102 protein-coding genes and 2 tRNA genes (1 of these 104 only partly in view) are annotated in these 114,714 nt (G+C 70.2%); 36 read left to right on the top strand and 68 right to left on the bottom strand.

Going from position 1 to position 114,714, the window contains the following annotated elements:
- The 4 genes from Q9R27_RS12840 to Q9R27_RS12825 form a co-directional block, all read right to left on the bottom strand.
- A protein-coding gene (locus Q9R27_RS12840; protein WP_311252782.1) for an LD-carboxypeptidase crosses the window boundary here: on the bottom strand, positions 1-119 show its 5' end (the start). It extends 922 nt beyond the left edge of the window; only the first 119 of its 1,041 coding nucleotides appear in the window; its start codon is at positions 117-119; its stop codon lies beyond the left edge, outside the window.
- Positions 116-532: a VOC family protein gene (locus Q9R27_RS12835; RefSeq protein WP_311252781.1), complete on the bottom strand. Its 417-nt coding sequence runs from the start codon at positions 530-532 to the stop codon at positions 116-118. The genes Q9R27_RS12840 and Q9R27_RS12835 overlap by 4 nt, the downstream gene beginning before the upstream one ends.
- 42 nt (positions 533-574) lie before the next feature.
- Positions 575-2,257, bottom strand: coding sequence for a dihydroxy-acid dehydratase (ilvD, locus tag Q9R27_RS12830; RefSeq protein ID WP_311252780.1), 1,683 nt, complete (start codon positions 2,255-2,257; stop codon positions 575-577).
- 75 nt (positions 2,258-2,332) lie between these two features.
- On the bottom strand, positions 2,333-3,409 hold the full coding sequence (locus tag Q9R27_RS12825; RefSeq protein WP_311252779.1) for a hypothetical protein: 1,077 nt from the start codon (positions 3,407-3,409) through the stop codon (positions 2,333-2,335).
- Positions 3,410-3,452: 43 nt separating this feature from the next.
- Here Q9R27_RS12825 and Q9R27_RS12820 point away from each other — a divergent pair, with 43 nt between their 5' ends.
- The 3 genes from Q9R27_RS12820 (at position 3,453) to Q9R27_RS12810 (ending at position 6,517) form a co-directional block, all read left to right on the top strand.
- Positions 3,453-4,298: an EamA family transporter gene (locus Q9R27_RS12820; RefSeq protein ID WP_311252778.1), complete on the top strand. Its 846-nt coding sequence runs from the start codon at positions 3,453-3,455 to the stop codon at positions 4,296-4,298.
- A gap of 68 nt (positions 4,299-4,366) precedes the next feature.
- On the top strand, positions 4,367-5,302 hold the full coding sequence (locus tag Q9R27_RS12815; RefSeq protein ID WP_311252777.1) for an alpha/beta hydrolase: 936 nt from the start codon (positions 4,367-4,369) through the stop codon (positions 5,300-5,302).
- A gap of 51 nt (positions 5,303-5,353) precedes the next feature.
- Positions 5,354-6,517, top strand: coding sequence for a PQQ-dependent sugar dehydrogenase (locus Q9R27_RS12810; protein WP_311252776.1), 1,164 nt, complete (start codon positions 5,354-5,356; stop codon positions 6,515-6,517).
- 159 nt (positions 6,518-6,676) lie between these two features.
- Here Q9R27_RS12810 and gatB read toward each other — a convergent pair whose 3' ends face one another.
- The 3 genes from gatB to gatC are packed head-to-tail and all read right to left on the bottom strand — an operon-like array spanning position 6,677 to position 10,010.
- Complete coding sequence (gatB, locus tag Q9R27_RS12805) at positions 6,677-8,173, bottom strand: Asp-tRNA(Asn)/Glu-tRNA(Gln) amidotransferase subunit GatB (RefSeq protein WP_311252775.1); 1,497 nt, start codon at positions 8,171-8,173, stop codon at positions 6,677-6,679.
- Entirely contained in the window at positions 8,173-9,711 is a 1,539-nt protein-coding gene (gene gatA / locus Q9R27_RS12800) for an Asp-tRNA(Asn)/Glu-tRNA(Gln) amidotransferase subunit GatA (protein ID WP_311252774.1), read from the bottom strand. The genes gatB and gatA overlap by 1 nt, the downstream gene beginning before the upstream one ends.
- Complete coding sequence (gatC, locus tag Q9R27_RS12795) at positions 9,711-10,010, bottom strand: Asp-tRNA(Asn)/Glu-tRNA(Gln) amidotransferase subunit GatC (RefSeq protein WP_311252773.1); 300 nt, start codon at positions 10,008-10,010, stop codon at positions 9,711-9,713. Before gatC ends, gatA begins: the two co-directional genes overlap by 1 nt.
- Positions 10,011-10,033: 23 nt before the next feature.
- On the opposite strand from gatC, the gene Q9R27_RS12790 reads away from it, so the two are divergent.
- Positions 10,034-11,413 carry a mycothione reductase gene (locus tag Q9R27_RS12790; protein ID WP_311252772.1) on the top strand — a complete coding sequence of 460 codons (1,380 nt, stop codon included), beginning with the start codon at positions 10,034-10,036 and terminating at the stop codon, positions 11,411-11,413.
- A gap of 22 nt (positions 11,414-11,435) precedes the next feature.
- Positions 11,436-12,359 carry an SGNH/GDSL hydrolase family protein gene (locus Q9R27_RS12785; protein WP_311252771.1) on the top strand — a complete coding sequence of 308 codons (924 nt, stop codon included), beginning with the start codon at positions 11,436-11,438 and terminating at the stop codon, positions 12,357-12,359.
- Here Q9R27_RS12785 and ligA read toward each other — a convergent pair.
- Positions 12,343-14,478, bottom strand: coding sequence for an NAD-dependent DNA ligase LigA (gene ligA / locus Q9R27_RS12780; RefSeq protein WP_311252770.1), 2,136 nt, complete (start codon positions 14,476-14,478; stop codon positions 12,343-12,345). The two genes, Q9R27_RS12785 and ligA, sit on opposite strands and share 17 nt — an antisense overlap.
- The gene (locus tag Q9R27_RS12775) at positions 14,475-14,600 is read right to left on the bottom strand and encodes a hypothetical protein (RefSeq protein WP_311252769.1); all 126 of its coding nucleotides are present in this window, start codon (positions 14,598-14,600) and stop codon (positions 14,475-14,477) included. The genes ligA and Q9R27_RS12775 overlap by 4 nt, the downstream gene beginning before the upstream one ends.
- 54 nt (positions 14,601-14,654) lie before the next feature.
- Here Q9R27_RS12775 and Q9R27_RS12770 point away from each other — a divergent pair, with 54 nt between their 5' ends.
- Positions 14,655-15,272 (top strand): alpha/beta fold hydrolase, encoded by a 618-nt coding sequence (locus tag Q9R27_RS12770; RefSeq protein ID WP_311252768.1) that lies wholly within the window; start codon positions 14,655-14,657, stop codon positions 15,270-15,272.
- An 18-nt stretch (positions 15,273-15,290) separates the two neighbouring features.
- On the opposite strand, the gene Q9R27_RS12765 is transcribed toward Q9R27_RS12770, so the two are convergent.
- From Q9R27_RS12765 to Q9R27_RS12715, 11 genes are all read right to left on the bottom strand, one after another.
- A complete protein-coding gene (locus tag Q9R27_RS12765) occupies positions 15,291-16,292 on the bottom strand; it encodes a methionine synthase (RefSeq protein WP_311252767.1) in 1,002 nt (333 codons plus the stop codon).
- A complete protein-coding gene (mnmA, locus tag Q9R27_RS12760; RefSeq protein WP_311252766.1) occupies positions 16,292-17,422 on the bottom strand; it encodes a tRNA 2-thiouridine(34) synthase MnmA in 1,131 nt (376 codons plus the stop codon). The genes Q9R27_RS12765 and mnmA overlap by 1 nt, the downstream gene beginning before the upstream one ends.
- On the bottom strand, positions 17,419-18,585 hold the full coding sequence (locus tag Q9R27_RS12755; protein WP_311252765.1) for a cysteine desulfurase family protein: 1,167 nt from the start codon (positions 18,583-18,585) through the stop codon (positions 17,419-17,421). The genes mnmA and Q9R27_RS12755 overlap by 4 nt, the downstream gene beginning before the upstream one ends.
- A gap of 47 nt (positions 18,586-18,632) precedes the next feature.
- Positions 18,633-19,550, bottom strand: coding sequence for a hypothetical protein (locus Q9R27_RS12750; RefSeq protein ID WP_311252764.1), 918 nt, complete (start codon positions 19,548-19,550; stop codon positions 18,633-18,635).
- Positions 19,551-19,621: 71 nt separating this feature from the next.
- Positions 19,622-20,737, bottom strand: coding sequence for a glutamate 5-kinase (proB, locus tag Q9R27_RS12745; protein ID WP_311252763.1), 1,116 nt, complete (start codon positions 20,735-20,737; stop codon positions 19,622-19,624).
- On the bottom strand, positions 20,734-22,302 hold the full coding sequence (gene obgE, locus Q9R27_RS12740; RefSeq protein WP_311252762.1) for a GTPase ObgE: 1,569 nt from the start codon (positions 22,300-22,302) through the stop codon (positions 20,734-20,736). Before obgE ends, proB begins: the two co-directional genes overlap by 4 nt.
- A 102-nt stretch (positions 22,303-22,404) precedes the next feature.
- On the bottom strand, positions 22,405-22,659 hold the full coding sequence (gene rpmA / locus Q9R27_RS12735) for a 50S ribosomal protein L27 (RefSeq protein WP_311252761.1): 255 nt from the start codon (positions 22,657-22,659) through the stop codon (positions 22,405-22,407).
- Between the two features lie 44 nt (positions 22,660-22,703).
- Positions 22,704-23,012, bottom strand: a complete 309-nt coding sequence (gene rplU / locus Q9R27_RS12730) for a 50S ribosomal protein L21 (RefSeq protein ID WP_311252866.1) — start codon at positions 23,010-23,012, stop codon at positions 22,704-22,706.
- 161 nt (positions 23,013-23,173) lie between these two features.
- Positions 23,174-26,467 carry an Rne/Rng family ribonuclease gene (locus tag Q9R27_RS12725; protein ID WP_311252760.1) on the bottom strand — a complete coding sequence of 1,098 codons (3,294 nt, stop codon included), beginning with the start codon at positions 26,465-26,467 and terminating at the stop codon, positions 23,174-23,176.
- Between the two features lie 350 nt (positions 26,468-26,817).
- Positions 26,818-27,525: a TIGR03936 family radical SAM-associated protein gene (locus Q9R27_RS12720; protein ID WP_311252759.1), complete on the bottom strand. Its 708-nt coding sequence runs from the start codon at positions 27,523-27,525 to the stop codon at positions 26,818-26,820.
- Between the two features lie 28 nt (positions 27,526-27,553).
- The gene (locus tag Q9R27_RS12715) at positions 27,554-28,732 is read right to left on the bottom strand and encodes a winged helix DNA-binding domain-containing protein (RefSeq protein WP_311252758.1); all 1,179 of its coding nucleotides are present in this window, start codon (positions 28,730-28,732) and stop codon (positions 27,554-27,556) included.
- Between the two features lie 151 nt (positions 28,733-28,883).
- On the opposite strand from Q9R27_RS12715, the gene Q9R27_RS12710 reads away from it, so the two are divergent.
- The gene (locus tag Q9R27_RS12710) at positions 28,884-29,795 is read left to right on the top strand and encodes a hypothetical protein (RefSeq protein ID WP_311252757.1); all 912 of its coding nucleotides are present in this window, start codon (positions 28,884-28,886) and stop codon (positions 29,793-29,795) included.
- A gap of 7 nt (positions 29,796-29,802) precedes the next feature.
- Entirely contained in the window at positions 29,803-30,558 is a 756-nt protein-coding gene (locus Q9R27_RS12705; RefSeq protein WP_311252756.1) for a DUF4190 domain-containing protein, read from the top strand.
- A gap of 203 nt (positions 30,559-30,761) precedes the next feature.
- Here Q9R27_RS12705 and Q9R27_RS12700 read toward each other — a convergent pair whose 3' ends face one another.
- From Q9R27_RS12700 to Q9R27_RS12635, 14 genes are all read right to left on the bottom strand, one after another.
- Positions 30,762-32,729, bottom strand: coding sequence for a TIGR03960 family B12-binding radical SAM protein (locus Q9R27_RS12700; protein ID WP_311252755.1), 1,968 nt, complete (start codon positions 32,727-32,729; stop codon positions 30,762-30,764).
- Between the two features lie 150 nt (positions 32,730-32,879).
- The gene (gene rodA, locus Q9R27_RS12695; RefSeq protein WP_311252754.1) at positions 32,880-34,043 is read right to left on the bottom strand and encodes a rod shape-determining protein RodA; all 1,164 of its coding nucleotides are present in this window, start codon (positions 34,041-34,043) and stop codon (positions 32,880-32,882) included.
- Positions 34,043-36,151 (bottom strand): penicillin-binding protein 2, encoded by a 2,109-nt coding sequence (mrdA, locus tag Q9R27_RS12690; protein WP_311252753.1) that lies wholly within the window; start codon positions 36,149-36,151, stop codon positions 34,043-34,045. Before mrdA ends, rodA begins: the two co-directional genes overlap by 1 nt.
- The gene (gene mreD / locus Q9R27_RS12685) at positions 36,151-36,669 is read right to left on the bottom strand and encodes a rod shape-determining protein MreD (protein WP_311252752.1); all 519 of its coding nucleotides are present in this window, start codon (positions 36,667-36,669) and stop codon (positions 36,151-36,153) included. The genes mrdA and mreD overlap by 1 nt, the downstream gene beginning before the upstream one ends.
- Entirely contained in the window at positions 36,666-37,577 is a 912-nt protein-coding gene (gene mreC, locus Q9R27_RS12680; RefSeq protein ID WP_311252751.1) for a rod shape-determining protein MreC, read from the bottom strand. The genes mreD and mreC overlap by 4 nt, the downstream gene beginning before the upstream one ends.
- Positions 37,577-38,605, bottom strand: a complete 1,029-nt coding sequence (locus Q9R27_RS12675) for a rod shape-determining protein (protein ID WP_311252750.1) — start codon at positions 38,603-38,605, stop codon at positions 37,577-37,579. The genes mreC and Q9R27_RS12675 overlap by 1 nt, the downstream gene beginning before the upstream one ends.
- 207 nt (positions 38,606-38,812) lie before the next feature.
- Positions 38,813-39,280 carry a hypothetical protein gene (locus Q9R27_RS12670; protein ID WP_311252749.1) on the bottom strand — a complete coding sequence of 156 codons (468 nt, stop codon included), beginning with the start codon at positions 39,278-39,280 and terminating at the stop codon, positions 38,813-38,815.
- Positions 39,277-41,046 carry an alpha/beta hydrolase gene (locus Q9R27_RS12665; protein WP_311252748.1) on the bottom strand — a complete coding sequence of 590 codons (1,770 nt, stop codon included), beginning with the start codon at positions 41,044-41,046 and terminating at the stop codon, positions 39,277-39,279. Before Q9R27_RS12665 ends, Q9R27_RS12670 begins: the two co-directional genes overlap by 4 nt.
- Positions 41,043-41,342 carry a hypothetical protein gene (locus Q9R27_RS12660; RefSeq protein ID WP_311252747.1) on the bottom strand — a complete coding sequence of 100 codons (300 nt, stop codon included), beginning with the start codon at positions 41,340-41,342 and terminating at the stop codon, positions 41,043-41,045. Before Q9R27_RS12660 ends, Q9R27_RS12665 begins: the two co-directional genes overlap by 4 nt.
- Complete coding sequence (locus tag Q9R27_RS12655; protein ID WP_311252746.1) at positions 41,339-41,911, bottom strand: hypothetical protein; 573 nt, start codon at positions 41,909-41,911, stop codon at positions 41,339-41,341. Before Q9R27_RS12655 ends, Q9R27_RS12660 begins: the two co-directional genes overlap by 4 nt.
- 69 nt (positions 41,912-41,980) lie before the next feature.
- Positions 41,981-42,409: a nucleoside-diphosphate kinase gene (ndk, locus tag Q9R27_RS12650; protein WP_311252745.1), complete on the bottom strand. Its 429-nt coding sequence runs from the start codon at positions 42,407-42,409 to the stop codon at positions 41,981-41,983.
- Positions 42,410-42,419: 10 nt separating this feature from the next.
- On the bottom strand, positions 42,420-42,911 hold the full coding sequence (locus tag Q9R27_RS12645) for a VTT domain-containing protein (protein WP_311252744.1): 492 nt from the start codon (positions 42,909-42,911) through the stop codon (positions 42,420-42,422).
- Positions 42,912-42,937: 26 nt separating this feature from the next.
- Positions 42,938-43,381, bottom strand: coding sequence for a DUF4233 domain-containing protein (locus Q9R27_RS12640; RefSeq protein ID WP_311252743.1), 444 nt, complete (start codon positions 43,379-43,381; stop codon positions 42,938-42,940).
- Complete coding sequence (locus Q9R27_RS12635; protein ID WP_311252742.1) at positions 43,378-44,793, bottom strand: folylpolyglutamate synthase/dihydrofolate synthase family protein; 1,416 nt, start codon at positions 44,791-44,793, stop codon at positions 43,378-43,380. Before Q9R27_RS12635 ends, Q9R27_RS12640 begins: the two co-directional genes overlap by 4 nt.
- 90 nt (positions 44,794-44,883) lie before the next feature.
- On the opposite strand from Q9R27_RS12635, the gene Q9R27_RS12630 reads away from it, so the two are divergent.
- From Q9R27_RS12630 to valS, 3 genes are read left to right on the top strand one after another with little or no spacing between them, the layout of a single operon-like run.
- Positions 44,884-45,351: a DUF4334 domain-containing protein gene (locus Q9R27_RS12630; RefSeq protein WP_311252741.1), complete on the top strand. Its 468-nt coding sequence runs from the start codon at positions 44,884-44,886 to the stop codon at positions 45,349-45,351.
- The gene (locus Q9R27_RS12625; protein ID WP_311252740.1) at positions 45,348-46,445 is read left to right on the top strand and encodes an NAD(P)-dependent alcohol dehydrogenase; all 1,098 of its coding nucleotides are present in this window, start codon (positions 45,348-45,350) and stop codon (positions 46,443-46,445) included. The genes Q9R27_RS12630 and Q9R27_RS12625 overlap by 4 nt, the downstream gene beginning before the upstream one ends.
- A gap of 51 nt (positions 46,446-46,496) precedes the next feature.
- Positions 46,497-49,124: a valine--tRNA ligase gene (gene valS, locus Q9R27_RS12620; RefSeq protein WP_311252739.1), complete on the top strand. Its 2,628-nt coding sequence runs from the start codon at positions 46,497-46,499 to the stop codon at positions 49,122-49,124.
- Between the two features lie 34 nt (positions 49,125-49,158).
- On the opposite strand, the gene Q9R27_RS12615 is transcribed toward valS, so the two are convergent.
- The 7 genes from Q9R27_RS12615 to Q9R27_RS12585 form a co-directional block, all read right to left on the bottom strand.
- Positions 49,159-49,767 carry a hypothetical protein gene (locus Q9R27_RS12615; protein ID WP_311252738.1) on the bottom strand — a complete coding sequence of 203 codons (609 nt, stop codon included), beginning with the start codon at positions 49,765-49,767 and terminating at the stop codon, positions 49,159-49,161.
- A gap of 123 nt (positions 49,768-49,890) precedes the next feature.
- Complete coding sequence (gene clpX / locus Q9R27_RS12610) at positions 49,891-51,165, bottom strand: ATP-dependent Clp protease ATP-binding subunit ClpX (protein WP_311252737.1); 1,275 nt, start codon at positions 51,163-51,165, stop codon at positions 49,891-49,893.
- Positions 51,166-51,250: 85 nt separating this feature from the next.
- Positions 51,251-51,859, bottom strand: coding sequence for an ATP-dependent Clp protease proteolytic subunit (locus Q9R27_RS12605; RefSeq protein ID WP_311252736.1), 609 nt, complete (start codon positions 51,857-51,859; stop codon positions 51,251-51,253).
- A 1-nt stretch (position 51,860) separates the two neighbouring features.
- Positions 51,861-52,466: an ATP-dependent Clp protease proteolytic subunit gene (locus Q9R27_RS12600; protein WP_311252865.1), complete on the bottom strand. Its 606-nt coding sequence runs from the start codon at positions 52,464-52,466 to the stop codon at positions 51,861-51,863.
- A 115-nt stretch (positions 52,467-52,581) separates the two neighbouring features.
- Positions 52,582-53,064 (bottom strand): PIN domain-containing protein, encoded by a 483-nt coding sequence (locus tag Q9R27_RS12595; RefSeq protein ID WP_311252735.1) that lies wholly within the window; start codon positions 53,062-53,064, stop codon positions 52,582-52,584.
- Positions 53,061-53,306 (bottom strand): ribbon-helix-helix domain-containing protein, encoded by a 246-nt coding sequence (locus Q9R27_RS12590; RefSeq protein ID WP_311252734.1) that lies wholly within the window; start codon positions 53,304-53,306, stop codon positions 53,061-53,063. The genes Q9R27_RS12595 and Q9R27_RS12590 overlap by 4 nt, the downstream gene beginning before the upstream one ends.
- Positions 53,307-53,403: 97 nt before the next feature.
- On the bottom strand, positions 53,404-53,874 hold the full coding sequence (locus Q9R27_RS12585) for an SRPBCC family protein (RefSeq protein WP_311252733.1): 471 nt from the start codon (positions 53,872-53,874) through the stop codon (positions 53,404-53,406).
- A 160-nt stretch (positions 53,875-54,034) separates the two neighbouring features.
- Here Q9R27_RS12585 and Q9R27_RS12580 point away from each other — a divergent pair, with 160 nt between their 5' ends.
- Positions 54,035-55,627, top strand: a complete 1,593-nt coding sequence (locus Q9R27_RS12580) for an ABC transporter substrate-binding protein (protein WP_311252732.1) — start codon at positions 54,035-54,037, stop codon at positions 55,625-55,627.
- Here the strand turns inward: Q9R27_RS12580 and Q9R27_RS12575 are convergent.
- Together Q9R27_RS12575 and Q9R27_RS12570 are read right to left on the bottom strand one after the other, a co-directional pair.
- Positions 55,596-56,837, bottom strand: coding sequence for an alpha/beta fold hydrolase (locus Q9R27_RS12575; RefSeq protein ID WP_311252731.1), 1,242 nt, complete (start codon positions 56,835-56,837; stop codon positions 55,596-55,598). The two genes, Q9R27_RS12580 and Q9R27_RS12575, sit on opposite strands and share 32 nt — an antisense overlap.
- A gap of 100 nt (positions 56,838-56,937) precedes the next feature.
- Positions 56,938-57,819: a hypothetical protein gene (locus Q9R27_RS12570; RefSeq protein ID WP_311252730.1), complete on the bottom strand. Its 882-nt coding sequence runs from the start codon at positions 57,817-57,819 to the stop codon at positions 56,938-56,940.
- A 96-nt stretch (positions 57,820-57,915) separates the two neighbouring features.
- Between Q9R27_RS12570 and Q9R27_RS12565 the strand changes: the two genes are divergently transcribed.
- From Q9R27_RS12565 to Q9R27_RS12525, 9 genes are all read left to right on the top strand, one after another.
- A complete protein-coding gene (locus Q9R27_RS12565) occupies positions 57,916-58,758 on the top strand; it encodes a hypothetical protein (RefSeq protein ID WP_311252729.1) in 843 nt (280 codons plus the stop codon).
- 77 nt (positions 58,759-58,835) lie between these two features.
- Positions 58,836-59,105 (top strand): hypothetical protein, encoded by a 270-nt coding sequence (locus Q9R27_RS12560; RefSeq protein WP_311252728.1) that lies wholly within the window; start codon positions 58,836-58,838, stop codon positions 59,103-59,105.
- A 160-nt stretch (positions 59,106-59,265) separates the two neighbouring features.
- A complete protein-coding gene (locus Q9R27_RS12555; protein ID WP_311252727.1) occupies positions 59,266-60,831 on the top strand; it encodes a peptidoglycan-binding protein in 1,566 nt (521 codons plus the stop codon).
- A 51-nt stretch (positions 60,832-60,882) separates the two neighbouring features.
- Complete coding sequence (locus tag Q9R27_RS12550; RefSeq protein ID WP_311252726.1) at positions 60,883-61,146, top strand: hypothetical protein; 264 nt, start codon at positions 60,883-60,885, stop codon at positions 61,144-61,146.
- Between the two features lie 73 nt (positions 61,147-61,219).
- Entirely contained in the window at positions 61,220-65,539 is a 4,320-nt protein-coding gene (locus Q9R27_RS12545) for an FtsK/SpoIIIE domain-containing protein (RefSeq protein WP_311252725.1), read from the top strand.
- Positions 65,536-68,337 (top strand): hypothetical protein, encoded by a 2,802-nt coding sequence (locus tag Q9R27_RS12540; protein WP_311252724.1) that lies wholly within the window; start codon positions 65,536-65,538, stop codon positions 68,335-68,337. The genes Q9R27_RS12545 and Q9R27_RS12540 overlap by 4 nt, the downstream gene beginning before the upstream one ends.
- Positions 68,338-68,380: 43 nt before the next feature.
- Positions 68,381-69,403: a MoxR family ATPase gene (locus Q9R27_RS12535; RefSeq protein WP_311252723.1), complete on the top strand. Its 1,023-nt coding sequence runs from the start codon at positions 68,381-68,383 to the stop codon at positions 69,401-69,403.
- A gap of 3 nt (positions 69,404-69,406) precedes the next feature.
- Entirely contained in the window at positions 69,407-70,564 is a 1,158-nt protein-coding gene (locus Q9R27_RS12530) for a DUF58 domain-containing protein (protein WP_311252722.1), read from the top strand.
- Positions 70,561-72,636, top strand: coding sequence for a transglutaminaseTgpA domain-containing protein (locus Q9R27_RS12525; RefSeq protein ID WP_311252721.1), 2,076 nt, complete (start codon positions 70,561-70,563; stop codon positions 72,634-72,636). Before Q9R27_RS12530 ends, Q9R27_RS12525 begins: the two co-directional genes overlap by 4 nt.
- A 19-nt stretch (positions 72,637-72,655) precedes the next feature.
- On the opposite strand, the gene Q9R27_RS12520 is transcribed toward Q9R27_RS12525, so the two are convergent.
- From Q9R27_RS12520 to Q9R27_RS12480, 9 genes are all read right to left on the bottom strand, one after another.
- A complete protein-coding gene (locus Q9R27_RS12520; protein ID WP_311252720.1) occupies positions 72,656-74,275 on the bottom strand; it encodes a serine/threonine-protein kinase in 1,620 nt (539 codons plus the stop codon).
- A 158-nt stretch (positions 74,276-74,433) separates the two neighbouring features.
- Positions 74,434-75,828: a trigger factor gene (gene tig / locus Q9R27_RS12515; RefSeq protein WP_311252719.1), complete on the bottom strand. Its 1,395-nt coding sequence runs from the start codon at positions 75,826-75,828 to the stop codon at positions 74,434-74,436.
- A gap of 45 nt (positions 75,829-75,873) precedes the next feature.
- Positions 75,874-75,946: transfer RNA gene (locus Q9R27_RS12510), tRNA-Pro, on the bottom strand.
- Between the two features lie 49 nt (positions 75,947-75,995).
- Positions 75,996-76,066, bottom strand: a tRNA-Gly gene (locus Q9R27_RS12505).
- 77 nt (positions 76,067-76,143) lie between these two features.
- Complete coding sequence (locus Q9R27_RS12500) at positions 76,144-77,235, bottom strand: PP2C family protein-serine/threonine phosphatase (RefSeq protein ID WP_311252718.1); 1,092 nt, start codon at positions 77,233-77,235, stop codon at positions 76,144-76,146.
- A gap of 38 nt (positions 77,236-77,273) precedes the next feature.
- Positions 77,274-78,134: a zinc finger domain-containing protein gene (locus Q9R27_RS12495; protein ID WP_311252717.1), complete on the bottom strand. Its 861-nt coding sequence runs from the start codon at positions 78,132-78,134 to the stop codon at positions 77,274-77,276.
- A complete protein-coding gene (locus tag Q9R27_RS12490) occupies positions 78,127-78,651 on the bottom strand; it encodes a ribose-5-phosphate isomerase (RefSeq protein WP_311252716.1) in 525 nt (174 codons plus the stop codon). Before Q9R27_RS12490 ends, Q9R27_RS12495 begins: the two co-directional genes overlap by 8 nt.
- A gap of 36 nt (positions 78,652-78,687) precedes the next feature.
- The gene (locus Q9R27_RS12485; protein ID WP_311252715.1) at positions 78,688-79,566 is read right to left on the bottom strand and encodes an alpha/beta hydrolase; all 879 of its coding nucleotides are present in this window, start codon (positions 79,564-79,566) and stop codon (positions 78,688-78,690) included.
- A gap of 8 nt (positions 79,567-79,574) precedes the next feature.
- A complete protein-coding gene (locus tag Q9R27_RS12480; protein WP_311252714.1) occupies positions 79,575-80,144 on the bottom strand; it encodes a hypothetical protein in 570 nt (189 codons plus the stop codon).
- Between the two features lie 92 nt (positions 80,145-80,236).
- On the opposite strand from Q9R27_RS12480, the gene Q9R27_RS12475 reads away from it, so the two are divergent.
- Entirely contained in the window at positions 80,237-81,475 is a 1,239-nt protein-coding gene (locus Q9R27_RS12475; RefSeq protein WP_311252713.1) for an MFS transporter, read from the top strand.
- An 89-nt stretch (positions 81,476-81,564) separates the two neighbouring features.
- Entirely contained in the window at positions 81,565-82,308 is a 744-nt protein-coding gene (locus Q9R27_RS12470) for an SDR family oxidoreductase (protein WP_311252712.1), read from the top strand.
- 15 nt (positions 82,309-82,323) lie between these two features.
- Here the strand turns inward: Q9R27_RS12470 and Q9R27_RS12465 are convergent, their stop codons facing one another.
- Both Q9R27_RS12465 and metG read right to left on the bottom strand, forming a co-directional pair.
- Positions 82,324-82,617, bottom strand: coding sequence for a hypothetical protein (locus tag Q9R27_RS12465; RefSeq protein WP_311252711.1), 294 nt, complete (start codon positions 82,615-82,617; stop codon positions 82,324-82,326).
- Positions 82,618-82,736: 119 nt separating this feature from the next.
- Positions 82,737-84,533 (bottom strand): methionine--tRNA ligase, encoded by a 1,797-nt coding sequence (gene metG, locus Q9R27_RS12460; protein WP_311252710.1) that lies wholly within the window; start codon positions 84,531-84,533, stop codon positions 82,737-82,739.
- Between the two features lie 18 nt (positions 84,534-84,551).
- Here metG and Q9R27_RS12455 point away from each other — a divergent pair, with 18 nt between their 5' ends.
- The gene (locus Q9R27_RS12455; RefSeq protein WP_311252709.1) at positions 84,552-85,229 is read left to right on the top strand and encodes a GPP34 family phosphoprotein; all 678 of its coding nucleotides are present in this window, start codon (positions 84,552-84,554) and stop codon (positions 85,227-85,229) included.
- Between the two features lie 30 nt (positions 85,230-85,259).
- On the opposite strand, the gene Q9R27_RS12450 is transcribed toward Q9R27_RS12455, so the two are convergent.
- Together Q9R27_RS12450 and chrA are read right to left on the bottom strand one after the other, a co-directional pair.
- The gene (locus Q9R27_RS12450; protein WP_311252708.1) at positions 85,260-85,865 is read right to left on the bottom strand and encodes a DsbA family protein; all 606 of its coding nucleotides are present in this window, start codon (positions 85,863-85,865) and stop codon (positions 85,260-85,262) included.
- A gap of 44 nt (positions 85,866-85,909) precedes the next feature.
- A complete protein-coding gene (gene chrA / locus Q9R27_RS12445; RefSeq protein WP_311252707.1) occupies positions 85,910-87,025 on the bottom strand; it encodes a chromate efflux transporter in 1,116 nt (371 codons plus the stop codon).
- Between the two features lie 74 nt (positions 87,026-87,099).
- On the opposite strand from chrA, the gene pepN reads away from it, so the two are divergent.
- Positions 87,100-89,643, top strand: coding sequence for an aminopeptidase N (gene pepN / locus Q9R27_RS12440; protein ID WP_311252706.1), 2,544 nt, complete (start codon positions 87,100-87,102; stop codon positions 89,641-89,643).
- 119 nt (positions 89,644-89,762) lie between these two features.
- On the opposite strand, the gene Q9R27_RS12435 is transcribed toward pepN, so the two are convergent.
- Positions 89,763-90,140, bottom strand: a complete 378-nt coding sequence (locus tag Q9R27_RS12435; protein ID WP_311252705.1) for a DUF5130 family protein — start codon at positions 90,138-90,140, stop codon at positions 89,763-89,765.
- Positions 90,118-90,486 (bottom strand): hypothetical protein, encoded by a 369-nt coding sequence (locus Q9R27_RS12430; RefSeq protein ID WP_311252704.1) that lies wholly within the window; start codon positions 90,484-90,486, stop codon positions 90,118-90,120. The genes Q9R27_RS12435 and Q9R27_RS12430 overlap by 23 nt, the downstream gene beginning before the upstream one ends.
- A gap of 61 nt (positions 90,487-90,547) precedes the next feature.
- Between Q9R27_RS12430 and Q9R27_RS12425 the strand changes: the two genes are divergently transcribed.
- A complete protein-coding gene (locus Q9R27_RS12425; RefSeq protein WP_311252703.1) occupies positions 90,548-91,597 on the top strand; it encodes a mechanosensitive ion channel family protein in 1,050 nt (349 codons plus the stop codon).
- 37 nt (positions 91,598-91,634) lie between these two features.
- Positions 91,635-92,021, top strand: a complete 387-nt coding sequence (locus Q9R27_RS12420) for a globin (protein ID WP_311252702.1) — start codon at positions 91,635-91,637, stop codon at positions 92,019-92,021.
- A 16-nt stretch (positions 92,022-92,037) separates the two neighbouring features.
- On the opposite strand, the gene Q9R27_RS12415 is transcribed toward Q9R27_RS12420, so the two are convergent.
- Positions 92,038-92,898 carry an acyl-CoA thioesterase gene (locus Q9R27_RS12415; RefSeq protein WP_311252701.1) on the bottom strand — a complete coding sequence of 287 codons (861 nt, stop codon included), beginning with the start codon at positions 92,896-92,898 and terminating at the stop codon, positions 92,038-92,040.
- Positions 92,899-92,979: 81 nt separating this feature from the next.
- Here Q9R27_RS12415 and Q9R27_RS12410 point away from each other — a divergent pair, with 81 nt between their 5' ends.
- The 6 genes from Q9R27_RS12410 to Q9R27_RS12385 all read left to right on the top strand — a co-directional run bounded on the left by Q9R27_RS12410 (position 92,980) and on the right by Q9R27_RS12385 (position 99,620).
- The gene (locus Q9R27_RS12410; RefSeq protein WP_311252700.1) at positions 92,980-94,206 is read left to right on the top strand and encodes an acetyl-CoA C-acetyltransferase; all 1,227 of its coding nucleotides are present in this window, start codon (positions 92,980-92,982) and stop codon (positions 94,204-94,206) included.
- 271 nt (positions 94,207-94,477) lie between these two features.
- Positions 94,478-94,984, top strand: coding sequence for an RNA polymerase sigma factor (locus Q9R27_RS12405; RefSeq protein WP_311252699.1), 507 nt, complete (start codon positions 94,478-94,480; stop codon positions 94,982-94,984).
- Positions 94,977-95,981: an Ig-like domain-containing protein gene (locus Q9R27_RS12400; RefSeq protein WP_311252698.1), complete on the top strand. Its 1,005-nt coding sequence runs from the start codon at positions 94,977-94,979 to the stop codon at positions 95,979-95,981. Before Q9R27_RS12405 ends, Q9R27_RS12400 begins: the two co-directional genes overlap by 8 nt.
- 22 nt (positions 95,982-96,003) lie before the next feature.
- The gene (locus Q9R27_RS12395) at positions 96,004-98,346 is read left to right on the top strand and encodes a hypothetical protein (protein WP_311252697.1); all 2,343 of its coding nucleotides are present in this window, start codon (positions 96,004-96,006) and stop codon (positions 98,344-98,346) included.
- Between the two features lie 53 nt (positions 98,347-98,399).
- Positions 98,400-98,918 (top strand): MarR family transcriptional regulator, encoded by a 519-nt coding sequence (locus Q9R27_RS12390; RefSeq protein WP_311252696.1) that lies wholly within the window; start codon positions 98,400-98,402, stop codon positions 98,916-98,918.
- An 84-nt stretch (positions 98,919-99,002) separates the two neighbouring features.
- Positions 99,003-99,620 (top strand): hypothetical protein, encoded by a 618-nt coding sequence (locus Q9R27_RS12385; RefSeq protein WP_311252695.1) that lies wholly within the window; start codon positions 99,003-99,005, stop codon positions 99,618-99,620.
- A gap of 22 nt (positions 99,621-99,642) precedes the next feature.
- Here the strand turns inward: Q9R27_RS12385 and Q9R27_RS12380 are convergent, their stop codons facing one another.
- On the bottom strand, positions 99,643-100,299 hold the full coding sequence (locus Q9R27_RS12380) for a hypothetical protein (RefSeq protein ID WP_311252694.1): 657 nt from the start codon (positions 100,297-100,299) through the stop codon (positions 99,643-99,645).
- Between the two features lie 106 nt (positions 100,300-100,405).
- On the opposite strand from Q9R27_RS12380, the gene Q9R27_RS12375 reads away from it, so the two are divergent.
- Complete coding sequence (locus Q9R27_RS12375; RefSeq protein WP_311252693.1) at positions 100,406-103,117, top strand: AAA family ATPase; 2,712 nt, start codon at positions 100,406-100,408, stop codon at positions 103,115-103,117.
- Between the two features lie 117 nt (positions 103,118-103,234).
- Here the strand turns inward: Q9R27_RS12375 and ettA are convergent, their stop codons facing one another.
- From ettA to Q9R27_RS12350, 5 genes are all read right to left on the bottom strand, one after another.
- Positions 103,235-104,917: an energy-dependent translational throttle protein EttA gene (ettA, locus tag Q9R27_RS12370; RefSeq protein ID WP_311252692.1), complete on the bottom strand. Its 1,683-nt coding sequence runs from the start codon at positions 104,915-104,917 to the stop codon at positions 103,235-103,237.
- Between the two features lie 91 nt (positions 104,918-105,008).
- Complete coding sequence (locus tag Q9R27_RS12365; RefSeq protein ID WP_311252691.1) at positions 105,009-105,539, bottom strand: single-stranded DNA-binding protein; 531 nt, start codon at positions 105,537-105,539, stop codon at positions 105,009-105,011.
- A 160-nt stretch (positions 105,540-105,699) separates the two neighbouring features.
- Positions 105,700-107,355 carry a GTPase gene (locus tag Q9R27_RS12360; RefSeq protein WP_311252690.1) on the bottom strand — a complete coding sequence of 552 codons (1,656 nt, stop codon included), beginning with the start codon at positions 107,353-107,355 and terminating at the stop codon, positions 105,700-105,702.
- Positions 107,356-107,396: 41 nt separating this feature from the next.
- A complete protein-coding gene (locus Q9R27_RS12355; protein ID WP_311252689.1) occupies positions 107,397-109,145 on the bottom strand; it encodes an ABC transporter in 1,749 nt (582 codons plus the stop codon).
- Positions 109,142-110,278 carry a PrsW family intramembrane metalloprotease gene (locus Q9R27_RS12350; RefSeq protein WP_311252688.1) on the bottom strand — a complete coding sequence of 379 codons (1,137 nt, stop codon included), beginning with the start codon at positions 110,276-110,278 and terminating at the stop codon, positions 109,142-109,144. Before Q9R27_RS12350 ends, Q9R27_RS12355 begins: the two co-directional genes overlap by 4 nt.
- Positions 110,279-110,325: 47 nt before the next feature.
- On the opposite strand from Q9R27_RS12350, the gene Q9R27_RS12345 reads away from it, so the two are divergent.
- A complete protein-coding gene (locus tag Q9R27_RS12345; protein WP_311252687.1) occupies positions 110,326-111,747 on the top strand; it encodes a Xaa-Pro aminopeptidase in 1,422 nt (473 codons plus the stop codon).
- 199 nt (positions 111,748-111,946) lie between these two features.
- Positions 111,947-112,297: a DUF4190 domain-containing protein gene (locus tag Q9R27_RS12340; RefSeq protein ID WP_311252686.1), complete on the top strand. Its 351-nt coding sequence runs from the start codon at positions 111,947-111,949 to the stop codon at positions 112,295-112,297.
- 295 nt (positions 112,298-112,592) lie between these two features.
- Here the strand turns inward: Q9R27_RS12340 and Q9R27_RS12335 are convergent, their stop codons facing one another.
- The 3 genes from Q9R27_RS12335 to Q9R27_RS12325 form a co-directional block, all read right to left on the bottom strand.
- On the bottom strand, positions 112,593-113,675 hold the full coding sequence (locus Q9R27_RS12335) for a hypothetical protein (RefSeq protein WP_311252685.1): 1,083 nt from the start codon (positions 113,673-113,675) through the stop codon (positions 112,593-112,595).
- A gap of 329 nt (positions 113,676-114,004) precedes the next feature.
- Entirely contained in the window at positions 114,005-114,331 is a 327-nt protein-coding gene (locus Q9R27_RS12330) for a hypothetical protein (protein WP_311252684.1), read from the bottom strand.
- Between the two features lie 163 nt (positions 114,332-114,494).
- A partial coding sequence (locus tag Q9R27_RS12325; protein WP_311252683.1) for a hypothetical protein occupies positions 114,495-114,714 on the bottom strand: 220 nt, incomplete at its 5' end.

The following is a 114,714-nucleotide window of genomic DNA, read 5'->3' as shown; positions in this document are numbered from 1 at the left end:
AGGTCGCGCACGGCCACCTCGAGCCGAGGTCGCATGCTGCGCTGGACGCCGCTGGAGGGTGCCGTGACGGCGATGGTGTCGCCCGGACGCAGCGGGCGTGGGAAACGCAGGCCGCTCATGGCAGCACCAGCTGACCGATCTCGCCCAGGTTCGTCGCGATCTCCCACCGGAAGCCGTCGGGGTCGGCGAAGTAGCCGGTGTAACCGCCCCAGTCACGCAGTTCGCCGGGGTGCACCGGGTCCGCCCCGGCACGGCGGGCCAGGTCGAGGACCGCATCGACCTCGGCCTCGGTGGCCACGTTGTGGGCCAGGGTGAGCGGCACGATCCCCTCACCGCGGCGGATCGGGCCGACCTCGGCCTCGAACCCGGACTCCGACCACAGGGAGAGCACCAGGTGCTCCCCCGCCTTGATCATCAGGACCTCACCGGGCACGAACAACTCGGCCTGCCAGCCCAGCCCGTCGAGATAGAAGGCACGGGTGGCCTCGAGATCGCTGACAGCAAGGGTGATGAAACTGATCCGCTGGTCCATCAGCCCAGCATGTCAGCGGCCGGCAACAGACCGCCAACCCATTCAGCTGGTGACGGCCCCGTGGGCGGCGGACTGGACGGTCTTGCCGTACTTGCCGAGCACACCGCGGGTGTACTTCGGTGGGTGCGGCGCCCAGCCTTCCTGGCGAGCCTCGAGTTCTTCGGGCGAGACCGCGATCTCGAGCAGCCGGTTGGCCACGTCGAGGGTGATCTGGTCGCCGTCGCGGATGAACGCGATCGGGCCGGCGTCGACGGCCTCGGGGGCGATGTGGCCCACGCAGAGGCCGGTGGTGCCGCCGGAGAAGCGTCCGTCGGTGATCAGCAGCACGTCCTTGCCCAGCCCGGCGCCCTTGATCGCGCCGGTGATGGCGAGCATCTCGCGCATCCCGGGACCGCCCTTGGGGCCCTCGTAGCGGATCACCACGACGTCGTTGGCCACGATCTTGCCCTCAGCGAGCGCGTCCAGTGCCGCCCGCTCGCCGTCGAAGACGCGGGCGGTGCCGGTGAAGACGTCGTTGTCGAAGCCGGCGCTCTTGACCACGGCGCCCTCGGGGGCGAGCGAGCCCTTGAGAATGGTCAGCCCGCCGGACTTGTGGATCGCGTTGTCCATCGTGTGGATCACGTCGCCGTCAAGGGGCGGGGGCGCGATGTCGGCCAGGTTCTCCGCCATCGTCTTGCCGGTCACGGTCATCACGTCGCCGTGCATCAGGCCCGCCTCGAGCAGCGCCTTCATCACCATCGGGATGCCACCGACCCGGTCGACGTCGGTCATCACGTAGCGGCCGAACGGCTTCAGGTCGGCCAGGTGCGGCACCTTGTCACCGATCCGGTTGAAGTCGTCGATGGTCAGGGGCACCTCTGCCTCACGGGCGATGGCGAGCAGGTGCAGCACCGCATTGGTGGAGCCGCCGAGGGCCATCACCACGGCGATCGCGTTCTCGAACGCCTCCATGGTCATGATCTGGCGCGCGGTGAGGCCCTTGCGGAGCATCTCCACCACGGCCTCGCCGGACTTGACCGCGAACTCGTCACGCCGGCGGTCCGGGGCCGGCGGCGCGGCGGACCCGGGCAGCGACATGCCGAGCGCCTCGCCGACCGAGGCCATCGTGTTGGCCGTGTACATGCCGCCACAGGCACCCTCGCCGGGGCAGATCGCCTTCTCCACCCGGGTCACCTCGTCGCGGGTGATCTTGCCCGCCAGGCAGGCGCCGACGGCCTCGAAGGCATCGATGATGGTGACGTCCTCACCGTCGAGCTGGCCCGGCATGGTGGAACCGGCATAGAGGAAGACCGAAGCCAGGTCGAGGCGGGCCGCCGCCATCAGCATGCCGGGCAGGGACTTGTCACAGCCGGCCAGCAGCACCGAGCCGTCGAGGCGCTCGGCCATCATCACGGTCTCCACCGAGTCGGCGATCACCTCACGGGAGACCAGGGAGAAGTGCATCCCCTCGTGCCCCATCGAGATGCCGTCGGAGACGGAGATGGTGCCGAACTCGAGCGGGAAGCCCCCCGCGGCGTGGACACCCTCCTTGGCAGCCTTGGCGAGGCGGTCCAGGGAGAGGTTGCACGGCGTGATCTCGTTCCACGACGACGCCACGCCGATCTGCGGCTTGACCCAGTCGTCGTCGCCCATGCCTACGGCCCGGAGCATGCCGCGGGCGGCTGCCTTCTCGAGTCCGTCGGTCACGTCGCGGCTGCGGGGCTTCATGTCGGGGGTCTGGCTCATGGACCCAGATTAGTCCCGCGCCGGGTCCGGCGAGGCAGGAGTCCCGCACTGTGTACATCGGCCCGGGCTCGAGGCTCACCCGGCGAACGCAGGAGCCATCGCCAGCGGGTGTGGGCCCCAGCGTCGGGTGAGCGCCTCCCCCAACTCGCCGGCGTACGCCGCCAGTTCGGCGTACGTCGTGATCCGGGAGGCGAGTGCCAGCCGGTACAGCACCATCGTGCGGCGACCCGGGCGCCGCGCGTTGCCTCCGTCGCCCTGCTCGGTGAGCGCGTCGCCGAGGAACATCGCCGAACTGACCAGGCACCACAGCAAGGTGGCTGCCTCGACGTCGGCCGCGAAGCCGTCTGCGGTGATCCAGTCGATGCCGGTGGCACTGCGATAGACCACCAGTGCGTCATCGGCCACCTCGGTGGGCAGTTGCCAGGCGCACCAGCAGGTCGGCCACGGCACCCGCAGGTACGCCGCATCCCAGGCCGGGTGGCGCGCCTCGGCGAACTCGAAGTCGAGCAGCCAGGCGCCGCTGTCGGTGAACAGGTTGTTGTCCGGGCAGGTGTCGCCCGGGGTGATCACCCAGTGCGCAGGATCGGCCAGCCGTCCGGCCGGACCGGACAGGAGCCGGCCCAGGCTGGGAAGCGTGGGCAGGTCGTGGTTGCTGACGAGGGCCTCCAGCAGCGCCGGCAGGCGGTCCACCTCGTCGGCGACCACCGCCGGGGCGACGTCATCGCCCAGGTGGGCGGTGAAGACCTCGGCCCGCCCCAGTGTGTGGGCGTGCAGTTCCCCCAGTGCACGGGCCCACGCCCGGGTCGCTGCGACCGCGGCGGGACGGTCACGGCCCAGCACCTGGTCGGCGAGGGTGGGTCCGATGCCCAGGTCGCCCATCACCACCAGTGCCGGGTCCGCGACCTGAGCCAGGAGTTCCGGGCCCCGGGCGCCCCGTGCCGTGGCCAGACCGGCTGCCTCGCGGCGCCAGGTGTTGCTGTCAGGGTCGCGGTAGGCCTTCACCACCAGTGCCCGGCCGTCCTCGTCACGGACCCGCCACAGGTCGGTCCGGGCGCCGCCGAAGCGCTTGCCGACCGGGTGCAGGCGGGACTGGCCCAGCGCCCGCGCGGCAGCAGCCAGGGCTACCCTTCGGGAGACCCGGGAAGCCGACATGTTCGGATCGTGCCACGGGGCAGGCAGAAGAGGAAGGAACCCGATGAGGCGCGCGGTGTGGTTCGTGCTGGGCGGGATCGCCTCGGTCCAGTTCGGTGCCGCCATCGCCAAGGGACTCTTCGACCGAATCGAACCGACCGGCATGGTGCTGCTCCGCCTGCTCGCCAGTGCCGTCGTACTGCTGGTCGTGGCCCGCCCCTCGGTGCGCGGCCGGAGCCGGACCGACTGGCTGGTGGTGGCCGGCTTCGGGCTCAGCCTGGGGTTGATGAACTGGGCGATCTACCAGTCATTCGCGCGGATTCCGATCGGGCTGGCGGTGACCATCGAGTTCATCGGCCCGCTGACGATCGCGATCGTGGGTTCGCGGCGGTTGCGTGACCTGGTCTGGGTGGCGCTGGCTGGGACCGGCGTACTCCTGCTCGGCCTCGACCCGACGGGAGTCACCGTGGTCGGCGTCGGCTTCGCGCTGCTCGCCGGCGCTGCCTGGGCGGCGTACATCCTGCTCAGCGCGAGCACCGGGCGACGCTGGCCGGGGATGGACGGCCTGGCGATGGCCAGCGCCTTCGCCGCCCTGCTCTTTCTCCCGCACGCCGTCACCGCAGGCGGGCGGGCACTGCTCCACGTCGACATCCTGCTGCTCGGTGCGGCGGTCGGGATGCTCTCCTCGGTGATCCCCTACAGCCTGGAACTGGCCGCGCTGCGTGAACTGCGACCGGCCGTCTTCGGCATCCTGATGAGCCTGGAGCCGGCCGCTGCCGCGCTGGCCGCCGCGCTGGTCCTGGGCGAACTGGTCACACCGGTGCAGGCCGTGGCGACGGGGTGCGTGATCGCGGCGTCGATCGGGGCCACCCGCAGCACGCGCCTGCACCACGAACCCGTCCCGGACTGACCGCCCCGGGTTGAGGACTGCATCACGTTTCCCGCTCCGGCCCCGGCCGATGCCTCACAATGCTGGGCATGGCCGCCATCGCCCGACCCGACTCCGCCACCAGCACCGCGATCCCCGAGGTCTTCTTCTTCGACGTCGTCTCCGCCGACGGCACCGTGCTCAAGGCATGGACCAACGACCCGGACTGCCTGCTCGACGGCCCGACCGTCGTGCTCTGCAACGGGCTCGGCACCAACCCGTGGACGACACCGTCGCTGCTGCGCCCGGAGAGCAACATCCGGGTCATCTCGTGGAACCACCGCGGCACCGGTGGGTCCGCACGGCCGGCCGACCGGCGCCAGGTCGGGATCGACTCCTTCGTCGAGGACGCCGTGGCGGTGATGGACCACACCGGGGTGGACCAGGCCGTCCTGATGGGCTGGTCGATGGGCGTCAACACCATGTTCGAGTTCGCGGTGCGCCACCCCGACCGGGTGCTGGGCCTCTTCGCCTATGCCGGTGTCCCCGGGGACACCTTCGCCACCATGCTGGCCCCGCTGCACCTGCCGCGGTTCGTCGCCCGGGCATTGACCGTGAACCTGTCGCGCACCCTGGCCCTCACCGGATCGGCGCTCACCCCGATCGCCCGGCGGTTGCCAATCAGCGAGACCGCGGTGCGGTTGCTGGGTCACACCGGCTTCATGTTCTCCGTCGAGGACGAGACCCTTGCCGCGCACGCGATCCGGGAGTTCCTCACCACCCCGATCGACTGGTACTTCCACCTCGCCCTGACCACCTCGCGCCACGGCCGGGTCTCGTTGAGCAAGGTGAAGGTCCCGGTCGCCTTCGTCGGCGCCTCCTGGGACATCCTGGCCGGGGCCCGCGACATGGCCACGGCCGCCGAGCGCATCGAGGGGGCGTCGTACACCGAGTTGAGCGGCAGCCACTTCATCGCGATGGAGCAGCCGGGCCGCTTCCAGGAACTGCTCGAGGACTTCCTGGAGCGGGTCGCCTCCGGGTCCTGAGCCGCATCCGGAGCGCGCCTGCGTTCCCATCGGTTGGCTAGCCTCGTGCACATGCGGCACGATCGATCTTCGACCCTGCACGTACGCCTCGCGGCCCTGGCGCTGGGCGCCACGCTCCTGGCCGGCTGCGGCGCCGATGACGCCGAGGCACCCGGGGGCGGGGCCGGCGTACCGTCGTCGAACGCCCCGTCCGGTACGCCGTCGGCGAGCCCGGATGCCCCACCCTCCCAGGCCGACACCCCGACCGCTCCCCCGGAGCCGGCGGTGGCGAACACCGTGGTCTCCGGGCTGGCGGCTCCGTGGGGCCTGGACTTCCTGCCCGACGGCACCGCAGTGGTCACCGAGCGCGACTCGCGGCGGGTGCTGGTGATCGAGGACGGCCAGGCGCGCGAGATCGGCGTCCTCTCCGAGGCGGTCGCCCAGGGCGAGGCAGGCCTGCTGGGCATCGCCGTCTCCCCCGACTTCGACGAGGACCAGACCCTCTTCCTCTACCTCTCCACCGGCTCGGACAACCGGATCGTGAAGGCCACCTTCGACGGTGAACGCCTGGGCACGCCCGAGCCGATCCTGACCGGGATCCCGCACGGATTCACCCACGACGGCGGCCGACTCGCCTTCGGCCCGGACGGCTATCTCTACGCCTCCACCGGTGACTCCGGCGACCGTGGCCTCTCCCAGGACGAGGAGTCGCTCGGCGGCAAGATCCTGCGGATGACCCCTGAGGGCGACCCGGCACCCGGCAACCCGGATGGTGGCCTGGTCTGGTCACTGGGCCACCGCAACGTGCAGGGGCTCGCCTTCGACGAGACCGGGCAGTTGTGGGCCAGCGAGTTCGGCGACAAGTCGTTCGATGAGGTGAACCGGATCGAGGCCGGGGGCAACTACGGCTGGCCGCAGGTCGAGGGCACCGGCGGCGGCCAGGGCCTGATCGATCCCCACGTGACCTGGCCGACCGACGATGCCTCCCCCTCAGGCCTGGCGTACGCCGGCGGGCACCTGTGGATGGCGTCGTTGCGGGGCGAACGCCTGTGGCGGGTCACCGTCACCGACGGGCAGGCCAGCGACCCCACGGCGTACTTCGTGGGCGACTACGGCCGCCTGCGGACGGTTGCCGTCGCCCCCAACGGCAACCTGTGGCTGACCACGTCCAACCGTGACGGCCGCGGCGACCCCGCCCAGGGCGACGACCGCATCCTCGAACTCACCCTCGAGTGACACGAACGCTCAACCGTTGATGTCCGAAAGCTCAATCATTGATGCCAGCCCGCTCACGTCACCAGGCACGACAACAACGATTGAGCTCTCGAGGCGCAACGACTGAGCGTTCGCGACGCAACGAGTGAGCGTTCGCGACACAACGAGTGAGCGTTCGTGTCAGGTGAGCTTCTCCAGGATCAGTTCGCGGACCCGGCCGGCGTCGGCCTGGCCGCGCATCTCCTTCATCACCGAGCCGATCAGCGCGCCGGCGGCGGCCACCTTGCCGTCGCGGATCTTGTCGGCGACGTCGGGGTTCTCGGCGATCGCCTTGTCCACGGCCGCGCCGAGCGCGCCGTCGTCGGAGACGATCTCCAGTCCGCGGGCGGCCACGATCTCCGCAGGCGTGCCCTCACCGGCGAGCAGGCCGTCGAAGACCTGGCGGGCCAGCTTGTCGTTGAGCTTGCCCTCCTCGACCAGCGCCTGGACCGCGGCCACGTCGGCCGGGCTGACGCCCAGGTCGGCGATCTCGACACCGGTGTCGTTGGCCCGGCGGGCCAGGTCCGAGAGCCACCATTTGCGGGCCGCCTGCGGGGCGGCACCGGCGGCGATCGTCTCCTCGACCAGGCCCAGTGCCCCGGCACCGACCGTGTCGCGCATCTCCAGGTCGGAGAAGCCCCATTCGGCCTGCAACCGGGCCCGCTTCTCGCGCGGGTTTTCGGGCAGGGTGCCCCGTAACTCGGCGACCCACTCGCGGCTCGGCGCCACCGGCACCAGGTCGGGCTCGGGGAAGTAGCGGTAGTCGTCGGCGTCCGACTTCGGTCGGCCGCTGGTGGTGATCTGGGTGTCCTCGTGCCAGTGCCGGGTCTCCTGCAGGATCGACCCGCCATCGGAGAGCACCGCCGCGTGCCGCTGCATCTCGTAGCGGACCGCCCGCTCCACCGAGCGGAGCGAGTTGACGTTCTTGGTCTCGGTCCGCGTGCCCAGTTCACCGGTGCCGACCGGCGCCAGGGAGAGGTTCACGTCCGCGCGGATCGACCCCTGGTCCATGCGTGCATCGGAGACACCCAGCGCGACGATCAGTTCGCGCAACTGGGCGACGTACGCCTTGGCCACCTCGGGTGCCTTCTCCCGGGTGCCCAGGATCGGCTTGGTGACGATCTCGATCAGCGGGATCCCGGCCCGGTTGTAGTCGACCAGCGAGTGGGAGGCGCCGTGGATCCGCCCGGTGGCACCGCCCACGTGCAGCGACTTGCCGGTGTCCTCCTCCATGTGCGCGCGCTCGATCTCCACCCGGACGATCTCGCCGTCGGCGAGCTCGACGTCGAGGTAGCCCTCGAAGGCGATCGGCTCGTCGTACTGCGAGGTCTGGAAGTTCTTCGGCATGTCCGGATAGAAGTAGTTCTTCCGGGCGAAGCGGCACCACTCGGCGATCTCGCAGTTGAGCGCGAGCCCGATCCGGATCGCCGACTCGACGGCCTTGGCGTTGACCACCGGCATCGCGCCGGGCAGGCCCAGGCAGGTCGGGCAGACCTGGCTGTTCGGCTCGCCGCCGAAGACGGCCGGGCAGCCGCAGAACATCTTGGTGTTGGTGTTCAACTCGACGTGGACCTCCAGGCCCATCGCCGGGTCGAACTTCTCCAGGGACTCCTCGAAGGAGAGCAGGGTGTCGCTCATCAGGCCTGGCCTCCGCTCAGCTCGGGGGCGCGGTCAAGGATCGGACCACCCCACTTCTTCTCCAGCAGTGCTTCCAGTGCGGCACCGACCCGGTAGAGCCGGTCATCAGCCATCGCCGGGGCGAGGATCTGGAACCCGGCAGGGAGGCCGTCCTCGTCAGCCAGGCCGCTGGGCAGGGAGATGCCCGGTACGCCGGCCAGGTTCGCCGGGATGGTGGCGAGGTCGTTGAGGTACATCGCGATCGGGTCATCCAGTTTCTCCCCCAGCTTGAACGCCGTGGTCGGTGCGGTCGGCGAGACCAGCACCTCCGCCGAGGCGAACGCCTGCTCGAAGTCGCGGCTGATCAGGGTCCGCACCTTCTGCGCCTGGCCGTAGTAGGCGTCGTAGTAGCCACTGGAGAGCGCATACGTGCCCAGGATGATCCGGCGCTTGACCTCGTCACCGAAGCCGGCGTCGCGCGAAGCACGCATCACGTCCTCGGCGCTCGGGTCACCATCGGGCACCACGCGCAGGCCATAACGCATCGCGTCGAACTTGGCGAGGTTGGAGGAGGCCTCCGACGGCATGATCAGGTAGTACGCCGCCAGCGCATGCACGAAGTTCGGGCAGGAGACCTCGACCACCTCGGCGCCGGCGGAGACGAGCAGGTCCAGCGACTCGGAGAAGCGCGCCATCACGCCCGGCTGCCAGCCCGCCTCGGCGGAGGCGTCGCTGCCGAGTTCCTTGATCACGCCGACCCGCAGCCCGCGCAGGTCTGCAGCGGCGCCGGCACGGGCGGCGTCGACCAGCGACGGCAGCGGCTCGGCGATGCTGGTGGAGTCGCGCGGGTCGTGCCCGCCGATCAGTTCGTGGAGGAGTGCCGCGTCGAGCACGGTGCGGGTGACCGGGCCGACCTGGTCGAGCGAGTTGGCCATCGCGACCAGTCCGTGGCGCGAGATGGCGCCGTAGGTCGGCTTGACGCCCACGGTGCCGGTGACGGCGCCGGGCTGGCGGATCGAGCCGCCGGTGTCGGTGCCGATCGCCAGCGGCGCCTCGAAGGCGGCCACCGCGGCGGCCGAGCCACCACCGGAACCGCCGGGGATCCGGTCCAGGTCCCACGGGTTGTGCGTGGGCCCGTAGGCGGAGTGCTCGGTGGAGGAGCCCATCGCGAACTCGTCCATGTTGGTCTTGCCCAGGATCGGCAGGCCGGCCTCGCGGAGCCGGGTGACCACGGTGGCGTCGTACGGCGGGATCCAGCCCTCGAGCATCTTCGAGCCGCAGGTGGTGGGCAGGCCCTCGGTGGTCAGCACGTCCTTGACCGCCACCGGTACGCCGTCCAGCGGCGAGGCCGGGTTGCCGGCGGCACGGCGCTCGTCGGCCGCCCGGGCCTGGGCCAGGGCACCCTCGGCGTCGACGTGGAGGAAGGCGTGCACGGCGCCGTCGACGGCGGCGATCCGGTCCAGGAAGAGCTGGGTCAGTTCGACGCTGGTGACCTCACCGGCGGCAAGCGCCTCGGCCAGGTCGGCAGCAGAGGCGCGCAGGAAGCGGGAGTCGGTCATCACGCCTCCTCGTCCAGGATCCGCGGGACGGAGAAGCGCTGCTGCTCCGACTCCGGTGCACCGGCCAAGGCCTGTTCGGCGGTGAGCCCGGGCACGACCACGTCCTCGCGGAAGACGTTGGTCAGCGGCAGCGGGTGCGAGGTCGGCGGGATGTCCGCGGCAGCGACGTCGCTGATCGAGGCTACCGACTCGAGGATCACCGAGAGCTGGGGTGCCATCTGTTCCAGCTCGGCTTCGGACAGGTCGATGCGGGCGAGGTCGGCCAGGTGGGCGACCTCGTCACGGGAAATCTCTGGCATGGACCCGATCCTATGCTGGCCCCATGACCCACTTCGACATCGCCGTCATCGGGGCCGGCTCCGGGAACTTCCTGATGAACCGGGCGCTGGCCGACAAGCAGTTCGCCGTGATCGAGGAGGGCCTCTTCGGCGGCACCTGCCTCAACGTGGGGTGCATCCCGACCAAGATGTTCGTCCATGCTGCCGAGGTGGCCGACCAGGTCCGCGACGCGGCCCGGCTCGGGATCGACGCGAACCTGGCCGGGGTGCGCTGGGGTGACATCCGCGACCGGGTCTTCGACCGGATCGACCCCTATTCCGCCTCGGCCCGCCAGGCCCGCCGCGACGGCCCCAACACCACGGTGTACGCCGGCCACGCCCGGTTCACCGGCGACCACACGCTGCTGGTCGCCACCGATGCCGGCGAGGAGGAGGTCAGTGCGGACACGATCGTGATCGCCGCCGGCGCCCGCGCCACGGTGCCGCCGGAACTGGCCGACGTGCCGTTCCACACCAGCGACACTGTGATGCGGATCGACGCACTCCCCCGCACCGCCACCATCATCGGCGGCGGCTTCATCGCTGCCGAGTTCGCGCACATCCTCTCCGGGCTCGGGGTCGAGGTCACCATCGTCAACCGGGGCCCCGCCCTGCTGCGCCGCCTCGACGACGACCTGCGCGACGCCTACACCGCACTCGCCCAGGAGCAGTGGACCGTGCACCTGGGCCGCACCGTCGCCAGCGCCACCTCCCTCGATGACCCGGACCGCTCCGGCGCCGTGGCGCTGGACCTCGACGACGGCACCCGGGTCGAGACCGACCTGCTCCTGGTCGCCACCGGACGGGTGCCGAACAGCGACCGGCTCGGGCTGGAGGCCACCGGCATCGAGGTGCACCCGGACGGGCGGATCAAGGTCGACGAACGTGGCCGCACCAGCGTCGACGGCGTGCTGGCGCTGGGCGACATCTCCTCGCCGTACCAGCTCAAGCACGTCGCCAACCACGAGGCGCGCACCATCGCGCACAACCTGGCCAACCCCGACGACCAGCGCTCCTTCGACCACCGCTTCGTCCCCTCGGCCGTCTTCACCCGGCCGCAGATCGCCACTGTCGGGCTCACCGAGGCGGCGGCACGCGAGGCCGGCCACGACGTGGTCACCTCGACCCGTGCGTACGGCGACACGGCGTACGGCTGGGCGCTGGAGGACACCACGGGCCTGTGCAAGGTCATCGCCGACCGCGGCACCGGCCTGCTGCTCGGTGCGCACGTGATGGGGCCGGACGCATCGACGCTGATCCAGCCCGCCATCCAGGCCCTCTCCTTCGGCCTGCCAGCGCCCGAGATGGCACGCGGGCAGTACTGGATCCACCCGGCGATGGCCGAGGTGCTGGAGAACGCGGTGCTGGGACTGCGCCTGCGGTGAACGGCACTGGCATGCTGGTGCCATGCCCATGACCCGTCCCGTACGCCGTACCCTCGCTGCCACCGCGGCGGTGGCCGCCGCCCTGGTGCTCGCCGGTTGTCCTGCCCAGGAGGCCAAGGAGGAGCCAGTCGTCACGCCGGCGAACTGGCGCGAATCCGGCGACGGCGGCGACGGGATCGCCTATGTCGCGCTCGGCGACTCCTACGTGACGGCGCCGGGCGTGCCACAAACAGATGCGAACAACCCGTGCTTCCCCTCGTCGAACAACTACCCCGCACTGGTCGCCGCGGAACTCGAGGTGGCGACCCTGGTCGACGCCAGTTGCGGCGGCGCCAGCACGGTGCACATGAGCGAGTCCCAGGGCCCCGGGCGACCTCCCCAATTCGACGCCCTGGACGAGGAGACCGACCTGGTCACGATCACCATCGGCGGCAACGACGAGGGCGTCTTCGCCAGCCTGCTGACCGACTGCGTGGTGATCGCCCAGGAGTTCGGCGAGGGATCACCGTGCCGCGAGATCAAGGAGGGTGACGACGACAAGAGCCTGCTGGCCAAGGTGGAGGCCTCCACCCGTCGCGTCGACGCCGTCCTGGCCGGCATCGTCGAGCGTGCCCCCAACGCCCTGGTCGTGGTGGTCGGCTATCCGCAACTGGCTCCGGCCAGCGGCGCCTGCCCGGACCGGTTCCCGATCACCGAGGGCGACATGGCCTATGCCCGGGAGTTGAACGTCGCCTTCAACACGGCCCTCGCCGAGGCGGCCGCGAACCACGGCGCGGAGTTCGTGGACATGTTCGCCCTCAGTGAGGGCCATGACATCTGTGCCGATGACCCGTGGGTCAACGGTGCGGTGGACTTGCCCGACCGGGCGGCGGCGTACCACCCGTTCGCCGCCGAGCAGGAGGCTGCGGCCGCGGCCGTGGTCGAGGTGGTCAGGCAGGCGGGCTGACCGGTTCGTCGTCCGGGTCACCGAAGGCGGCGGGCCCCTCGGCCAGGAGCTTCTCGAAGCCGGCCTCGTCGAGGATCGTTACGCCGAGTTGTTCGGCCTTGTCCGCCTTGGAGCCGGCCGATTCGCCAACCACCACGAAGTCGGTCTTCTTCGAGACCGATCCGGACGCCTTGCCGCCGCGGGCGATGATCGCTTCCTTGACCGAGTCGCGGGTGAAGTTCTGCAGTGACCCGGTGGCGACAATGGTGAGCCCCTCCAGGGTGCGCGGGATCGAGTCGTCGCGCTCGTCGGCCATCCGGACGCCGTCGACGGTCCACTTGTCGACGATCTCGGTGTGCCACTCCGCTTCGGCGCCGTCGAACCATTCGCGCACCGAGGCGGCAATGGTCGGGCCGACGCCCTCGATGTCGCCGAGCACGGCCTCGTCGGCCTCGCGGATCGCGGTCATCGAGCCGAGCCGGGTGGCCAGCGCGCGGGCCGCGGTCGGGCCGACGTGGCGGATGGAGAGCGCCACCAGCACCCGCCACAGCGGTGCTTCCTTGGCCTGGTCGAGGTTGTCCAGCAGCTTCTGCCCGTTGGCCGAGAGCACCGGCGCCTCGCCCTCGTCCTTCTTCGGGGCACGGGTGAAGAGCGGCGCGCGGCGCAACTGGTCGGCGGTGAGCCGGAAGACGTCGCCCTCGTTCTGGATCACGCCGGCGTCGAGCAGCGCGACTGCTGCCTCATAGCCGAGTCCCTCGATGTCGAAGGCGCCGCGGCCGGCGACGTGGAAGACCCGCTCAACCACCTGGGCGCGGCAGTCGCGGTGGTTGGGGCAGCGCAGGTCCTTGTCGCCCTCCTTCTGCTCGACCAGCGTGCTGCCACAGGCGGGGCACTCGCTCGGCATCACCCAGGCTGCGAGTCCTTCGGGGCGCAGCGGCAGGACCGGGCCGAGGATCTCGGGGATCACGTCGCCCGCCTTGCGCAGGATCACGGTGTCGCCGGGGCGGACGTCCTTGCGCTTCACCTCGTGGGCGTTGTGCAGGGTGGCATTCTCCACCGTCGATCCGGCGACCCGGACCGGCTCCATCACGCCGTACGGCGTCACCCGGCCAGTGCGGCCGACGTTGACCCGGATGTCCAGCAGTTTGGCGTGGACCTCCTCGGGTGGGTACTTGTAGGCGATCGCCCAGCGCGGGGCGCGGCTGGTGGATCCGAGCCGGCGTTGCAGGGCGTAGTCGTCGACCTTGACCACCACCCCGTCGATCTCGTGCTCGACGTCGTGGCGGTGCTCGCCGCAGTGGTCGATGAATTCCTTGACCTCGGCCAGGGTGGCGACCACCCGGACCCGCTCGGAGGTCGGCAGCCCCCAGGCCGCCAGTGCGGCGTACGCCTCGGACTGGGCGCCGGGCTCGAACCCCTCGCGCGCGCCGATGCCGTGGCAGACCATGCCCAGGGCGCGGGTGGCGGTCACCTTCGGGTTCTTCTGCCGCAGCGAGCCGGCGGCGGCGTTGCGGGGGTTGGCGAAGGGCGGCTTGCCGGCGTCGAGCATCGACTCGTTGAGCTTCTCGAACGCCTCCACCGGCAAGAAGACCTCGCCGCGCACCTCGACCAGGTCCGGTACGCCGAACGCGTCGGTGCCGGTGAGCCGGTGCGGGATCGAGGAGATGGTCTTGACATTGGGGGTGACGTCCTCACCGGTGCGTCCGTCGCCGCGGGTCAGCGCCCGGACCAGCTTGCCGCCCTCGTAGAGCAGGTTGATCGCCAGGCCGTCCACCTTCAGCTCGCAGAGCAGTGCGGGGTCTGCGACGCCGTCGCGGGCCAGGCGGGCGTGCCAGGCGTCCATCTCCTCGAAGGAGAACGCGTTGTCCAGGCTCTCCATCCGCTGCAGGTGGTCGATCGCCGTGAACTGGGTGGAGACCGCTCCGCCGACCTTCTGGGTGGGCGAGTCGGGGGTGCGCAGCTCGGGGAACTGGACCTCCAGCTCCTCCAGTTCCCGCATCCGGGTGTCGAAGTCGGCGTCGGAGAGGGTGGGGTCGTCGAGCACGTAGTAGCGCCAGCGGGCGTCCTCCACCTGTTCGGAGAGTTCCCGGTGCCGCTCGCGCGCTTCCGGGGTGGCGGTGGAGACCTCGTCGCTGCTCATGGGCACCATCTTGCCGGGTGCCACCGACATCGCGAGGGCTGGCCCACCCCGAGCAGGGCCAGCCCGCTGAGCAGGATCCCGGCGAGCAATCCGACCAGCCCGGCGGGGACGAATGCCTTCATGTGATCGAGTATGACGGGGCCGCGGAGGTGGCCGGGCATGACAGGATCCGACCCGTGACCACTCCGGCGTTGACGCGGCACGACGCACCCGATCCGCATGCGGTGCTGCTGATGCTGCACGGCGGCAAGGAGCACTCGACCTCGCCGGTGGACTGGCGGAGCATGTCGTGGCGCCGATCCCATGCGATGCAACGGGCGATCACCCCGATCGCGCACCGGAGCCAGGTGAGCACCTGGCTGCTGCGCTATCGGCACCGCGGCTGGAACGACGTGCACTCGCCGTCGCCGGTGCCTGATGCCCGGTGGGCGCTGGACCAGGTGGTCGCCGCGCTCGGCGACGTGCCCGTGGTGCTCCTCGGCCACTCGATGGGCGCCCGGACCGCGGTCCACGTAGCCGATCACCAGTCGGTGAGCGGCGTGGTCGCGCTGGCGCCCTGGCTGCCGGTCGACGACCCGATCGGCGCGTTGCGCGGCCGCCACCTGGCCGCCGCGCACGGGCGACGGGACAGGATCACCAGCTCCGGGGCGACCAAGCGGTACGTCGACCGCGCGGCCGCTGTGGCCAGCACGACGGAGATGCACGACATGGGGCAGGTGGGGCACTACATGCTGCGGGACATCGCGGCGTGGAACGAGTTCGCGATCAGCCGCGCCTTGGCGATGCTCGGCTGAACACCTCCGCGCCGGGGCTCAGGAGAGGTTCGCCGCGACCTTGCGCGCCACCGTGATCGCGGCGCGGGCCCGTTCCATGCTCCCGCCGGCCAGCCCGCAGGCAGGCGTGATCACCAGGGATGCTGTCGGCTCCAGGCCGATCAGGTCGAACAACCGCAGCACCTGCTCGGTCACCCGGGCATCGCCAGGCACGTCGCCCGTCGTCGGGACCACCCCGAGCAGCACCCGCTCCCCCGCTTCCAGGGTGGCGGCCAGGTCGTCGTACCCGCCGGCGTCGAGCATGGCCAGGTCGACGGCGACGCCGCGGGCGCCCGCGCCACGGACCAGGCTGATCGGCAAGCCGGGCGCACAGCAGTGCACGATCGGGGTCGCGCCTGCCCCTTCCATGGTGGCGAAGAGTCGTTCCAGCATCGCGGAGGCATCCGGCACGGCAACGGCGCGGTGCTTGCCCCAGCCGGAGAGGGTCGGCACCTGGGCGGCCAGCACCGCCGGCAGCGCGGGCTCGTCGACCTGGATGATGATCTCGCCTGCCCCCGGGACGCGGCGTCGCAGGTCCGCCACGTGCGCGGCAAGGGCTTCCCCGAGCGCCTCGGCCAGGTCACGACGGGCGCCGTGGTCGGAGAGCACCTTGTCACCGCGGGGCTTGTCGACCGTGGCGGCCAGGGTCCACGGCCCGGCCACCTGCTGCTTGATGATGCCGGTGAACCCCTGGGTGAGTTCCTCGATGCGGTCCAGGTCCTGGGCCAGCAACGAACGCGCCCGGCGCTGGTCCATCCCGGTGGCACCGGCCAGCCGCCACCCGAAGGGCTGCAGGTCGGCAGGGATCTCGGTGACCAGGCCCAGGGTGCGCCCGGTCATCGAGGCGATCGCGCCCCGTCCGGGCAGTTCCGGGATCGCCAGCAGGTCGGTCAGTTCGCCGACCACGACCCGGGCGGCCTCGTCGAAGGCGCGCGCGTTGTCGGCTTCGGAGGCCTGCGCTGAACCGCCGGGCATCGAGCCGATGCCACTCGCCAGCACCATCAGAGCAGGGCCTCGCTGCGGGCCGTGGCCGAGATGGTGGCCGAGCCGACCACGCGGGTGCCGTCATAGATCACCGCGGCCTGGCCGGGGGCGATCCCCTCGGCGGGGTCGAGCAGTTCGATCTCCACCAGGTCGGCCTCGCCCTGGCCTGCGTCGGCACTGTGCGACGTACGCACGCGTGCCCGGTGCTCGGCGCCGTGCGCCCGCAACTGCACGGTGCCTTCGAGGAGGTCGGGGACGGTGCCGCACCAGCGCGCGCGGATGCCGGAGATCCGGTCGATCCGCAGCGCCTCGCGCGGGCCGACGGTGACGGTGCCGGAGACCGGCTCGATGTCGAGCACGAAGCGGGGCTTGCCGTCGGGTGCCGGGCGGCCGATCCGCAGGCCGCGCCGCTGCCCGATCGTGTAGGCCGTGGTGCCCTGGTGCTGGCCGAGCACCTCACCGGTGGCCTGGTCGACGATGTCCCCGCCCTGGTTGGGGGCGCGGTCGCCGAGCTTCTCGCGCAGCCAGCCGGCGTTGTCGCCGTCGGCGATGAAGCAGATGTCGTGCGAGTCCGGCTTGTGCGCGACCATCAGGCCGCGCCGCTCGGCCTCGAGCCGCACGTCGTCCTTGACCGAATCGCCGAGCGGGAAGAGCGAGTGGGCCAGTTGCTCCTGGGTGAGCACGCCGAGCACGTAGGACTGGTCCTTGCCGTGGTCGATGGCCCGGTGCATCTCGATCAGCCCGTCGTCGCCGGTGCGCAGCTGTGCGTAGTGGCCGGTGGCGACCGCGTCGAACCCGAGTGCCAGCCCGCGCTCGAGGACGGCGGCGAACTTGATCTTCTCGTTGCACCGCAGGCACGGGTTGGGCGTGCGGCCGGCGGCGTACTCGTCCATGAAGTCCTCGACGACCGCCTCGTGGAACTCGTCCGACATGTCCCAGACATAGAACGGGATGCCGATCACGTCGGCGGCGCGGCGGGCGTCGTTGCTGTCCTCGATGGTGCAGCAGCCACGGGCCCCGGAGCGATACGACTTGGGGTTGCGCGAGAGTGCCAGGTGGATGCCGGTGACGTCGTGGCCGGCCTCGGCAGCGCGGGCGGCGGCGACCGCGGAGTCGACGCCCCCGGACATGGCAGCAAGGACCCTCATGCCAGGCCCCGCTTCACACCGGCCGCGCGGGCCCGCTCGACCACGGGGGCGATGGCGTCGATGACGGCGTCCACGTCGGCGGTGGTGCTGGTGTGGCCCAGGGAGAACCGCAGCGAGCTGCGCGCCTCGGCGTCGGTGCACCCCATCGCCAGCAGCACGTGCGAGGCCTGCGGCACGCCGGCGTTGCAGGCCGAGCCGGTGGAGCACTCGATGCCGCGGGCGTCGAGCAGCATCAGCAGCGAATCCCCCTCGCAGCCGGGGAAGCGCAGGTGGGCGTGGCCGGGCAGGGAACGCTCGGGGTCGCCGGAGACGAGCACATCGGGGACTGCACGGCGTACGCCGTCGACCAGGCGCTCGCGCAGCGCCCGCAGCCGGGCGTGGTGCTCGGCCTGGTGCTTCACCGTCTCCTCGACTGCGGCGGCGAACCCGGCGATCGCCGGGGTGTCGATCGTGCCGGAGCGGATGTCGCGCTCCTGGCCGCCGCCGTGCAGCAGCGGCGCCACCTCGAGTTCACGGCGTACCACGAGCGCACCGACGCCGAAGGGGCCGCCGACCTTGTGGCCAGTCAGGGTGAGCGCATCGACCCCGGAGGCAGCGAAGTCGACCGGCACCGCACCGATCGCCTGGACTGCGTCGGTGTGCACCGGGATGCCGTGGGCGGCGGCGAGTGCGACCACCTCGGAGATCGTCTGCAGCGTGCCGACCTCGTTGTTGGCCCACATCACCGAGATCAGGCTGATGTCGTCGCCGCCCTGCGCGATGGCCGCCTCGAGGGCGGGCAGGTCGAGCCGGCACTGCGCGTCGACCCCCAGCAGCGTGACGTCGGCGCCGCCGGACTCGGCCAGCCAGTGCAGGGGGTCCAGGACGGCGTGGTGCTCGACGGCGGTGGACAGGATCCGCGCGCGCCCGCGCGCCCAGTGGATGCCCTTGACCGCCAGGTTGTCGGCCTCGGTGCCACCGGAGGTGAAGACCACCTCACCGGGGCGGCAGTTGAGCGCCTGGGCGATCCGCTCGCGCGACTCCTCCACCACCCGGCGCGCGTGGCGCCCCGAGGCGTGCAGCGACGACGGGTTGCCGGTGCGCGCGAACTGCTCGGCCATCGCGTCGACGGCGCACGGCAGCATCGGCGTGGTCGCGGCGTGGTCGAGGTAAACGGTGGTCATTGCATCCTCAAGGGTACGGCGTGCCCGAACCAGAACCATTTCGTGGACTACGCAGTGGGCCTCCCGGCCACCCGGGCGAACCAGCGACCCACTTGCCAACGCCGCACCACCCAGACCGGGACCAGGACGATCAGGATCCCGAGGCAGGCCAGGAGCACCATCCGTGCCGCAGGGGAAGCCACCTCGTGCTCCAGGTCGACCTCGACGACGAGCACCGCGAATGCTGCCAGGGCGACCAGCCCGACGCGTGCAGCGATCCTCCGCGCCAGGCTGCCGACGGCCCCCACTCCGATCCTCCGGGCGATGGACGATGCCGGCTCGTCATCCGGATAGCGGAAGGCGTTCAGACCCACCTGCCGAAGGCGGTGCCTGAGCCGGAGGTCCAGGTGGGCCTGCTCCCAGCGCGTCAGGTCAGCCACGACCTCGGGCGCCACCACTCGTGGGTCCCCCTGCTCCCTGATCTGTGCATACGCCGCCGCTGTGCGGTTCTGCTTCGAACCCGGTGACTGTTCCGGATCGAGGAGCGGCACCTCTCGCTCCAGGTGGAAGGGGAACGGGCGCAACTCGTCGCCGTGGCGTGCGATGAAGAAGCGGTTCAGGTAGAAGCAGCGAACGAAGATCCAGGCCATCGGCAGGGCGGCCGGCAGCACCACGAGATCGCTGTCGACAACGGACTGCGGAAGGTCCACCATCCCGGTCGCATCGGCCGCGAGGACAACGATGAGCACGACACCCCAGCCCAGCGTCAGCAGGACTGCGGAGATCGCGACGCCGGCCATCGCGGCATCGCGGCCCCTGGAGGCGCGCGAGGGAGGCCACGGCATCGGCACGATCGCCCGTGGGTATCGACCGGACTCATCCGGCCACCGGCGATAGCACCACTGCGCGGCACGGCGCTCCCAGCGGTTCAGTCGCCCGATCAACTCCGGGTCGAAGTCCACAAGGGCTTCCTCGGTGCCCGTCATGCCACCTGCCTGAGGTCGAGTACCGGGCTGCTGCCGCGGCGCCTCTTTCCTATCAGGCCCGGACCCTCATGTCAGAGGATCACCATGTCGTCGCGGTGGATGATCTCGCGCTCGTACGCCGCACCCAGCTCGCGCTTGAGCGCGTGGGACGACTTGCCGGCCAGGGCCGGGATCTCTTCGGAGTCGAAGTTCACCAGTCCCCGCGCGACCACCGCGCCGTCCGGTCCGACCACATCGATCGGGTCACCGGCGGCAAAGGCGCCGCTGGCACCGAGCACCCCCGCGGCCAGCAGTGACGCGCGCCGTTCGACCACGGCACGCACCGCACCAGCGTCGACGAGCACCTGTCCCTTGGCCTCGGTGGCATGCGCCAGCCACAGCAGACGGGTCGGACGGCGCTTGCCGCGGCCGTGGAAGAGCGTGCCGACTGGTTCCCCGGCCAGGGCGGCAGCAGCGTTGGGCGCGGAGGTGAGCACGACGGGGATCCCCGCACCGGTAGCGATCCGGGCCGCCTCGACCTTGGTGGTCATCCCCCCGGTGCCGACCCCGGCAGCACCGACCGTGCCGATCTCCACGCCGACCAGGTCGGCCTCGCCGCGCACGTCAGGAATCAGTGAGGTGCCCTCGCGCGCCGGGTTGCCGTCGTACAGGCCGTCCACGTCGGAGAGGAGCACCAGCAGGTCGGCATGGACCAGGTGCGCCACCAGTGCAGCCAGCCGGTCGTTGTCGCCGAAGCGGATCTCCGACGTGGCCACGGTGTCGTTCTCGTTGACGATCGGCAGCACGCCGAGTTCGAGCAACTTGGCGAAGGTCTGGTGCGCGTTGCGGTAGTGCGCACGCCGGGTCACGTCGTCGACGGTGAGCAGCACCTGCCCGGTGACGATGCCGTGGCGGGCCAGGTCCTCGGTGTAGTGGCGCACCAGCAGGCCCTGCCCCACCGAGGCGGCCGCCTGCTGCGCGGCCAGCCCGCGCGGGCGGCGCTTGAGGCCCAGTGGTGCCAGCCCCGCCGCGATCGCACCGGAGGAGACCAGGACGACCTCGGCGCCGCGTGCGCGCACGGCGGCCAGCGTGTCGACGAGGCCGCGGAGCCGGTCAGGGTCGATGCCGCCGGCAGCGGTGGTCAGCGACGAGGAGCCCACCTTGACCACGACCCGGCGTGCCGCGGTCACCTCGGGACGCAGGTTCACTCCTCGTCGTCCTCTCCCTGTACGCCGTCGGGGTCGTACTCGTTCCAGTCCGGGTCCTCGGTCGAGCCGATCTCATACGCCATCGGCCGCCCCGGCCCGGCGTCGTCCCCGCGGTCGAGGCGGCGGGCGACGTCGGCGCGGGTCTCGGTCTCGCTGCGCTGCTCCATCGCCTCGTCGATGTCGCGGCGTCGCTGGGCTGCCGGGCGGTCCTCGAGGAACCGCTGGTCCTCACCGCGGCGTCCGAGCATCTCGGCCCCCGCCTCGATGCCGGGCTTGAAGTCGAAGACGACGGCGTTGTCCGGGTGGCCGATCAGCACGGTGTCGCCCTCGACGGCACCGAGTTGCACCAGGCGGTCCTCGACCCCGAGCCGGTTGAGGCGGTCGGCCAGGAAGCCCACGGCCTCGTCGTTGCTGAAGTCGGTCTGGCGCACCCACCGCTCCGGCTTCTCGCCGCGCACGCGCCACCCCTCGCCGGTCTGCTTGACGGTGAAGGTGTCGCTGCCATCAGCCGCCCCGGGACGCAACACGATCCGTTGTGCCTCGACCACCGGCCGCTCTGCGCGGGCCCGGGCCACGATCTCGGCCATCGCGAAGGTGAGTTCGCGCATCCCCTCGCCGGAGGCGGCGCTGACCTCGAAGACCCGCAGTCCCTTCTCGCGCAACTCGTCGACGACGAAGGAGGCGATGTCGCGTCCGTCCGGCACGTCGACCTTGTTCAGCGCGACCAGGCGCGGCCGGTCCTCGAGACCGCCATAGCGGGCCAGTTCGTTCTCCATCACCGCGAGGTCGTCGACCGGGTTGCGCCCGGGCTCGATGCTGGCGGTGTCGACCACGTGGACCAGGGCCGCGCACCGCTCGATGTGGCGCAGGAACTCGTGCCCCAGTCCGCGTCCCTCGGCGGCGCCCTCGATCAGGCCCGGCACGTCGGCGACGGTGAAGGTGGTGTCACCGGCGCGGACCACGCCCAGATTGGGCACCAGCGTGGTGAAGGGGTAGTCCGCGATCTTGGGCCGGGCCCGGGAGATCGCAGCGATCAGCGACGACTTGCCGGCGCTGGGGAAGCCGACCAGGCCGATGTCGGCGACGACCTTCAACTCCAGGCGGATCTCCAGTTCGTCACCGGGCTCGCCGAGCAGGGCGAAGCCGGGGGCCTTCCGCTTGGACGAGGCCAGGGCCGCGTTGCCCAGTCCCCCGCGTCCGCCCTGGGCGATCACCATCTCGGTGCCTGCGCCGACCATGTCGGCCAGCACGTTGCCGCGGGCATCCGAGACCACGGTGCCGTCGGGCACCGGGAGCACCAGGTCGGCACCGTGGGCACCGTTGCGGTGGGCGCCGGCGCCCTGGGCGCCGTTCTCGGCCTTGCGGCGCGGGCTGTGGTGGTAGTCGATCAGCGTGGTGACGTCGGGGTCCACGCGCAGGATCACCGACCCGCCGGGTCCGCCGTTGCCGCCGTCGGGGCCGCCCAGCGGCTTGAACTTCTCCCGGTGCACCGACGCAACGCCGTTGCCGCCACGACCCGCCGCCACGTGGAGGCGTACCTCGTCGACGAATGTCGGAACTGCCATGGAGATCTCCTGGGGTAAATGCCAAAGGCGCCCCCCGAGTCTAGGGACGCCTTTGAGGATGTGGCCGGAACTGCTCCGGCCACGAAGTCAGGTGAGCGTCAGTCACTCACCCGGGACGATGTTCACCACACGGCGACCGCGACGGGTGCCGAACTCGACCGCACCGGCGGCGAGGGCGAACAGGGTGTCGTCGCCACCGCGACCGACGTTGGTGCCCGGGTGGAACTGGGTGCCGCGCTGGCGGACGATGATCTCGCCCGCGTTGACGCTCTGACCGCCGAAGCGCTTCACGCCCAGGCGCTTGGAGTTGGAGTCGCGCCCGTTCTTGGTGGAGGAGGCGCCCTTCTTGCTTGCCATTTTTCAGTCCTTAGGAGTTCAGTGGAAGATCGTCAGTCCGAGGCTCACGCGTTGATCGCGGTGACCTTCACCTGGGTGTACTTCTGGCGGTGGCCCTGGCGCTTCTTGTAGCCGGTCTTGTTCTTGTACTTCTGGATGATGATCTTCGGGCCCTTGGTGGCACCGAGCACCTCGGCGGTCACCGAGGCCTTGTCGAGGGCCGAGGCGTCGGTCGTGACAGCCTCGCCGTCGACCACGAGCAGCACCGGAAGGGTGACCGACTCACCGACAGCCGTCTCCAGCTTGTCGATCTCGATGACGTCGCCCACGGCAACCTTCTGCTGAGTGGCGCCTGCGCGCACGATCGCGTACACCGCGGTCTCCTTCGTCGGTTCCAACTGCTCAAAATTTCTGGGCCTGGGGCCCTCGCCGGGGCCGCACAGGATGGGCGTGCGGATGCACACCGAGGATCAATACTACGGTCACCTGGCGGCTTGGTGCAAAACGAGCCACTCTGCTTCCCGCAGTACGCCGCTCAGTGCTTGCGCGAGCCCTTCTTCTTGATCGGCACGTGTACGTCGACCGGTGCGGAGTCCGCCTCGGCCTCGGTCGCCGGTGCGTCAGCGCTGCCGGCCGCCCGACTCGCCCCACCACGGGTGCGGGTCCGGGTGACCACCTTCGGCGCCGGGGCCTCCTCGTCCGGTGCCGCAGCGGGTGCCGGCGTACTGGCCGTGAAGGTGACCGGCTCGACCGGAGGCGTGGAGACCCCGGTCGGGCGGCTGGCCCGGCGACGGGTCCGGGTCACGACCTTGGGTTGCGTCGCCTGAGCCCCATCCTGGCCAGCATCCGGCGTCCCAGCGTCTCCTTTTGCCGGCTCGCCCGCCTGCTCCCCGGACTGGTCCGCGGTCGGGGCGGCGGGCTGGTCGGCGGTCGTGACGGCAGGATCGGCCGCGGGCGTTGTGCCCTGGTCCGCGTCGTTGTCGGTGTCCTTGCCAATGGCCTGGTCAGCGTCCTTGCCCGTGGAACGGCCACCACGGCCGCGGCCGCTCGCGGCGCCGGAGCGGTCACGCTCGTCCGTCTGCTCCGCAGGCTTCTCTGCGCCGGACTTTTCTGCGGGGGCCTTGTCGGCGTCCTTCGTGTCGGTCCGCTTCTCGCCGGCGTCGCCCTTGGCGTCCTCGGCAGGAGCCTCGTCCAGGGGTGCCTTGTCCGCGTTCTCGGCGCGGGCCACGGCGGCGACGTCCTTGGGCGAGGGCTTCTTGTTCTCCTGGTTGTCCTGGTCACCACGGCCCTTGCCGCGCGAGCGGCGGTTGTTCGAGCGACCGCCACGGTCGTCGTTCGACTTCGGCTCGATCGGCATCTCGTGGACGAGCAAGCCGCGTCCCTGGCAGTGCGGGCAGTCCTCACTGAACGCCTCGAGCAGACCGGTCCCGATCCGCTTGCGGGTCATCTGGACCAGGCCCAGCGAGGTCACCTCGGCGACCTGGTGGCGGGTGCGGTCGCGGCCCAGGCACTCGACCAGGCGACGGAGCACCAGGTCACGGTTGGATTCCAGGACCATGTCGATGAAGTCGACGACGATGATGCCGCCGATGTCGCGCAGTCGGAGCTGGCGCACGATCTCCTCGGCCGCCTCGAGGTTGTTCTTGGTGACGGTCTCCTCCAGGTTGCCCCCGGAGCCGGTGAACTTGCCGGTGTTGACGTCGACCACGGTCATCGCCTCGGTGCGGTCGATGATCAGCGAACCACCGGAGGGCAGCCAGACCTTGCGGTCGAGTCCCTTGGCGATCTGCTCGTCGATCCGGTAGGTCGCGAACGCGTCGCGGCCGTCCTCCGGTTCGTGGCGCTCCAGTCGCTCCTCGAGGTCGGGGGCGACGTGGGAGACATATCCCTGGACGGTCTCCCAGGCGGTGTCGCCCTCGATGACGAGCTTGGTGAAGTCCTCGGTGAAGAGGTCGCGCACCACCTTGAGGGTGAGGTCGGGCTCGCCGTAGAGGAGCTGCGGCGCCTTGCCGGACTTCGACTTGGTCTCGATGTCCTCCCAGCGCGCCTTGAGCCGCTCCACGTCCTGGGTGAGCTCGGCCTCGGAGGCGCCCTCGGCCGCGGTGCGCACGATGACGCCGGCGGTGTCGGGGACGATCTCCTTGAGCAGGCTCTTCAGGCGGGCGCGCTCGGTGTCGGGCAGCTTGCGGGAGATGCCGCTGGTGGTGCCGTCGGGCACGTAGACCAGGAACCGGCCGGGCAGCGACACCTGGCCGGTCAGGCGGGCGCCCTTGTGGCCGATCGGGTCCTTGGTGACCTGGACCAGGATCGACTGGCCGCTGGACAGGACCGACTCGATCTTGCGGGGCTGGCCGTCCTTGTGGCCCAGCGCCGCCCAGTTGACCTCACCGGCATAGATGACGGCGTTGCGTCCCTTGCCGATGTCGACGAAGGCGGCCTCCATCGAGGGCAGCACGTTCTGCACCCGGCCGACGTACACGTTGCCGATCAGGGAGGTCTGCGACTCGCGGGCCACGTAGTGCTCGACGAGGACCTTGTCCTCGAGCACCGCGATCTGGGTGACGTCCTCGCGCTGGCGGATGACCATGACCCGCTCCACCGACTCGCGGCGGGCCAGGAACTCGGCCTCGCTCACGATGGGTGCGCGGCGACGGCCGGCCTCGCGGCCCTCGCGGCGGCGCTGCTTCTTCGCCTCCAGCCGGGTGGAGCCAGAGACCGCGGTGATCTGGTCCTCGGCCGAGCGGCCCTGGCGGACCCGGGTGACGGTGTTCTCCGGGTCGTCGTCACTGCCCCCACCGTTGTCGCCGGCACGGCGGCGACGACGACGGCGACGGCTGCTGCCGCCACTGCTCTCGTTGTTGCCGTCGGTGGCGTCGGAGTCGTCGTCCCCATCGCCGTCGGAGTCATCGGAGTCGTCCGAGGACGCACCGTCGTTGTTGGAGTCACCGGACTTGCGGCGACGGCGGCCACCGCGGCGACGGCGACGGCGCGGTCCGCCGCTCCCCTCGCCCTCGTCGGCGTTGTTCTCGTCGGACCCGTTCTCGTCGTTGCCGTTCTCGTCGGTCGCGGCCTCGTCGTCGGAGGCGGACTCGCTTCCCTTGTCAGCCTTCTCGGACTTGTCGGACTTCTCCGCCGTGGCGCCATCGGCGTCGGTCGGCGTGTCGCCGTCCTTCTTCTTGCCGGAAGCGGCCTTCTTGGCGGCCTTCTTCTTCGGCTTCTCCTCGGCGGCCGTGTCCTCGCCCTCGGCAGGCTCGTCCTCGGCGGGCTCGTCCGCAGCAGGCTCGGGGGCGGCGACCTTCTTCGTCGTACGGCGTCGGGTGGTGGTCTTCACCGGAGCCTGGAAGACGACAGCCGTGGCGGAGTTCTCCTCGGCCTTGGCTTCCTCGTTCGCGGCGTCGCTCGGGGCATCGTCGAGCGGGAGTTCTGCCTGCTCGGTGCCGGCCTGGTCAGTGCTGGCCTGCTTGGCCGCGGCCTTCTTGGCCGGTGCCTTGCGGGTGCGCTTGGCGGCGGCCTTCTTCGCCGGAGCAGCCGCGGCCTCAGCGGACGCGTCGTCGGTCGGCGTCGCGGCGGCATCGGTGGGCTGCTCACCCTCGGGCGCCTCGGTCGCGGCAGTCTTCTTCGCCGCCGTCTTGCGCGTGGTGGTCTTCTTGGCGGCGGCCTTCTTCACCGGAGCCTTCTTGGCAGCGGTCTTCCTGGCCGCAGCCTTCTTGGCCGGGGCGGGGGCCGCTTCGGCCTCCGCAGCAGCGGGCTCTGCCGCTGCCGGCTGGTCCTGCGCGGTCTCGATCGCGTCGTTCGTCGCGCTGGCGTTGGTGTTCTCTTCGTCGAGCATGTGTGCTCCTCGGCGCCGTCCGATTCCCATCGGCGCGGTGCCAGTCGGACGCCGGCCCTCCGCGGAGGAGCCGGCGCAAAGCCTTCAGGTGGCGACGAAGCATCTCCGCTCGTGCGTCACTGGGCGAACTCCCGTCACCTGCCGCGGTCGCCGGGCTGGCGCATCCCTGTCACGAATGCGGTGCCGCGTCGCGGTCTGGCGACGATTTCCACTCACTGTGCCGGGGCCTGGTGGCTCCGGCGAGAAACGTCGTCGGGTCTGTGTGCGAACCATCCGCATCACGGTGACCTGTTGTCGAGTATCGCACACCGATCGACGAACGCATGTGTTCTCGGTGACACACCGGCCGGTCAGGCGAACGGGTCGCCGATCGTCCCGTCCTCGAGGAGCGGTCCCTGGCTGGCCCGGGTGAGCAGCACCCCGTCCACGTCCAGGTCGTCCGCGGCCACCTGGCGCAGCGCGGTGAGCACGTCGTCGGGGCGGACACTGGGCGTGCCGTGGACCAGGAGTACGTCGATCCGGGCGCCCCTCTCCCCCGGGCCTGCGGACATCTGCCGCACCGCGGCCCGGCTGTCGAAGGTGCGCATCCCCTTCTTGGTCATCCGCTCGACCAGGACTTCGTCCGCGGCCAGGAACGCAGCCACAGCGGCCTCCACCCGGGCCGGCTCCGCCGGTACGTCGATCAACCAGCGGCTGGCCTGGAGCAGGTCCGCCAACGACGTACTGGTGGCCTCGGCGACCGCCAGCACGTCCAGCCCGTCGGGCAGTGACTCGGAGAGCAGTGCCTGGACGGCTGCCGGGTCGACGACCTCGGCCAGGGCGATCTCGACATACTCCGCCTCGCTCGCCGAACCCGTCGGCGCCGCACCGGCGTACGAGATCCGCGGGTGGGGGTTGAAGCCGGACGAGTAAGCCATCGGCACCCGGGCCCGGAAGACGGCGCGCTCGAAGGCGCGGCTGAAGTCGCGGTGGCTGGTGAAGCGCAGGCGACCGCGCTTGGCGTAGCGGATGCGGAGCCGCTGGACCGGCGGGGCTTGCTGTTCGGGCTGTTCACGCACGGAAGAACCCTATCCGGCCCCGGGCGGCTCAGGGCAGGCGCTCGGCCTTCATCTGCCGCGAGGCGTAGACCGAGTTGATCACCGTCCCGTCCAGCCAGGCACCCAGCCGCTCTGCCTCCACCGCGAGCGCCCGTCCTGCCTCCGGCGGCAACTGATGCCGGGCAACCACCTCGACCCGACCCGCCTCGTCCTGCACCCAGCAACCGACGATCCGGCCGTCCCACCAGGCGGTGGTGCCGCCGTTGCCATTGCTGTCGAACAGGTAGGGCACGTCGTCCGGGTCCAGGTAGAAGTCGCGCTCCTTCCACCCCATCGTGGTCGGGTCCAGCACCGGGAGCAGTGCCGCCCACGGCGCCACCGCGGGCGCCTCGTCGACGTCGTCGGGCAGCACCCAGCCGGTGGCGCCGCCATCGAGGGAGACCTCGACCGCACCCACGTCGGCCAGGCCACGGCGTACGGCGGAGACGGTGGCACCCAGCCACCACTGGATGTCGCGGGTGGTGCCCGGGCCGAACGTCGCCAGCCAGCGGCGGATCAACTCGGCGTACCCCTGGTCCTCGTCGAGGGCGGGCGGCACCGGGTCGAGCCAGTCACCTACCCGCGTCCAGGCGTGGCGTGAGAGGCGCCAATGGCCCGCGTTCTCGCCGCGGACCACCACCCCACGGGCACCCAGCCAGGTCAGCACCCGGGAGGCGATCGGCGACGACGAACTCCACTTGCCGCTGCCGGAGGTGACCCGGGAGTCGATCCGCGGCACCGCCTGCCGCAACTCGGCCGTGCTTGCCGGGGCGCCCTCGAGCGCGGCCAGGACCTCCGCCTCGCACGCCGCGAGCCAGGCGTGACCGTCGTCGGCCAGGCCGGCGCGGACCACGTCGCGGGCGATCTTGCCTGCCTCCTGGGTGGCCACCCGGGCCGAGGCGCTCCCCCAGGCCGCGGGGAGCAGATCGCGCGGGAAGACGAAGAGCGTGCGCCGCATGGCGAGTTGGCGGACCAGGCTGCGCTCCCCGTAGAGCGCCCGGTCCACGTCGGCGGTGGTGAGGCCGTCGATGCGTGCCGCGAGTGAAAGGTGCACGGTGGGCGGTTCGGTGGCGTGCAGCACCGTCATCGCCCGGGTCGCCGCGACCGGATCGGCGAGCCGATGGTCCGCTGCGATCCCGTGGCGGGCAGCCAACCGGGCCCGGCGTTCGTTGTCATCGATGTGGCGCACGACCGCCAGCATGCCGTCGATCGGGGCAATCCTTGCGGCGACACCCTGCCGCTCCCAACGAGGTGGGACGTTTGGCAAGGCCCACGTTCGGATAGTCTGCTGCGGAATCCAGAAGTGTCTCGGTGAAGCCAGCCGCCCCGGAAGGTCACACATGTCTTCGAACCAGCCCCCCGCCGGTCCGCCGGAGGAGCCCACCCGCCACGTGGGCCAGCCCCAGGGCCAGAACCCCTACGGGCAGCCCCAGCAAGGCAATCCCTATGGTGCCCCGCAGCAGGGCCAGAACCCGTATGGCGCCCCGCAGCAGGGTGGCCAGCAGTACGGCGCGCCCCAGCAAGGCGGTCAGCAGTACGGCCAGCCCCAGCAGGGCGGCCAGTACGGTGCGCCCCAGCAGGGTGGCCAGCAGTACGGCGCCCCGCAGCAGGGGGGCCAGCAGTACGGCGCACCCCAGCAAGGTGGCCAGCAGTACGGCCAGCCCCAACAGAGCCAGTACGGACAGCAGTACGGCCAGCAGGGCCAGTACGGCGGGCCCCAGCAGTACGGGCAGCAAGGCCCCTACGGCCAGCAGGGCCCGGGCGGCCCCGGCGGCAAGTCGGGTGGTTCCAAGATCTGGCTGATCGTGGTCCTGGTGATCGTCCTGATCGCAGCCATCGTCGGCCTCGTCTTCGGCATCCTCGCCCTCACCGGCGACGACGACAACAAGTCCAGTGGCGTGGCGGTCAACGACCTCAAGGCTGGCGAGTGCGTGAACAGCGCCGACATCGCCGGCGGCAAGGGGTCGATCAACTCGATCGAGAAGGTCAACTGCGACTCCGAGCACGACGCCGAGATCTATGCCACCTACGAGATCTCTGCCGACGAGGCCAAGGACTTCGACATCGACGCAGCCGGCGAGAAGTGCGTTGCCGAGCTGACCGACAAGGGCACCTCGCTCAGCGACCTCGCCGACGAGGGCCAGGAGGTCCGACCGTTGGTCGCCAGCTCCTCGCCGTCCGAGGGTGACCTCGTGGTCTGCTTCACCCGCCACAGCGAGGGTGACAAGCTCACCGGCAAGACGGTCGGGTGATCTGGCGATGACTACTCCTCCCCAGTACCCGGGCGCCGGTGACAACCAGGAGCCGGGCAACAACGAACCGTTCACCCACCAGCCCTACGGCCAGCAGCCGGCGTACGGCCAGCAGCCCGGCGGTTATCCGGCGGGCCAGCCCTACGGCCAGTGGCAGGGTGGCAACGACGCCGGCAAGAGCACCGACGGCCTCTCCATCGCCGCCTTCGTGCTCAGCCTGACCTGCTGCCTCTCCATCGTCGGCATGATCCTGGGCTTCGTCGGCCTGGGGCGCACCAAGGGAGGCCAGCGCAAGGGGCGCTGGGCCGCGGTCTCCGCGATCGCCATCGGTGCGGTGCTGACCCTGGCCAGTGTCGGCATCGGCGTCGGCATCTGGGTCTTCGCCAAGTCGATGGTGACCGAGGACAACGTGGCCGCCGGGATGTGCATGAACGTCAGCGAGAGTTCAGGCGACAGTGTCGGCCTGCGCAAGAAGGAATGCTCGGAGTCCCACGACGCCCAGGTCGTCTATGTCGGCACGTTCGGCGAGATCAAGGACAAGAACCTCAATCCGACGAACATGGACGACCTGACCGACGCGGGTGTCTCCTACGCGGTCTGCCAGTCCCTGCTGGGCTCGGACGTCTCGGCGCTCGAGTCGAGCGTCGACGGCGACCTCAAGTACAACATCGTCCGCTGGGCCGACGACCCGGACGACGACGACACCTTCGCCTGCTACGTGCAGCGCGCGGACAAGAAGAAGCTCACCGAGAAGATCGGCTGATCGATCCCACTACTCCGGGCCGGCATCCACTGGATGCCGGCCCGGAGTCATTTCGAGTGGTCACTCGGAGAGGTCTGGGAGCCCGTTTGGGCGCTCCCAGTGACCACTCGATGTGATCAGCCGCTCGTACCTCGCTCTCGCGGCTCAGACGACAGTCCCTACGGTCGCTTCACCGCGACCCGCTCGTACCTCGCTCCCGCGGCTCAGACGACGGAGAGCGGCAGGAGCTTGCGGCCCGTCGGGCCGATCTGGATCTCGGTGTTCATCTCCGGGCAGACGCCGCAGTCATAGCAGGGCGTCCAGCGGCAGTCCTCGACATCGATCGAGTCGGGGTCGAGCGCGTCCTCCCAGTCCGCCCAGAGCCAGTCCTTGTCCAGGCCGGAGTCGAGGTGGTCCCAGGGCAGGATCTCGTCGTACCCGCGCTCGCGCGTGGTGAACCAGTCCAGGTCGACCCCGGTGCCCTCGAGTGCGCGCTCGGCAGCATCGGTCCACCGCTCGAAGGAGAAGTGCTCGCTCCAGCCGTCGAAGCGACCGCCGTCGCGCCACACCTCCTCGATGATCCGGCCCACCCGACGGTCCCCACGCGAGAGCAGTCCCTCGATGATGCCGGGCTTGCCGTCGTGGTAGCGGAACCCGATCGCCCGGGCGAACTTCTTGTCCGCACGGACCAGGTCGCGCAGCTTCTGCAGCCGGACGTCCGTGGTCTCGTGGTCGAGCTGCGCAGCCCACTGGAACGGCGTGTGCGCCTTGGGCACGAACCCGCCGATGGAGACGGTGCACCGGATGTCGTTGCGCCCCGACACCTCACGCCCCTTCGCGATCACCTTCCGGGCCAGGTCGGCGATCTCCAGGACGTCCTCGTCGGTCTCGGTCGGCAGGCCACACATGAAGTAGAGCTTCACCTGGCGCCAGCCGTGGGAGTACGCCGCAGCAACGGTGCGGATCAGGTCCTCCTCGGTGACCATCTTGTTGATCACCTTCCGCATCCGCTCCGATCCCCCCTCGGGCGCGAAGGTCAGCCCCGAGCGACGACCGTTGCGGGAGAACTCGTTGGCCAGCGAGATGTTGAAGGCGTCCACCCGGGTGCTCGGCAGGGACAGCGAGACGTTGGATCCCTCGTAGCGATCCGCCAGGCCCTTGGCCACGTCACCGATCTCGGTGTGGTCGGCGCTGGAGAGCGAGAGCAGGCCGACCTCCTCGAAGCCGGACTTGCGGATCCCGTTCTCGACCATGTTGCCGATGGTCTCGATGGAACGCTCCCGCACCGGCCGGGTGATCATCCCTGCCTGGCAGAAGCGGCAGCCACGGGTGCAGCCCCGGAAGATCTCCACGCTGAACCGCTCGTGCACGGTCTCGGCGAGCGGCACCAGCGGCTTGGCCGGGTAGGGCCAGGCGTCCAGGTCCATCAGGGTGTGCTTGGAGACCCGGGCCGGTACGCCGGGACGGTTCGGCGTGACCGAGGCAATCTCGCCGGAAGTCTCGTCGTACGTGACGTCATAGAACTTCGGGACATAGACCCCGCCGGAGGCCGCCAGCCGGAAGAGCAGTTCGTCGCGCCCGCCGGGCGATCCCTGCTCCTTGTGCTCGCGGATCACCTCGGAGATCTTCAGCACCACTTCCTCGCCGTCACCGAGCGCCACCGCGTCGACGAAGTCGGCGATCGGCTCCGGGTTGAAGGAGGCGTGTCCGCCGGAGAGGACGATCGGGTCCTCGTCGGTGCGCTCGGTCGCGTGCAGCGGGATCTGCGCCAGGGAGAGCGCGTTGAGCATGTTGGTGTAGCCGAGTTCGGTGGAGAAGCTGATCCCGAAGACGTCGAAGGCACGCACCGGCCGGTGGGAGTCGACGGTGAACTGCGGGATCGGGCCGTCGGCGTCACCGGCGCGCATCACCTTCTCCATGTCCGGCCACACCGAATAGGTGCGCTCCGCGAGGATCCAGTCACGCTCGTTGAGCACCTCGTAGAGGATCGCGACGCCCTGGTTGGGCAGGCCGACCTCATAGGCATCGGGATACATCAGGGCCCACCGCACGGTCGGGCCACCCGTCTCGGACTGCTCGGCGCAGTCCCACTCCTTGACGGTCGAGTTCAGTTCCCCGCCGACGTACTGGATCGGCTTCTGCACCGACGGCAGACGGGGCTCCAGGCGGGCGAAGACGGACTGCGGTGACACGAGAGGACCTCAATGGGGTTGGGGAACGACAGGCAGCACTCAAGGATACGCGGCGGGGCTCACTTGTGCGGTGCTGTGGACGGAAACGGGTCGCACAGCACTACTCCAGCGACCGTTCCCCGCGTTACACCTGGAAAAAGGGGGCGGGCGTCACAGGCGCAGCAGCGGACGCGCGTTGAGCGCGAGGCCGGTCGGCAGCAGGGAGCTGGAGCGCAGGTGGATGTTCTGCACCAGGCCCAGCGCCAGCATCCCGGCGAACATCGACGAGCCGCCGTAGGAGACGAACGGCAGCGGCACGCCGGTCACCGGCATGATGCCCAGGCACATCCCGATGTTCTGGAACGCCTGGAACCCGATCCAGCAGGCGATCCCGGAGGCGGCGATCCGGCCGAACATGTCATCGGCATGCACCGCGATCGCCAGGCAACGCCACACCACGATGGCGAGCAGCGCGATCATTGCGCCGGCCCCGAGGAGGCCGAGTTCCTCCCCCGCGACGGTGAAGATGAAGTCGGTGTGCTGCTCGGGGACGAACCCGGAGCGGGTCTGGGACCCGTCGAAGAGGCCCTGCCCGAAGACGCCGCCGTTGCCGATCGCGATCCGCGCCTGCTCCACGTTGTAGCCGGCACCCCGCGGGTCCAGGTCCGGGTTGGTGAAGGCCATGAACCGGTCGAGCTGATAGGGCTTGAGGAAGCCGAGCACCACGGCCGCCACCGCCGCCGCTCCCCCGGCCAGGACCAGCCCGACCAGCCAGCGCCGCGAGGCCCCCGCCACGGCGAGCACCCCGAAGACGGTGGCCGACAGCACCAGCATCGTGCCCAGGTCGGGCTGCAGCAGGATCAGGGCCGCCGGGATCCCGGCAATGACCAGCATCCCGATCACGTCGACGCTGTTGACCCGGCGCCGCCACGCCCCCTGCGTCCGCTCCGCGACCAGGAGCCCCATGCCGACCACCACCGCCAGCTTGGCGAACTCCGAGGGCTGGATGGACATGCCGCCCAGCATCAGCCACGAGCGCGAACCGTTGACGGTGGTCCCCATCGCCAGGACCATCACCAGGCCGGCGATCGAGGCCAGGTAGACCAGCGGCGCCACGATCCGCAGCCAGCGGTGGTCGATCGCCAACACCACCACGAAGAGCACCGCACCGATCGCCACGTTGACCAGGTGCTTCTCCAGGTACGCCGTCGAATCACCGCCGGTCAGCGCGGGCCGGGCCGAGGTCGCCGACCAGACCAGCAGGGAGCCCAGCACGACCAGGCCCATCACCGCGCCGGTGAGGATCCAGTCCAGTCCCGGAGTACGCCGTGCCATCAGCGCTCCCTGGCCGGCGGGAGGATCGAGCCGTCCTCGGCGAAGACCGGCAGTTCGTCGCTCTGCACGACGCCGGGCACCGCTGCCCGGGCAGGGTCGACGTCGCCCTCGTCGACGCCGTACAGCGCCTCCCAGATCTGACGGATTGCCGGGCCCGAGGTGCCCGAGCCGGTGCCGCCCTGGGAGACCATCATCACCACGACGTAGTCATCGGAATAGGACGCCACCCACGAGGTCGACTGCTTGCCGTGCACCTCGGCCGACCCGGTCTTGGAGCGGATCTCCACCTCGTCCAGGGGGAACCCGTTCATCCGCCAGGCCATCGTCCCCCGGCGGGTGACGCCCTTGAGCGCGTCGTCGACATAGCCGAGCACCTCCGGGGGCACGTCGACGGTGGCCTGCACGGTCGGCTCGAACTCCTTGACCACGGCACCGTCCGGGTCCACGATCGCCTTCGCCACCCGCGGCTCGTACAGCGTGCCGCCGTTGGCGAAGGCGGCGTACGCCCGGGCCAGTTGCAGCGGGGTGACGATCGTGTCGCCCTGGCCGATGGAGAAGTTGACCGCGTCGCCGGCCCGGTAGGCATAGCCCTCGAGGCAGAACTCGTGGGCGAACTTCTTCAGGAACGCGCTGGCGTCGGCCGGCGGGTCCTGGTCAATGCCGCAGTAGTAGTCCTTCTGCGACTCGAAGTACTGCCGCTTCCACTTCCGGTCCGCGATCCGCCCCGGCGCCTCACCCGGCACGTCGATCCCGGTGGTCGCGCCGAACCCGAACTCCTTGGCCTCCTCGACCAGCGGGTCCTTGGCGTTCACATCCGAGACGTCGCGCCCGAAGCGGTTCCAGTAGTCATAGCCGATCCGGTAGAAGAAGGTGTTGCAGGAGACCTCCAGCGCCCGGTCGAACCCGATCGAGCCATAGGCACCGGACTCGTAGTTCTTGAAGGCCCGGTTGCCGACCTGGAACGACGAGGAGCAGTTCAGCCGGGTGTCCATCCCGTAGCCGTTGGTCAGGGCGCCCACCGTCATCATCGGCTTCCACGTCGACCCGGGCGCGAACTGGCCCTGGGTGGCGCGGGAGAGCAGCGGGGTGCCGGCCTCCTCCGAATAGAGGCGGTCCAGTTCCGCCTGGCTGATCCCGTTGACCCACACGCCCGGGTCGTACGTCGGCTGGCTGGCCATCGCGACCACCCGGCCGGTCTGCGCCTCCAGCACCACCACGGCGCCCGAGTCGGCGACGTACTTCTTGCCCGAGACCGGGTCGTGGGTGGCGCGCGCGGTTGTGATGGTCTCGGCGAGTTGCTGCTCGACCACGGACTGGACCTTCGCGTCCAGCGTGGTGACCAGGGTGGATCCCGGCGTGCCGGCGTCCAGGCTGTGCTCGTTCATCACCATGCCCATCGAGTTCACCTCGACGCGCTGGTAGCCGGGCATCCCGCGCAGGTAGGCGTCGTACTGCTTCTCGACGCCGGCCCGGCCGACCCGCGACGCCCCGTTGACCGAGGTGTCGCCGGCCTCCTCGGCCTCGTCCAGTTCGCCGGAGGTGATCGGGCTCAGGTAGCCGAGCAGGTGGGCGGCGTTGATCCCGTAGGGCTGCGGGTAGGCGCGCACGGATTCGCGCTGGGCGATCACCCCCGGATAGTCCTCGGCCTGCTCCTTGATCTTCAACGCCACGTCGGGGTCGACGTCGTTGGCCACCGGCACCGGCTGGTACGGCGATCCGTTCCAGCAGGTGCCCCGCACCGCATCGGCGTCACCACAGTTGAGCAACCGGGCCTGGATCGCCTCCGGCTCGATGCCGACCACGGTGGCCACCCGCTCGACCAGCAGCGCGCGCTCCTCGACGGGCAACTTGCCGAGCGTGGTCCGGTCGATCGCGACCACCCAGGAACTGCGGTTGGTGACCAGCGGCCGCCCCTGGGCATCGACGATCAGGCCGCGGTCGGGCTGGAGCACGATCTCGCGGACAGACTGGGAGGCAGCGCGGGCCTGGTAGACCTCGCCGCCGGCCACCTGGACATACCAGAGGCGGGCGAAGAGGGTCGCGAAGAGACTGATCACCAGCGCTTGGACGACGAGCAGGCGCAACCGGCTGCGGGTCCGGGTGTCCATCAGTAGGCCACCTGGGCGGGCGCAGGTCGCATCCGCCGGAAGAGGGCCATCACCACGGGCAGCACGAACGGGGTGAGCAGCACGTCCCAGACCACGGCGATCAGGATCACCTGGATCATCTCCGCGACCGGGACCAGCGGGTCGCGCAGGATGAGCCCGCTGAGCGCGAAGATGGAGGTGCCGATGAACGAGGCGGCAGCGACGGTGAGCACCACCGCACTGGCGGTGGGTCGGGCATCCTGGCGGACCCTGCCCGCGACGTAGCCGACCAGCACCAGGGCCAGCGCCCAGCGGCCCGCCACGTGGTCGGCTGGCGGTGCCAGGTCGACCAGGACGCCGGCGACGAAGCCGAGCACGGCCGCGAACTCGGGCCCGCGGACCAGGGCCGCGCCGACCACCACCAGCAGCGCCAGGTTGGGCACCACGCCCTGCCAGGCGAAGTGCGGGAAGAGGCTCACCTGCAGGACCAGGGCAACGGCGACGACCAGCAGGGCGACCACGGCGCGGACGACACTCATGGGCGCTCCCTCGCCTCGATCACCGTCCGGTCCGAGGTGGTGCCCCGCGGCACCACGACACCGACCAGGTCCAGTGCGGTGAAGTTCACGAAGGGTTCGATGACGGCGCGCCGGGAGGTGTCGCGCGGGCTGTTGTAGACCGAGGCCACCCGGCCGATCGGCACGCCGGCGACGTACGGCGCACCGTTCTCACTGCCCCAACTGGAGACGACGTCCCCGGTCGCGGCGATGATCGAGTCGTCCATCAGGTCCAGGTCCAGGCGCGCCTCGCCACCGATCTCGCCGCGCCCCGACAGGAAGCCCATCTCCAGGCTCGAGGCGAGCCGGGCGCCGACCACCGAGTCGGCGTCGACGATCAACAGCACCGTCGCGGTCGTGCTGGTCACCCGGATCACCCGGCCGACCAGGCCGTCGTTGTTCAGCACGGTCATGTCCGCGTGCAGGCCCGCGTCGCTGCCGGCGTCGATGGTCACGGTGTGCTTGAACGACTGGCGCGAGCCGATCGCGATCACCCGGGCCGGGACCAGGTCGTGGCCGGTCTCCGAGGCGGCCCTGGTCAGGCCGTCGTACTCGGCGAGGCGGTTGCGGTCCAGGTCGGAAGCGTTCACGGTGCGGCGCAGTTCGGCGTTCTCCGCCTCGAGGCGGCGTACGTCCTGGCGCAGGTGGTTGCGGGTGCGGAAGTAGTCCGGGATCGCCGCGAACGGGCGGACCACGCCGGCAGTGACCGACTCGACCGGTCCGAACGCCTCCCCGGCCACCCGGCGGACCGGTTCCAGGGGCGAGTCGGTGCCCGTGCGGGCGTCGAGGGTGATCAACGTGGCGCAGGCCAGCACCAGGGCCAGGAGGATCGAGGACGAGGAACGGCCGCGACGCTCCCGCGAGCCGGAGCCCTTCCAGCGCTTCTCCATCACAGCCGCCGGGCGTCCGTGACCAGGACCTGCTGCAGGGCGTCGAACTCCTCGACGCACTTGCCGGCGCCGAGCGCCACCGAGCTGAGCGGTTCGTCGGCCACGTGGACCGGCATCCCGGTCTCGTGGCGGATCCGCTCGTCCAGGCCACGCAGCAGCGCACCGCCGCCGGTGAGCACGATGCCCCGGTCCATGATGTCGCCGGCCAGTTCGGGGGGCGTCTGGTCCAGGGTGGTCCGCACCGCGTCGACGATGTTGTGCAGCGGCTCCTCGAGGGCCTGGCGCACCTCGGCGCTGGAGACCACGACCGTGCGCGGCAGGCCGGAGACCATGTCGCGCCCGCGGACCTCGGCCTCGGGCTCCTTGGGCAGCGGGAACGCCGATCCGAGGCTCATCTTGATCTCCTCGGCGGTCCGCTCCCCCAGCATCAGGGAGTACTCCTTCTTCATCCACGCGATGATCGACTGGTCCAGGTCGTCGCCCGCGGTGCGGATGGAGAGGGAAGTGACGATGCCGCCGAGCGAGATGACGGCGACCTCGGTGGTGCCGCCGCCGACGTCGACGACCATGTTGCCGGTCGCCTCGTGGACCGGCAGGCCGGCGCCGATCGCGGCCGCCATCGGCTCCTCGACGATGTAGACCCGGCGGGCCCCGGCCTGGTAGCCGGCCTCCTTGACGGCGCGCTGCTCGACGGCGGTGATCCCGCTCGGCACGCAGATCACCAGGCGCGGCTTGGCGAAGTAGCGGCGGCGGTGCACCTGCTGGATGAAGAAGCGGAGCATCTGCTCGGTGGCGTCGAAGTCGGCGATCACGCCGTCCTTGAGCGGACGGATCGCGGCGATGTTGTCGGGGGTGCGCCCGATCATCCGCTTGGCCTCGTGGCCGACGGCAAGGACCTCGTGGGTGGTGGCGTTGAGCGCGACCACTGACGGCTCGTCCAGCAGCACGCCCTTGCCGCGGACGTAGACCAGCGTGTTGGCCGTGCCGAGGTCGACGGCCATGTCGCGCCCGATCAGGCTGTTCGCCATCGGAAAACCCTTGCTCGTTGTGGTGTTCGGGGAAGGTGGGCACACCACCACAGGTGCGTCCACGACGAGCGTAAGAGGGTGTCCACCCGACTTCCGGCAGGACACGCGGACGCTTGCTCAGCCAGTCAGCGGCCCCCACCGGCTGAGCCTGCGGGGCTCACCTCCAGCACACCTCGTCCCTCGGCGTACCTCCGGCTCACTCCTCGCTCAGCCGAGCGGGTCCGGATCCGCTCCGGCGTAGGCCCTGGCCCGTTCCCGGCCCAGTTCGAAGCAGGTGTCGTCGCTGCCGGTGAAGACCAGCGCCGCCGCCCCGGAGAGGCATTCGACCATGACCCGGACCGGGCCCCGGGTGGCGACGACCCGTTGCGCCATGGTCTGGTCAGCGTCGATGGTGAAGCCGTGCCCGGCTAGCAGCTCCGCGGCGCGCGCCACCGCCGCCTCGGGGTCCACCCCTGCCCCGTCGGCGAGGTCGACCCTCCCGCGCACGCTCCACGAGTACGCCGTGGGGCCACCCAGGTCGTTGGCGCAGGGGTTGTACCGCCCCTGGCTGAACCGCAGCGTGCCCGACACCTGCTGGACCAGGTCCGCCACGACCGGTCCGGTTGCCTCGATCACCCCGGCCCGGGCGCGGGCCAGCTCCTGCTCGGCGTCGGCCTGCCTGGAGGCGCGGCTCACCGCACCTCCTGGTCCGTGCGTGGCTGCTCGATGGTGGCGTCCTCCTCCGGGTCGACGCTCCCGCGATACCACGGGTCGGTGACCGGATCGGCCAGCATCAGGTCGTCGTGGTGGCCGGTGACGATCTGCCCCATGTTCCACAACGACTCCGTGTTGGGGTCGTAGTAGTTGGTGTGCATCTCGATCAGTCCGCTGCCGGGGTCCTCGGCCTGGAAGCGGATCGCACCGAAGTCGTCCTCGGCCGGGTCGCGGCCCAGCCCGATCCCGCCGACGCTTCCCTTGCCCACCCAACCCTTGTCGCCCAGGTCGGCGACGAAGTCCTCGCTGTTGCGACCGACGTAGAAGCGCCCCTCGGGCACGTCCAGGTCGGCGACGGTGTCCGCCGGGCCCATCCCGGGCGCACCGATCACGACGGCCGCATCCACGTCCACGTCGTGGCTGGACAGGGTGTGGGCCAGGGTGGCCGCACCATAGGAGTGCCCGATCGCGGTCAGGTTGGCCGGGTCGTCGGGGCGGGAGGCGCGGAGCCCGTCGAGGGTGTCGGCCAGCCGGGCCCCGCCCTCACGGGCCAGGTCCTCGCGGACCACGCCGGCGGAGTCGCTGGTGAACGGGTTGCCGCTCGGTGCGTCGTAGTCGATCCAGGCCAGCACCGCGGTCGAGGAGTCCGGATGCATGCTGCGCGAGGCGTCGTACAGGTTGGCGGCGGCTCCGCTGTGTTCACCGATCGACTGCATGGTGGAGGTGAGCCCGGGCACCGCGACGGCCACGTTGTCGGCGGTGTCCAGGTCGCCGATGCTGATCGCCACGCCGCCGTCGCCGCCGAAGGCTCCGGGGTCATAGGTGTAGAGGTGTGCCACCACCGGGTCACCGGTGACCGGGTCGGCGCGCTCGCCGAGGTTCTCCAGCGCATCACGGGCGGCCAGCGCGTTGTCGAGGCGCTGCTCGATGTCGGCCCGGGTGTCCGGGTCGCTGACGCCGCGGTCGAGGAGGTTCTGCCACCTCTCGATGTCGCCGTTCATCCGGGCCCGGTTGGCTTCCCCGCGCGCTGCGGCCGGGAGCCCGTCCAGGTTGCCGATCACCTCCGGTGCACTGGTGATCACGGCGCGCTGCTGGGCCGGCGAGAGGGCCGCCCACCAGAGGTGGTTGTCCTCGGCGTCCCCGTCGGGGTCGAGCCCGGCCAGCGCCTCGCTGGCCAGGTCGGGCTGGCCGGCGACGTGGCGGCGCACCTGCTCCATGGTGCGCAGCGAGGCGAAGACCTGGGCCATCGCGGACTCCTCGGCAGCAAGGTCCTCGCGCCACCGGGTCGCATCCTGGTCGAGGACCTGGGCCCGTCCGGCCAGCGACTGTGACCACCGCTCCAGCCAGGCACGGTCGCCCTCGTCGGAGGAATCCAGGGCGAGGCGCAACTCGTCGATCTCCCGCCCCAGCACGGTGTGGCGATGCTTCAGTTCGTCGCGGCGCCACTGCAGGCCGTCGAGCGCCTCGGCATGGGCGTCCACCTCCAGCGAGACCCCGCGCAGCGCCTCGGCCGAGGGTTCGGTCCGCCCGGCCAGGGCGGTGATCTCCGCCTGGTAGCGGTCGGCGTCCTCGCCGACCCACTCGGGCGTGGTCCGTCCGGCGTCCAGGTCGCCGACGTCGACCAGCCGGGCGGCCACATCGACCAGGCCGTCGGCGAAGTCACGGACCTGGCCGGTGTCCCATTCCCCGACCAGGCGCAGTTCGGGCAGGGCGGGCACCTGGATGGTGAACGCCGCGGTCCCGCTCATCGTCCGTCCCCGTTGAGGTCCAGGGTGCAGAACCGGTCCTCGACGACCTGCTCGGTCTCCACATAGGTGGTCACCACGGAGCCGAGCCGTTCCCCGATGCTGGCTGACTCGGCGGCGAAGCCGTCCACGTTGCTGGTCCAGTCCTCGGTGAAGGCGCGTGCGGCGGGGGTGACCCGCTCGCTGAAGCCGGCCATCGGCAGCGAGGCCAGCAGCGCGCATCCCTCGCCCAGTTGCTCCTGCTGCTGGACCCAGGCCCGGCCCATCGCGCCGACGGCGATCGGATCGATCTGGATCATCGCGCTCCCCCGTCCAACTCGGCCAGGGTGGTGCGCAGGGCGGCCTCCCACGACAGGTGGCACTCGAGTTGGCACACTCCCGTCGCGACGGCGTACGTCGCGTGGACCGGGCCTCCGTCGCTGTCCGCGTCGAGGCGGAGCACGGGGCCTTCGCTGCGGCGTGCCTCCGCCTCGCCGAGCGCGTCGGCCAGGCGGTCGAGGAACGCCTGGCCGGCCTCATCGCTGCTGGGGGCAGCCGCCGGGACGTGGACGATCCGCGCCCAGGCCCGGACGCGGACCTGGTGGCGGTCAGCGCCGGGGGCGCGGTGGAAGCCGTGCTGCACCTGCACGTCGTACGCCGCGTCCGTGTCGTCGCCCCAGAGGCTCAGTGCCGCCGCTCGCGCCCGGGCCAGGCGCTCCTCGAGTTCGTCGAGGTCGAGAAGGCCTGCCGGAGCGGGTTCGGACGGCGCGGCAGCGGGATCGGCCGGCTGTGCCGGGGGCAGGACCACCAGGTTGACGTCGGGGTGCCTGGCCCGCACCGTGTCCCAGAACGGGTCACCGATGAGGGCGGCAGCGGGCATGAGATCCATGCCACATGCATACCCCGAAACCGCCTCGGCCGAAACCGGGGCGGGCGAACCTGTGGAAAACCGGTGGCGTCAGGCGCCGGGGAACCAGATCGCGATCTCGCGGGCGGCCGACTCGGGCGAGTCGGATCCGTGGACGATGTTCTGCTGGACCTTCAGGCCCCAGTCGCGGCCCAGGTCGCCCCGGATCGTGCCGGGCAGGGCGGCCGTGGGGTCGGTGGCGCCGGCCAGGGCTCGGAACCCCTCGATGCAGCGCTGGCCCTCGATCACGATCGCGGTGATCGGACCCGACGACATGAACTCCAGCAGCGGCTCGTAGAAGGGCTTGCCCTCGTGCTCGGCGTAGTGCGCCTCGAGTTGTTCCCGGGTGGGCGTCACCACAGCAAGCGAGACCGGGACATAGCCCTTGGCCTCGATCCGGCGCAGCACCTCTCCGCTGAGCCCGCGGCGATAACCGTCGGGCTTGACCAGGACCAGGGACCTCTCGATGGATTCAGTCACGCCCCACAGCCTAGTGGGGCCGGATCCGGCGGCGCCGCCAGCCCACCACGGCAGCCACGGCCAGCACCGCGGCGAGGGCCGCAGCGATCCCCCATCCGGTGGTCAGGCCGGCTGCGATCGCGGCATAGAAGGCCGACATCCCGATCGTGGTCCACACCAGCGCCCAGGCCATGCATCCGGGGATCATCACCAGGGTGTATTGCCAGGCCGGCATCCGGATCACGCCGGCAGCGGCATTGACCACGGTCTGCGCGCCCACGGTCAGGAAGGAGAGCGGGACCGCGATCAGTCCCCACCGCTGGACCAGGTCACGACCGCGCCGGGCCGAGGTGCCCTCGAGCCATCGGTGCACGCTGGCACGCCAGCCGTGCTCGGGCGCGGTGTGACTGAGTGCCTGGCTGGTCACCACCCGGGCGATCCAGTACGTCGCCTGGGTGCGGAGGAAGACGATGCCGAGGAAGAGCAGCCAGACCGCGAGCAGCGGTCCTTCGGGCTTCTCCACGCGGCGAGCCTACGTCGCGGCCCGGATCACCGTGCCGGGGCACGCCCCCCGGGCTCCGCAGCGTCGTCGTCGGCCGGGTCATCGCCAGCGGCGGTTGCCTGCTCCGCGTCGTACGCCGCGAACGCGGCGGCACGCTCGTCCTCGATCTTGCGCCCCAGGAAGTAGGCGCTGCCCCACAGCAGCGCGAAGAGCGCACCGATGAAGAACATGATCGGCACCAGGAAGCCCATCGCCACGGCCCCGGCCTGCACGCCCCAGCCCAGCGTGTAGCCCCACTCCTTGCGGAGCATGCCCGCCACGACCAGCGCGGCCAGGGCCAGCCCGAGCCCGATCGCGACCGCTGCCGGCCAGGCGACCTCGGCGACCGTGATCATCACCGGCGTGGCCAGGCCCAGGGCGACCGCCTCCAGGGTCAGGATCGCCGCGCACATCGCCCGCCGCGGCGACTTCTCGCGCTCCGGGGTGCTCACTGCTGACCCCCGTTCGTCGCGCGTCCGGGTTCCTGGCGGCGTTGCAACAGGGTGCGGGCCTCCCCCACGGTGACCACCGAACCGGTGACCAGGACGGCACCGGAGCCGATGGAGACGCTGATCGCCTCACCGGCCTCGGCCAGCGTGGCCGCGACGTCGATCGCCTCGGCCAGGCGTGGCGCCACCGCGACCCGGTCCTCGCCGAAGACCTCGATCGCGGTGGTGGCCAGGGCCTCGGCGGGCAGGGCCCGCTCGGTGGAGTTCTGGGTGCAGACCACGTGGGCCAGGTGCGGCTCGAGTTCGACCAGGAAGGCCTCGTAGTCCTTGTCGGCCATCACCCCGATGACGCCGACCAGCGGGTCGAAGGCGAACGAGTCGGCCAGCGCCTCACCCAGGGCCGTGGCACCGTGCGGGTTGTGCGCCGCATCGAGGAGAACGGTGGGGCTGCGGCGTACGATCTCGAGCCGCCCGGGCGAGGTGACCCCGGCGAATGCCTCGCGGACCAGGTCGTCGGAGAGCGGTTCGTCGGCGAGCAGCGCCTCCACCGCCGCCAGGGCGACGGCGGCATTCTGCGCCTGGTGGGCGCCGTACAGGGGCAGGAAGACCTCGTCATAACGGGCCCGCAGCCCCTGCAGGGTGACCACCTGGCCTCCCACCGCGGCCGCGCGCGAGACGACGCCGAACTCCATGCCCTCGCGGGCGATGGTGACCTCGCCCACCTCGGCGGCGTGCTGCAGCAGGACGGTGGCCACCTCCGCGCTCTGCTCGGCCAGGACGACCGTCGAGCCGGGGTTGATGATGCCGGCCTTCTCATGCGCGATGGCGATCGCATTGTCGCCGAGGTACGCCGCATGGTCGACGCCGATCGGCCCGATCACGGCGACCTTGTTCTGCACCACGTTGGTGGCGTCCCAGCGGCCTCCCATGCCGACCTCGACGATGGCGACGTCGACAGGCGCCTCGGCAAAGCGGGCGTAGGCCATCCCGACCACGGTCTCGAAGAAGGAGAGCGGGTGGGGCTGGTCTGCGTCCACCAGGTGCGTGTAGGGCGCGACGTCGTTGAACGCCTCGATGAACTCCTCGTCGCTGAGCGGTTCGCCGTCGATGCAGATCCGCTCGCTCATCTTCTCCACGTGCGGGCTGGTGAACCGCCCGGTGCGCAACTCGAGCGTGCGCAGCAGGGAGTCGATCATCCGGCTGGTGGAGGTCTTGCCGTTGGTGCCGGTCAACTGGATCACCTGGACGGCGTCCTGTGGGTCGCCGAGCAGTTCGAGGAAGGCCTGGATCCGGTCCAGGGACGGTTCGAGCCGGGTCTCGGGCCACCGCGAGAGCAGCGCGTCCTCGGCCTCGGCGAAGGTGCGGGCGGGGCGGGGCGCGTGGCCGTCTGGGTCAGTCGTCGCAGAGTCAGTCATCTCGGGGGCAAGTCTATGCGGAGCGACCATGCGTCCACCCCGTGGTCACTGACGATGACAGCATCACTGTCATCGTCATAGGTTGGCGCCATGTCGACCCTCGAACGGTTCCGCACGCTGCGTGACGCCGCCTCCCCCTCGACCGATGACCTGGACGCCCTGTGGGCCGACCTCGCCCCGGTGCGGGCAGCGGACCTGCTCGGCCACTGGCGCGGCGGCGACTTCGCCACCGGGCACGTCATCTCCACCGTCCTGGAGAAGTCACGCTGGCACGGCAAGTGGTTCGACGGGCTGCTGGAGGTCACCCCCATCGTGTGCCGCGACGAGGACGACAAGTTCGTCGCGAACACGAAGGCGGCCGGCGGAGGCGGTGCCAGCCTGTGGGACCTCGAGTTCCGCGGGGAGGTCACCGCGACCATGGTCTATGACAGGCTGCCGGTCTTCGACCACTTCAAGGCCGTCGACGACGGCCTGCTGATGGGGATCATGAACGGCAAGTTGCAGGCCACCTACGGCATCACCGACCTCTACTACTTCTGGCTGGAGCGCGACGCATGAAGACCACCGCAGCAGTGAGCGAGGCCCCCGGGGCCGACTTCGTCCTGGCCGAGGTGGAACTCGACGAACCCCGCGCCGACGAGGTGCGCGTGCGGATCGTCGCCACCGGGTTGTGCCACACCGACCTGTCGGTGCGCGACACGCTGCCGGCGGAGATGTTCCCCCGTGTCTTCGGGCACGAGGGTGCCGGCGTGGTCGAGGCGGTCGGTGCCGACGTCACCGGCATCGAGGTCGGCGACCACGTGGTGGCCAGCTTCCGGGCCTGCCGCGCGTGCGCCAACTGCACCACGCTGGGCGTGGGCTATTGCACCGACACCGTGGCACTGAACTACATGGGCTTCCGGATGGACGGGTCCACGACGTACACCCGCGACGGCGCGCCGCTGTATGGCTCGTTCTTCGGGCAGTCCAGCTTCGCGCAGCACGCGATCGCCCACGCCGACAACCTGGTCGTGGTCGACAAGTCCCTGGACCTGACCCGGCTGGGGCCCTACGGCTGCGCCTTCCAGACCGGCGCCGGCACGGTGCTGAACGTGCTGCAACCCGGCGCGGACGACTCCCTGGTCGTGTACGGCGTCGGCGCCGTCGGCGTGGCTGCCCTGGCCGCCGCCCGCTCCCTGGGCGTCGGGACCGTGGTCGCCGTCGACCTGCAGCCGGCACGCCTCGAGGTCGCGGCCGCGCACGGGGCCGTCTGCGTCAACCCGGGCGACCTCGGCGAGACCAGCGTGGTGGACCGGGTCAAGGAACTGACCGGCGGCGGCGCCTCGCACGCGGTGGACACCACCGGGGTCGCCGCCGTCATCAAGGACGCGGTGGCTGCGCTGCGCCCGCGCGGCGAGCTCGTGGTGCTCGGCCTCGGCGCACCGACCTTCGAACTCGACGCGGTCGACATCATGATGAACGGCAAGGTGGTCCGCGGCTCGGTCGAGGGTGACTCCGACCCGCAGGTGACCATCCCGCAATTGCTCGACCTGGCCGCCTCGGGCGCCTTCGACGTGGACTCGCTGATCACCACCTATCCGTTCACCGAGATCAACGCCGCGGCCGCCGACGTACTCGCCGGGAAGGTGGTCAAGCCCGTCCTGGTCTGGTGAGGCGCCGAACTGGTTTTCACTGCCGCAACACGCGCAACTAAGATCACGCGCATGAACCAGAACCCGCAGAGCACCGACCTGTCCGAGACGACGCCCGCCCAGCCGCGTGCCGTCGTCGTACCGGACAAGCCGGCGCTCGAGGGACTGGAGGAGAAGTGGTCGCAGCAGTGGAAGGCCGATGACACCTACGCCTTCGACCGCACCCAGCCGCGGGAGAACGTCTACTCCATCGACACACCCCCGCCCACCGTCTCCGGCTCGCTGCACGTCGGGCACGTCTTCTCCTACACCCACACCGACCTGATCGCCCGCTACCAGCGGATGCAGGGCAAGACGGTCTTCTACCCGATGGGCTGGGACGACAACGGCCTGCCCACCGAGAGACGGGTCCAGAACTACTTCGGTGTCCGCTGCGACCCCTCGCTCCCCTACGACCCGGACTTCACGCCCCCGGCCAAGCCCGACCCGAAGAAGCAGGTCCCGATCTCGCGGCCGAACTTCGTCGAGCTCTGCGAGCAGCTCGTGGTCGAGGACGAGAAGGCGTTCGAGGACCTGTGGCGCCGCGTCGGCGTCTCGGTGGACTGGTCGCAGGACTACACCACCATCGGCCCGAAGGCGCAGAAGGTCAGCCAGACCGCCTTCCTGCGCAACCTCGCCCGCGGCGAGGCCTACCTGCAGGAAGCACCCACGCTGTGGGACGTCACCTTCCAGACCGCGGTCGCCCAGGCCGAACTGGAGGCCCGTGAGTACGCCGGCGCCTACCACCGCGTCGCCTTCCACCGTGCCGACGGCTCGCCGATCCACATCGAGACCACGCGCCCCGAGCTGATCCCGTCGGTGGTCGCGCTGATCGCCCACCCCGACGACGAGCGGTACGCCGACCTGTTCGGGTCGACGGTCACCTCGCCGGTCTTCGGCGTGGAGATCCCGGTGCTCGCCCACCCCGCCGCCGAGCCCGACAAGGGCGCCGGCATCGCGATGTGCTGCACCTTCGGTGACCTCACCGACGTGCAGTGGTGGCGCGAGCTGCAACTGCCGGTGCGCACCGTGATCGGCCGCGACGGTCGCTTCCTGCGCGAGACCCCCGCCTGGCTCTCCGCGGACGCCGCGTCCACGGCGTACGCCGACCTGGCCGGCAAGACCGTCTTCAGCGCCCGCGAGGCGATGGTCGCCAAGCTCCGCGAGGCGGGCGACCTGGACGGCGAGCCGAAGCCGACGCAGCGGATGACGAACTTCTTCGAGAAGGGCGACAAGCCGCTCGAGATCGTCGCCACCCGGCAGTGGTACATCCGCAACGGTGGCCGGGACGCGGACCTGCGTGCCGCGCTGGTCGCCGACGGCGCCGAGATCACCTGGGTCCCGGCGCACATGAAGCACCGCTACGACAACTGGGTCAGCGGCCTCAACGGCGACTGGCTGATCTCGCGCCAGCGCTTCTTCGGCATCCCGTTCCCGGTCTGGTACCGCCTGGACGCCGACGGCGAGCCCGACTACGAGAACCCGCTGCTGCCCACCGAGGAGCAGTTGCCGATCGACCCGTCCACCGACGCCCCCGCCGGGTACGACGAGGCGCAGCGCGGCCAGGCCGGTGGCTTCATCGGTGACCCGGACGTGATGGACACCTGGGCAACCTCGTCCCTGACCCCGCACATCGCGGGCGGCTGGGAGAGCGACAACGACCTCTTCGAGCGGGTCTTCCCGATGGACCTGTGCACCCAGGCCCACGACATCATCCGGACCTGGCTCTTCTCCCGGGTGGTGCGGGCGCACCACGAGAACGGCGTGGTGCCGTGGAAGCACGCCCTGGTCTCCGGCTTCGTGATGGACCCGGACCGCAAGAAGATGTCCAAGTCCAAGGGCAACGTGGTGGTCCCGACCGAGATCCTGTCGAAGTTCGGCTCGGACGCGGTCCGCTGGCGGGCCGCGATGGCCCGACCGGGCCTGGACTCGCCGTTCGACGAGACCCAGATGAAGGTCGGCCGCCGCCTGGCGATGAAGGTGCTCAACGCATCCAAGTTCGTCCTGGGCAACGTGGGCGCCAGCGAGCGGAACCTGCTGGCGATCACCACCCCGGTCGACTGTGCCTTGATCGGCCAGCTGGCCAACACGATCACCGCGGCCACCGACGCGTTCGACGAATACGACTACACGACGGCCCTGGAGACGATCGAGAAGTTCTTCTGGGAGTTCTGCGACGACTACCTCGAACTGGTCAAGGAGCGGGCGTACGACGCCGACGGCGGCAGCGCGACCGAGTCCGCCCGGGCGACCCTGGCAGTGGCACTGCATGCAGTGCTGCGCCTGCTGGCACCCTTCCTGCCCTATGTCACCGAGGAGGTCTGGTCCTGGTGGCAGGAGGGTTCGGTGCACCGTGCCGCATGGCCGGTCGCGACCGACCTCGGCTCCGCTGCCTCGGCCAGCCCCGCACTGCTGGGCCACGTCGCCGATGCCCTGGCAGAGATCCGCGGCGCGAAGTCACGGGCGAAGGTCAAGCAGCGCCACCCGGTCGACCAGGTCAGGTTCAGCGGGCCGGCTGACGTCATTGCCGGGGTGGAGAAGGCACGCGAGGACCTCATCCGGGTCGGCAGTGTCACCGGCGACATCGTCCTGGAGGTCGTCGACGGCGCGACCGAACTGAGTGCCGAGGTCGACCTGGCCGAGGTGCCCGAGCAGGAGTGATCCGGGCCTCGCACTGCTTCAACGCAGCGCGGGCTCAGTGCCGGCGGCCCCGGTTCCCGTCCCGGCCCCGGGGCTTGTTGCCCTTCGGCTTGGCGTGGTTGCCCTTGCCCTGGTTCGCCTTGCCCTTGCCACGGTTGGCGCTGCCCCGGCTGGCGTTGTCCTGCTGCTTGCCCTTCGCCTTGCCGCGGTTCGACTCCGACCGGGAGCGGTCGTCACCACGGCCGGCGCGCTGGTCAGGGCGGGCCTTGCCGCGGTTGCCGTGCCCGGCACCCTGCTTGCCGGACTTGGCCGTGCCACGGTCGCTCGCCTGCGGCGCCCGGGGCGCGCGGTCCGTGCCTCGCTGCGGTGCGGGCTGTTGCTTCGCCGCGGACCGGGCCTCAGGCTCGGGCGCCGGAGTCGCCGGTTCGGCGGGAGCCTGTGCCGGTGCGGGCTCCTCGGCCTCGGCGCGGCGCGCACCGCCGCCGGCCACTTCGGTGCTCACCAGGCGCATCTCGTGGGCAATGCTGGCGCTGTGGAACGCATCGGAGCCCCCGCGCAGCACATCGATGAACGCCTGGGCGCGGACCGTATAGGCCATGAAGGTGGCGCACAGGAGGGTGAGGACAAGAAACGCATACAGCGGCTTCTTGTGTTGTGAACTCATCCTGCTCCCTGGTCCCACCGACGGACGATCGGCCCCATTCTTCCCCGTGGCAGGCGCTGATCCCGCATCCGCCGTGAAAAATGGCCCAAAAGGACTAGGCGGTCGTGGTCAGGCGGTCCTCGGTCAGGCGGACTTCTTCTTCTTTGTCTCGCGCGGGACCAGGGTCGGGGCGACGCCGTCGTTGACGACCTCGTCGGTGACGACGACCTTCTCGATGTCGTCACGCGAGGGCACGTCGTACATCACGTGGAGCAGGGTCTCCTCGATGATGGCGCGCAGCCCGCGGGCGCCGGTGCCCCGCTCCATCGCCTTGTCGGCCACGGCACGGACGGCCTCGTCGGTGAACTCGAGTTCGACCCCGTCCAGCTCGAAGAGGCGCTGGTATTGCTTGATCAGTGCGTTCTTGGGCTCCACGAGGATCTGCACCAGTGCTGCCTGGTCCAGCTTGTTCACGCTGGCGATCAACGGCAGGCGGCCGATGAACTCGGGGATCAGGCCGAACTTGGTGAGGTCCTCGGGACGGACCTGGGCGAGCAGTTCCTCGGCCTCGCGCTCGGCCTGGCCGCGGACCTCCGCGGTGAAGCCAAGGCTCTTCTTGCCGACGCGCTGCTCGATGATGTGCTCGAGGCCGGCGAAGGCACCACCCACGATGAAGAGGATGTTGGTGGTGTCGATCTGGATGAACTCCTGGTGCGGGTGCTTGCGACCACCCTGCGGCGGGACCGAGGCCGAGGTCCCCTCGAGGATCTTCAGCAGCGCCTGCTGCACGCCTTCACCGGAGACGTCGCGCGTGATCGACGGGTTCTCCGCCTTGCGGGCAACCTTGTCGATCTCATCGATGTAGATGATGCCCGTCTCGGCCTTCTTGACGTCGTAGTCGGCCGCCTGGATCAGCTTGAGCAGGATGTTCTCGACGTCCTCGCCGACATAGCCGGCCTCGGTCAGCGCGGTCGCGTCGGCGATCGCGAACGGCACGTTGAGCATCCGGGCCAGGGTCTGGGCCAGGTAGGTCTTGCCGCAACCGGTCGGCCCCATCACCAGGATGTTGGACTTGGCCACCTCGACGGCCTCGTCCTTGGCGTGCTTGCCGATCTCGGAGACGCCGGCCTGGACCCGCTTGTAGTGGTTGTAGACGGCGACGGCCAGGGACTTCTTGGCCTGCTCCTGGCCGATCACGTAGGAGTTGAGGAACTCGAAGATCTCCTTGGGCTTGGGGAGCTCCTCCAGCCCGACGTCGGAGCGCTCGCTGAGCTCCTCCTCGATGATCTCGTTGCACAGGTCGATGCACTCATCGCAGATGTAGACGCCGGGGCCGGCGATCAGCTTCTTCACCTGCTTCTGGCTCTTTCCGCAGAAAGAGCACTTGAGCAGGTCGCCTCCGTCACCTATGCGTGCCACGGGCGGTCATCCTTCCTCAGCGATCAACTTCTTGACGGTACCCCGTGCCTGCCCCCAGCGGGCGGCAGACACGGGGTCAACCACGTCAGGCCAGGGCTGCGGCCGACTTGCGCGATTCGAGGATCGCGTCGATCAGTCCGTACTCCACCGCGGCCTCCGCGGTGAGGATCTTGTCGCGCTCGATGTCGCGGCTGACGTCCTCGATCGCCTTGCCACTGTGGTCGGCGATCATCGACTCGAGCAGCTCGCGCATCCGGATGATCTCGTTGGCCTGGATCTCCAGGTCGGAGATCTGTCCGCCCGTGCCCTCGGTGTAGGGCTGGTGGATCAGGATGCGGGCGTTGGGCAGGGCGAGTCGCTTGCCCGGCGCACCCGCTGCAAGCAGCACCGCCGCGGCGGAGGCTGCCTGTCCGAGGCAGACGGTCTGCACGTCCGGCTTGATGAAGCGCATCGTGTCGTAGATGGCCGTCAGCGCCGTGAACGAGCCACCGGGGCTGTTGATGTAGAGCGAGATGTCGCGATCCGGGTCCATGGATTCCAGGGAGAGGAGCTGCGCCATCACCGCGTTGGCGACGTCGTCGCTGATCGGCGTGCCGAGGAAGATGATCCGCTCCTCGAAGAGCTTGCCGTAGGGGTCGATCCGGCGGAAGCCGTAGGAGGTCCGCTCTTCCCACTGGGGAATGTAGTAGTTCATCTCAGGCCTCGGTCTCTCGTGCGTTGGTGATCACCTTGTCGATGAGGCCGTATTCAAGGGCCTGCTGCGGGGTGAACCAGCGGTCGCGGTCGGAGTCGCGCTCGATCTCCTCGACACTGCGCCCGGTGTGGAAGGCGATCAGCTCGCCGAGCTGCTTCTTGAGCAGCAGGCTCTGCTCGGCCTGGATCTTGATGTCGGAGGCGGAGCCGCCGATGCCGCCCGAGGGCTGGTGCATCATGATCCGGGCGTGCGGCAGCGCGAAGCGCTTGCCCTTGGTGCCCGCGCAGAGCAGGAACTGCCCCATCGAAGCGGCCAGCCCCATCCCGACGGTGACCACATCGTTGGGGATGTAGTTCATCGTGTCGTAGATGGCCATGCCCGCGTCGACGGAGCCACCCGGCGAGTTGATGTGCAGGAAGATGTCCGCCTCGGGATCCTCCGCGGAGAGCAGCAGCAACTGCGCGCAGATGGCGTTGGCGTTGGAGTCGCGCACCTCGGAGCCGAGGAAGACGATCCGCTCGCGCAGCAGGCGCTGGTAGATGTGGTCATCGAGGCCGTTGGCCGAACCGCCGCCGTTGGACTCGACGGAGCGCCGGGGCTCATTCATCTGGGTCTTGTTGGAAGTCACAATGCGACATTAGCGGCCATCGCCGACACATCCACGCGTTCGGTGCGCCTGTTCGCCCACAGCAGATTCAGCACCTGACGCGCCGTACCCGCGGTCACCGCGCAACCATGCGTCGAACGAACGGGCGTGGATGGGTGATGAGACAACCGTGCCAGTTGGGTCCGAGGTCGAGCAGGTCGTGGTCGCTGGTGACGATGACGAGTGCATCGACCCCGGGGTCCTTGGCCAGCGAGACGATGAGGTTGTCCTCATAGTCGCTGATCCCATGGTCACGCTCTCGGGGTTCGATGACTGCACCCCCGGAGAACTCACACATCTCTGCGATGGCGGCAATGAACGCATCCACGGTGGCAGTGGTGTGACCAGTCGTGCGCAGCACCCGGGCCACGTTGCGCAGGATGTGCGGTGAGGTGAAGAGGCGGAAGCGTGCGGCGAAGGCGAGTGACACGGCGTCGGCCGCGGGATTCCCGGTCGTCGGCGGTACATCGGGCAACAGGGGCCAACTGCCATCGTCGCCGAGGATGTAGTCGAGATAGACGTTGACGTCGAAGGCGACCGCCGTGGACGGGTCGATCACGGCGCAGTGGTGTCGCGGATCAACTCCAGCACTTCCTCGGTCGAATAACGACGCCCACCGCGCTCGGCGCGAGCCTGGTCCCGCAGGGCGTGCATCCGCTCGAGGCGCAACCGTCCCTGGTAGTCACGCACGGCCAGGCGCAGGAACTCACTGCGGTTTCCATGCCCGAAATGCTCCACGACCTCGTCGAGTGCCGGACGCAGGTCATCTGCGATGGCAATGCCAACAGTCTTCGCACCCATGACGCCTCCTGGTTGCTTATTCATAATCAACCACTTTCAGGCTAGCAGGTCGCCCCTGGGTCGAGAGCGTCGTCAGGCGGATCGTCCGCCGGCGTACTCAGCGCCTTTCGACCGCGGCCTTCAGGGCAGCGAGCGTCCGCCCCATGCCTTCCTCGAGTTCGTCCGCGTGCGATTCGCTGCCGCCCAGGAGCAGTGGGGCGACGATCCGGCTGGCCAGGGCAAGCGAGCCCGCAGGGACCGGACGCCGGTGCACCACCCGGGTCTGCCCCTCGCCGACAGGAGTGAGCTCATAGATCCAGCGCGCACCGCTGGAGGTGGTGTCCCAGGCCAGGCGCTCGGCCGGTGCGAGGTCGGCGACCACGTTGCGGGTCGGCCACACGAAGAACTTGCGCCGATTGATCCCCAGGTACCACTGGCCGGGCCGCAGCCCTCCCCGCTTGAGCGGGATCATCCGCACCGTCTCCGGGCTGAACTCCGGCATCCGGCCCAGGTCGGACAGCACGGCCCACACCTCGTCGACGCCGGCCTCGATCGTGATCTCGGCCCGCAGCTCGCGATCAGCACTCATCACACCGTTCCTTCCTGTCCTCGTGCCGGTCGGCACCCGTGGAGCACACCATTTTTCGCCGTACGCCGGCGCCCGGACCACACAGTGGGAACGCGCGTTGACTCTCCCCTGCCCCGATTCGATCTTGAAATGAACCTGTCCAGGCAAAGTGAGGGATGACATGAACCGATTGACCCGCCAGGCGGCGATTGCCCTGGCCGCGGCGGCGCTGGTGCTCACCGGCTGCAGCTCGACCGACGACGACCCGAAGCAGGAGGGAGTGCCCGCGGGCTTCGCCAACGGTTGGGTCGTCGACCCCGATGACTCCGGCTCGCCCAGCCAGGGCGGGACGCTGCAGGTGGTCACCTATTCCGAGGCACGCTCCCTGGACCCCGCCGAGACCATCGCCAACGGGAGCAGCGGTGGCACCGAGATGGCGGCCGTCTATGACCTGCTGGTCCGCTATGACGAGGCGAGCAAGGAGTACGTGCCGCAACTGGCCGAGTCGATCGAGGCCAACGACGACTCCACCGTCTGGACGCTCACCCTCCGCGAGGGCGTCACCTTCAGCGACGGCACTCCTCTCGACGCCGCGGCGGTCGTCTGGAGCCTGGAGCGCTACATCGCCAACCGTGGCGGGCAGGTCTCGATCCTGGACCACGCCGTGGACACCTTCGAGGCCACCGACGACCTCACCGTGACCTTCACCCTGGCCAACCCGTGGCCGGGCTTCCCCTACCTGCTCGCCACCGGGCCGGGCATGATCGTGGCCCAGGCCTCCGATGCGAAGCCGGACGAGTTCACCCCGATCGGGGCCGGCCCGTTCGTCTTCGACCACTACTCCCCCCAGGAAGAGCTCGTCCTCACCGCGCGTGCGGACTACTGGGGCGGCGCCCCCAACCTGGAGGCACTGCGCTTCTTCCCGTTGGCCGTCGAGCAGGGTCGTCTCGACGTGCTCCAGTCCGGCGAGGCCGACGTCGCCTACCTGCGCGAGGGCGTGACCGCACTGGACGCCATCGAGGCCGGCTTCGGCGGCTTCATGGAGATCGGCTCCATCTCCCGCGGCCTGCTGCTGAACCACTCCCAGGACTCGGCGACCGGCGACGTACGGATCCGCCAGGCGATCGCCCACGCGATCAACCCCGACCTCTACAACGAGCGCACCGCCGACGGCCTGGCCATCATGTCGTCGCGGATCGTCACCGACCTGTCCGAGTGGGACATCGAGACGCCGGGCATCGAGTTCGACCGCGACAAGGCCAAGGAACTGCTCGACGCCGCCAAGGCCGACGGCTACGACGGCAAGATCAGCTTCAAGGGCGTCGCGAAGGTCTCGGAGAAGTCCGGCCTCGCCATCAAGGCACTCCTGGAGGACGTCGGCTTCACCGTCTCCCTGGACTATGTCTCCTCGGTCTCGGACCTGGTCGCGGACATCTACGTCAAGCAGGACTACGACATGGTGATCTGGGGCTTCGGGATGCCGGATGCCGCCATCTATCCCGAGCTCTTCGAGAAGGTCTACAGCAGCTCGAGCTCCAACATCGGCAAGTCGAACGACCCCGAGCTGGACGCGCTGATCCTCGAGCTCGGTGCCGCCGATTCCGCCGAGGACCAGACCGCGGCCCTAGAGAAGATCCAGGCCCAGTGGAACGAGACCGTGCCCTACATCTCCCTCGGCGCGACGCCGGAGTGGAACGCCTGGGGCGACGGCGTACACGGGGTGGTCCCCAGCATCGACTCGATCATGCTCTACGGGGACGCCTGGAAGGAGTGACCGGCTCCCCCAGCCACCGGGCGAGGTGACGGTGCACGTCGGGGTGGTTCAACAGCCCGAAGTGGTCGGTGCGGGGCAGGTGCAGTAGGTCCGCATCCGGGAAGAGCGCCGGTGCCCTCCGCGAATGGCCGTGCGCGGAGGGCACCTGGACCAGCAGGTCACCCAGCACCCGGCCCACCGGGTGGGTCGGTGACGAGGTCAGCGCTGCGGAGACCAGGCGGTACTTCACCCCCGGCATCGGCGGCACGTCATGGCCGAGCCCCTCGACCAGGTCCTCGATCCCGACCGAGCGCTGGTCGAGGATCCGGCCGAACGCCGACGTCTCGGGCAGGTGCGCCAGCACCCGGCTGCCCCGACCGGCCAGCACCGCTGCCGGGGCGCCCGCGTGCGGGCTGCCGAGGGTGATCACGTCACTGATCCGCTCGGTCCAGGGGCGCTCGTCGTCGATGGCGACCGCACAGGCGGCCCGGGCGATCAGCCCGCCCATGGAGTGGCCGACCAGCGCGATCCGCTCCACGCCGCCGGGCCATTGGGCCACCAGTTCGCGCAGCAGGGCGGCCAGTTCCACGCCGTTCTCCCGGATCGCGCGACCGGTGTTGACCCGCAGCATCACCGGCGACCAGCCCAGGCCACCCAGCGTCTCGGCGTACGTCGTGCCGACCTCGTCACGGTGCAGGCGCCAGAAGTCCTCGTTCTCGCCGAGGCCATGGATGAAGACCGCCACCCGCGGCGTGGCCCCGGGAAAGGCACTGGCGAGCGCGTCGCGGCGTACGGCGACGTCGCGGCCGCCCAGGCGCACCGAGATGTCGATGGCCAGCGAGGAGTCCTCCGCCTCGAACCGGTCACCGATCAGTCCGTTGATCGCCGAGCGGACGAAGCGGCCCTGCGGGGTCGCCTCCAGCCGCGGCCCGACGCCGGCCCGTCCCGCCGTGCGCAGGGCGAGGCCGGCTGCGGCCAGGCCGATCCCGATCGAGCCGTAGACGGAGTTGGCGATCGCGTCGTGGATCAGGTGCGGGGCGCGCGCCCGGCCACCGGTCACCTTGTCGGCAACGCTGTGGACGCGGGTGGCCCAGGCGCGGTGGGTGTCACGGACCGTGCCCAGGACCAGTTCGTTGCCGACGATGGTGGGCAACAGGCCGAGTACGTCGACCACACCGGGCTCGGGGCGAGCGGTGCGCGGGCGCAGGGTGACGGCGGTGGTGTGGGACATCGTGGTTCCTCGGGGCATCCAGGGAGTCTTCCGATTTGAGTGTACGCCTGTTCACTCAAATCGAGAAGGTGACGATGCTCCCACCGCGTCGGTCTCCTCGTCAGGCAAGCCAGCCCAGCAGCGCCTGGTGCACCTCGGGGTGGTTGACCAGCGTGGTCTGCCGCGACTCGACATGGTGCACCGACGCCGTCGGGAAGAGTTCCCGCGCGGTCCGCGGGCGGGTGGGCAACCGCTGGCGCCACCACAACAGTCCGCCCACCAGGCCCCCGATCAGGCTCGAGCGGGTCTGGTTCCGGTCCACCACCAGTTCATAGCGCGCACCGGGCAGTGCGGGTGCCTGCGGGTCGGCGTACTCCTCGGTGACGATCCCGGCGAGTTCCTGGTCGAGCTGGCGTGCCAATGCCGGTCCGGAGCCGGGCACCACCAGGTGCGGCGTACCGAGCAGGACGACGTCCTCGACCAGGGAGAGCCACGACTCCCCGCCGAGCGCATCGACGGCACACGCAGCGCGGAGCACCAGCCCGCCCGTGCCGTGGCCGACCAGGGCGATCCGGGTCAGCGGAACCGGCCACACGTCGACCAGTTCCTGGACCGTGGCGACCAGGTCGACGGCCACCTCGGACGGACGCAGCCCGGCATGGGGCAGCACGTGGACCGGCGTCCACTCCAGAAGCGAGGCGAGCCGGCTCGGATAGGTGCCCCCGACCTGGTCCAGGTGCGTTGTCCAGGCCGACTCGTCCTGCCCCGCATCGGGCACGAAGAGGACCAGTCGCCCAGTGGCGTGCGGGAAGGCCCGCTCGACCTCCTCCGGGGTGGTCGCGACGTCGCGTCCACCGCTGCGGAGCACCACCGCGTCCTCGTCGGGGTCACGGCGTACGGCGGGACCGGCCAGGGCCAGCGGGGCCCGGGAGAGCCCGAGCAGGCGCCACGGCAGGTCCACCAGGTCGCGCAGCAGGCCGGCAGCCGGGGAGGTCGTGGACACAACGAAGAGTCTGTGCCGCCCGGAGGGGTTGCTCAACCACCCACGCCGGGAATGAGACGGTTGTGATTGGATGCGGAGCGGACCAGGAGGACGCGGATGTTGCGGGTGACACTGCGCGGGGCGGGATTGCCGACCGTCGTGCTCGGATCAGGTGAGACGCTGCTCTTCGGGCGCGCGCCCTACCAGGCACTGCCCGACCGCGACGCCGAGGCCCAGGTCAACGTCACCGAACTCGCCCTGCCCCGCTGCGCCCCGCACGTCTCCCGCCTGCTCGGCGAACTCGTCCTCGGTGACGAGATCGTCCGGCTGCGCTGGCACGGGGCCGGCGAGACGCAGGTCTCCAGCCTCTTCGACGCCCCCGGCGGTGCCCGGCGGGTCACGGTCGCCGAGGGGATGTCCCTGCTGCTGGACGAGGGCGAGAACCACCTGGTCGTGATGCGCGGGCGCCAGGTCGACGCAACCACCTTCGAGGACCTCGCCATCATCGTCGACGTCACCCCCGCTGCCCCGGACACCGGGCAGCGCACCCGCCCGGAGGCCGACGACCAGATGGACGGCAACACCACCGCCCCGGCCCCGCACCTGCCACCGCTCTCCCGGGAGTGGTACGTCGCGCTGGCCCTGGCCGAGCCATGGCTGACCGGCACCGACGACTATCCGCGTCCCCCGTCGAACCGGGAGATCTATGAGCGGGTCCTGGCCTGGCACGGCTATGCCTGGAACCTGGAGCGCTCCCAGCGGGTCGACGACTCGATCCGGGTGGTCTCCAGGATCGCCTTCGGCCCCCGCGACGATCCGTTCAGCGGCGGCGGACGGGCCCAGAACGTCCGCTTCGCGATCGGACGCCGCGCCGCGGAGGTCCGCCTGGTCACCGCAGAGGACCTGGATCGGGTCGCAAGGGCCGCGACAAGGCGGAAGGTTCCACCCGCGCAGGCCTAGTCCGCCGTCGCTCCCCCTGCCTACCTTCGTCGACACCCGGGCCCGATCACGCGGCCCCGTCGATGAAGGAGCAGGACATGGCAACCAACGTGCAGGGCATGGACACCGAGCAGGCCCGTGAGATCTCGCAGAACATGAACCAGCAGGCCGGCCAGGTCGCCGGCGTCGTGGCCGGCATCTCCAGCATGCTCGCCGGCGTGCAGTGGACCGGGCCGGATGCGGCCAACTTCGCCAACGACTGGAACGGCAGCTTCGCGCCCCAGGCCCAACACGCCTCCGCCTCCCTGGAGGAGTCGGCCGGGGTGCTGCGCAACCACGCCGACCGCCAGGACGAAATCAGCAGGTGAAGCCAGTCCGGCCCGGGCACGACAGGGCTCGACAGGGCGGAATGTTCCACCCGTGAACTCCTCGACCACCGGGCAGGAACCGACCTAGCGTCACCGACGTCAGCAGCGGACCAGCCGCAGCGATCCACCGCACAGCACGCCACCAGGAAGGGAGGCCACCATGTCGTTCTTCGGAGCCGACACCGACGAACTCAACGAAGCCGGCAAGAAGTGCCAGGAGGGGGCCGAGACCACCGACCAGGTGATCCAGTACCTCCGCGCCCTGGTCATCGCACTCCGGGCCGCATCGTTCTTCACCGGCGGTGCCAGCGCCGCGTACGCCGAATACCTCACCAGCACCGTGATCCCCTGGCTGGAGAAGATCTCCGCGGCACTGAAGATGTTCGCCAACGTGCTGCTCTCCCACGCCAAGGCGCAGGACGACGCGAGCAACGGCCATGACGTCAACTTTGCCGCCCTGCCCTCCTACAGTTCGCCGCTGCTGCCCACCAGCAACACCGCCGACTATCCGGCGATCGTCGCCCCCGACTGCGGTGTCGCAGCCCCGGTCGCCGACGCCGGACCGACCGGCGGTGCCGGCGTGGCACCGGTCACCGGCGGCAACCAGCCGGCCGGGGTGGCCCCCGTCGGCGGCGTCGGTGGCGGCATCGGTGGTGTCGGCGTCGCCCCGGGCTCGCCCGGGACCGGTGGCACCGGAGCGTCCACGATCGGGATGCCGGTCAGCCCCGGCGGCGGTCAACCTGCTCCGGGCACCTCCTCGATCGGCACCGGTACGCCGTCCATCACCACCGCCTCGCCCCTGGCCGCCACCTCCGGCAGCGTCCCCGGCATCGGCGGGACCGGCGGCTCCAGCGGCTGGGGAGCCGGCACGACGGGCACGGGCACCTCGGGCACGTTCGGCACCCCGGCGAGCAGCGGCCTCGGGCTGGAGGGCACCCTCGGCGAGGCAGGCAGCGCCAGCGACACCGGCAGCACCCCGGTCTCCCGCGCCTTCGGCTCCACCCACGGGGTCGACGGCGTACCGGAGGTGGCGACCACGCCCGTCGCAGCCAGCGAGGCCGGCGCCGGCAGCGGGTTCGGCGCCGCCGGGATGATCGCAGGTGCTGCAGCCGCGATCGGCCTGGGTGGCGCAGCCCTGGCCCGCCGCGGCCAGAAGGCCACCGCAGGCGACATCGAACAACTCAGCGCCAGCAACGGTCGTGGCAGCCGCGGTGAGGACGTCCGTGCGCTGCAGGAGAAGCTGACTGCTGCCGGCTATGACCCCCACGACAGCGACGGCGTGTGGGGAGACCGCACCCAGGCGGCGTACGACGCATGGCGCGCGGACAACCCCGTGCAGGTCCGCCACGGCAGCGGCTACACCTCCCCCGACGGCTTCGACTATGCAAGCGTGCTCGGCGCCGCCGACAACCCGCACGTGACACCGGAGTTCCTGCGCGAGATGGAGGGCGTCGCGCAGCGCGTCGGCGCCCGGCCCGAGGACCTGATGAGTGTGCTGGCCGTGGAATCCGGGCGCACCTTCTCCCCCAGCGCCCAGCATCCCGAGACCCGGGCCACCGGACTGCTCCAGTTCCTGCCGGAGACCGCAGAGCGGCTCGGCACGAGCGTGGACGACCTCGCCCGGATGAGCGCGGTCGAGCAACTGCCCTACGTGGAGCGGCTGCTCAGCCAGAACCGCGGCCACCTGGGCGACCTGGCCTCGCTGAGCACGGCGACCAAGAACTGATCCACCCACCACCGAAGAAGAAACACCAACACCGAGAAGAAGGAGAAGATCATGGCCCTCAAGGGAATGAACGTCGACACCGGAGCCCAGGCCGCGCAGCAGATCAACGCGGGCGCCTCCGAACTGGAGGCCCTGACCGGTCGGATGACCAACGTGATCCAGGGGTTCGAGTGGTTCGGACCCGACGCGGACCGGACCCGGGAGCAGTGGAACAGCGAATACGCCACCATGCTGCGCCAGGTCCAGGCCCAGCTGCAGGAGTTCTCCCAGCTGATCAGCCGCGAGGTCCAGCAGCAGATCGCGGTCTCGCAGTAACACCCAGTCGAGGCGGCACGTGTTGACGCCAGCTGACGTCAACACGTGCCGACTCGGCGGACAGGAGCAGAGCATGCAGAGCTGGGCCCTCTCGCTGCGCGCCACCACGGAGAGTGGCGTGCCCTCGGCCGATGTGCGGATCCATGCCCGTCCCGACGCCACCGTCGCCGACCTGGCCCGCGAACTCGGCCACCACCTCGCCCCCGACCAGCACGGCCTGCTCCTGGTCCCCACCGAAGGGCACCACCCCTGGCCCGCCGACCGACGGCTGGCCGAGTGCGGCCTGCGCACCGGCGACCTGCTCGACGTCGTCTCGGCGCCACGCGGCTGGCTCACCCGCGACTCGGTCCGGAGCCGGCCACGCGCCGTACTGCGGGTCACCGAAGGTCCCGACCGGGGACAGCGGGTCCACGTCCGCGGCAACGCACTGACCATCGGCCGGGCCGGCACCTGCACCCTGCGCCTCAGCGACCCGCTCGTCTCGCACCAGCACGCCCGCGTGGTCCTCGGCACACGCCCCACCCTCTTCGACGAGGGATCGGCCAACGGCACCCACGTCGCCGGCCAGCGCCTGCGGGGTGCCCGCGAACTCGACTGGGGTACGCCGTTCCAGGTCGGCTCCTCGACGCTGGTCATCGATCCCGGCGAAGTGACGGGCGAGGAGCCGGCCGTCTCCGTCTATCGCTCACCCCGCTTCGGGGAGCCGCTGGCCGAGGGACTCCTCGAGGTGTCGGCCCCGCCCACCAGGCAACGCCCCAGCCCGCTGCCGTGGACCATGGTGTTGATGCCGATGGTGCTCGGCCTGGCGATGCTGGCCAGCTCCCGCAGCCCCTACACGATGATCTATCTTCTCGCCTGGCCGTTCATCGGCATCGGCGGATGGTGGCAACAGCGCCGGGTCGCCGAGCGCCACTTCACCGAGGAGGTCGCCGCCTGGCGCGAAGAGGTCGACGAGGCCCTCACCGCCATCGACGACGCCGCCATCGCCCAGCGCGAGCGAACCCTGGACGACCACCCCGACCCGGAGACGGTGCGGCTGCGGGCGACCGCCGCCGACCCGCGGACCTGGTCCCGCACCGAGGAGCGCAGCGAGTTCCTGACCGCACGGGCCGGGCTGGGTCCGGTGCCTGCGCTGCTCCGCGGCACCGTCAAGGAAGGCGGCGACCGGGAGATCCGTCGCTCCGCCCTGGCCGAGTTCACCTCACGCGGTGACCTCGACGCGATGCCGGTGCTCCTCGATCTCACCACCCACGCATTGGTCGCCGTCACCGGCCCGGTCGAGGTGACACCCGGCGGAAGCGGGTCCGCGGTCGACGACCTGGTCCGTGCCCTGGTGCTCCGCCTCGCCCACGACCACTCCCCCCACGACCTCAGCATCGCCGGCTGCTTCGGGGCCGGACGCGCCCACCACGAGGCCTGGCTGCGCTGGCTGCCGCACGCCGCACCGCGCGTCGGGGGTGCCCCTCCGGTCGCCGTCGGCACCCGGGCCGCCACCGCCCTGCTCGACCAGCTCGCCGTCGAGGACCAGTCCCGCGGACACACCATCTGCCTGGTCGACGAGGAGGCTGGTGTCCCGCGGCGCACCCTGGAGGCCATCGCTGCCCAGGCCGGCGACCGGGGGCTCCACCTGGTCTGGATGGGCTCGGATCCCGACGTGGTCCCTGCCGCGACCGGACTGCTGGTCGACCTCGCCGGCGGCCGCGTCGCCATGGCCGACCGGGCCGGCGAGATCAGCCTGGCCGTCCCCGACGGTGCCAGCCTGGACCAGGCATGGCGCGGTGCCCGGGCGATGACCGGGTACGTCGACGAGGCGGCGCTGCTGCCCGCCAGCACCGCGCTGCCCCGGGTGGTGCGGTTGCCCGAGGTGAGCCCGGACTTCGCCGACCTGGACCGGGTCGACGCGGTGCTGGAGCGCTGGCGCCAGTCGGTCGGCCTGCGTGCCCAGATCGGAGCCGGCGTCGACGGCGTGGTCACCATCGACCTGCGTGAGGACGGCCCCCATGGCCTCGTCGCCGGCACCACCGGCTCCGGCAAGAGTGAGCTGCTCCAGTCCCTGATCTGCTCCCTTGCCCTGAACAATCCACCGTCCCGGATCAGCTTCCTGCTGGTCGACTACAAGGGCGGGGCAGCCTTCCGTGAGTGTGCCGACCTCCCGCACACGGTCGGCTATATCACCGACCTGACCCCGGCCCTGGTGACCAGGGCACTGACCTCCCTGAGCGCGGAGATCGCCACTCGTGAGCACCTGCTCGGCACCTATGGCGTCAAGGACCTGGTCCAGCTCGAGCGCGAGCACCCCGAGGCCGCACCCCCGAGCCTGCTGATCTGCGTCGACGAGTTCGCGGCGTTGACGGCCGAGGTCCCCGACTTCGTGGACGGCATGGTCAACATCGCCCAGCGTGGGCGCTCCCTGGGCATGCACGTGCTGCTGGCCACCCAGCGCCCCGCAGGCGTGGTGACCGGCAACATCCGTGCCAACACCGACCTGCGGATCGCGTTGCGCGTCGGCGCCGTCGACGACTCCAGCGACGTGATCGACTCCGGCGAGGCGGCCCGGATCTCACGGCGTACCCCCGGCCGTGCCTGGATCCGCCGCACCGGGCACGGCACTGCCGAGTTGGTGCAGTCGGCCTGGGTGGGTGCCCGCGAGCCGATCCAGGATGCCGGCAACCCGATCCGGATCGAGCCGTTCACCGCCCTGGGCAGCTCCGAGGAGCACGCTGCGAGCGAGGTGCGCCTCGACCCCCGGACCGACCTCGAGCGGTGCGTCGCCACGATCAACAGCGCCTTTGCCCGGACTGGTCAGGCACCGCCGCCGCGTCCCTGGCTGCCGGCCCTGTCCGAGCAGCTCGACCTGCCGGTGGAGCGGCTGCGCGACCCCGCTGAGGGCCGTCCCACCGGTCGGGTCCTGCTCGGCCTGGTCGATGACCCGCAGAGCCAGCGCCAACCCGACTGGGTGCTCGACTATGCGGTCTCCGGGCATCTCCTGGTCCACGGCGCTTCCGGTTCCGGCAAGAGCGAACTGTTGCGCACCGTCGCCCTCTCGGCTTCCCTGGGCGACACCCTCGGGGCAGGAGCGACCGCGCCGTACGTCTACTGCCTGGACTTCGCCGGTGGTGGCCTCTCCCCACTCGGGGACCTGCCGACCACGGCCGCGATCGCGACTCCGGCCGAGCCCGGCCGGGTGATGCGGATGATCCGGCTGCTCAAGCGGACCGTCACCGAGCGGACCCAGGCGCTGGCCGCCAACGGGTGCGCCGACCTCGACGAACTCGCCCGGATGGGCCTGGCGGTGCCCCGGGTCTATCTCCTGGTCGACAACCTGCCCGCCCTGGTGGACTCGCTCGAGTCCGCGGGTGGCCTGGCCCGCGAGCACGTCGACCACCTGCAGACCGTGTTGCAGAACGGGCGCCGGGTCGGCATCCATGTGAGTGCCACAGCGCCGGGCCGCGGCGGGGTGCCGTCATCGCTCGGTTCCAGCTTCGGCCGCCGGGTGGTGCTCCGGATGACCACCGGTGACGACTACGTGATGCTGGGGGTCCCCGGCAACGTGCTCGACACCGACACCTGCCCGGGACGAGGGCTCGAAGGGCGCAGCGAGGTGCAGGTGGCCTCCATCGGCGGCGCTGGTACGCCGGCCCAGGCCGAGCACATCGCGGCCGCGGCCCGGCTGCTGCTCCCGGCCCTGGCCACACGGGCCGAGGCACCGGTCCCGGCCATGCCTGCCCGGCTGCCGGCCACCCTGCTGCCCGCGGCCCAGGGACTGCGCTTCCCGATCGCGGTGGACATCGACGCGGTCGCCGTGATCGAGGTGGACCTCGCCGCCGGCCCGGTCCTGGTCGCCGGCAAGTCACGGACCGGACGGACCTCCGCCCTGGACGGCCTGGCCGCACTCGCCGCGCGCAGCGGCCCGGCACCGACGGTGTTGCGCGACCGCGATCCCGAGCGGCTCGCCGCTGCGCTCGCCGCCTGGTGCGAGCGGACGCCGGAAGGTTCCGGATCGACTGCTCTGCTCATGGTTGACGACGCCCACCTGTGGGAAGGTTCAAGCAGCACGAACGACGCACGAGCAGCAGCGGTGGCCAGTCTGGTCCGGGCCGTGACCGACCGTCGCAGCGATCTCGGAGTGGTCGTCACCGCAGACGTGGCCGAGGCACGGAGGGCCGCTCCTGGAGGACTGCTGGCAGCGGTCCGCAACTCCCGGAGGGGATTCCTGCTCCAGCCCGACTGGGCAGATGGCGACCTCTTCGGGGTGACGGTGCCGACGAAGACGGTCGAACCACTGGCCGGACTCGGACGCGGCCTGTGGTGTACGTCGGGAACGGCAACCGGAGCCCAGCTGATCAGCGGGGCCCCGGTCTCGGAGCAGGATGGAAGCGAGGAAGAGCGATGAGCATCTCGGATATGGGCCAGCGACTGCGCGGCCTCTTCGGCGGGCGCAGCAGCCGCAAGAGCCGTGGCTCGCGCGGGACCGCCGAGTTGAGCGTGGTCGTGGTGGCCGCATCCCTGGTCCTGGGGGTCCTCTTCGGCGACGGACTGAGCCGCACCTCAGTGAACCTCGGCGACGGGCTGAGCTGGCTCAAGGACGAGCCCACCGGTGAGGTCATCCAGGTCAATCCCGCGACCGGTCGCCCCGAGGCACGGATCGGTGTCGGCGATCCGGGTGACTCCCTGGACATCGCCCAGTACGACGGCAGGCTCGTCGTGATCAACCGGAGCACCGGGGAACTGATCTCGTTCGACCTCGCCACCCTGCTCGCCTCCGGACAACGGTCCATCACCGGTGGCGACGCCACCGACATCCTGCTCCACGAGGGCAAGGTCTTCGTCCTGGACCGTGCCGAGGGCAGCCTGGCCGCCATCGACCCGGTCACCACGGACATCCTGGGCGAGGTCTGGATCAGCGAGCCCGGCATCGTCGACGGCCAGGTCGACGGCACCGGACGCGTCTGGATCCTTGACGACACCGGCCTGGTCACCGGACTCGACTGGAGCGACCAGGCCAGCGCATTCGTCTCCGAGGGCACCCGGCAGGTGAAGGGCTCGGGGCCATCCTCGGTCCTGGTCGGCCATGACACCGGGGTGACGCTCTTCGGGCCTGACAACGGCATCGTCGTCCAGATCGGCACCGACGCCGACATCGTGGCCACCGCCCCCAGCCTCCGCGGCCAGGTGCTGCAACCGGACTCCAGTCCGGCGCACATCGTGCCGGTGGCGGCCCCCCAGACCTCCAGCATCGTGATCGTGGGCGACTCCCAGGTGCGCGAAGTGGGCCTCGGCCCGGTGGGGTGTGCGGAACCGGGACGCCCCGTGGTCTTCCACGAGGTGGTCTACGTCCCGTGCATCAAGGCGGGCAAGGCGATCCGGCTCCATCCGGACGGCTCGGTCGCCGGCGGGGACATCCTGCTGCCCGAGGGCGACGGCGAGGTCGAGTTCGTCGTCGACGAGGGCCACCTGCTGATCAACGTGCAGGGCGCCGACCGCGGCGTCCAGGTCCTGCCCGACGGCAGCACCCGCACCTTCCTGCGCCAGGACCCCACGGTCCCGGTCCAACCGGTCCGCAGCGTCGGCAACCAGCCCGTTGGCGGGGCGCAGGCCACGGTGCCTGACATCCCCGACCTGGTCTCCCAGAACCGCAGGGACGGGTCGGAACGCACCCCGCCGCGCCAGGCGCCCCCCGGCGAGGACACCGTGCTCGACCCGCCCGACGCCCCCCAGGATCCCGGCACCCGGAATCCCGGCAACCAGGGCCCCGACGACTCCGGCAACCTCGACACCGGTGGCACCGTCGACTGCACCGTTGACCCGACGGCCGAGGGCTGCGACGACGCGGGCAATGGTCCCGGCGACGGCACCGGCGGCGACACCGGTGAGGATCCCGACTGCGAAGCCGACCCCACCGCCGAGGGCTGCGAGGAGGCCGTCGAGCCACTCACCGCACCCACCTCCGTGGTCGCCACGCTGCAGGGTGACGGCAGCGTGACGATCACCTGGGCGCACAGCGGACCGGCACCCACCGACTTCACCGTGCGCATCGATGGCGGGGCCGTGGTGTCGACCGTCGCCCCCGGGGTGCGCCAGGTCGTGGTCACCAGCGTCCCGGCCGGCGTACCGAGCCGGTTCGTCGTCACCGCCCGCCGCGCCGCAGAGAGTCGGGCCTCGGCCCCCTCCAACGCGGTCACCCCGGCGGTCGCGGAGCCGATCAGCGCTCCTACCGGTGTCTCGGCAACCGTCCAGGCAAACGGGAGCGTGCAGGTCAACTGGTCCTACACCGGCGCCACCCCTGAGGATTTCACCATCCGCATCGACGGTGGGTCCACGCTGGCCACCGTGAACGGTGGAGCCCGCCAGGCAGTGGTCACCGGCGTGCCGACCGGCACCCCGAGCCGGTTCGTGGTGACCGCGCGCCGCGGCGGCGACACCATGGCCTCGGCCCCGTCCAACCAGGTGACCCCGGCCTCGCGGCCGGGAGCGCCGGGCAGCGCCTCGGCCACCTCGTCCTTCACCGCGAGCGGCACCACCCAGACCGTCACCGTCGCGGTGGACTGGACGGCGGCACCGGCCAACGGTTCCCCGGTGACCTCGTATGCGGTGACCGTCGCGGGCCCGAACGGCACCCGCACCTTCACCACCAATGGCAGCGGCCGCAGCGGCACCGCGACCTGGACCTGCGACTGGGGCGCCGACCCCGGCTGCGGACTCTCCTCGGGCACCTACACCGTCTCGGTGAAGGCAACCAATGACCAGGGCGAGGGCCCCGCGGCCACCACCAGCACCTCCCAGGACGTGACCACCACGGCACTGCCGACACCGAACCAGCCGATCGCCACCGATGCCCAGACCGGCTTCCTCGGCATCGAGGGCTGGGGCAGCACCACGATCGTGATGGCTCCACCCTCGGACTGGCGCAACTTCGACGGTGTCTGCCGCTATCAGCACACCGGCAACATGGGCATGGACGGGAGGCCCGTCCCGGACTCCGGCACGGTTCCCTGCAGTGCGACCTCGCTCGAATTGAGCATCCAGCACGGGATCATCCGCGGCGGGCCCGACCCCTACACCGGGGGCACCACGACCCTGAGCCACCAGATCACGTTCACCGCAACCAATGCGAACGGGACCGTCACCTCGCAGACGTTCGCGTGGCAGGAGACCCAGCAGATGCTCTGCCAGCAGTGCCAGATCCCGTGACCCGACCCCGTCGTCCCGACCCGTCCGTCCGAAAGGCCAGCACGTGACCACCACCGCCTCCCGCCCCGTCCCTCCGGAGCCCCCGGGCGGACCGGCAGCACCACCGACCGAGCGCGACATCGCGGACTTCCGGGAACTGCACCGCCGCGCGGGGGATGCGATCGAGGGTGCGGTCCACGGCAAGCGGGCGATCATCGACCTGGTCCTGGTCGCCACCTTCACCGGCGGACACGTGCTCCTCGAGGACGTGCCCGGCACCGGGAAGACAACACTTGCCCGCGCCACCGCCCAGGCGATGGGCGGCACGGTGCGCCGGATCCAGTTCACCCCCGACCTGCTGCCCGGCGACGTCACCGGTACCACCGTCTTCGACCCACGCGACGGTGCGGTCCGGTTCCGGCCCGGTCCGGTCTTCGCGAACGTGGTCCTCGCCGACGAGATCAACCGTGCCGCCGCGAAGACCCAGTCGGCGCTGCTGGAGGTGATGGAGGAGCGCACCGTCACCGTGGACGGCCAGGGACACCGGGTGCCCGAACCGTTCGTCGTGATCGCCACCCAGAACCCGATCGATCTCGACGGCACCTATCGGCTCCCGGAGGCGCAACTGGACCGGTTCCTGATCCGCACCGCCCTGGGCTATCCGGACGTCGAGCACGAGATCGACGTACTCCGCCCGGGCAGCCACGCCGGCGAGATCGCCGACGTCGCCGCGGTCACCTCCCCCGACGAGGTCGCCGGGCGAATCCAGCGGCTGCGCCACCTGCACGTGGCCGACCCGTTGCTGCGCTATGTCCGCGAGGTCGGTGATGCCACCCGCAAGGAGCCCCGGGTGCGCCTGGGCGCCAGCACCCGCGGGTTGCGAGCCCTGGTCCGGTGCCTGCAGGTGTACGCCGCCGCGCAGGGCCGCCACTACGTGATCCCCAACGACGTCCAGCGACTGGCCCGGCCAGTGCTGGCCCACCGGATCGTGCTGACCCGGGAGGCGATCCTGGCCGGCCACACCCCGGAGTCGGTGCTCGACGACGTACTCGACACCGTCGAACCGCCCCAGCCCGACCAGGGCTGAGCGATGGGCGCGCTCACGGCACTGACCGCGCGAGGGAGGTGGGTCCTGCCCTCGGGCCTGCTGCTCACCGCGGCCGGGATCGGCTGGCGTTATCCGGTCCTGATCGGGCTGGGCACGGTGCTGGTCGTGCTGGTCGTGGCGGAACTCGTCGCGATCCACCATGCCCCTGCCCTCGGCGTACGCCGTGTGGTCTCGCCCGAGGTCGTCACCCGCAACGAACCCTGCTGCGGAAGCCTCCACCTGGCTGGGCGGCGTCGCGGCGGACTGGTCCACACCGATGCCGCCGACCAGGTCGACGGGCGCCTGGTCCCGGTCCGGCTGCGCGAGCACGACGGTGAGGCGGGAACCCGGGTCGACTACGACATCCCCACCAACCGCCGTGGCCTGGTCGACGTCGGTCCCGTCCAGGTCCGGCGTACCGGGCTGAGCGGGATGGCCACCACCCTGCAACCGGCCGGGGACGTGGTCCAGGTGCGGGTGCTGCCCCGACGGATCCCGATCGCCGGGCTCGCCCCCGGGCACCGACGGGCGGTGAACGCAACCGGCAACAGCCTCGAGTTCGGCGGCACGGACCTGGTCGGGCTCCACGAATACACCGTCGGTGACGACCTGCGCCGGCTGCACTGGCCGAGCAGCGCCCGCACCGGCACGCTGATGGTCCGCGAGGACGCCGATCCGTCCGAGCCGCACGTCTTCGTCCTCCTCGACGACCGGGCCAGCAGCCACCGCGACGCCGACTGGTTCGAGGAGTGCGTCGAGGTGGCCGACGCACTGTGCCGCGCGGCGATCACCGCCGGGAGCCCGCTGCGACTGCGCACCGCCAGCGGGCGCCACGAGATCGACGTGCCCGGCAGCCACGCCGGCCACCCCTCGCCCGACGCCCGGGAACTGGAGTGGCTGCTGGCCGAGGTCCAGCTCCACGACGACCCGGCGCTGGCCGACCTGGGCACCCGCGACCTCGACGTCCTCCTGGTCGTCACCGGCGCCGCGGCCGACCTGGCCGAGGTCACCCTGGCCGGAGCCCCGGCGCTGTCCACCACCCTGCTGGTCCTCGATCCGACGCCCACCGTGACCGTGGAGTCGCGCGCCTCGACGACCCTGCTGCGCGGTCGGAGCTCGGCCGACCTGGCCTCGGCCTGGGAACGGACGGTGGCCCGATGAATCGCAATGCGATCGCTGTCGGCGCCTGGGCCTGCGCCCTGCTGGTGCTCGGCTCCCTGGGCCCGGCCCGGGCCTGGTCGGCACTCCTGCCGGCCCTGGCCCTGGCCGCGGCTGCCGTCGTGCCATTGCTGGTGCTGCGTGGGGTGCTCCGCCTGGGGGTCTCGCGCTGGGCCTCCGCCTCCGTGCTCGCCCTGCTGCTGGTCCTGCTCGGCTACCTGCTCTCCGCCCGGGCCGGGACCCCGCTGGTCCGGACCGTGACCGATGCCATCCCGATGCTGCTGACCGAGCCCCAACCGCTGGCGGTCCGCGCGGACCTGCTGGCGGCACCGGTCCTGCTCTGTGGCGTGGTGGGCCTCCTGGTCGGACTCCGGCTGGACAAGCGCGGACGGGTGGCCCCGGTGGCCGGTGCCGCGGTGCTCCATGTGGCGGGGCTCCTGTTGACCTCGGGTTCCTCGGACCCGTACGGCCTGCTCAGCGCGGCGCTCGTGGTCGTGTCGCTGGCGGGCTGGGTGCTGCTCGACGACCACGCGTCCACGGCTCGCACCCGGATCGGGGTGCTGGGCCCGGTTGCCGCGCTCGCGGTGGGGGCGGTGGCCTTCACGGCCGCGGTCCCGGTCTCCAATGCCTTCGACCCGCGCAGCGTGGTCCGTTCGCCGCTGGTCCAGGTCACGGCGGCCAACCCGATGCCGCAACTGGGTGCCTGGAGTGCCAACCCACAACGGGAGATCATCCGGGTCACCGGACCCGAGGCCCCCCTGCGCCTGGTCACCCTCACCGACTTCGACGGGGTCCATTGGTCCTCGGCCACCCGGTTCGCCCGGCTGGGCTCGGCGTACTCCTCCGGCCCACCGGCCGGCATCCGCCAGGAGGAGTTCACCCACCGCATCGAGTTGCTGGACCTGACCGGCCCCTGGCTGCCGGTGCCCGGTGCGCCCGAGCACCTCTCCTCCCCCGAGGCGCTGGCCGACCCGACGACCGGGACCGTCTACCTGCCCGGGCGGCCCGAAGGGTTCACCTACACCGTCACCGGTCGGGTCGATGCCCCCACGCGCGCCCAGTTGAGTGCCGCGTCGGTGCCCGTCACCGGACGCTTCGCCGACTACCTCGCCGTGCCGGACCTGCCCTACGCGCTGGCCGAGTACGCCGCCGAGGCGACCCGCGGGGCGGCCACGGCCTATGACCGCGCACTGGCCGTCGAGGCGGCCGTGCGCGGCGACCGCGACTATTCACCCACCGCGATCTCGGGCTCGGCGTACTGGCGCATCGAGCGGTTCCTCCTGGGCAGCACCGACCAGCCCGGCGGCCAGGTCGGCGGTTCGGAACAGTTCGCCACCGCATTCGCCGTCATCGCCCGGCAGAGCGGCCTGCCGACCCGGGTCGTGGTCGGCTTCCGGCCCGGCACCGCCCAACCGGACGGCAGCCGGATCGTGCACGGCGAGGATGCGATGGCCTGGCCGGAGGTCTATTTCGAGGGCCTCGGCTGGGTGCCGTTCTCCCCCCTCCCCGACGACCCGACGTTCGCCCACGAGGACGTGGACGATCCGCCCCGGGAGACGACCACACCCACCCAGCAGCCCTCCGACGACCCGAGCGTGCCCGAGCAGCTCGACCCCCACCAGCCCGGTGGTGCGGACTCCGGGGAGGACCCGGCCGCGGCGCCGGCCGGCAGCACCGACAGGACCTTGTTGCTGGCGGTGGGACTGGCCGCCTTGGTCCTGGCTCCGCTCTGCGTGCTGTGGCTGCTGCGCGCCGTACGCCGCCTGCGCCACCGACGCCGTGGAGCGCGCGGAGCCTGGGCCGAGGTTCTCGATGCCTTCGTGCTGGCCGGGATCCCGTTGCGCACCGGGGACTCCGCGACCGACGTGGCGCTCCGGGCCGAGGCCGTGCTGGGGACACCCGCGGCGGGCGTGATCGCTGAGCGTGCCGAGCGGGCGGCCTATGCGCCGGCCGGCACCCCGGTCGAGGACAGCTGGCCGGCAGAAGTCGCCGACGTACGCCGTGCCGCGCGGTCCCGGGTGCCGTGGTGGCGGCGCTGGTGGTGGTCCTTGGATCCCCGACCGTTGCGCCGCTGAACCGGGCGATGCCTTGGCCTCAGGCGTTGGGGAACCAGCACTGGTGCTTCGAGGTGCCCACGTGTCCGTTGACCACGGCACTGACCACGTAGCAGATCCGCTCCGCGTTGGGGTCGGCTCCCTCGACGGTGAAGGTGGTGACGCCGGGATCGACCTGGGCGATGAACCGCTCCTCGGGGGCGACCTGGGCGATCACGAAGGTGGCCTTGCCCTTGGACCTGTCCACCCACTCGATGGTGGCGCTGGTGCCGGCCCCGGTGACCGACCGGATCACCGGGCGGATCGAGTCGTCGGGGACCATCGGCTGCATCTGCCCCGCAATGGTCGGGGGTGTGGAGAGCGTCGGGATCTCACCCGACGGTTGGCCGCTGCTACCGGCCGGACCGTTCACGGGCTCGTCGCCGCCGCGTAGCCAACCGCCCAGCACGCCCATGGTCACGCCGACGCAGAGCGCGACCACGCCGAGGACCAGGGCGGTCCGGACGCGTCCGCGGGACTCCTCCTCGCCCGGCCCGGACGCACCGTCGGCGTCGCCGCCACCGTCGGTGCCCCGGTCCTGCACCGGGCGCTGCCCGCCCGACACGAGGCCGGTCGGCTCGTCGTCGACGGCCGGAGTGGCCCGGTCGTGGGCAAGGACGGAGAGCGCCACCGGAACCGGGTCCAGCTGGGGCGAGTCGTCGCTCCCACTGGGCTGCGTGGCAGCAGGTCGCGGAGCGGTGTCGCTGCCCGCCCGGACACCCGTCGCCTCCGGCGCCCAGGCGTTGACCGCGACCCGCTGTTGCTCCAGTGCCTCCAGCATGGCCGCGGCGCTGGGCCAGCGCTCGGCCGGGTCCTTGGCCAGGGCGCGGTCGATCACCCGGACCAGGCCCTCGTTGTCGGCCGTCACCTCGATCCGGCGGTGCGGCTCGGAGCGCGCCCGACGCAGGTAGGCGAGCACCGTGTCATCGGCCGGATCGCTGGCCGCGAACGGCGTACGTCCGTCCAGCAGCGTGAACAGCGTCGAGCCGAGTGACCAGATGTCATCGGCCGCGGTCGGCGGATGGCCGTCGAGGATCTGCGGTGAGGCGTGGCGGACGGTGAACCGCTCTGCCGAGGCAGTGTGCTCCGAGTCCGCGAGCCGGGCGATGCCGAAGTCGGCAAGCACCCACGAGGTGGGCAGCACCATCACGTTCTGCGGTTTCACGTCCCGGTGCAGCACTCCGTGATCGTGGGCGAACTGCAGCGCGTCGGCCAGGACGCACCCGATCGCCACCACCTCGGCAGCCGGGATCGGCCCGACCTCGCGGAGCCGGTGGTCCAGGGAGCCGGCCTCGTAGAGGTCCATCACGATCGCCGGCCGCCCACTCGCCGTGGTGCCGGTGGCCAGCACGGTCATGATGTTGGGATGCTGGCGACCCAGGTCGACGGTGATCGCGATCTCGCGACGGAACCTGGCCACGGTCTCCTCGTCATCGACCAGCAGCACCTTGATCGCGACCTGCCGGTCGAGGGAGACCTGCCGCGCCCGATAGACCACGCTGTCGCCGCCGCGCCCGATCTCGACCAGGTCCGCATAGCCGTCCAGGGTCTCCGCGGCAGCCTCCGGCTTCGCGCTGGGAGTGGGCGGCATCCAGGCGCGGTCGTGTTCGGGTCGCGACATCGACACCTCCTCTGGCCGGCCGCCCCGGGTGGACAGCGCGACGCGAGCCTACCCAGAAGTTCGCGGGTGATACCTGCTCAGTTGCGCCCGGGCCTTGGAAACAGTGAAGCCTTTCCGGCACCTGGTGCCGGAAAGGCTTCACTCTGGTTGATCAACGCTCAGGCGTCGTCGCCCTCGCTCGCTGCCTCGGCCTCGCCCTCACTAGCAGCCTCAGCCTCGGGCTCACCGATGGTGCCGTCGGGGCGCAGGTTCTTCAGCTCCACCACGTTGCCGCTGGCGTCCTTGACGACGGCCGCCTCGACGATGGTCGACAGCGCCTTGCCGCGCAGGATCTCCTGGACCAGCTCGGGGATGTGGTTGTGCTCGAACATGTGGTTCGCGAACTCCTGCGGGTCCTGGCCGGACTGCTGGGCGCGCCGCACGAGGTGCTCGGAGAGCTCGGCCTGGTCGATGCCGAACTCCTCCTTCTTGGCGATGTCGTCGAGGATGAACTGGGCGGCGATCGCGTCGCGGACCCGGCGCTCCAGGTCGGCCTCGAACTCCTCGATGGTCTGGCCCTCGTCCTCGAGGTACTTCTCCATCGTCATGCCGGCCATCATCAACTGCTGCTCGATGTTCTGCCGGCGCGAGTTGAGCTCCTCGGTGACCAGGGTCTCGGGCAGCGGGATGGAGACCTTGTCGAGGATGACCTCGAGCACGGCGTCACGGGCGGCCGCAGCCTGCTCGAGGCGCTTGCCGCGACCCAGGCGCTCGCGCAGGTCGGCGGAGAACTCCTCGGCGGTGTCGAACTCGGAGGCCAGCTGGGCGAAGTCGTCGTCGAACTCCGGCAGCTCCTGCTCCTGGACCTCGTTGACGGTGACCTCGACCTCGACGGCCTGGCCGACCAGGTCGCCACCGACCAGCTCGGAGGAGAAGGTCTTCGACTCGCCGGCCGACAGGCCGGTCAGGGCCTCGTCGAGACCGTCGAGCATGCCGCCGCGACCGACCTGGTAGGACATGCCAGCAGCCTCGGCGCCGTCGACGACCTCGCCATCCTGGCTGGCCTTCAGGTCGATGGTGACGTAGTCGCCGTCGGCGGCCGGGCGCTCCACGGCCTTCAGGGTGCCGAACCGCTCACGCAGCGCCTGGACCTGCTCCTCGACGTCGGCGTCGGTCACCTCGACGTCGTCCACCGATGCCTCGATGCCGTCGTAGTCGGGCAGCTCGTAGTCGGGCTTGACGTCCACCTCGGCGGTGAACTCCAGCAGCTCGTTGTCCTCGAGCTTGGTCACCTCGATGTCGGGCTGGGCCAGCGGGGTGAGCTCGTGCTCCTGGAGCGCAGCGACGTACTTCTCCGGGAGGGTCTGGTTGATCGCCTCGTCGAGGACCACGCCGCGGCCGACCTGGCGGTCGATCACCATCGGCGGGACCTTGCCACGGCGGAAGCCGGGCACGTTGATCTGCTGGGCAATCTTCTTGTACGCCGCGTCGAGGCTCGGCTTGAGCTCCTCGAAGGGCACCTCGACGGTCAGCTTGGCCCGGGTCGGGCTCAAGGTCTCGACGGCGCTCTTCACAGGTTTCTCCTCAGGGTTCATGGGATGGTGCGGGGCAGGGATCCGTCGGGGCGACAGGACTCGAACCTGCGATCTCCTGCTCCCAAAGCAGGCGCGCTAGCCACTACGCTACGCCCCGCCAAGGGCCGCCTGCCCGGTCGCGGGGACCGGCCTGGACGACACTTGAGAGCGGATGACGGGAATCGAACCCGCGTAATCAGTTTGGAAGACTGAGGCTCTACCATTGAGCTACATCCGCGCGCACTGATTTGTGCGGTGACATGGTGCCACACCGCGCCGAATGCGGACCAATCAGGGCACCGGCCCGGCGACCGCTCAGCGGCGGTGCAGGAGCACCAGCGCGCGGTCGTCCTGCGGCGAGCCGAGGCGGTCGATCAACCGCTGGGTGTAGCCGTCGAAGCCGCCCAGGATCTCCCGTTCACCCTGGCCCTGGAGCTTGTCGATGCCCATGCTCAACTCGCGGGTCGGCGTCTCCACCAGCCCGTCGGTGTAGAGCAGCACGGCATCCCCGGGGCGCAGCACCGAGCGGACCTCGACGAAGTCGGCATCCTCGATCAGGCCCAGGATCGGCCCCTCCGACTCGTGCACCGTCCAGCGACCCGAGCCGGCGAGCAACTGCACGGCCGGCGGGTGCCCGGCCGAGCGGAGCACGAACTCACCGGTGTCGAGGTGGATGTTGAGGTGGATCGCGGTGGCGAACCCCTCCTCCCACTCCTGGCGCAGCAGGTAGGAATTCGCCGCGGGCAGGAACTCCTCGGCCGGCAGCGCACCGAGCAGTCCGCCGAAGGCGCCGGAGAGCATCAGCGCCCGGGTGCCGGCCTCCTCCCCCTTACCGGAGACGTCGACGACGACCAGGTCCAGGCGGTTCTCCAGCGGGCACAGCGAGGCGACCGTGAAGTCGCCGGCGAACGGCGTACCCCCCGCGGAGCGGAGCGCGGACTCGGCGAACCAACCCGCCGGCAACTCCGGGAGGCGTCCCTGGCTGAGGATCCGGTCACGCAGGTCCACCAGCATCGACTCCCCCTGCACCCCGGCCACGCCGAGCCGCGAACGGCGGAACGAGGTGACCAGGATGATGAAGCCGAGCAGGAAGAGGACCAGGACGCCGACGATGATCCGCGGCGTCAGCGGGCTCTGTCGGGTGACCGCGAAGGCCAGCACGCCCAGCACGAAGATCACGAACCACGGCAACATCCGCGGGCCGAGGAAGACACTGCCCAGCACCATCGGCAGCACGAGCAGGGTCAGCGGCCAGAAGTCCGGGGCCACCGCGTAGAGGATGCACAGCAGCACGGTCAGGCCGACCAGGGAGAGGAGGACCAACCCGCCCCCGCCCAGGGCCCGGCGGCGCCATGCCTGCACCCGACGGCGGAGCCGGCGCACCGCGCTGGAGCGTGGCCTGGCCATGGCACTCCCTCCTGCGCTGGCTCGACTGGTTCGTGGGCTCACTGTAGGGCCCGCGAGCGGAAGGTGGGCTGACACCGCGGGCACCAGAACGAATTGCGCCCGGCCAGCGCCTCGGTGCGCACCGTGGCACCACACACATGGCAGGGCTGCCCGGTGCGGCGGTAGACGTAGACCTCGCCCCCGTGGTCGTCGCGCCGCGGTTCGCGCCCCATCGCCTCGGGGGTGTGCTCGGGCCGCACCGTGTCGATCCGGTTCACCCGGACGCCGTCGGCCATCAACACGACCAGGTCGTCCCAGATCGCCATGAACTGGCTGCGCCGCAGCGTGCGCCCCGGCCGCAGCGGATGCATCCGGTGCCGGAAGAGCACCTCGGCGCGGTAGACGTTGCCCACGCCGGCCAGCACGGACTGGTCCATCAGCAGATCGCCGATGCTCCGGTCACTGCGCGAGATCCGGCGCCAGGCCCGCTCCGGGTCACTGTCCGGGCGCAACGGGTCCGGCCCCAGCGAGGCGATCACCTCGTCACGCCGGGCCAGGCCCACCAGGTCGCACCGGGTGGCGCCACGCAGGTCGGCGTACGCCGCGCCCGACGGCGTACCGGCTCCGTCGGCGGTGAAGATCCGCAGCCGGACCTGGCCCACCGGTTCCGGCACCTGGGCAGCGCCGGTGACCAGGTCGAACTTGCCGATCAGCCCGAGGTGGATGTGGATGAACCGCTCGCCGGGGAACTCCACGAAGAGGTGCTTGCCCGCGGCGTCGGCGCCGACCAGGACCGATCCGTCCAGGTGGGCCGCGTCGGCGGCGAAGCGGCCGGTCGGGCTCTGCACCCGCACCGGGCGGCCTGCGAAGGCCTCGTCCAGGTCGATCGCGAGGCGTCGGAGGGTGTGCCCCTCAGGCATCCGGATCGTCGTCGGTCGCGGCGCCCTGCAGGGCGGACTCGGGCAGCGGGGGCAGTTCCCCGGTGGTCTCGTACGTCGTCAACTGGCCGATCCGGCGTGCGTGGCGCTCGTCGCCGGGGAACGGCGTGGCGAGGAAGACCTCGACGAAGCGGGTCATCTCGTCCAGGGTGTGCATCCGCCCGCCGACCGAGACCACGTTGGCGTCGTTGTGCTCGCGGGCCAGAGTCGCCGTCTCCTCCGACCAGACCAGTGCCGAGCGGATGCCGGCGACCTTGTTGGCCGCGATCTGCTCCCCGTTGCCGGACCCACCGATCACCACGCCGAGGCTGTCCAGGCCCTCGGCCCGCTCGGCGGCAACACCCTGCGCGGCCCGCAGGCAGAAGACCGGGTAGTCATCGAGGGCGTCGTAGACGAACGGACCGTGGTCCACCACCTCGTAGCCGTGCTCGATGAGCCAGTTGAGCAGGTGGTCCTTCAGTTCGAGGCCGGCATGGTCGGAGCCGAGGTGAACGCGCATGGCGCAGATTCTGTCACGCGTTCCATGGACGCCTTCTCAGGCGTGGTGGCTGAGCAGGAACCCCGCCACCTGGCGCAGCAGCGGCTCGGCCGCGTCGAAGACGTCCGGGTGCCGCCAGAACCCATGCACCTGGCCCAGGTAGCGGGTCGCCACCACCTGCACGCCCAGGTCGGCCAGGCGTTGCGCCAGGTGCTCGGCCTCGTCGCGCAACGGGTCGTGCTCGGCGCTGACCACCAGCGTCGGCGGCAGCGTGTCCAGTGCCGGCGAGAGCAGCGGGGCCAAGTCAGGGTCGTGCAGGTCTGCCTCGGTGGCGGCGTACTGGCGCCAGTACCAGGCAGCCTCCTCGGGGTCGAAGCCGGTGCCGGAGGCCTGGTAACTGGGGAACGACATGGTCGGGTCGAGGAACGGATAGACCAGCGCGAGTGCGGTGAACCGCCCGGGGTGGCGCAGGGCGGCGACCAGGGCCAGGTTGCCGCCGGCGCTGTCGCCGTGGGCGTACGTCGGCACGTCGGCGAACTCGCTGGTCGCCAGCCAGGCCAGCACGGCGTCGACGTCCTCGACCGCGGCCGGAAACCGCGCCTCGGGCGGGCGGCGGTAGTCGACCGAGAGGACGGCCAGGCCCAGCCGGTTGGCGAAGGCCCGGCAGATGGCGTCGTGCACCTCGACGTCGTTGAAGACGAAGCCGCCGCCGTGGAAGTGGACGACGATCCCGTCCCCGGCCCCCTCGGGGCGGTAGAGCCGCGCCGGGACCCCGCCGGCGTCGATGTCGCTGACCCGGGCGACCTCCTCGCGCGGGGCGGCAGCGGCCACCGCCTGCGCCTCGGCACGCGCCGCATCGACGTCGTACGCCGGGTGGTGGACGGGCATCTCGCCGGCGCGGGCCTCGACCGCCCGCCGGGCCTGGGGATGGAGCATGCCGCGCCTCAGCGGGCCATCAGCGCGTCGAGGCCGACCGCCATCGCCGCGGCGACCCGGAAGTCGACCCGCTGGTCGGGCACGGTGACGGTGTACTTGTCGCGCAGGGACGCCTTGCGGTCGCTGGACATGAGCAGGTTGCCGGCGTCGTCGTGGAAGTCGAAGTGGAAGCGGAGGAACGGCACGTCACTGAACCGGCGCAGCACGGCGACGAGTTGGCTGCGCTCGTGGCCGAGCCCGGCATAGCCGGGGCCCTCGATGCGGAAGGTGGAGCGCATCAGGCTGGCCCCGAACTCCTTCTTGAAGTAGCCGATCGGCTGGCCGTATTCATCGGTGACGTCATAGCCGGCATTGAGGTCCAGCTTCTTGCGTGCCTTGAACCCGAAGACGGCATGGGTCCGGGACTCGTCGGAGAAGAAGGTGACCTCCTCCTTGAAGGCGAACCGCTTCTGCTGGGCGAAGGCGAGCAGTTGTCCTTCCGAGCCGTCCGGGTTGGCCATGGTGATGTCATAGCGGTTCACCATCATGGTGAGCTTCTGGCGCACGAAGAACTGGGGCACGTACATGGCGGCGGTCATGGAGTGCAGCCTGCCACGCCCCGGCGGGGAACAAACACCGATCCGGCAAACCCCGCTGCCGCCGCCCGCGGCGCGGTGCCTACGCTGCATCCGTGGACCAGCCCAGTACGCCGCCCCTCGCCGCGGCCCCGACAGCAACAGGCCCGACACCCGGTTCACTGGCCGGTCGGCGCATGGTGCTGCTGGCCCTGGTCGTGCTGGCCCTCAACCTGCGCCCGGCCGCGGTCAGTGTCGGGCCGGTGCTGGCCGAGACCACCGACGGGCTCGGCATGTCCCACACCCTGGCCGGCGTGCTCACCTCGCTGCCGGTGATCGCCTTCGCCGGATTCGGGGCGCTCGCCCCGTGGCTGGCCCGCACCGTCGGCATCCACCAGACCACCCTCGCCTCGCTGGTCGCGGTCGCCATCGGGCTGGCCCTGCGTGCAGGAGTAGACACCTCGCTGCCCTTCCTGGCCCTCTCCCTGCTCGCCCTGGCCGGGATGGCCACCGCCAACGTGCTGCTCCCCTCCCTGGTCAAGCTCCACTTCGGTGACCGGGTCGGGATGGCCACCGCGCTCTACACGACGGCGATGGCGATCGGGCTGACCGCGGCCCTGCTGCTCACCGTCCCGATCGCCGAGGCGCACGGGGGGTGGCGCTTCGGGCTGGGGATCTGGGCAGCACTGGCCCTGGCCGCTGCGCTGGTCTGGGTGGCCTTCGCCGCCCACGACCGGCACGTCGGCCCGCCGAGCACGACGATCTCGCTGTGGGCGGTGGCCCGGACCCGGCTGGGGGTCGCCCTGGCGGTCTTCTTCGGGTTGCAGTCGATCGCGGCGTACTCGATCTTCGGCTGGTTCGCCCAGTTGTGGCGCGACAGCGGCTTCTCCCCCACGGTCGCCGGGGCACTGGTCGGCCTGGTCGCCGGGATCAGCATCCCGCTCTCGCTGTGGATCCCCCGGGCTGCGGCCGCGCGCGAGGATCAGCGGCCAGTGCTGCTGGCGGTGATGGCCTGCTATCCACTGGGCTATGTCGGCCTGATGGTGGCGCCCCATGCGCTGGCCGTGCCCTGCGCACTGCTGGTCGGCATCGGCGCCTGCACCTTCCCGTTGATCCTGAGCCTGATCCCGCTGCGTGCGCGCACCACCGAGGGCACCGCCGCGCTGTCCGGGTGGACCCAGTCGGCGGGCTACCTGGTGGCAGCGCTCGGCCCGTTCGCGGTGGGGGCGACGTACGACGCGACCGGCGGCTGGACCTGGCCCCTGGCGCTGCTGCTCGCCCTGGCCGTGCCGCAGTTGCTGCTCGGCCTCTATGTCTCCCAGCCCCGCTACCTGGAGGACCAGTTGTCCCGCTGAGCGGCGCTTGGCGTCCCGGATCCGGCGGCGTCTCCCCTAACCTGCGCACCAGGTGGGACCACCCGGGTCCCCGCGGACGGAGGACCCAGATGAGGCTCGAGGGCAAGGTCGCCATCGTCACCGGCGGCGCGAAGGGCATCGGCCGCGCCATCACCACGGCGTACGTCGGCCAGGGGGCGCGGGTGCTCGTGGTCGACGTCGACGAGGCTGCCGGGGCCACCCTGGCCGCCGACCTCGGCGAGGCGGTCACCTTCCTGGCCGCGGACCTCTCCGTCGAGGCCAACGCCTCCCGGATCGTCGAGGCCGCAGTGGCGGCGTACGGACGGCTGGACGTGCTGGTCAACAACGCCCACGCCTCCCGCCAGGCGCCGCTGCTGGAGACCACGCCCGAGATGTGGGAACTCTCCCTGGGCACCGGCTTCTGGCCGGTCTTCTGGTTGATGCGCGAGGCGCACCCGCACCTGAAGGAGTCACGCGGCACCATCATCAACTTCGCCTCCGGTGCCGGCCTGCGCGGCAACCCGACCCAGGGCGCCTATGCCGCCGCGAAGGAGGCCGTGCGCGGGATCAGCCGGGTGGCCGCCAACGAGTGGGCCCGCGACGGCATCAACGTGAACCTGATCTCGCCCCTGGCCCGCACCGAGGGCGTCGACGCGTTCATCGCCGCCCACCCGGAGCAGGAGGAGGCGCTGAACAACACCAACCCGATGCGTCGCCTGGGTGACCCGTACGACGACATCGCGCCGGTGGCGGTCTTCCTGGCCAGCGGGGACGCCGACTACATGACCGGGCAGACCCTGATGGTCGACGGCGGGGCGATCATGCTCCGCTGAGCAGGCCCCGTGTGATCAGCGCGAGTCGACGATCAGGCGAGGATGGGGGCCTTCCAGGCGGGCGACGGCGATCTTGACCGCTGTCACTTCTGCCTTGACCTCGGCCAGCTCCGCCTGGATTTCAGACCTCACCCGATCAATTCGTTCGTGGGTCTTGGCGAACTGGGCATCGACCTTCGCGAACTGTGCGTGCATGTCGTCGCGGAGCCGATCGGTGCGCTGGATCATCCACGCGAACCCACCGACCACCGTCATCAACATCCCGAGCATGCTGCCCAGGGTCGTGATCACTTCAGCCGACATGTACATGCCCTCCATCTTGCCTCATCGCCCAACGTCCTCGCCACCGAAACTACGGTGCTCGCCGAGCGGGAGGAAGCCCCGATTCGCCGCCTGTGGATAACCCTCGACCGGCAGCCAGGCGAAGCTCAGTCGCCGAGGCGGTCGAGCTCCTCGTCGACCACGGCCGTGTCGAGCTTGGTGAAGACCGGCGCCGGCTTGCTGACCGGGGTGCCGACCACGATCGGGGTGCGGCCCCAGGCGCGTGCCCCGGTGTAGTCGCCGGTGATGATCGGATAGGCGCGGGTCGGGTCGTCCAGGTCGGTGGCCTCCTCCAGCGCCGGCATCGGCTGCACGTCGCCGGCCCCGCCGAGCGCCGCGTCGACGGCGTTGGCCGAGAACGGGAGGAACGGGCTGAGCATCACGTTGAGGTCAGCGACGCACTGGGTCATCACGTGCAGCACGGTGGCCAGCGGGTCCCGCACCTCGTCACCCTTGAGCTTCCACGGCTCGGCATCGGTGACGTACTTGTTCACGTCCGCGACGACCTTCATCGCCTCGCCGATCGCGGCCTTCTGCCGGTGCGAGCCGATCAGGTCGCCGACCGTGGTGAACGCGTCCTCGACCCGGGCCAGGATCGTGGCGTCGGCCTCGGTGAGCTCGCCGGCGGGCGGGATCTCGCCGAAGTTCTTCGCGACCAGGGTGGCGGTGCGGCTGACCAGGTTGCCCCAGCCGGCGACCAGTTCGTCGTTGGTGCGGCGTACGAACTCCGACCAGGTGAAGTCGGCGTCCTGGTTCTCCGGGCCGGCCGCGGCGACGAAGTAGCGGAACGCGTCGGGCTGGTAGCGCGAGAGCAGGTCGCGGACATAGATCACCACCCGCTTGGAGGAGGAGAACTTCTTGCCCTCCATGGTCAGGAACTCGCTCGAGACCACCTCGGTGGGCAGGTTGAGTACGCCGTACTCACGCGGGCTCCCGCCCTTGTCGCCCTTGCCGGAATAGGCCAGCAACTCCGCGGGCCAGATCTGGGAGTGGAAGGTGATGTTGTCCTTGCCCATGAAGTAGTAGGACAGTGCCTCGGGGTCGTTCCACCAGGCGCGCCATGCCTCCGGGTCGCCGCTGCGGCGGGCCCATTCGATGCTGGCCGAGAGATAGCCGATCACCGCGTCGAACCAGACGTAGAGCTTCTTCGACGGGTTGTCGACCCAGCCCTCCAGCGGGACTGCGATCCCCCAGTCGATGTCGCGGGTCATCGCGCGCGGGCGGATCTCCTTGAGGATGTTCTGGCTGAACCGGATCACGTTCGGCCGCCAGGTGCCCGACGCCTCCCGCTCGTCGAGCCACGCGGTGAGCGCCTCGGCCAGGGCGGGCAGGTCGAGGAAGAAGTGCTGGGTCTCGATGAACTCGGGCGTCTCGCCGTTGATCTTCGACCGCGGGTTGACCAGGTCGTGCGGGTCGAGCTGGTTGCCGCAGTTGTCGCACTGGTCGCCGCGGGCGCCGTCCGCACCACAGATCGGGCAGGTGCCCTCGATGTAGCGGTCGGGCAGGGTGCGCCCGGTCGACGGCGAGATCGCGCCGTACGTCGTCTGCTCGACGAAGTAGCCGTTCTCGTAGACGCCCAGGAACATCTCCTGGACCACCTGGTGGTGGTTGCGGGTGGTGGTGCGGGTGTAGAGGTCGTAGGAGATGCCGAGGGCGACCAAGTCCTCGGCGATCAGGCGGTGGTTCTTGTCGGCCAGCTCCTGCGGGCTCAGCCCGGCCTCGTCGGCGGCGATCAGGATCGGCGTACCGTGCTCGTCGGTGCCGGAGACCATGAGCACGTCGTGGCCCGCCATCCGCATGTAGCGGCTGAAGACGTCGGAGGGCACCCCGAAGCCGGCGACGTGGCCGATGTGGCGGGGACCGTTGGCATAGGGCCAGGCGACGGAGGACAAGACTTTGCTCATGGTGTGATCCTAGGAGGCATGACGATGCTGCTCGCCGAGGACCTGCTGTTGCTCCTGCTCGACGACGAGACCGGGAAGCTGGACGCGACCTGGATCGACCCCCTGCTGGGCGGTGCCATGCTCACCGAGTTGGCTGCCGGGGAGTTGCTCGAGGTGCGCAAGGGCGGCACGTGGTCGCGGGCCAAGGTGCACGTGCTGCCCGGGGCCACCCCGCCCGGGGACCCGCTGCTGACCGGTGCGCTCGGAGTCGTGGCGGAGCGGGAGCGCACCGCCCAGGACCTGGTCAATCGGCTCGGCAAGGGCCTGAAGGACGCGCTGCTGGCTCGGCTGGCCGAGCGCGGGATCATCCGCCTCGAAGAGGGCAGGTTCCTCGGCATCTTCCCGACCAAGCGGTGGCCGACCGTCGACTCCTCCCACGAGGACGAGGTACGCCGCCACCTGGCCGCCGCACTGCTGCACGGGGTGACCCCGACCCAGCACACCGCTGCCCTGGTATCCCTGCTCCATGCCGCCGACCGGGCGCACAAGGTGCTCGACAACCAGGGCCTGCCGGCCCGCCAGGTGAAGGCACGCGCCAAGGAGATCGCCGAGGGTGACTGGGCAGCGAAGGCCGTCCGCGACGCGATCTCGGCCGCCCAGGCGGCGACCACGGCGGTGATGATCGCGACCACCACCGCCGCCGCCAGCAGCTCGTGAGCCGACGGACCGCACTGGGCGGCGCCGGGGTCAGCTGAAGTCGAGTTCCCCGGTGCGGGTCCGCTTCAGCTCGAAGAAGTTGGGGAACGCAGCGAGTCCGACGGCGGCGTCCCAGAGCTTCCCGGCTTCCTCGCCCCGCGGGATGCTGGTGATCACCGGGCCGAAGAAGGCGGTCCCCTCGATCGCGATCACCGGGGTGCCGACCTCCTCGCCGACCTGGTCCATCCCGGCGTGGTGGGAGGCCTTCAGCGCCTCGTCGTACTCGGTGGACTCCATCGCATCGGCCAGGTCGGTCGGCAGGCCCGCGGTCTCCAGCGCGGCGACGACCATCGCCCGGTCGAGGTCCTTCTTCTCCAGGTGGATCTGGTTGCCCATCGCGGTGTAGAGCGGGAGCAGCACCTCGTTGCCGTGCGCCTGCTCGGCCGCGATGCAGACCCGCACCGGCCCCCAGGCAGGTTCGAGCATCTTGCGGTAGTCCTCGGGGATGTCCTTGTCCTGGTTGAGGTAGGCCAGGCTCATCACGTGCCACGACACCTCGATGTCACGGACCTTCTCGACCTCGAGGATCCAGCGGGAGGTCAGCCAGGCGAACGGACAGAGCGGGTCGAACCAGAAGTCGGCGGTGGTCTTGGTCATGGGACCAGTCAACCACTGGCGCCAACGCGCCCAGGCGCCCCCGCCTACCCGTGGATCAGGAGTCCAAGCAGGGCACCGGCACCGATCAGCCAGGCGCTGTTGACCTTCGTCCAGTGCAAAGCGGCCAGGGTCGCGAGCGCCAGCACGACCGTCCACGGATCGACAAGCGCCTGCCGACCCAGATGCCAACTCACCCCTGCCATCAACGCAAAGGCGGTGACGTTGAGACCGTCCAGCAGCACCGACGTCCAGTCCCGGCTCCGCAGCCAGCCGGCCAACCGGGTGAGCAGCCCGACGAAGATGAACGAGGGCAGGAAGATCGCCACCGTGGCCAGGAACGCACCGCCCCAGCCGGCGACCAGGTAGCCGACGAAGGTGGCGGTGGTGAAGACCGGGCCGGGAGTCACCTGACCGATCGAGATCGCGTCATAGAGCTGCTGCTCGGTGATCCAGCCCAGCCGCTCCACGAAGTCGCCGCGCAGGAACGTGAGCAGCACGTAGCCGCTGCCGTAGAGCACCGCCCCGATCTTGAGCATCGTGGCGAACAGCTGGGTCAGGGTCGCGGTGTCTGCGGTGGCCACCAGCGGTGCGGCCAGCACGGCCGGGCCGGCCGTAGCGGCACGGCGTACGGCGTGGGCAAGCGCCGCCAGTGCGGCACCGCCGAAGAGCACCGCCAGCTCGTTGACGCCGGCCAGGTACGTCGCCAGCGCGAGCACCCCGAGCCCGGCCAGCGCCGGCGACTTGACCACGGTGGGCAGCAGCCCGACCAGGGCGTGCCCGATGATCCCGAGCACGACGGGGACGACGCCGTACAGGATCCCGGTGAAGGCAGGAGCGGAGCCGTGCTCGACGTAGAGCCAGGCCAGGCCGGTGACCATCAGTGCGGCCGGCAGGATGAACGCCGCGCCGCCCAGGACCAGGCCGCGCCAGCCCGCGCGCTCGTGGCCGAGGTGGATCGCCAGCTCGGTGGAGTTGGGGCCGGGGATCAGGTTGGTGGCCCCGACCAGGTCCACGAACCGGGCGTCGTCGACCCAGCCACGGCGCCGGACCAGTTCCTCACGCATCATCGCCATGTGCGCAACCGGACCACCGAACGCGACCGTGCCCAGCCGAAGGAAGACACCGACGACCTCGCGGACCGAACGCCCCTGTGGATTCACCCCGACATCGAAACAGGGTTGGATGAACAGTGGGTGAGCGAGCGGCTTGGGCGGGCAGTGACATGATGCAGGGCATGCCCGGAACCAACCTGACCCGTGAAGAGGCGCAGACCCGCGCCGCCCTGCTCTCCGTCGAGTCCTACACCGTGGACCTCGACCTGACCACGTCGAGCACCACCTTTGCCTCGACCACCACCCTGAGATTCACCTGCACCGAACCCGGTGCCAGCACCTTCGCCGACCTGGTCGACGCGACCGTCCACGAGATCACCCTCAACGGGGTCGCCCTCGACCCCGCCACGGCGTACGCCGACAGCCGGATCCAGCTCGACGGCCTGGCCGCGGAGAACCAACTGGTGGTCCGCGCGGACTGCACCTACTCCCACTCCGGAGAGGGCCTGCACCGCTTCGTCGACCCGGCCGACGACCGGGTCTACCTCTACTCCCAGTTCGAGGTGCCCGACGCCCGCCGCGTCTTCACCACCTTCGAGCAGCCCGACCTCAAGTCGGTGTTCACCTTCAACGTGACCGCTCCCGCACACTGGAAGGTCGTCTCGAACGCGCCCACTCCCGAGCCGGTCGACCTCGGCAACGGCAACGCGGTGTGGAACTTCCCCACCACGAAGCGGATGTCGACCTACATCACCGCGATCGTGGCCGGTGAGTACCACGGTGTCTTCGACACCTACGAGGGCAAGTTCGGCACGATCCCGCTGGGCCACTACTGCCGCCAGTCGCTGGTGGCGCACCTGGACCGCGAGGAGCTGGTCAAGCTGACCCGGCAGAGCTTCGCGTTCTTCGAGGAGCAGTTCGACTTCCCCTACCCGTTCGAGAAGTACGACCAGCTCTACGTCCCCGAATACAACATGGGCGCGATGGAGAACGCCGGCTGCGTGACGCTGCGTGACGAATACCTGCCGCGCTCGCGCCAGCCGCGCTCGTTCTACGAGTTCCGCGCCTCGGTGATCACCCACGAGATGGCGCACATGTGGTTCGGCGACCTGGTCACCATGAAGTGGTGGGACGACCTGTGGCTCAACGAGTCGTTCGCTGAGTGGGCCTGCTATTGGTGCGAGGCCGAGGCCACCGAGTTCACCGACGCGTGGACCGGGTTCGCCAACGCCCGCAAGCAGACCGGCTACCGGGCCGACCAGTTGCCCAGCACCCACCCGATCGCCGCGGACAACCACGACCTCGAGGCGGTCGAGGTCAACTTCGACATGATCACCTATGCCAAGGGCGCCTCGGTGCTCAAGCAACTGGTGGCCTGGGTCGGCCTGGAGCCGTTCGTGGCCGGGATCCGGCAATACTTCAAGGACCACGCCTACGCGAACTCCGAGTTCTCCGACCTGCTCTCCGCGCTCGAGAAGGCCTCGGGCCGGGAGCTGAAGGGGTGGGCGGCCGAGTGGCTGCAGACCGCCGGGGTGAACACCCTGCGCCCCGTCTTCGAGCTCGACGCCGACGGCAACTACACCGCCCTGCGGATCGAGCAGAGCGCCCACCCGGACTGGCCGACCCTGCGCCGGCACCGGGTCGGGATCGGGTTCTACAACAAGGTCGACGGCACGCTGGTCCGCCAAGACTACCTGGAGGTCGACGTCGAGGGCGAGTCCACCGAGATCGCCGAGGCCGTCGGCCGGCGCCAGCCCGACCTGCTGCTGCTCAACGACAACGACCACGCCTACGCCAAGATCCGCCTCGACGAGCGCTCCCTGGCCACCGTGGTCGCCGACCTCTCCGCGCTGGAGGACTCCCTGGCCCGTGCCCTGTGCTGGGGTGCCGCCTGGGACATGACCCGCGACGCCGAGATGGCCGCCAGCGACTTCGTCGACCTGGTGCTGGCCAACATCGGCGCGGAGACCGACGCCTGGGGCGTGGCCCGGATCCCGACGTACGCCGCCCAGGCGGTGAACAGCCTCTCCGCGCCCGCCAACCGCGACGCACTGCGCGCACGGTGGGAGGCGGGCCTGCAGGAGCTGCTCGCCTCCGCCGAGCCGGGCAGCGACCACCAGCTCACCTTCGCCCGGTCGCTGGCCGCAGCGGCCCACGGCGAGGAGGCCCTGGGCGTCGTGGCCGGCCTGCTGGACGGCTCCGTGGTCCACGACGGGCTGGCCGTCGACCAGGACATGCGCTGGATCCTGGTCACCGCGCTGGCCCGGGCCGGTCGCTTCGGGGAGTCCGAGATCGCGGCTGAACTGGCCCGGGACAACACCATCTCCGGTCAGGAGCACGCTGCTGCTGCCCGGGCCGCCCGCCCGGACGCCGAGGCCAAGGCGGCTGCGTTCCAGGCCGCGATGCTGGAGGCCGCGACGCCGAACGAGACGCAGCGGAGCATCGCGCTCGCCTTCGGACAGCACGGCCAGGACGACCTGCTGGCGCCGTACGTCGAGCGCTACCTGGCCGCGGCCACCGACGCGTGGGCGGTGCTGGGTGCGCACAAGGCGTCGGTCGCGATGGAGGCACTCTTCCCGCGCTGGCTCGCCTCACCGGAGCTGCTGGCCACCGTGGACGCCTGGCTGGAGGGCGCCGAGGTCAACCCTGGTGCCCGGCGCTACGTGGTCGAGGGCCGCGCCGACGTGGCCCGTTACCTGGCCGCCCAGGAGCGCGACGCACGCTGAGTGCGCCGAGGCGGCACGTGTTGACGCCCTTCATGACCGAAATGATCACCGCCCTGCTGGAGATTCCAGCAGGGCGGTGATCATTCCGCCCGGAGGGGCGGGAAACGTACGAACGGGCCTCAGGCAGCAGCGTGCGCGTGCTCGGCGATCCGGACGATGCCCTGGGTGATGCCCTCGGCGAGCTTGCCCTCGGCGAACTGCGACTGCATCGCCAGGACGGTCAGCTCGATCTCCTCGTCACTGACCTTGCGGCGCACCTGGGCGCCGGTGACGATCTCGAGGAGCCGGGCGTTCGGGTCCACCAGGATGAGGATGGTCTTGGCCGGCGCGACCAGCGTGTTGTGCAGCCGGGTCGCGAACGGGCGCGAGGGGCCCTCCACCGTGCCGACGTACACGGAGAACTCGAAACGGCTCAGCTGCTCCGATTTGCGGATCGTGGTGTCGATCGAGAGCCGCTCGGCGTTGCTGAAGAAGTCACCACTTGCCACTTGCGCCACCCGCCTGCGACGCCTCGGTGTCGGGAGCGGCGAGCTCGTCGTTCGACTTGCGCGGGCCGCCGAACCACTCGCTGTCGGCACCGCCCTTGTCGTTGCCGCGGTCGCCGCGGGCCAGGCTCGGGGCCATCACCAGCAGGGTGATCAGCAGGATCAGCCCGAGCGGGGCGCCGACGTAGACGATGAGCGCGTGCGCGGTGTCGACCGGGTCCGGGTTGCTCCAGTCCTCGGGCACGTTGGCGGAGGCCGGCGCGGCCAGGAAGGTCGCGGAGGCGGCGAGGGCGAGCACCGCCGAGGACGCAGCGAGGCGCGCGGAACGGCGTACGACGTTGGGCTTCGAAGTGGTCACGGAGGCCATGGTATCGGTTCCTGCTTTGTCCGATGACCGGGTCCGCCGTAGCCTCCCTCACATGTCTGCATTGCTCCAGTCGGTCAAGGAATATCCGCAGTGCGCCCCCGACCAGGCAGTCTCCTGCCGGGTGGTGTGGAAATGGACCGGGAACGAGACCGCGGCAGACGTGGCCGAGTGGGTGATCGGCAAGCCCACGGCCATCGCCGTGCTGGTCGTGATCGGCCTGGTGGTGCGCTGGATCCTGCACCGGGTCATCGACCGGATGGTCCGCCATGCCGAGGAGCCGGTCAGCGGCAAGGTGAGCCGCCTGGGCCTGGGCAGCACCCCGATCGGGAGCGCCCTGAAGCGCAACGAGAACACGCACACCCGCCGCGTGCAGCGCACCCGCACCCTGGGCTCGCTGCTGAAGAGCATCACCACCGGCGTGATCTTCACGATCGTGGCGATGATGGTGATCGCCGAGCTCGGCTACAACGTCGGCCCGTTGCTGGCCAGCGCCGGGATCCTCGGTGTCGCCCTCGGCTTCGGCGCCCAGGCACTGGTCCGCGACTTCCTCTCCGGCATCTTCATGATCTTCGAGGACCAGTACGGCGTGGGCGACTTCGTCGACGTCGGCGAGGCCAGCGGCACCGTCGAGGCGGTCGGGCTGCGGGTGACGCGACTGCGCGACACCGAGGGCACGGTCTGGTACGTCCGCAACGGCGAAGTGATCCGGGTCGGCAACATGAGCCAGAACTGGGCCCGCACCGTGCTCGACGTCGCGGTCGCCTACACCGAGGACCTGGTCCGGGTACGCCGCGTGCTCGCCGAGGTCGCCCACGAACTGTGGGAGGACCCCGCCTTCCGGGACAAGATGATCGAGGAACCCGAGGTTTGGGGCGTGCAGTCGATCAGCGCCGACGGCGTGCTGATCCGGGTCGCGGTCAAGACCGCGCCCCAGCAGCAGTGGGCGATCGGGCGCGAGTTGCGCCAGCGGATCAAGTCGCGCTTCGACGCCGAGGACATCGAGGTGCCCTACCCCGAGTGGGTGGTGCGCACCGGCGCCGCGGCCCAGGCGATGAACCCACACCCCGCCGCGACGGACTCCCCCGGGCCCGACGAGGGCTGAGCCCGCCGGTTGGACCGCCCCGGGCACAATGGACCCCATGAGCACCGAGGCAGTCACCTTCTACGAGGAGATCGGCGGGTTCGAGACGATCCGCACCATCGTTGACACGTTCTACGAGGGTGTTGCCACGGACCCGCTGTTGCGACCGATGTATCCCGAGGAGGACCTGGGACCGGCCGCGGAGCGCTTCACGCTCTTCCTGGTGCAGTACTGGGGCGGCCCGACCACCTATTCCGACACCCGCGGCCACCCGCGGTTGCGGATGCGGCACGCGCCGTTCGCGGTGACCCCGACCTCGGCGCAGCGGTGGCTGGTCCACTTCCGCGCCGGGCTGGACGCGGTCGGGTTGACCGAGGAGCAGGACGCCCGCTTCTGGGACTACGTGACGCACGCAGCCCAGTTCATGGTCAACACCCCCGACTAGGGCGCGCCCGAGGCACTCAGGACACGAGCTGGCCGAGCAGCACCTGCCGTGCCGCCTCGGAGGCGGGTGCCGCCTTCTGCTGCACCGGGTCGAACATCACCAGGACCACCCGGGCGCGGCTGAGCACCTGCTCCCCGTCGACAATCTCGGACTCGACGACGAACGAGGAGTTGCCCACCCGGGAGACCCACGAGTGCACGTCGTACGGCTCGGGGCGGAAGAGGATCGGGCGCTTGTAGTCCACGTCCATCTGGGCCAGCACCACGGAGAAGTCCGGCACGTCCTCGACCGAAGTGGCCATCTGGTACATGTAGTTGACCCGGCCCTCCTGAAAGTATTCAAAGTACTTCACGTTGTTGACGTGGCCATAGATGTCGACGTCGGAGAAGCGCACCTGCAGCGGATAGTGGCCCTGCGGTGTACGCCGGGACGGCCCCCGGGGTGCGGTCGGAGCCAGCGGGTCCTCGCCCAGGAACCCGGTGAGCACCTCCCGCTCGGCAGCAGAGATGCGGCGCGGTCGTTCCTCGGTGAAGACGTACGGCGTCAGCACACTCTTGGCCTGGAGATAGACGATCCGCCCGGCGTCGGTCTCGTCGTACACCTCGTAGGCCATGGTGAAGGTGCCGGCCTTGATCTCGGTGACCCAGGTGTCGACCTTCACCGGCGCAGGGCGGAAGGTCAACGGGTGCAGGTATTTCACGTCGTGCTCCACCACCACCACGCCCTCGGCGAGATCGACGGCGCGCGCGTCCGGTGCATGCGTGAGGAGCATGTCGATCCGGGCTTCCTGCAGGTAGTCGATGTAGGTGACGTTGTTCACGTGACCGAGCAGGTCGAGGTCGGCCCACCGGACGGGACATTCATAGACATGGCGCACGGCGCAATGTTCCCATGACTACGCTGGGCCCACAGCGTCACCACGGAGCGTCCGTGCTCCACAGACCCCGATCGGAGAAAAATGCCCGAGGCAGTCATCGTTTCCGCCGCCCGCACCCCCATTGGTCGCGCCAACAAGGGATCCCTCAAGGACTTCCGTCCTGACGACCTGGCGGCGTTCATCATCAAGACCGCCCTGGACAAGATCCCGGAGCTGGACCGCAACACCGTCGATGACCTCTACCTCGGCAACGGCCTGCCCGGCGGCGAGATGGGCAACAACATGGCCCGCATCGTCAACATCCTCAACGACATGGACCCGGTGCCCGGCGCCACGATCACCCGCTACTGCGCCTCCTCGGTGCAGACCACGCGGATGGCGTTCCACGCGATCAAGGCCGGCGAGGGTGACGTCTTCATCTCCGCCGGCGTGGAGACCGTCTCCCGGTTCAAGAACGGCACCTCGGACCACATCCCCAACACCCGCAACCCGATCTTCGACGAGGCCGTGGCGCGCACCGATGCCCACGCCAAGGGTGACGGCACCACCACCGCCGACTGGCACGACCCCCGCGAGGACGGGGTGCTGCCCGACGCCTACATCGCGATGGGCCAGACCGCGGAGAACGTGGCCCGCCTGCGTGGCCTGAGCCGCCAGGAGCTCGACGAGTTCGGGGTCCGCTCGCAGAACCTCGCCGAGAAGGCGATCAACGACGGCTTCTGGGCCCGCGAGATCACCCCGGTGACCACCCCTGACGGCACCGTGGTCTCCGCCGATGACGGTCCCCGCGCCGGCGTCACCTATGAGGCCGCCTCGCAGCTGCAGCCGGTCTTTCGCCCCGACGGCGTGGTCACCGCCGCCAACTGTTGCCCACTCAACGACGGCGCTGCCGCCGTGGTGATCATGTCCGACACCAAGGCCGCCGAGCTGGGCCTCAAGCCGCTGGCCCGGATCGTCTCCACCGGCGTCTCCGGCCTCTCCCCCGAGATCATGGGCCTGGGCCCGGTCGAGGCCACCAAGCGTGCCCTGGCCAACGCGAAGATGAGCATCGGTGACATCGACCTGGTCGAGATCAACGAGGCGTTCGCCGCGCAGGTGGTGCCGTCCTACCAGGACCTCGGCATCGACATCGACCGGCTCAACATCAACGGCGGCGCGATCGCCGTCGGCCACCCCTTCGGGATGACCGGCGCTCGCTTGCAGAACACGATGATCAACTCCCTGGACTGGCACGACAAGTCCACCGGACTGATCACCATGTGCGTCGGCGGCGGTCAGGGCATGGCCCTGATCCTCGAGCGGATCTGAGCCACCACAACAACCAGTGGGCCCCGGGACCAGATGGTCCCGGGGCCCACTGGATTCATGGGCCACCGAGACGGGGCGACAGACAGGAGTCCTCGCCTCGGCGGCATGCCTCGCCGAGCCCGGTTCACACTCCGGTGGCCGTCCCGGATGCCATTGCCGGCTGATCCGCCTGGGCTGAGGGCATGCTCGCACTCCCCTGCCCCTCCCGCCCTTCCCTCACCCGTGATGTCAACCCCGCAACCGGCCCGACGCGTCGGGGGGTGTGAGGACGATGACCACCGACCAGGTCCACCTGGATCTCGCGCATTTCGTGGAGCACGACTATCCAGGCGTGGTGGCTGCCGTCGCGGCGATCACTCGCAACGCGCAGCAGGCTCCCGACGCCGTGCAGGATGCACTGGTCGGTTATCTCTCCAGGCCACCCGCACGCGAAGTGCAGAACCTCGCTGCCTGGATCACCGTGGTCGCCTCGAACCGGACTCGTGACCACCACCGTCGGCGCGACACGGAGGCCAGGGCCCTGTCCCGACTGGCTCCGACGCAGCCGGTCGTCACGGTTACGGATCCGGCCAACTCGCTCCACGTCGACCTCCACGACGCCTTGGCCAGGCTGCCACTGCGGCAACGCCAGGTCTGTGTCCTGCATTACCTGCTCGATCAGTCCGTGGAGACGATCGCTGAAGGACTCCAGGTCAGCAGCGGCACCGTGAAGACCCAGTTGCACCGAGCCAGGAAGTCCCTGGCCCGGATGTTGAAGGAGGAACCCGCAGATGCGTGACCTGGATCGGTTCCTTCACGAGGCACTCCGGGACGGAGCGCACTGGGGAGACCCCGACGGCGTCGTCGACGAGGTACGCCGGCGAGTCGCCGTAGGAGATCCTGGCACGACGGCAGACAGCGGTGGCCCGTTCGCCGGCCATGGCGGACGGTTCCGTTGGGCCGTCGCGGGAACCGTTGTCGCCGTCGGCAGCATGACACTCGGTGCCACCGGCCTGCTTGAGGGCACACCCACAGCACCCATCCCGTCGTACGCCGCGGCGGTCGGGGCCACCGAGGTGGTTGGTCTGGACTGCCCGGGAGGAAGACCAGTGGTCTCCTTCCGCTCCGGGGATCGGGTCCTGGTGATGGCGCGCAGTTCCGACGCCGCCTACGTTGCGGTCCGCAGTCCCGTCCGACCCGACATCACCGTGTGGGTGGCCACCGCAGCGGTAACCGCCGATGCCGGCGCCGGTGCCGTGCACGGTCTGCCCGAATCCGGTTGCACCACCGGACGGGTCCTGGCTCAGGGCTCCCACCTTCGACCGCCGGCCGCCACCGAGTCAGCCGATCCCGAACGACCAGATGTCGACCCCGAGGACCTCCCTTCCGCCACCGGTTCGAAGTCGGCGCCCCCCGCCGCCGGGCAGCCATCCACCGGCCCGGCCACGGAGGGACCGACGCACCCCTCCCCCGGCGGAGGCAACGAATCCCCGCCGCCGAATCGGGCGCCAACGGTGGACGCGCTGGAGACCATCGGCACCCCTTTCTGCAATCTCCGTCCACTGCAGATCAGCGCGAAGGCGGGAGATGACCACGCGGTGGCCTCGATGACCGTCTCCTGGACCGGTGCGGAGTCCGGCTCGGGCACGATGACCCGGTCCATGGGCTCTTGGCACTACACCCTGATGCCGGCCGCCGGCACCCGCGGTGACATCACCGTGACCGTGACGGCCCATGACGCCGAGGGACTCAGTGCGAGCCGCTCGGCGACCGTCCACGTCGACTGCCTGATCTGACCCGCACCCACCTGGAGACAGCATGTCCCGCAATCACATCCGCCTGCTCGGCGCCCTCGTGGCGCTGCTCCTGGTCGGCATGCTCGGCCTGTTGGCCGGCCATCAGTTCACCGACGACAGCGCGACGGCCGATGCGCGGGCCCTCCCCGGAACTCCGGTCGCCGTCCTGGGGCCGGTCGCCACCGGCCCCGAAGCGCCCTCCCTGGAGCCGGGGGACGCCAGCTGGACCAGCCCGATCCACGAGCTGCGCACCCTTCCCGAACGCCGCGGTGTCGTGCGCACCGACCCAGGACGCGATGGTGGACTCGAGGAGTTGCTCGACTCCCCGGACCCGGGCTCGCTGCTGGCCGAGGTCCCCGATGACAGGACCAGCGAGCCCGATGGGCACGCCGGCTCCGCTCCCGGCGCTGCGCCCCCTGCTGCCCCTCACCCAGACGCCCCGACGGGTTCCCCCAGCGATCCCGCGACGGGTTCCCCCACTGGACCTGGCGAGCTCAAGCCCGGTATCACCGGCGACCTCCTCCCAGAGGTGCCCCGCTTCCGGGATCCGTGCACCGGACCAGCTGGCTCGCACTGCCCGGAAGGGGAACCGGGGACCATCCGGCCACAACTGCCACCGGCGCCCCGCCCGGGAGCGCAGCCGACCGGGTCGGTTGGGCCGACCGGAGGCACCGAGGCCGACACCCCCCTTGCAGCCACCGTCTCCGCACAGGATCCACACGTCCCCCGCTTCGAGATCCGCCCTGTCGACAACTCGACCCTGCTCCTCTCCGCGCCACATCGTGCCGGCGACCGGGTCCAGTTCAACGTCCAGGTCCTCTCCCCCGAGGAGGACGGCGACTGCTCCGTCCCCGGTGACGACCTGCCGCTGGCCGACCACGGCGAGACGTCGAGGACCATCACCGTCGATCCGGTCTGGCTGCACGAGCGCCGCTATGACACGACGTACACCCGTCGTACGACGGCTGTGGTAATGGTGCCGGAAGGCACCCGGATCCTGGCCTGCATTGCGATCCAGGACCGGGATCGGCCGAGCTGGGCATGGCTGGAGGCGCAGCGGCGCACCTGGCGGATGCTCGACGTGCCGGACACGCCCCGGCCCACGGTGAGCATCACCGCGGTCGCGCTGCTCGGCGAGGTGGAGGCCGGCGCAGTGGACATCACCGCGATCTGGCCCCACGGCCGCGGCCCCTGTGCCCTCGCCTCCGGGCCAACGCGGGCCGGCAGCACCCTGGCCGCCGGAGAGCATGCTGGCCGCTGCGCCGGAGACGAGTTCGGCATCACCGGCGGAGACGTGGTGCTGCGCACGGTCGCCAGACACCGAGGAACCACCACGATCAACAGGGTGATCCTGCCGCTGTCACTGCAGATGTGTCCTGGCTGCCGAGTCCCCGAGACCGGTTGGTACCACATCCCGTTGACCCTGGCACCGGGCCGGGTCGAGATGTGTGGCTCGGGCGTGCAGGCACCGTGTGATCGTCTGGAGGGACACGGGGCACTCGGCACCGCACAGGTGCGGGTGGACTGGTCGACCGGGGCCAGCAACGGCCGCGCCCAGTGGCGGATCGGCCCGCTGCAGCGCGCCGACACCGACCTGCCCCGGCCCGAGCGACCGCAACTGGAGACCATGCGCCACCGCGTCATCGACACGGGTGCCACCACCCCCACCGAGACCGAGCCCAGCCAGGTCACCGCGCGCTGGCTGATGGTGACCGACCGCCCGGTGGACTATCGGGTGGAGGTAGTCGGCGAGTGCTGGATGGGCGATCCAGTGGTGCGCACCGGGCACTCCGGCGGAGAACAGCCCCTCACGTTCCCGGGGCTCTGCCCCGGCACCGCCTATCACCTCGTGGTCACCCTCACCGACGCGTCGGGGAGCACCGTCACCTACCGACCTGACGACTGGTTGGCCGCACGATTCACCACGTCGCGGGCACAGCGGAAACTGCTCCTGGACTATCGGGTCGAAGTGGAGCAGGCGCCGGGAGCGACGCCTCCGCTCTACCAGCTGCAGCACCTGGGGATCCGGGTGAACGAGGTCTGGGGAACCGACCTCCCGATCCCTGCCGCCCACTGCTTCGCGGACGGCGTCTACGACCCACCGCAGGGCAGCATCGAGATCACCGTGCCGGTCATGGAGGTCTCGGAGGTGACACTCGAGATCGACGTCGTTCCGATGCCCGCGGGATCAACCGAGTGCGACCCGTCCGTGCCCGATCACTATCCGCAGGTGAGCGTCATGGCGTCGGTGCACGTGGCCCAGTGGTCCCGGCTCGGCGACCGGGTGACCCTCTCCACCCCACCTGCGGGGAGCAGCCCACGCGTCGAGGTGCTCGGCTCGGTCACCTTCGAAGTCGTCGGCTGATCCTCCGTCCTCGCTTGTGCCGCCACGGCGTACGACGGGTCTAGACTCCCGGCATGACCGAAGGCAGTTCGACATCCGAGGCCGTGGCACCGCGCTGGCTCGACCAGGGTCAGCAACGGGCATGGCGCGCCTACATGGTGGGCAGCATCCTGCTCAACGACCAACTGGATGACGAACTGCGGCATGAGTTCGGCATCGGCTTGAACGAGTACGAGGTGCTGGTGCGTCTCTCCGAGCGTGACGAGCACTGCCTGCGGATGTCGGCGTTGGCCGACGCGATGCGGTTCAGCAGGAGCCGGGTCACCCACACCATCAAGCGGATGGAGACGGCCGGCCTCGTCCGGCGCAGCGAGGCAACGGAGGACGGACGCGGCATCATCGCACACCTGACCGATGCCGGGCACGACCTGCTGGTCCGCGCTGCGCCCAGGCACGTTGCCGGCGTCCGGGCACACCTGGTCGACCTGGTCAGCAAGGAGGACTTCGCCGCCATGGGCAGGGTCTTCGATGCCGTGGCCGACCGGCTCGCCGCCGCCCACCCGGGCACGGATCTGCGCACCTCCGGTAGCTGAGCAATCCCACGGAGACCCTCCGTCACCACTTCCCGGTGCCGCCCACTGATGCCACCGGGCGCTGCCCGCTCTACCGTCACCGACATGACGCCCTGCACCCGCCGCCTCGTCCTCGTCGCCGCTGCCTTCGTCCTGACCGGAACCACCGCATGCAGCGGTGACGACGTCACGGCGGCCGCCGTGCCCGAGGGTCCTACCGGGGTCACCGTTCCGGCGGCGCCGGGTTCTACCTCGGAGGCTCTGGATGAGTCCGGGTCCGAACCCTCGGCCCCGATCCTCTCGGTGTCCACCGAACCACCCGGGGCCACGGTCCCGTCCTCACCCGCGCCGACGCCGGCCGGAGAGCGAGCCCTGGACGTCTGCGCCGCGATCAGTGCGCTGGCCGCACACACCTGGATCCTCGACGAAGGGATGCTCCGGGACGCGACCGAGACCGCGAATGGCTCCTCCACCGCGATCCTGCTCCTCGAGGGCGCCGAGTTTCCCACCAGTCTGACCCTCGCCAGACAGGACGCAATTGCCTTCTTCGTCGCCGTCTCGGCGGCGCTGGCAGCTGTCGAGATCCGGCCCGACCAGACCACGATGGAGGCTCTCGAGTTCAGTGACCGGGGCGACATCGTCGATGCACTCGGGCCAGCGAAGGACGCAGTGGCAACCCTGGACCGTCATCACCACGACGTCTGTGACGGAGCCACTCCCTGACTCACAGGAGCAATGGCATCGATCAAAGTTGGGCGACCACGGCGCCCAGGGCAACGCTCAGGGCCTCCTTTGTCAGGAACTGTTCCTCACCCATCTCCTTGGGCACGCTGACCCGGACCGAGATGACCTCGGAGCCGACCAGCGCCCGGGCCGAGGAGCGCGCATCAGCACTGGTGTTGGAATACCAGGTGGCGTCGTCGCCGATGCCCGGCACTGGCTCGGTCGAAGCGAGGGTTCTCCAATGCGCCAGCATCGCGGCCGCCTCGGAGGCACTGTCCAGGTAGATGTCGACTCGATTCGGATCGCTGAAGCTGTCGCCAGGGTAGGAATAGGTACAGTGCGCGGTCCGATACCCGAATCCGTTGATCTCGGCATCCGTGGCCGCCGAGGCGGTCACCTCGTCGGGGAAACTGCCACGCAAGGACCCGACGATCGGTGCAAGCCGGTCGCATTGGTCGGCGAGGTTGTCCACGGTGAGAGCGTCCGAAGAGGTGTTCGGCACCGGGTCCCCGGGTGTCCTGGCGGCGGGGCTTGTCGCCCATTCGTCATCGACGACGTTGCCCCCAGGAGTGTCGGCTCCGCAGCCAACGAGCGAGAGCGAGGCCGCCAGGCCCAGCGCGGTCAGGGCGACCACCCTGCTCCGCCACGTTCTCGTACCGGACTGGATGGGATCGGGCATGGGGACACCTTCCTCAGGTTGGATTGCCACAGCACCTGACGACGTACGGCATCCGGGATTGGGTTGACACCGCCGCCCGAGATCCGGGCCGGATAGGGTTGGTTCCGTGGGTGCCGCTGTGCTGATCGGACGTGAGACGCAGCTGCGTGCCTTGGCGCGTGTGAGCGCCGACGCCTGCAACGGTCGAGCCCGGACCGCATTGGTCCACGGCGTCGCAGGCAGCGGCAAGACGACCCTGCTCAAGGCGGTCATCGACTCGGCGGCCGGCAGCATGCGGACCATCCAGATCTCCGGGCACCCGGCCGAGCAGGATCTTCCTCTGGCCGCGGTCCACCAGTTGTTGCACCGCGCCGGAGCAGCGGAGATGACGATGGGTGGAGGCAGAGACCCGCTGCGTGATGCCTCTGCACTGTTGTCCTTGCTCACCTCCATGGCCCGCGAGAAGCCCCTGCTCCTGGTGGTGGACGACGCACAGTGGCTGGATCAAGCCAGTCTCCGTGCCCTGATCTTCGTGGGCCGGCGGCTGGACGCCGACGCAGTGTGCCTGCTGTTCGCCATGCGGCCGACGGCTGGGTGGCCGTTCGAGACCGACCTCCAGGTCGAAGTGGGCCCGTTGACCATGAATGAGTCCAGGCGACTGCTCCGGGAAGCATTCCCCGACATCTCACACCGGGTGGCGGAGCGGATCGCTACCGCGTCACATGGAACGCCTTTGGTGCTGCACGAAGTGCCGCGCGAACTCACCGAGAGCCAACGCGCCGGCACGGAGCCGTTGCCGGCCGAGCTTCCCCTCGGGCGCGCCCTGGACCGGATGTTCTCACACAGGCTGGCCGCCCTCCCTGACCGCACCCGCCTGGCGATGCTGGCCGCGGCCTTCGACACATTGAAGGTGGCGACGTACCGATCGGTGCTGTCAGACCTCGGCTGCACCCTCGACGACCTCGATCGCGCCGAGCGAGCGGGCCTGGTCCGGGTGCTGGACGGAGCGTGCGAGTTCCATCACCCGCTGGTCTCGGCGGCGATCCGCAGCACCGCGACCGGGCGCGAGCTCGCAGCGGTGCATCGAGCCCTGGCTGCGGCCGCCCACGACGACCCGGTGCGTCGGGCCCACCACCTCCGCAAGGATCCGGACGCCGAGCCGCAGATCCTGTACGAGGCGCTGCGGGTCGGAGCACGAACGGCCGAGGCCGCGCACAGCCATGCCGAGGCCGCGAACCTGTGGCAGAACGCTGCCGAGGTTGCCCCGGATGCGGACGCGGCACGCGCTCTGCACCGGGAGGCCGTGCGCTGCCTGGCCCGCGCCGGCGCGGGAGCCGAAGCACGGGAGTTGATCGTGGAGCTCCTGACCGAAGCGAAGGACGACGTCGAGCGCGCAGGGTTGCTGCGCGAGTTGACCACGGTCTCGTTGTGGACCCGCACGGTGGGACCATCGCACCAGAATGAGACCGAGGAATTCGGCACCACCTTGTTGCATGCCACGGAGCCGCCCCGACGAGCCGCTGGGATCGACCTGCTGACCACAGTGGCCACGGCCGCGCTCGCCGCCGGTGACTATCGCAGAGCCCGCCGAGTCGGACGGATCCTGCTCGACCAGGGCGGCGCTGAGTTGTCCCTGGAGCAGCGATTGCTCAGCGACGTCACTGCCGTCATGGCCGGTGAACCGGACGGCGGGTCAATCCTGCGCGGAACTCCGTGGGTGGCTGACTATCCGTGGCGGCAGGTGGCAGACCCGTCCACCTCCTCGGGCTTCATCACCGTGGTCCTCGGCTGGCTCGGTGAGTTCGAACTGCTGCGTGAGGTCATCGAGCGGTGTCGCGCGGCGATCCATGAGCACGGGACCTCCGCGTCGGGGATCTACATCATGGGATCGATGACTCCCAGCCACGAGCGACACCTGGGACGTTGGGACCGGGCACTGCTGGAGTTCGAGGCGCTCCAGCGCATCGTGATCGACACGGACTTCTCGGCACCCTACCCCTTCATCGCCCTGCGGCACGCGCATCTGTTGGCATCCCGCGGTGACCGGGAAGGATGTCGGGAGTTGCAACTTCGGGCCAGGGAACAGGCCCCCACCTGGGCCCCGCACCTGGCACACCTCGACCACGCCGTTTCCGGCCTGCTGGCGCTTTCCCATCGAGACTTCGAGGAGGCACTGACCCACCTGACCGAGGCCGGTCGCATCGAGACCGAGATCGGCCTCGCCCCGTCCGGCTATCTGAGCCGTTTCCCGGATGCCTTCGAGGCCGCTTGGCGCCTCGGCCAGGAGGATCGGCTGCTTCCCGAGCTCAAGGTTTTCGAGACCTCGATGCGTGCGATCCGACACCCGGGCATGGAGGGCCTGGCCCTGCGTTGCCGGGCCCTGGACGCGCCGGTCGAGGACATGGATCAGCTCTTCGAGCAGTCGGTCGCCCTGCTCGCTCGGGAGCCGGATGGGTTCGAGGTCGCCAGGACTCGGCTGCTCTGGGGCGAACGGCTCCGGCGGGCCCGGCGGAAGGCCGATGCCCATCTCACCCTCGCGCCGGCCCAGGAGGCGTTCACCCGCTTGGGCGCGACCAGGTGGGCCGATCAATGTTCCTCGGAACTGGCTGCCTGCGGAATCCGTCGGGTGCAGGCTCCCGAGGTCGGCGACGGCCTGGCCGGGCGCCTGACCCCGCGCGAGTTCGAGGTGGCCCGTGAGGTGGCGACCGGGGTGACCAATGCCGTGGCGGCCCAGCGTCTCTTCATCTCCGAGCGCACCGTGGAGTTCCACCTGTCGAGCGTCTTCCGAAAACTCGACATCACCGGTCGGGAGGAACTGGCCTCCGTCCTCGATACCTGATCCACGAACGCTCAGTCGTTGATGCCCCAGAGTTCAGTCGTTGATGCTCCGGCTCAACCAGTGAACTTTCGGGAATCAACAAGTGAGCTTTCGAGACGCAAGGACTGAGCGTTCGTGTCAGTCCCTGGTCAGGCGGCGGTGGGTGACCCGGTGCGGACGGGCGGCCTCGACGCCGAGGCGCTCGACCTTGTTGGCCTCGTAGGAGGCGAAGTTCCCCTCGAACCAGAACCACTTGGCCGGGTCCTCCTCGTCACCCTCCCAGGCCAGGATGTGGGTGGCGACGCGGTCCAGGAACCACCGGTCGTGGGAGGTCACCACGGCACAGCCGGGGAAGTCCAGCAGCGCGTCCTCGAGCGAGGAGAGGGTCTCCACGTCCAGGTCGTTGGTGGGCTCGTCGAGGAGCAGCAGGTTGCCGCCCATCTTCAGGGTCAGGGCGAGGTTGAGCCGGTTGCGCTCACCACCGGAGAGCACGCCGGCCTTCTTCTGCTGGTCCGGCCCCTTGAAGCCGAACGAGGCCACGTAGGCACGCGAGTTCATCTCGAAGTTGGCGACCTTGATGAAGTCCAGTCCGTCGGAGACGACCTCCCAGACGTTCTTGTTCGGGTCGATGCCGCCACGGCTCTGGTCGGCGTAGGAGATCTTGACGGTCTGGCCGACCGCGAGTTCGCCGCCGTCGGGCTCCTCGGCGCCGGTGATCATCCGGAACAGGGTGGTCTTGCCGACGCCGTTCGGGCCGATCACGCCGACGATGCCGGCGCGCGGCAGGGTGAAGGAGATGTCGTTCCACAGCGTGCGGCCCTCGTATCCCTTGACCAGGCCGCGGGCCTCCAGCACCACGTCGCCCAGACGCGGGCCGGGCGGGATGTTGATGTCGGCGGTGTCGATCTTGCGTGCCTTCTCCGCCTCGGCAGCCAGTTCCTCATAGCGGGCCAGGCGGGACTTGGACTTGGTCTGGCGGGCCTTGGCGTTGGAGCGGACCCACTCGAGTTCCTTCTCCAGCATCCGGGCGCGCTTGGCGTCCTTCTGCCCCTCGATCTTGAGGCGCTCCTTCTTGGTCTCCAGGTAGGTGGAGTAGTTGCCCTCGTAGCCGTGGATCGAGCCACGGTCGACCTCGGCGATCCACTCGGCGACGTTGTCCAGGAAGTAACGGTCGTGGGTGATCGCCAGGACGGCACCGGGGTAGGTCTTCAGGTGGCCCTCGAGCCAGGCCACCGACTCGGCGTCGAGGTGGTTGGTGGGCTCGTCGAGCAGCAGCAGGTCGGGCTGCTCCAGGAGCAGCTTGCACAGTGCGACCCGGCGGCGCTCACCACCGGAGAGGTTGTCCACCAGCACGTCCGGCGGCGGGCAGCGCAGCGCGTCCATGGCCTGATCGAGGCGGCTGTCCAGGTCCCAGGCGTTCGCGTGGTCGAGCTCGGTCTGCAGGTCGCCCATCTCGGGCAGCAGCTTGTCGTAGTCGGCGTCCGGGTCGGCCATCTCCTCGGAGATCTGGTTGAACCGGTCGAGCTTGGCCTTGATCGCGCCGACGGCCTCCTCGACGTTCTCCAGGACCGTCTTGCCCTCGGTCAGCGGCGGCTCCTGCTGGAGCATGCCCACCGACGCCTCCGGGTCGCGAATCGCGTCACCGTTGTTGGGCTGCTCCAGACCAGCCATGATCTTCAGCAGTGTCGACTTCCCGGCACCGTTGGGACCGACGACACCGATCTTGGCTCCGTGCAGGAACGAGAGGGTGACGTTGTCCAGGACGACCTTGTCGCCGTGTGCCTTGCGGACGTTGCGCAGTGTGAAGACGTACTCAGCCATGGACCGGAGCCTACGGTGCGGTGCCCGGCCGGATCCAACCGGATCCACCCACTCCGCGCCGCAGGCCCCGGCGTACGGCGGGACCCGGCGCTCAGGCGACCGATTCCTCGAGGATCTCGCCGGTCTCGACGTCCACGCCGGCGGCCCCGCGCTGGGCGGTGACGAGGTCGTCGATCATCTTCCCGTCGCTGGTGACCTGTCCCCCGCCGACCCCGAGGTCGGCGTTCATCGCCTTGACCCCCTCGTCGTCACGCCCGTCGCTGCGCTGGGCGCGGGTGAACTGGCTGGTGCCCAGGCTCAGGTCGTGGCCGATGGTCAGTGCGTCGATCACCACGGACTGGACCATGGTGCCCTCGCTGTCCTTGTAGACGTTGGTGGTGAGCTTGCCGTGGACCACCACCGGGTCGCGCTGGGAGAGCGACTCCAGGGTGTTCGGGCCGAGGTGGCGCCAGGCGTTGACGGTGTACCAGTTGGTCTCCGCGTCGACGTAGGTGTTGAGCTTCTTGTCGAAGCGGCGCGGGGTGCTGGCCATCCGGAAGCTGACCACGACGGTCTCGCCGAAGACGCGCTCTTGGGGTTCGGTGCCGACCCAGCCCTGCACGGTGATGTAGCTGTTGCTCATGTCGATGTCCTCTCGATGTGTGGTTGGAACATCGACCACCCTGCAACGGCACGGAGCCGTCGTGGGGCGCGATCGAGCAGCCTGTGGACAACCACGGCCGTCGAGCGGCCTGTGGATGAACAGCGGGTTCACCGGTACGCCGGGTGGTGCCGGCAGGCGGCTACTTCAGGGCCGTGGCCAGTCCCTCGCGGACCCGCTCATAGGAGTCGAGTTCGCGCTCGATGGGCTGGATGACCAGCTCCTGGGCGATCTGGCGGATCCCGGAGCGGAGCCTGCGGTCCACCGTCCGCGCGCGCGACCTGGCGGTGAACGAGACCAGCACCCGGCACACCAGTGCCAGCACGATGCCCAGCGCCACGCCCACCACGAGCATGATCGTCGGCACCGGGAAACCACCCAGTGAGGGCGTGGCCGGCTCGGGCATCTTCAGGTAGGCCATCACTGCCAGCGCACCGAGCCAACCGGCGCCACCGAGGGCAGCAAGCAGCAGCAGCCACTGCAGCACCCGCACCGTGCCGGCCCACAGCGGCAGCCGCGAGGAGCTGAGGTCGGTCAACGCCAGCGACTTGTCCAGTTCGTCGGAGATCTCCGCCGAACGCGACACCGAGGCGCGGCGGATCGACTCGCGCCACGGCACTTCCAGGTCGGACGAGACCCCGTCGGCAACCCCACGCACGGCCGCATCCACGCGGGCGCGCTGGACCTGGGTGGCCGGCGGCACGGAGGTGCGCGAGGCGCCGGTCAGCGCCTTGCCCTCCTTGCCCAGGTCGAGGTGGAGCCGCTTGAGCGGGTCCGGCTTGAGCCTGGTCAGCCAGGAGACGATCGGCCAACCGGTGGCCCGGGCCGCGCGGATCCGGGTGGAGTCACGGACCGCGTCCACCACGATCGGCACCCCGGCCGCGTCGGCGAACGCGTCCTCGAGTTCGCGGACCACGTCCTTGCCGGGCGGGCGCGAGGCGACGGCCCCGCTGGCGTGGGCGAAGCGTTCGGCGGTGGCGCGGATGTCGGCCTCGACCCGCGCCTTGGTGGCCTTCTTGGAGGCGACCCGCTTGGCGACCGCGTCCTTGAGGTCGTCGATGCCGATGCCGTGCCGGGCGCTGATCCCGACCACAGGCACGTTGGGCAGCCCGTCCTCGGCGAGCAGGCGGCGTACGTCGTCGAGCATCGAGGAGCGGCGTTCCTCGGGCACGGTGTCGATGTGGTTGAGCACGACCAGCATCACGTCCTGGTGACCGGTCAACTGCTTCAGATATCGGTCGTGGATCGCCGCGTCGGCGTACTTCTGTGGGTCCAGCACCCAGACCAGCAGGTCGGCCAGCTTGACCAGCCGGTCCACCTCGAGGTGGTGGGAGACCTCGGTCGAGTCGTGGTCGGGCAGGTCGAGCAGGACCGTGCCCTCCATCCGGCGATCGCTGCGCCCGGAGTCCAGCATCGAGTCGCGGGTGGTCTGGTGCCGCGCGGGGATGCCGAGCCACTCCAGCAGTTCCTCGGCGCCCTCGGTGCCCCACACGCAAGCTGTCGCCCACGACGTGGTGGGACGGCGTACGCCGACCGAGGAGAGTTCCAGCCCGGTGAGCGCGTTGAAGGTCGACGACTTGCCGGAGCCGGTGGCACCCGCGATCGCGATCACGGTGTGCTCGGCGGAGAGGCGCAGCCGGCCGGCCGCGCGGTCGACGACCTCCTGGCCGTCATCGATCAGGTCGTCGTCGAGGCGGCCCCGGGCATGGGACACGGCCTCCTCCAGCCCGCTGATGCGGACCCCAAGATCGGAACCCCGGGAGACCAGTTTCCTGGCCCCCTCGATCAAGGACGTCATGGTCTCCCTCGCGGCGCTTCGTCGTCTGTGTGGGCGCCACTCTATGCGGAGTGACCGCCGAGGCTGCCACGACCTTGGCGTGCGAAGCGTTCGTCGGTCACCCGGCGGGCCGCGGCGCGGACCTGTTCGGGCGCCGCAGGGTCGAGCGCGAGCGCATCGACCATGCCGGTGAAGCGCTCCTGCTCGATGGCGAAGAGGCGTGCCACCCGGTCGTCGAGGTCCTTGCGCGCCCGGGCCGCCAGGGAGCGCACGGCCTGGTCGCCGAAGACGGCCTCGAGCAACTTCTGCCCGAGCACGGCGCTGCCGCCGGCGATGCCGACCTCGGCGCCGGTGACGCCAGCGGTGGAGGCGAAGACGATCACCATCAGCGCCACGGCCAGGCCGTTGACGCCATAGGCGAGGAAGCGCGCGGTGCCGCGCTTGTCCTGGCCCTCGGTGCGGACCATGTCCAGCACGCCCTGCTGCCATTCCCGTACGACGGCCTCGGCACGGCGCCGGAAGTCGCGCGAGGCGCGGTCCAGGTCGCCACTGCCCTGGGCCAGCAGTGACTTGCCCTGGGCACTCGAGCGCCACGACGCTGCGGCGCGCTCGGCGGCCGCCTCGGCGTGCTCGAGCAGGAGCGTCTCCAGGCCGGACTCGACGGCCACGGTGACCCGCTCGGCCTGGCGGGGCTTGCCCTTGACGGCGCCGACGATCCGGTCGCGCACCCGGCCGACCTTGGACTCCAGCGACTTGAGCAGTTCGCCGGTGCCGACGAACTCCTGCCAGCGGGCCAGCACCTCGCCGCGGAGCAGGGTGCCGTCGGCACTCGCCTCGTGTACGTCGGCAGCGGCGCGCGCATAAGCGGCCTCGACGTCCTCACGGAGCCCGGTGACCGCAGCGAGTTGCTCATCGGCGGCATCAGCGACGACATAGGCGCGGCTCGAGACGCTGCGGACCGCACCCTCCAGGGTCTGCTTCACCACGGCGGCGCGGGCGTCGGCGTCGGCAGCGAGCGACTGCAGCCAGCCGCGGATGTCCTTGACCGCGTCGGGCGGCAGCAGGCCGTCGGCGTCGACGGTGCCCTCGGTGACGACGAAGAGCGGGGAGTCCTTGAGCCCGCGGCTGGCCAGCATCCGGGCCAGGTGCGCGGCGACGGTCTCGATCGCGTCCGGTGGGGTCCGGTCCAGGACGATGGCCACGGCGGTGCTGCGGTCCGCGGCCTGCTTGAGGAAGTCCCACGGCACCTGGTCGGCGTAACGGGCAGCGGAGGTGACGAAGAGCCACAGGTCCGCAGCGGCCAGCAACTGCGCGGCGAGCACCCGGTTGCGTTCCTCGACCGAGTCGATGTCGGGTGCGTCCAGCACGGCGATGCCGGCCGGGACGCTGTCGGCGGGCACCAGTTGCAGGGCGGCCGGGTCGGTGGTGGAGGTGGCGGTCCGCTCCAGGTCGGGCAGGATCCGGTCCCGGCCGAACCATTCGCCGTCGGCCGGGTTGTGCACCAGCACTGGGGAGCGGGTGGTGGGGCGCAGCACGCCGGGAGTGGTCACCCGGGTGCCGACCAGGGAGTTGACCAGGGTGGACTTGCCTGCCCCGGTGGAGCCGCCGACGACCGCCAGCAGCGGGGCATCGATCGTCATCAGCCGCGGGATCATGTAGTCCTCGAGCTGGTCGACCATCTCGGTGCGGGCCTGGCGGTGCTCGTCGGCACCGGGCAGGTCCAGCGGCAGGCCGGTCGCCTGGAGGGCACTGCGCAACTGGACCAGCGCGGTCAACATCCGCGTGGACTGCTTGCTCGGGTCCGCGCTCATCGGTGGCGCCCTCCTGCTGGACTCATCGGTGCCGGGAAGGGCGTGTACGGCCGGATGTGGTGCATCCGATCCACGAACATCTGCCCCCGTTCGACATGGTTGGCCGGTGCTGTCCCCCGCAGCACCCGGTGGTGAAGGTACCCCAACTCGACCGCCGCCTGCTGGTAGTCGCGCATCGCGGCTGCTCCGGCCGCCCCACCATGGGCGCGTGCCACGGCGCGGGCGCGGCGTCGGGCGCCCAGGTCGACGACGTACGGGATGTCACTCGGCGCGATCAGCCCGAGCCGGGCGGCGTCGTCGAGTGCCCGGGCGAGGAGCACCGGTTCCCGGGTGCGGACCCAGACCGCGATGCCGATCATCACCACGAACGTGGGGACCATCAGCACGACATAGCTGAGCAGGAACCCGAGTCCGTCCTCGACGAGGGTCGACGCGTTCCAGATGCCGTGCAGCAGCACCGCCAGCGCATAACCGCCCAGCGGCAGCAGCACCCGCGCGGCACGGGAACGGCTGCTGACCGCGAGGCCCAGACCGATCCCGATGAAGGCGGTGAAGAGCGGGTGGGCGAACGGGCTGACCAGGCAGCGCACGACGAAGGTGGCGGTGACCCCGGCCAGGCCGTCGGGGATCCCCTCGCCCCCGCCGTTCCAGGCAGCGATGAGGTAGAGGATGTTCTCGGTGAAGGCGAAGCCGATGCCCACCATCCCGGCGTACACGATGCCGTCCAGGACGCCGTCGAACTCGGCGCGCTTCCAGATCACCAGCAGCATCAGGAAGGCCCCCTTGGTGGCCTCCTCGGTGAGTGGGGCGACGATCGCCAGGGACTGCTCGTCGCTCCACCCGGCGAACCAGCCGCCGACGCCCTGGACCACCAGCGCGCCCAGGGTGGCCACGAACGCTCCCCAGGCGAGCCCGCTGGCGAGCAGGGAACGGGGCTCGGGCTCATAGCGGTCCAGCCACAGGTAGCAGGCGATCAACACCGGCACCGGGACCAGCGCGAGGAGCGTCGCGACCACCACCGCCGCCGGCTCGCCGGCGATGATGAGCAGCACCGCCATCGGCACCGCCGCCAGCGCAGCGACCACCGACACCACGACGGTGAACGTGACGCTTTCCTTGTGGCGGGTGGGCATGGTTCGACCCTATCGGCTCGGCTGGCCCGGCGACGTAGGGTGGAGGGGTGAGCGAGTCCGAGAACACACCGAAGACAGAGGGTCACGACCCGACGGTTCCCGAGGCCTGGTCGGCGTTCATGCGGCAGGGCTGGGGCGACCGCGAGCTCGACCTGCCCGCCCACCCGGTCGCGACGTACGCCGCAGCGCGGCGCAGGCGGCTGGCCGACGCGTTCCCCGGCCAGCGGCTGGTGCTGCCGGCGGGCGGCTACAAGGTGCGCGCCAACGACACCGATTACCGGTTCCGCCCGGACACTGCGCACACCTATTTCAGTGGCAACCAGACCTCGGATGCGGTGCTGGTGATCGAGCCGGGCTCCGACGGCGCCGAGGCAACCCTCTTCGCCCGGCCCCGCTCGAGCCGGGAGAGCGACGAGTTCTTCCGCGACCGGCAGTACGGCGAGTTGTGGGCCGGGCGTCGCCCGTCGCTCGGCGAGATCGCTGACTCGCTCCAGTTGCGCACCCGTCACCTGGACGAGCTCGCCGACCACCTGCGCGGCGAGGCCAAGACGCGGGTGCTGCGCGGCATCGACGCGCGCCTGGACGCGATCGTCGAGGGCGATGAGGAGCAGGACAAGGAGTTCGCCCGGGTGGCCTCCGAGATGCGGCTACTCAAGGACGAGTGGGAGTTGTCGCAACTGGCCGAGGCGTGTGACATCACCACGCTGGGCTTCGAGGACTCGGTGCGCGACTGGGAGAACGTGCTGAAGTACGGCGAGCGCTGGATCGAGGGCACCTTCTTCCGCCGGGCGCGCGCGATGGGCAACGACATCGGCTATGACTCGATCGTCGGCGGCGGCAAGCACGCCACCACGCTGCACTGGATCGAGAACTCCGGCCCGGTGACGCCGGGCGAGTTGCTGCTGCTGGACATGGGGGTGGAGAACACCAACCTCTACACCGCCGATGTCACCCGGACGATCCCGGTCAACGGCCGCTTCACCTCGCTGCAGCGTGACCTCTATGAACTGGTGTACGCCGCCCAGGAGGCGGGCATCGCGGCGGCCGTGCCCGGCCAGCCGTTCCAGTCCATCCACCAGGCGTCGATGACCGTGCTCGCCCACGGGCTGGGCGACATGGGCCTGTTGCCGGTGAGCGCCGAGGAGGCGCTGGACCCGGAGTCAAAGGTCTATTCGCGCTGGACGCTGCACGGCACCAGCCATATGCTCGGGATGGACGTGCACGACTGTGCCCAGTCCTCGCAGGAGGCCTATTACAAGGGCGAACTCGCCGAGTCGATGGTGCTCACCGTCGAGCCGGGCCTCTACTTCCAGGAGGACGACCTGCTGGTGCCCGAGGAGTTGCGCGGGATCGGGATCCGGATCGAGGACGACATCGTCATCACTGCCGACGGGCCGCACAACCTCTCGGCCTCGCTGCCGCGCACCGTGGACGACGTCGAGGGCTGGATGGAGCGGTTGCAGGGCTGATCCGAGGAGTGAGGCAGAGGTACGCCGAGGAACGAGGCATGCCGCCGCCGAGCCCCGCAGGACGTCAGCCCAATGAGCAGGGCTAGATTTCTTCGGCCGTGCAGGTTTCGGACGGCCCTGCCTGGCGCATGGTGAGGTGTGCGAGTGGCAAGATTCCACAACCGGATTGCATTCATCGACGTAGGAGCGTGCAAGAAACATGTCGACTGACAACCCCTACCCCGACTATGGCAACGCCCCCGAGCCCAACTACGGCAACCAGCCGCCCTACGGTGGTCAGCCCGGTTATGGTGGCATGCCCGCCGAGCACCCGCGCGGCACCACCATCCTGATCCTGGGCATCCTGAGTCTCGTCTGTTGTGGTCTCTTCACCGGGATCCCGGCGATCATCATGGGCAAGAGCGCCTTGGACGAGTCGAAGACCGCCCACTATTCCAACGAGGGCGCGATCAAGGCCGGCTGGATCTGCGGCATCATCGGCACGGTGCTGTCGGTTCTCGGCGCGGGCCTCCAGATCATCCTGCTCGCCACCGGAAACTCCCTGTACTGATCCTGGCGACGACTCTCGTCACCAGTTCCCACGCGCACCCGGCCCGAAGACCGGGTGCGCGTGGGCTTTCCGTCCGTCACATCCACGCTCTGGGGCAAACTGCTGCCTGCGACACCAGCCGGCCCCCAATGCCGCGATAGAGTCGGAAGTGGCCGAAACGCGGCCGTCTCTTGAATTGCCACGGTTGGAAGTACACCGCAGCGCAGCCCGTTGCCCACGAGCGAAACGCACCGACGGTGGCTGCGATGGCGGGCAGTGCTCAGCTAGGAAGGACGTCAACGACGGATGAATCACGTCACCAGCTATCGGCGTGCATCTGGGCGTGTCGATCAAAGTTCGCGGCCGTGTTCTCGTTGAACGCCGTGCATTTGCGCCCACTTAGCTCGTCGACAGCGACGGCAACAGCAGCGCTGGACTGCTTTCCCGCCTGCACGACCCCATCCGATCCAACGGTCAGATAGCCGTACTCGAACAAGGCGTCGCATCCCAGTGCGCAAGCAAGCATCGCTGCCCGAGAGAAATCTAGGCGTTGTGCCCCATTTAGTTCACGACGAGGAACAATGTGAGCCGCTACCAGCAAGGAACTTGGCAACAGCCGTCCACAAAGGTCGCATCCAGCTTCGCTCGCCCCACCCAACAGATACTGCCGCAGGTAGCGTTGCTCTGCGCGAACCCGACTTAATGCGGCCACGTCAGTCTCGTCAACGCCAAGGAGCGACGGCATCGGTATCTCTATGCCCGTTGTCTGTGTCCCTCCCTCGTTCCCCAATCTGGGACCGGATCGGGGGTTGTCGGCCAACCGCGCCTGGAACACACAGTCCACACATGCCGGAAGCTCCACCATCTGCGCGTCGGAAGCGCGAACGCAAGACTCTCCGGTATCGGCCCAGTACTTACAGTCATCGAAATGGCGCATCACAATCGGTGAACCGTTCGGGACTCCCGACGTCAGGTCGGCCGAGGCCCTCACCCACTCAATAGTCGGCCACTCCACGTGCGCGCCATGACCAGCGTACGCCTTGCCGTCGACGCCCATCGCTGCTTCCAGATCGGCAACGAGTCGGGCGATCCTGTCGGCGAGATCATCACCAAAGTCGACCCGCGCGTCGCGTAGTTCGTTGTGGACCGCCCCAAGGGCTATACCCATGGCAACGGGAAGCTCCATGCCCTCGGCGACCCCCAACTCCTCGGCTCGGCGCAGGACCACCGCAGCGGTGCCTGCATACCAACCCACGACCTCGTGGGGACCACGGTAAGAAAGATGGCTCACGAGCTGAGCAGAACGGTAGAACGCGTGCCCGGACGGAAAAGCCCTCCGCACTTCTTTGAGTGCTTCAAGCTCCGGTGCAGCGAGCGTACGGTACTTGGGCAGCGACACGCTTGGTCACCTCCAGCATTTCCGGCGGCTACGGCATGCCACAAACCCTAACGGTCAGAATCGAACGCCCGGGGCAAGGACCACGCCAAACCGCTGCTCGAACCGCGCTGCTGCCCGCGGCATGCGGCGCCACACTGCTGACCTGCGATTCCTGTGTTGTCCCGCCTCGGATGCGCCCGGCCTCAGAACGCCGAATGCCTCGGCGGGAACGCGGTCATCTCGCGATTCGCCACTGCAGGCGGCACCCCCAGAGAAGTCGTAGGCTCGGACGCATTGGATGCGAGCGGTCCAAAAGTTCTCCGCGACTGCACGGTGCGGGCGCGTGGCCATCAGCAGGCAATCTCGAACGAGACGACAGCGATCCTGCCGGCGCTGTCCGATACTTCCAGGTCATTGGCGGCCACGACGTCGTCAGACATGCTCACGGTTCCCTCATCGAAGGTCCCCATCAGCCACCCCACGCTGTCTGGGCCCTGGATGGTGAACTGGATGGAGTCGCCGGGAGTCGGGTAGTCGTCCCGGTATCGGGTGAAGTCGAGCATCACGTCCTCCCCCGCAGCGTTCCTCCCGGTGATCTTGGCAGCCGCCATCATCTGGCCCTGCTGGTTGAGGTGGCACCCACCCGCGGACGTGACCTCCAGCGCCTCACCGTCCACGATCAACGTGCTCGTGCCGTCGGATGGTTCGGATCCTCCAGCGGTGTTCGACGCAGTCGAACCCCTGTTGTCCGGTGAGTCACTGCCGCCGCAAGCGGACAGCGACCACGCGAGGACAGCTACTCCAGCCACCACCGCGAAACGATTCATGGTTCTTCTCCCCTCAGTTGCCCGACGACGGGCAGACCAGTTCCACCCGGATCGGACGCGTATGGCCGTTGCCGTCAACAGCACTCCAGGTGCCGTCGACCACCGCGTGGCCATCGGTCAGTTCGATGCTCGGTCCGCCATCCACACCGGACGGATCGTCGTTGCTGGCCTGCCACTGCTGCCCGCTGGCGTCGAAGACCGTCGCCTGCCACAGACCCGCCACCACGCCGGCG

This window comes from Nocardioides sp. AE5 (genome assembly GCF_031844485.1).
GTDB lineage: Bacteria > Actinomycetota > Actinomycetes > Propionibacteriales > Nocardioidaceae > Nocardioides.
This window is presented reverse-complemented; position numbering and strand designations above follow the sequence as displayed.

Bases quoted from the DNA above. Each gene is read 5' to 3' on its own strand.
- Q9R27_RS12835 (WP_311252781.1), bottom strand. From the start codon at position 532: ATGGACCAGCGGATCAGTTTCATCACCCTTGCTGTCAGCGATCTCGAG.
- ilvD (WP_311252780.1), bottom strand. From the start codon at position 2,257: ATGAGCCAGACCCCCGACATGAAGCCCCGCAGCCGCGACGTGACCGAC.
- Q9R27_RS12825 (WP_311252779.1), bottom strand. From the start codon at position 3,409: ATGTCGGCTTCCCGGGTCTCCCGAAGGGTAGCCCTGGCTGCTGCCGCG.
- Q9R27_RS12820 (WP_311252778.1), top strand. From the start codon at position 3,453: ATGAGGCGCGCGGTGTGGTTCGTGCTGGGCGGGATCGCCTCGGTCCAG.
- Q9R27_RS12815 (WP_311252777.1), top strand. From the start codon at position 4,367: ATGGCCGCCATCGCCCGACCCGACTCCGCCACCAGCACCGCGATCCCC.
- Q9R27_RS12810 (WP_311252776.1), top strand. From the start codon at position 5,354: ATGCGGCACGATCGATCTTCGACCCTGCACGTACGCCTCGCGGCCCTG.
- gatB (WP_311252775.1), bottom strand. From the start codon at position 8,173: ATGAGCGACACCCTGCTCTCCTTCGAGGAGTCCCTGGAGAAGTTCGAC.
- gatA (WP_311252774.1), bottom strand. From the start codon at position 9,711: ATGACCGACTCCCGCTTCCTGCGCGCCTCTGCTGCCGACCTGGCCGAG.
- gatC (WP_311252773.1), bottom strand. From the start codon at position 10,010: ATGCCAGAGATTTCCCGTGACGAGGTCGCCCACCTGGCCGACCTCGCC.
- Q9R27_RS12790 (WP_311252772.1), top strand. From the start codon at position 10,034: ATGACCCACTTCGACATCGCCGTCATCGGGGCCGGCTCCGGGAACTTC.
- Q9R27_RS12785 (WP_311252771.1), top strand. From the start codon at position 11,436: ATGCCCATGACCCGTCCCGTACGCCGTACCCTCGCTGCCACCGCGGCG.
- ligA (WP_311252770.1), bottom strand. From the start codon at position 14,478: ATGAGCAGCGACGAGGTCTCCACCGCCACCCCGGAAGCGCGCGAGCGG.
- Q9R27_RS12775 (WP_311252769.1), bottom strand. From the start codon at position 14,600: ATGAAGGCATTCGTCCCCGCCGGGCTGGTCGGATTGCTCGCCGGGATC.
- Q9R27_RS12765 (WP_311252767.1), bottom strand. From the start codon at position 16,292: ATGGTGCTGGCGAGTGGCATCGGCTCGATGCCCGGCGGTTCAGCGCAG.
- mnmA (WP_311252766.1), bottom strand. From the start codon at position 17,422: ATGAGGGTCCTTGCTGCCATGTCCGGGGGCGTCGACTCCGCGGTCGCC.
- Q9R27_RS12755 (WP_311252765.1), bottom strand. From the start codon at position 18,585: ATGACCACCGTTTACCTCGACCACGCCGCGACCACGCCGATGCTGCCG.
- Q9R27_RS12750 (WP_311252764.1), bottom strand. From the start codon at position 19,550: ATGACGGGCACCGAGGAAGCCCTTGTGGACTTCGACCCGGAGTTGATC.
- obgE (WP_311252762.1), bottom strand. From the start codon at position 22,302: ATGGCAGTTCCGACATTCGTCGACGAGGTACGCCTCCACGTGGCGGCG.
- rpmA (WP_311252761.1), bottom strand. From the start codon at position 22,659: ATGGCAAGCAAGAAGGGCGCCTCCTCCACCAAGAACGGGCGCGACTCC.
- Q9R27_RS12725 (WP_311252760.1), bottom strand. From the start codon at position 26,467: ATGCTCGACGAAGAGAACACCAACGCCAGCGCGACGAACGACGCGATC.
- Q9R27_RS12710 (WP_311252757.1), top strand. From the start codon at position 28,884: ATGTCTTCGAACCAGCCCCCCGCCGGTCCGCCGGAGGAGCCCACCCGC.
- Q9R27_RS12705 (WP_311252756.1), top strand. From the start codon at position 29,803: ATGACTACTCCTCCCCAGTACCCGGGCGCCGGTGACAACCAGGAGCCG.
- rodA (WP_311252754.1), bottom strand. From the start codon at position 34,043: ATGGCACGGCGTACTCCGGGACTGGACTGGATCCTCACCGGCGCGGTG.
- mrdA (WP_311252753.1), bottom strand. From the start codon at position 36,151: ATGGACACCCGGACCCGCAGCCGGTTGCGCCTGCTCGTCGTCCAAGCG.
- mreD (WP_311252752.1), bottom strand. From the start codon at position 36,669: ATGAGTGTCGTCCGCGCCGTGGTCGCCCTGCTGGTCGTCGCCGTTGCC.
- mreC (WP_311252751.1), bottom strand. From the start codon at position 37,577: ATGGAGAAGCGCTGGAAGGGCTCCGGCTCGCGGGAGCGTCGCGGCCGT.
- Q9R27_RS12675 (WP_311252750.1), bottom strand. From the start codon at position 38,605: ATGGCGAACAGCCTGATCGGGCGCGACATGGCCGTCGACCTCGGCACG.
- Q9R27_RS12665 (WP_311252748.1), bottom strand. From the start codon at position 41,046: ATGAGCGGGACCGCGGCGTTCACCATCCAGGTGCCCGCCCTGCCCGAA.
- Q9R27_RS12660 (WP_311252747.1), bottom strand. From the start codon at position 41,342: ATGATCCAGATCGATCCGATCGCCGTCGGCGCGATGGGCCGGGCCTGG.
- Q9R27_RS12655 (WP_311252746.1), bottom strand. From the start codon at position 41,911: ATGGATCTCATGCCCGCTGCCGCCCTCATCGGTGACCCGTTCTGGGAC.
- Q9R27_RS12635 (WP_311252742.1), bottom strand. From the start codon at position 44,793: ATGACTGACTCTGCGACGACTGACCCAGACGGCCACGCGCCCCGCCCC.
- Q9R27_RS12630 (WP_311252741.1), top strand. From the start codon at position 44,884: ATGTCGACCCTCGAACGGTTCCGCACGCTGCGTGACGCCGCCTCCCCC.
- Q9R27_RS12625 (WP_311252740.1), top strand. From the start codon at position 45,348: ATGAAGACCACCGCAGCAGTGAGCGAGGCCCCCGGGGCCGACTTCGTC.
- valS (WP_311252739.1), top strand. From the start codon at position 46,497: ATGAACCAGAACCCGCAGAGCACCGACCTGTCCGAGACGACGCCCGCC.
- Q9R27_RS12615 (WP_311252738.1), bottom strand. From the start codon at position 49,767: ATGAGTTCACAACACAAGAAGCCGCTGTATGCGTTTCTTGTCCTCACC.
- Q9R27_RS12605 (WP_311252736.1), bottom strand. From the start codon at position 51,859: ATGAACTACTACATTCCCCAGTGGGAAGAGCGGACCTCCTACGGCTTC.
- Q9R27_RS12600 (WP_311252865.1), bottom strand. From the start codon at position 52,466: ATGAATGAGCCCCGGCGCTCCGTCGAGTCCAACGGCGGCGGTTCGGCC.
- Q9R27_RS12590 (WP_311252734.1), bottom strand. From the start codon at position 53,306: ATGGGTGCGAAGACTGTTGGCATTGCCATCGCAGATGACCTGCGTCCG.
- Q9R27_RS12585 (WP_311252733.1), bottom strand. From the start codon at position 53,874: ATGAGTGCTGATCGCGAGCTGCGGGCCGAGATCACGATCGAGGCCGGC.
- Q9R27_RS12580 (WP_311252732.1), top strand. From the start codon at position 54,035: ATGAACCGATTGACCCGCCAGGCGGCGATTGCCCTGGCCGCGGCGGCG.
- Q9R27_RS12575 (WP_311252731.1), bottom strand. From the start codon at position 56,837: ATGTCCCACACCACCGCCGTCACCCTGCGCCCGCGCACCGCTCGCCCC.
- Q9R27_RS12565 (WP_311252729.1), top strand. From the start codon at position 57,916: ATGTTGCGGGTGACACTGCGCGGGGCGGGATTGCCGACCGTCGTGCTC.
- Q9R27_RS12560 (WP_311252728.1), top strand. From the start codon at position 58,836: ATGGCAACCAACGTGCAGGGCATGGACACCGAGCAGGCCCGTGAGATC.
- Q9R27_RS12555 (WP_311252727.1), top strand. From the start codon at position 59,266: ATGTCGTTCTTCGGAGCCGACACCGACGAACTCAACGAAGCCGGCAAG.
- Q9R27_RS12550 (WP_311252726.1), top strand. From the start codon at position 60,883: ATGGCCCTCAAGGGAATGAACGTCGACACCGGAGCCCAGGCCGCGCAG.
- Q9R27_RS12545 (WP_311252725.1), top strand. From the start codon at position 61,220: ATGCAGAGCTGGGCCCTCTCGCTGCGCGCCACCACGGAGAGTGGCGTG.
- Q9R27_RS12540 (WP_311252724.1), top strand. From the start codon at position 65,536: ATGAGCATCTCGGATATGGGCCAGCGACTGCGCGGCCTCTTCGGCGGG.
- Q9R27_RS12530 (WP_311252722.1), top strand. From the start codon at position 69,407: ATGGGCGCGCTCACGGCACTGACCGCGCGAGGGAGGTGGGTCCTGCCC.
- Q9R27_RS12525 (WP_311252721.1), top strand. From the start codon at position 70,561: ATGAATCGCAATGCGATCGCTGTCGGCGCCTGGGCCTGCGCCCTGCTG.
- Q9R27_RS12520 (WP_311252720.1), bottom strand. From the start codon at position 74,275: ATGTCGCGACCCGAACACGACCGCGCCTGGATGCCGCCCACTCCCAGC.
- Q9R27_RS12500 (WP_311252718.1), bottom strand. From the start codon at position 77,235: ATGGCCAGGCCACGCTCCAGCGCGGTGCGCCGGCTCCGCCGTCGGGTG.
- Q9R27_RS12495 (WP_311252717.1), bottom strand. From the start codon at position 78,134: ATGCCTGAGGGGCACACCCTCCGACGCCTCGCGATCGACCTGGACGAG.
- Q9R27_RS12490 (WP_311252716.1), bottom strand. From the start codon at position 78,651: ATGCGCGTTCACCTCGGCTCCGACCATGCCGGCCTCGAACTGAAGGAC.
- Q9R27_RS12485 (WP_311252715.1), bottom strand. From the start codon at position 79,566: ATGCTCCATCCCCAGGCCCGGCGGGCGGTCGAGGCCCGCGCCGGCGAG.
- Q9R27_RS12480 (WP_311252714.1), bottom strand. From the start codon at position 80,144: ATGACCGCCGCCATGTACGTGCCCCAGTTCTTCGTGCGCCAGAAGCTC.
- Q9R27_RS12470 (WP_311252712.1), top strand. From the start codon at position 81,565: ATGAGGCTCGAGGGCAAGGTCGCCATCGTCACCGGCGGCGCGAAGGGC.
- Q9R27_RS12465 (WP_311252711.1), bottom strand. From the start codon at position 82,617: ATGTACATGTCGGCTGAAGTGATCACGACCCTGGGCAGCATGCTCGGG.
- metG (WP_311252710.1), bottom strand. From the start codon at position 84,533: ATGAGCAAAGTCTTGTCCTCCGTCGCCTGGCCCTATGCCAACGGTCCC.
- Q9R27_RS12455 (WP_311252709.1), top strand. From the start codon at position 84,552: ATGACGATGCTGCTCGCCGAGGACCTGCTGTTGCTCCTGCTCGACGAC.
- Q9R27_RS12450 (WP_311252708.1), bottom strand. From the start codon at position 85,865: ATGACCAAGACCACCGCCGACTTCTGGTTCGACCCGCTCTGTCCGTTC.
- pepN (WP_311252706.1), top strand. From the start codon at position 87,100: ATGCCCGGAACCAACCTGACCCGTGAAGAGGCGCAGACCCGCGCCGCC.
- Q9R27_RS12425 (WP_311252703.1), top strand. From the start codon at position 90,548: ATGTCTGCATTGCTCCAGTCGGTCAAGGAATATCCGCAGTGCGCCCCC.
- Q9R27_RS12420 (WP_311252702.1), top strand. From the start codon at position 91,635: ATGAGCACCGAGGCAGTCACCTTCTACGAGGAGATCGGCGGGTTCGAG.
- Q9R27_RS12410 (WP_311252700.1), top strand. From the start codon at position 92,980: ATGCCCGAGGCAGTCATCGTTTCCGCCGCCCGCACCCCCATTGGTCGC.
- Q9R27_RS12405 (WP_311252699.1), top strand. From the start codon at position 94,478: ATGACCACCGACCAGGTCCACCTGGATCTCGCGCATTTCGTGGAGCAC.
- Q9R27_RS12400 (WP_311252698.1), top strand. From the start codon at position 94,977: ATGCGTGACCTGGATCGGTTCCTTCACGAGGCACTCCGGGACGGAGCG.
- Q9R27_RS12395 (WP_311252697.1), top strand. From the start codon at position 96,004: ATGTCCCGCAATCACATCCGCCTGCTCGGCGCCCTCGTGGCGCTGCTC.
- Q9R27_RS12390 (WP_311252696.1), top strand. From the start codon at position 98,400: ATGACCGAAGGCAGTTCGACATCCGAGGCCGTGGCACCGCGCTGGCTC.
- Q9R27_RS12385 (WP_311252695.1), top strand. From the start codon at position 99,003: ATGACGCCCTGCACCCGCCGCCTCGTCCTCGTCGCCGCTGCCTTCGTC.
- Q9R27_RS12380 (WP_311252694.1), bottom strand. From the start codon at position 100,299: ATGCCCGATCCCATCCAGTCCGGTACGAGAACGTGGCGGAGCAGGGTG.
- ettA (WP_311252692.1), bottom strand. From the start codon at position 104,917: ATGGCTGAGTACGTCTTCACACTGCGCAACGTCCGCAAGGCACACGGC.
- Q9R27_RS12365 (WP_311252691.1), bottom strand. From the start codon at position 105,539: ATGAGCAACAGCTACATCACCGTGCAGGGCTGGGTCGGCACCGAACCC.
- Q9R27_RS12360 (WP_311252690.1), bottom strand. From the start codon at position 107,355: ATGACGTCCTTGATCGAGGGGGCCAGGAAACTGGTCTCCCGGGGTTCC.
- Q9R27_RS12355 (WP_311252689.1), bottom strand. From the start codon at position 109,145: ATGAGCGCGGACCCGAGCAAGCAGTCCACGCGGATGTTGACCGCGCTG.
- Q9R27_RS12350 (WP_311252688.1), bottom strand. From the start codon at position 110,278: ATGCCCACCCGCCACAAGGAAAGCGTCACGTTCACCGTCGTGGTGTCG.
- Q9R27_RS12340 (WP_311252686.1), top strand. From the start codon at position 111,947: ATGTCGACTGACAACCCCTACCCCGACTATGGCAACGCCCCCGAGCCC.